This window comes from Candidatus Accumulibacter sp. ACC012 (genome assembly GCF_907163155.1).
In the GTDB taxonomy this organism is placed as follows: domain Bacteria; phylum Pseudomonadota; class Gammaproteobacteria; order Burkholderiales; family Rhodocyclaceae; genus Accumulibacter; species Accumulibacter delftensis.
Genome location: NZ_CAJQUC010000011.1, coordinates 1 through 112,165, shown reverse-complemented (window position 1 = coordinate 112,165; position 112,165 = coordinate 1). Strand labels below are relative to the sequence as shown.

Below are 112,165 nucleotides of genomic sequence, written 5' to 3'. Positions count from 1 at the left end.
TAGGCGACGAGGTCGATCGTTTCTCGCGGTCGCCTGTAACGGCGTCGATCGCTCCAGCACGCCATCGACGAGTAGTCGGCAAAACGTCTTTCGGCGCCAGTCGCTGGTCGGGTAGCAAAAGCTGAATGATGAAGGTCGTGAAGCCTTGTTCGCTTGCAGCGGACGAAGGAGTTGCTGTCGCCAAGTCGAAGACGTAGTACTTTTTATCCACGGCGGCACGATTAGCAGGGCTCGGTGCTGGGGCTGCACGGACGCCTGGTACTGAACAACTGTAACAGTTGTTTGGTAGATACTTGCCCGGGGTGTGAAGGTCTGCGCGAGGCGCAAGCGACCCCCCCCCACTGGTCGTCCGCTCGTGGCAGCGTTGCTGGTCCCTGCGGCCAGAATCCTTGGTAGGTGTTTAAAAGCCCTTGAGCAGGTTTCTTGCCCTTGCTGGTCCACCGTTTCGCGCAGCACTTCGGTGGTGAGCGCAAAGTTGCTTGGTGATAGCGCGTCGGAAGTATTGCACGGGTGAGGGTGTTTACTCGGGGCTGAGTCGTGTCGTCGAGCCTCCGGCGCTGGCCCACCGTTGGTGCAGGTGGCGAGCCGTGATAGGTACGATTGCGGATGAAGTACGAAGCGGAAATGTCTTCCCAGGCTGGTCGTCGAAGCGTAGTCGTCCGCGTCCGGGATGGCACGCGGGAAAGGCAGGCCATCTGCGCAGCGTGGTTTGCGGCCACAGCTGATATGGTCACGCATCATCGCCATCTGTGTTTGCGCCAGCGGTAGGGCGTGGCCAGCAGGCGTGCCTGAGAGAGCCATGTAAGCAGCCTTGCGAGCGCGAATCATCGCTGGGGAACCAGATGCCTTTCTGGCGGTTTTCTCATGTGCCGACGCAGCAGAAGCACGCGCGCCTGGCGACTTCGAGATAGCTGTCGGCGACTCGGCGGGGTGCAGCAGAGATCGGTTGCGGGCACTCGCTGGCGGCCAATTTCATGGTCAGGCCTGCGGGTTTTCACGGTGGCCTGGCGGCATCCTGCGCTCTGAAGAAAGGGATCAGCGTCGTCGTCCTCGCTGCGCAGCAGTAGGCCGGCGTGACGGTCGGTGACGGATGGGCGAAGCCTCACCATGGGCGACATCGTCTGATGGGGTCCGAGATGCGCGAGAACAGGGTCATCAGCAAATCCAGCCGCGCGCGCGGGTGGTGCACTGATCTTCGAGACGATGCAGCCGCTCTTCATGAGGCGCTGAGGGCATTGGACCCGGTTCTCGATACCACGTGAACGGTAATCCCATGCGGACGGCGACCAGCGTTTCGGGCAGGAAGTTCGCGGTAGCGGTCGATCGAGTCAGGAAATCGTAGAGCGAATCGGCCCGCGGGGTGACTGCGAAGGACGTGATATTGGTCGAGACGATTGCGGCAACAGGCATGTCGCCGGAAATCAACACTCCCAATCAAGAAAATAGGGGCTGCGTGTTCGGTGAGTGGCGAAGCCGAGGCGGACGGCCAGGGTGCTTGCGATTGCGCAGTTCATCGCCGCCAAACAGGCGCTGTAAACTGGTCGGCAGATCGGCACGCGCGGTTGTAGTTGCCAACTGCGGCGTGACAGCGCCGCACAGCGGTCGGCGTCAAGTCCGTGGGCGCGAAACTGGCGCAGATCGGACTGATTGCCGTGGGACACCGATTTCGTGCCAGAGGGCTTGGCGACGGTCAGATCTCGCCCAGGAGTCATGCACACGGGGGCGCGCCCGTCTGCTCCTGCAAGGACAGGCCGCAAGGCGCGAGGTGATCGGGGGGAAAGTGGGTGACGATGATGCCGCACGAATACGCCCGCCACGCTCGCTGGGGTCAGCCGCGAAAGGATCGTCTGCCAGCACGCTTTACCGACATCGGAGCGAAACAGGTATCGACAATCGTTCAGCCGTCGTGTCCTCGAGCAGCCAGAGATTGATGTGATTCCAGTGCGAAACGGGCAGCGGCATCGCAAACAGTGGATTCCGGGAGACGCGGAACGGTTCCCGGCAGCCGAGCGGCGTGGCAAAAGGGTAGTCGGGGAGATATGGCAGTGGATGGTAAAAACCGTCTCGAAATCTATAAACTTGGGCCGTAAGGAGGCTGGACCCTGATGGCCTCTGAGCGAAGCATTCTCACGTGATCCAGACTTGGAAGCCCTGCGGTGGACAGCAAGCGACGCACCTCAGCATCCGAATCTGGCGCGAGGAGTTCACATCACGCCGCGAAAGATCCGTGCTAAGACGTAAGGGCATGCTGAGCCCCAAAAAAGCGCGCGGGGGGCCACGTGTCTACGCGCCGTGACCGCGCTTCTGAAAGATGCCATGCGCACGGCAAGCTTCTCGTTTCAGTATGTCGAGAATCTATCTGATCGGGACAAAGTAACGTTAAATGCGGCCATGCACAAAGCTAAGGATCCCGATTTCCGACGAACCGTGTTCGCGCGAGTTATCAATCGCAGAGGCGTGGCGCTGCTCCGGGCCAGCTGCCGGGATCGAGGCGCTTAACACGAGATCCACCTGCCGCACAAAGCGGAAATCACGCAGCAGCATGGCTACATCCTACGGCGGTGTGGTCGGCATGATCGGCCGATTCGGCGGCGGTTACGCCGCCAGTACGATCCCACGTCGGAAACGAGCGTGTGACCGTCGAGTAAAAGCTCAACCTGTGGCGACGACGCCGAAGGGGACCTGCGATTGCAGGGAGGGTCGGTGGTCGCTACCAGGCGGACGCTGATCGTCACTCGGCCGAAGTGTTCGCTGTTTCTGCACGGGCGCGAGACCCTGTGTGCCCTTGATGCCCGCAACGATATGACGGTGCGAGCGGAAGCACCGCGCTAAGACACCCACAAGCCACCAAGGAGCGGAGACATGGAATACCGAGCATCAATTTGCCCACGGCGAAACGATCGAACCATGCTGCGGAAAGCATTAGCAGCTTTGCTGCCCGGACGAAATCGCAGCCGCGTGCGAGGCCACTCGGATCGTGGACAATATGTTCCCGCAGACCTGTGGCGCAAGTCGGCGACATGGGCTGCTCAGGGATGGACGCCGATGAGGAGGACGGCGGAACGGGCTCGGCTATATGGAGACATCATCGCAATGGAGAAATTTCGCGGGCGTCGGCGAGGTCGCCCTGTCCTACGGGGCGCACCTCCAACCTCTGCGTCCATCAGTCGGCAACGGAACGCAGCGCAGAAAGCCGCTACTTGCCGAAGTGATTTCCGGCGAGCAGTCGGCGCCGCTGGCGATGCGAAGCCAACGCCGGCTCAGACGATGTGGCGAAGGCCTGAAACTGCGCGCCGAAGCCAGGGGCGATCACTTCGTTCTCAACGGCGGAGATGTGGACACAAACGGCCGGTGATGCCCGAACGCTGGTGGTTTAAAGCCAAGACGACATCAACGGCCGCAAGAGGGATCCAGCGCGTGATCGTCGAACAAGGGATGAAGGGTTTCTCTTGCGGATCGAAGCTCGACCAAATCGGACATGCGTGGCTCGAAACACCTACCGCTGTTTTCGACGACATGCAGAAGTACCGCTGGAAAATGGGCTTGGCCAGGTCAACGGCCAGGAGTGCGCGTGCTGATGAGGTGGCCCTCGGACTAAGAGCGGGCACCCCGGCCCGTGTGCTCGCAGGTGGCCGCTGGGGATCATGGCCGCGGCCAGGATCTGGGGTCTCCGACTGCCCGACGCCGGCCAGTTCGGTAGGAGATTGGCGAGTTCCAGTTGAGGCAGGGGCAAGGTCGCCGACATGTACACCACTTTCAACGTATGTCGGGCTTAGTCTATGCCGTGGGCCAGGGCCTGCGATCGTGGCGAAACGACGCGCAAGGACGCAGCCGGTGCCATCCTCTCGCTGCCGAAAAAGCAAACCTGGATGGGCCGCGCACAACGTCCAGACGCTCGGCGTAAGGCTTACATCAACGAGTATCGCGGCAGGCTGTGCGCGACGCCTCAAAGCCTCTACGAGATCGGCGCCGGTACTTCGAATCCGTATTCTGACGGTCGCGAACGATTCGCCGACAACCTTTGAGGCGCAAATCGCGCGCGTGAAGCTTGTGCAAGAGCGCAGGGCGCCTCTCTTGCGCAGAGCTGCCCCACGCTTTTCAGCCACATATCTTTCACCCTTGCACGTAAGTTCGAGGAAGATCATGACCACCATATGCGTAACCTCACTGCTGACGATACCGCCGCGGTCGAAGCACGTTCGCCAGTTCATTTCGCAAAGCCGCCTGGGGGCGTTTTTTTTTTTTTTGATCGTCGTTCCAGGGTTTCGAGGAGGAAATGGCTTCGCTGCCGGCACGCCTATGCTGCTCCTCGGGTCGTCTTTTCACGCGAGCGTACCGGCAAGCCGGCTGACTGTGTCGGGATCCGGCGCTCTCCGCAGGGACTGTGCCCGAAATGAAGCGCTGTATGTCGAGCAGCTCAGCGTAGTGCGGTCGGCATCAGAGCTGGCGCTGGCGGCGATTCAAGGCGGCCAAGGAAATCGGCTACAGCGAATGCTGCTCGACACCTTGCCAGGCCTGCGCGTGCTGTGCGCCTGTATCGCGAGTTGGGGGTTCACGAAGGCGACAGCCTACTACAGACGCCGTCTCGAAGGGACGATGTCTGGCTCTCGATCTGACAGAACTGGCGAGCAAGAAGTGGCCACCGATAAACCTTCTTTAACTTTTCGACTTCAACCGCGCCTGTCGAAATCGCAGGAGGAAGAGATGCCGACTTTCATGCGTCTGTCCAGCGGCAAAAGCGGAGTATCTGTGGATCGGGTGTTCGGACTAGCGGGTGACGGCCAACAGATCTCGGCTTCTGCCGGGCGAGATCTTCGTGCATCGAAACAGTTGCCAAACTCGTCGTGCAAACGGATTCAATGCTGTCGGGATCAGTGAGTTGATGCGCTCAAGGTGCGGCAAGTGATGGGCGCGGCACTATGGCGTGGCGGCGTCAAGCGGAGCGCTCATTTTCGCCCCATCGCGTCGGGTGGTCGACATATGGCTGCGGGACACGTCCGCGATGTCCATGACACGCACATGGCGCGAGTCGATAGTGCCACATGAACAGCGCCACGATCGACCGTGCGAGCTCAAGTTCCTCGAACAGGTGGCCAACGTCTGCCAGAACTTCAGTCGTCAGGACGCCTGCAGCGCGGCCACGCGAAGTGCACGGCGGAATTCGAACGGCCTCAAGGACGGCGTGATGGCGCGACCTCGGCTTTACGTGCATCGCCGGAAGATCTGGTGACCATTATCTGACGGCGCTGAAGCCTTGCAGGGCTGAGAGTGGCGATTCCTTGCAGTGGCCAGCGAGTCGCGCCGCGTCGAGTCGCTGGCAAAAATATTGCAAGATGATTGCTACCGGCCGCATGTGGGGGGCAACCGGTAGCGGGCCACGCGTCGCGGTCAGCGAGGGCCGGCCGCTGGCCGATGGCCAGTTGAGCGCTTCTGCTGCTGCGCTGGTCCTTGGCGCCGCGACTGGGTCGTTCCGCGACGAAGGCTGGCCGCGATGGTTCACCAGTCGGCGAGTGGCTGACGCTGAGCGCCATGGGAGCCAGTGCATTCTCCTTACAAAGTCTGCTTTCTCTACGGCATGACATGAATCCCAGGCCGGTCGCCGGCGCTATGGTCGTAGGACCTGACGGCCGGCGCTGATCGCATGCCAAGCGGGACTGCCTGATGTTCGGTGCGCCGATGTCGCCGAGCAAGCGCTCGGCCTCGGCTGGATGCTTTCGGTGCTCGCGTGGTGCGTCACCATGAGCCATCCCACCTGCTACATCGCGTGAGGTGGGTCTTGGCGACTGGAGGATCATCGCTGTGCCGTGATGTGGACGGTCTACCTTTCCTCGGGGCGGCGAGGTACCCGATCGCTGTCGCCGCTGGCGAGACTTTCGGCGGCCAGCCTTCACCGATGGTGATGCGACCTAGGCGGCGTTGTTGCAGGGTCGTTTTTTCGTTTGGCAGAAACGAGCTGGCGTGGCTGGAGTGCGATCGCATTTTGGGTCTTTGGCACCGCCTGGACCTTCACCTGCGTACGCCGAAGCCGTGAACCGCATCGGCGCTACGGCTCGGCCGCGTTCATCAATCTGGTGCCGGTCAGCGCGGTCATCTTGGCGCCGTTTGCTCGGCGAGCGGATCCGGGATGGGCGGTGCGGAGAGGTGGGCGCTGAAGTACCGGTGTTTACATTACACAATCCCGGCCCCCCCCGGCGCGAAAACTCGCGGCGGGGCCATTTCAGGGAAAGCTGCTGATTCTGATCAGGAACGGGATATCCCGCGAATCGATGCGTGAATTCGACGAAGGAGAGCCTGGCCCCTTCGCTGGCGAATGGGACGTAATCACACTTCCGGCGGAACGCCGGCGCGAACTGGCGAGCTAGGTGCGATCGATGGTCGTTCCTGAAGAATGGGGCGGTCGCCCGGCATGGCATACATGTCGCTGGTGGGATGATCGAAGAAATCGCCGCGGTGACCGGAGCACCTAGACCATCGTCGCGTCAGACTCGCTGGCCTGCGGCATCACCATGGAAATACGGCACGACGAGACAGAAGGAGGGACCTGGCTGAAACCGTGGCCAGCGGACGAGAGCTCGGCGCTTCTGCCTCGACTGACCGCAACCACGGTTCCGATGCCGCAGCGATCACCACTCGGGCCCGACGCGACGGCGACAGTTAGTCCTCAACGGCGTAAAGCAGTTCATCACCACCGCCCAAATCCGGGAGGTGGCGATGTCTTCGCCGCACCGACAAGGCGGCGGTTAAGAAAGCATTTAGGTGTTCCGGTGCCGACGATACGATGGCTACATCGTCGCACCCGCAGAGAGGAAAAAAATGTGGTCAGAGCGATTCGGATACCGCCAGATCCCTGTTCGAAAACATGCGGTTTTTTTTTTTTTTTTTTACCGCCTCCTGCCTGATTGGGACGGAAGGCGACGGCTATAGTATTGCACTGTCGAATCTCGAAGACGGCCGCATCGGCATCGCCGCCGCAGTCGGTCGGCTGGACCCGCGCGCTTCGAATGCGCGGTGCATACGCCCAGGACCGCGAGACGGTCGCACAAGCCTATCATCGAGCACCAGGCGGTCAGCATTTCGTCCTCGGCCATGGCCACCCCAGATCGAGCCCGCACGGTTGATGGTCTGGCGCGCCGCAACTTTCAAGGATGCCGGCAAGCCCTGCCTGAAGGAAGCCTCGATGGCCAAGATGTTTGCTTCCGAAATGGCCGAGAAAGTCTGTTCGGACGCCATCCAGATCCTCGGCGGTTACGGCTACGTCAGCGACTTCCCGGTCGAGCGCATCTACCCGCGACGTGCGCGTCTGCCAGATTTACGAAGGCGCCAACGACATCCAGCGCCTGGTCATCGGTCGCGCCGTTGCCGACGCCTGACATGAGTCGCTACGCGCTCCGGGTGCGGGCGGACAACCGGCCTGGCGCAACGCACACTCGCCCGCGGCATTTGCCCGGCGGGCTGGGCTCGCGCCTCGTGATCGCTTGTAGAAGCTGCTGAAAGGTTACGGACGGGCGCAACTCGACCGCAGGCACACAAAACACCTAATGCCATTGGGAGAAACAGACATGTCCGAACCCATAGACTTCTACTTTGACTTCTCGTCCCCTACGGCTATCTGGCGTCCGAGAAAATCGACGCGAACTGGCCGCGCGCCACGGGCGCACGGTCAGGTGGCGGCCGATTCTGCTCGGCGTGGTGTTCAAGCACACCGGTGCGGCACCATTGCCCCTGGTGCCGCTCAAGGGCGAGTACTCGGTGCGCGATTTTCGCGCTCGCGCGCGCTTCATCGGGATGCCCTACACGCATCCGCGAATTCCGCTTGCCATCGCAGCACGCAGGCGCGCGCCTTTATGGTTACCCCAAGATCAGGATTGCGAGCGGCATGCGAAGCTGCGCGCGATTTCGCACAGGCGGTTTTGCGTGCCCTTTATGGCGCTGGTCGAGACGTTCCTCTCTCGATGTGGTGCTTGACTTGGCAGGCCACCCAGCAGGGTGTCGATTTATTGCCGCGTTACGTGTAGGAAGCGCTCGCGGTGCCGCGCTCAAGCAGCGCTGAAAGTGAATGCAGCGATGCAGCGCTGGCCGGGGGTTTGTGGATCACCGTATATGAGCGCGACGGCGAGCATTTTTTGGCAGTGACCGCCTGCCACAAATGGACCGATGGCTGACTCTGCGAGGTTTGATGCCCGTGTTGCAAACCCAGATCTCAACGCGCGAAGCCCCGATCAGGGCCAAACGCCGCGGCCATTGCAGAGTTCGTCGCGATCTGCGCGAACGGGTCCGAGCGACTGCCCCTCGGGGTAGGCCTGAAAGCGCGCGCCAGAACATATGGCACGCGGCAAATCTGCGGCATCGCGAGCGCGTCAAAGCCCGCGTCGACTCCGGCTCGACCTTCGTCGAACTGCGCAGTGGCGGCCTACGGATGTATGGAGGGAGTGCCGAGAATACTTGTCGAGGTGCCGGCCGCTTCGTGATCTACCCGGCAGCGGCAGGTGAACCGGCGTCGAGTGGCATGATCGTCGCCAATTGGACGCGACGGGGAAACGGGGTACTTATTACCCGGACCGTCAGACGAATCTCGCGCGCGACAGTGAGTTGCCGGCGAGAACCCGACTGCCGTGAATCTACCTGGTCGATTCGGGTGTGCCGTCATGCCCATGCGGAGGGATGCCTTTTTCCCGACAAAGGAAATTTAGTCGCTCTTCTACAACCCCCCCCCAAGAGCAACTGTCGGCGGGCGCGTATCCCACGCAGATCGCGGCCGGTGATGGGCTCTGTACGCGGCGGCGCCTACGTGCCGGGCGATGTCCGGACGATCACGATTATCGTCAGGATCAGGGACGATACGTTCTCGGCGGGGCCGCCGCTGGTCAAGGCGGCGACGGTGATGGCTCAGCGGCCGCATACCTCGGGGCGCCGATTGGATATCGCGTATTTCGGGGGTAGACGATCAACCCGCGAAAAACGATGCGCAGGCACTGGCATCGCTCGCCCATCTTCGGCAACCTCACTGGCGCAAGGCGGCCAGCGCTGCCTGAGCGAGCCGAGCCTGGACGCTGTACGCGGCGAGAGTGTACGGAGTGAATACCGACCGTACTAAGAAGCTTTCGACCGATCCGCGAGATCATGCCGCATCGGCGATGGCTCGGACTTCGACGAGTTCAAGGCGCGTTAGGGAACAACCTGGTCTGCGCGTTCGCGCGCGTATGGGGCTACCGGTCCGCGGCATCGCCAACAACGACGGACATCCTGTTTCCTGAAGCGTCGCTAAAGCCGCCCAATTCGTCGAAACGGTGCGCGCAGCGCGGCATCCGATGAGTTTTTGAGAACATAAACGGCTCATGGTCGGTCGCAATACGAAAACAGGCGGTACGCCCGTTGCCCCCCCCCCCCCCGGTGGAAGATGGTGCGCGTCGCCTGGGCAAGGGTGCCGAAATTCACAGCGTCCATCGGCGGTTCGTTCGGCGCCGGCAATCGGCATGGGTGGATCGAGGCTACTCACCGCGTTTAATTGTGGTGTGGCCGAACGCCGCGTATTCGGTGATGGCGGCGAGCAGGCAGCGGAACGTTATGGCAACGGTCAGGCGCGACGGATCGAAGCCGCGGGCAAGTCGTGGAGCGCTGCCGAGCGAAGAAAGCCTTCAAGGCACCACCAGTCCGCGACCAGTATGAGCTCCAGGCGTTCACCCTACTACGCCCGCGCCAGTTCTGGGACGACGGCGTGAATAGACCCGGCCGACACCCGCGCGTCATCGGACTCGGCCTGTCACGGCGCGCATGAACGCTCCTGCCGAAGCGGACGAAGGTTCGGCTTTTCCGGAGTGATGAACGAGCTTGATGAAGCGACTTACGAATATAGTGACCGAGTTCAGACGGCGGTGTCTGCATCCTTGACCCTGAACAAGGCGCAGCGCCACAACGCTTCGACGAGCAACACAAAAAAAAAAATGATCTCCGCGATCACCGCGGCCTGCGTGCAACTCGAAGCCTGACCCCGCGGTTCGCGCCGTCGTCTGTCATCGACCGGCACGAGCTTCTGCCGCCCGCGTGTCGACTGAATGGATGCGGCGCGGGGACTGCCCAACTACTCGGAGGAGGAAAACTGCGCGACGCGAATCGCCTCGACGAAAGCTTCTTGTCGACCCTCAACGAACACCTTTCGAAGCGACGATCGCAGCGTGTTCAGGGGCCTCGAACATATGGCGGCGGCGTCCCCGGCCTCTGAATACGCCGCTTGTGATATCGCGTCGGAACTACACGATGCGTATTTACGCTTAGCAAGTGAAAGTGGGAATCATTCCCGGCGGTGATCACCCGACGCTTATGGCGGCTATAGGCGAGGTCTACAGCGGCGCTACATGCGACCGCCGAGCGCTTTTCGGCCGCCGAAGCCTCTCGGATAGGCTTGCTGAAGAGATCGTACCGGGGAGAACTAACGACGACGCCATTCGAGATTGTTGATGGTTTGCTGGCCAATGGACCCGCGCGCGCAGGACGAGTGCAAGGCGCTGAACTACGGGTCGTTGCCGGGCAGGCCGACTCGACGAGCAGGACCATCGACCGAAACGAGCAAAAGCAACTTACACGAGTGCCGACGCCAGCACAGAAGGCAGGATGATGGTTCTCGACCGCTTTTCCTCGAAAAGCGGCGGCCAAAACTGGCGGCTCGAGTGAGGCGCACGTTTGAGAGTTGCGACTTGCCGGGAAAACGATGCCCCGAATCAAGAGCATTGTCTGGCGGCTTGCGCGCTGACTCTGATAATCGCGCTGCCCCCTGGGGGGGCGTGAAGGTGAAAGGTGCTCCGATGGTTTACAAAGATTATGACTTGACACATCGCGGCGACGATCGCTGCCGAGTGAAGCAAGACCGCTCGTAGTTGGGCGTGCGAGGCGTCGCGTCTACTCGGAGGCGACGCCACGCCGCACCACGTCGCCTTGCCGACGAGGCGGTGGGCATCGGTTCGGCTGCGCAGCTTTTCTAAGCGAGTCCTATTGGTCGGCGAGCGAAGTCTTGATGCGGCACGGGCGTACCGTGCGGAGGGGTTCACTAGGGCCTACGGCTTTTTGTCCGAGAAAGAGTACTTGCGACGCCCTGTGCTGCGGCGGGGATTGTCTTCATTGGTCCAAACCGGCGGCAGACGATCCACGCGCCATGGGTTCGAAGTCCGCCGCCAAGGCGATCATGAGCGTGCCGGCGTTCGGCTGCGCCGGGCTATCCTGGCGAGACAAGGCACGGGGCGTTTGGCGCGAGGACGAGGGCGATCGGCTATCGGTGCTGATCAAGGCGCGGCCGGCGGTGGTGGATAGGGGATGCGTTGGTCGAGCGCGGCGAGGATTTTGCCGCGGCGCTGGCTTCGTGCCAGCGTGAGGCAGCCTCATCCTTCGGCGACGACAAGGTGCTCATCGAGAAGTATCTTGAGCCGTCGCGGCCATATCGAATTCCAGATTTTCGCCGACACGCAGGGTAATTACGTTCATCTCTTCGAACGCGACTGCTCGGTGCAGCGCCGGCACCAGAAAGTCTCGAAGAAGCGCAGCTCGGGAATGAGCGCGGCACGGCGTGCCAGCAATGGGCAAGGCGGCGGTCGACGCCGCGGCGCGCGGGTCGGCTACGTCGGTGCCGGTACCGTCGAGTTCATCGCCAGTGACACTTTCGTGCGCGACGGCAGTTTCTATTTCATGGAAATGAACACCCGCTTGCAGGTCGCGCATCCGGTGACGAAATGATTTCCGGGCAGGACCTTGTCGAGTGGCAGTTGCGCGTCGCCAGCGGCGAGCCGCGCGCTGCGCCAGGAGCAACTGGAAATCGGGACACGCGCTGAGGCGGTATCTATCGGAGAATCGCGAGCAGACTTTCTGCCGTCAACGGGCGACTGGTGCATCTCTTCGACCACGCCGAGAGCTCAATGTGCGCGTCGATACGGGCATCGAACAAGCGACGAAATCTCGGCTCTACTACGATCCGATGATCGCCAAGCTCGTTGTCTGGGATGTCGACCCGCGACGCGGCTTGGAGCGCATGTGGCAGGCGCTGCCGACTATCGCATCGTCGGCGTCAGTACCAACGTCACTTTCCTGTCATCGCCTGGTGGTCTGCCCGGCTTTCGCCGACGCCGATCTCGATACCGGCCTGATCGAGCGTAGCCCGCGAGTTCCTGTTCCCGGCGCGCAGCGAACCACGCGAAATGTCTTCTTTGTCGCCGCGGTCGCCGGTCTGCTCCGCGAGCAGGCGGCGGCGCTCAACAGGGCCAGCCATTCGGGCGACCCCTGGTCGCCGTGGAGTTCGCACGACGGTGGCTGCTTGACAGACAGTCGCAACGACGCTAACTATCGCAGCGGCGATTCGTGTACGAGTGGCCGTTGCTTACGAGGCGGACGCCTTTGCGCCTGGCGCTGGTGGCGAGTCGGTGAGGCGGCGCGGACGGGGTTCTCGAAGCGGTCGTTTGCGGCCAGTGCGGTCGGATGGGCCGACCGTCGCTGGTGGCAGCGTCGTCGCGTAATGAGAAGAGGAACCAGAAACGGAGTTTTCCCAATGGCACCACTCACCCACGTATTGTTCGGCCGCCACCAAGGCAGTTTGCCCCGCCCCGACGATTCACCCATGCCTCGGGTGTTTTTACAGTCTGGCGGACCCACATCTCAGGTTGGCACGCTTGTGACCCCTTGCCTACCCGACTGGTTCGGTCGCCACTCACTACCCTGGTGGCTTCTGTGTCTTCTTATCCCTGTTGTCTTTGTATCGCGCTTACGCGCTCGCGGTACTGCATCCTTTCGTTGGAGTAGTGGGTTGCACCTCGACTTGTCTGTATTACTTGACAGGACTGTCAGTCAGACTAGGGCACCAAGTTGACCCTCCATCGGCGTCGACGCCTATCTCTTCAAAGTGAATCGGTACCTCTTGTCAAGGCTTTCGTGCTGACTTTGCCTGCCGGGCTGCATCAGGGGTCCCACTGGTGCCAGAGTCACATATGGTCGCATGTTGTTGTGTTTCTGCGGAATTGATTCGATGCGCCCGCCTGACGGTACAGGTCTAATAATTTGGGTCGACAGTCGTGTCCTCTCGCGTATGCGCTCAGAACGAGGCGGGTTCGTCCGTGCACCGCGCATGCTTTCACAGGTGCAATCCTACCATCGAGCGTCTCGCTGAGTATCGGCTGCTCTGGCCACATTCGCGGACTGACATCGCTTCCGTGTTATCGCCGTACTTCATTGGCCCGCTTCCCCGTCATGATCGGCAGAACAACGCGACCGCGCTCTCTGAGTGCTCGCGTCACTCGGTCGTAGTCCGCACGTACGAGGCTGCAGGTTGGCGTATTCCGGCTTCTCGACCGCTCACACCTCACAGGTTTGACGAACGCTCGGCTTTTCTCGCGCTATGACGCGGTCGGCGCCTAGGTAAGCTTGCTAACTGTTTCGGTGCACGTCCTTACCGGAGTCAGTCTCGTAGTAAAGCACACTCCCCTGTTCATACGCACAGTTGCACTGCTTCATGGATCACCAACGTTCCCTGCAAGTCTGTCCCTTTTCGACCTGTCGGACGTTCGATCCCTGTGACAACGAGGCGCTCGAGCAGTATTTCTTTGTCTGTGCCGTTGATATTGTGCTCATGTGTGGTCACGACGCACTCCCTTATGGAAGGTCCAGCCACGTTCTGTGTGACTTTCAGCCCCCTGTTGGTCAATTCCGCTTGCCGGTGGCTCCCGACCGCGTTCCGACGCTCACGGCCAGATGTGACTATACTCTTCTTTTCGTACATCCGGTGCTGTGTTGTCTAGTCTGCTCGTTTCTCAGTCAGACAGCGCGATATACCCTGACTGCGTGCGGGCACTCGCTGCGCTGCGACCGCGTGCAGATCGTAATGCCTGTCCACGGGGTGCTGTGCACTGAGACAGTGTGTCGCCGAATTGCCGATTGCGGGCTGCTGGGCATGTACACACCAAGGATGATTCTCCGCCATCCGCGATGCGACTACGATGACTGCTACAATCCCTTCTTAGCTTCGCTTTGCTGAACTGGGATGAGCGGTTTCGACCACACGCATCTGTTGATCGCTTTTTGGCCTGCCGCAGTGGTTCGCCTGTCCGTGATGCTCTCTCGGCAGTTGTCCGCCGCCCCGCGCCTGGTACCCCCGCTCTTTGGCCTGATCACGAGAGACTTCGGTACCTCCTGCCAACCTGCCAGGCGCTTGGCCTCCCTGACGATGACTGTCACTGTGGACAGTATATCGCGAAAAGTTGGTCTACCGCCGTTGCCCGCCCCCCTGCCCATGTGTCAATTTTTCGAGATGTCACTGGCGCCAGGAAGTACAGGCGTCGAAAGCGGCGCGCGCGCTGCTCGCCCGCCAGCGGGCTGGCGAAAAGCAGGAGCAAGGTCTTTGATGGGGAGGAGATTGTCGTGAGTCAACCGCCGACGCCAAGCGTCGCTTCGCCGTGCATCAACGTCTGCAAAATGGACGACGACGGCGGTTTCTGCATCGGCTGCTTCCGGACCATTGCGGAGATCGCCGTCTGGAGCCGAACGCGGGACGAGCAGCGTCTGCACATACTGGTCGCTGTCGAGCGTCGCCGCATCGAGCACAGTGCCTGTGCGGCAGGCGAGGACTTCCGTGACGACTGTGAGCCGACGGGCAGCAGCAGAGGCGAGGAGCGAGCGCGTGAAGAATAGACCGGGCGGCAGTGGGTTACGTGAGCAGGGTCATCGCGAATGAGCACGACTGAAGACGACTATCTCTGCGTCGGTGTGTGTATGTTCGACCCCGATTCGGGTTACTGCCTTGGCTGTGGACGCCCGCCCGAGCCGGTATCCGAGGCTTCGCAGGAGATCGTCGCCGAGGAAGCGCGTCCGCTGCGGGTCGTCGATGCGGGCCCCGACGGCGATTCTCCAGGCAAGCACTGATGCTGCCGGCGCTTCTCCGGGTGAGTCCTGATGTCGCCCGACGATCCTCCGGGGAGTCGCTGATGTCTCCCGACGATTCTCCGGACGGTCCCTGATGCTGCCCGAGAACCTGCTGGTTCTCGAGCGCGGCTGGTTGTCGTCGAACAATATCGTCTTTCTTGAAGGCGAGCAGGCGGCCTTGATCGACAGCGGCTACGTCACGCAGGCCCAGCAGACCGTCGCCTTGCTCGAACACGCACTAGCGGGTCGGCGGCTGACCCGCTTGCTGAACACCCATTCGCATTCCGACCATATCGGCGGCAACGCGGCGGTGAGCGCGGCTTTCGGCTGCCAGGTCATTGTTCCGCACGGCATTGATGCGACGATTGCCGAGTGGGACCAAGAGGCGCTCTTGCTATCGCCGCTTGGCCAGTCCGCTACGCGTTTTCGCCACGACGCGACGATTGCCGCCGGCGATGAAAGCGAGCTCGGCGGTCTCAACTGGCGGGCCATTGCGGTTCCCGGCCACGATATGGACGCGCTTGCTTTTCACAACCCCGAGCGGCGCATCCTGATCTCCGGCGACGCCCTGTGGCGGAACGGCTTCGGGGTCATCTTCTCGGAGATTCTCGGCCATCCGGAAGGTGCCGGCGGCCTGAAGGCGGCCCGTGAAACGCTCGACGTGCTGGCTCGCCTGCCGGTCGAGCTGGTGATCCCCGGTCATGGCGCGCCGTTCATCGAGGTCGACGATGCTTTTGAGCGGGCCTATCGGCGGCTGGCGGCTTTCGAACAGGATATCGATCTGCTCGTCTGGCACGCGCTCAAGGTGATCCTTGCTTTTGCCTTGCTGGAAAGGCGGCAACTGCCACGTGCCGATCTGCCTGATTTTCTGGCCGGCCTGAGTTTCTGCCAGAGCGTGAACACGCGCTATCTCAATCTCAGTAACCAGGCGCTGGCGCAGCGCCTGGTTCGCGACCTGATTCGCGTCGGTACGCTACGCGACGAGCAGGGCGTGCTGGTTGCCCTGTAGGTGCGGTACAACGTCGCGTTGGCTAGACCTGTGGGCAGAGTTCGCCCAGGCTCGTTGCGTTGAGTCGGCGCAGGTCCTGGTCGTCCTGCCAGCCGTGCCGCTCGACGTTCGAGGAAGCGTATTCCTCACTTTCTTCAATGCTTTGTTCGAGGAAGGCTTCGATTGTCCGTTTCAGGTGACTTGCTGTGGGTAGCATCGTCCCGTAGAAAAGGACCAGCTCCCGGCGCTTGATGAGCAGCGTTGGGAAGTTGTCCACGTCAATGTCGCCCAGATCGTCGGCGTGTTCCTCGATATCCAGCCAGTGAAATCCGGCTCCCGGAAACTGGCGGGCAAGCTTCGCGAAGCCGTCCTGGTACTCGCGGCAAACGCCGCACCACTCAGCGCACAGGCAGACGATGACGAACTCGGCCAGCGCGGGTTTTCGTTCCGCGTGCGTCGGCGCTTGTTCGGACCTTGCTGTGCTCTCCCTCTCCATCTCGCCGCTGCTCGTTGCGTGCTGCCTCAAGTGCAGCTCTGTCCGCTAAGCAAGCTCTGAATATGGGCGAGCAGTTGCGCCTCGGGGTAGGGTTTGCCGAGCAGCACGTTTACGCCCGCGGCGTGTGCTTCACCGCGCAACTGCTCACTGTCCGAAGTGACCATGATGATCGGCAGCCCTGCGGTCGCCGCATGGGCACGCAGCTGCCGTGTCAGCTGCAAGCCGCTCATGCCGGGCATATCAACGTCGGTAATCAGTACATCGGGTAAGGCTCTCTCGATTTGCCGGGCGGCGTCCAGTCCGTCTTCAGCCATTACCACTTGATAGTGCTGCGCGCCCAACAGCCGGCCGGTCTTGACGCGGACCACCTTGGAATCGTCTGCGACCATGACCACTGTTTCTTCTGGCGTCTTCGCTTTTGCCGGCGCGACAGTCGCGGTGCGGGCCGCGGCTAGCTGCCGTGCGTCCTCGGCAGCTTTCCGTTCAGCCGCTCGGCGGGCATTTTCCTCGCTTGCCTGGCGCTCGGTTTCTCGAGCAATGGCCTGGTCGACCGCCAGCCGTTCCTCATCTTCCAGGCGCTGGGCTTTCTCAACGGCCTGGCGGTCGGCCTCGGCCTGCGCCGCCTCCCTGGCGGCCTTGCGTTCGGCTTCGGCACGAGCGGCTTCTTCTGCGGCCTTGCGCTCGGCTTCGGCACGAGCGGCCTCTTCTGCGGCCTTGCGCTCGGCTTCGGCACGAGCGGCTTCTTCTGCGGCCTTGCGCTCGGCTTCGGCACGAGCGGCTTCTCCTGCGGCCTTGCGCTCGGCTTCGGCACGAGCGGCTTCTTCTGCGGCCTTGCGTTCGGCTTCGGCACGAGCGGCTTCTTCTGCGGCCTTGCGCTCGGCTTCGGCACGAGCGGCTTCTTCTGCGGCCTTGCGCTCGGCTTCGGCATGAGCGGCTTCTTCTGCGGCCTTGCGTTCGGCTTCGGCACGAGCGGCTTCTTCTGCGGCCTTGCGTTCGGCTTCGGCACGAGCGGCCTCTTCTGCGACCTTGCGTTCGGCTTCTGCACGAGCGGCTTCTTCTGCGGCCTTGCGCTCGGCTTCTGCACGAGCGGCTTCTTCTGCGGCCTTGCGTTCGGCTTCGGCACGAGCGGCTTCTTCTGCGGCCTTGCGCTGGGCTTCGGCACGAGCGGCTTCTTCTGCGGCCTTGCGCTGGGCTTCGGCACGAGCGGCTTCTTCTGCGGCCTTGCGCTGGGCCTCTGCACGGGCAGCGTCTTCAATTGCCGTCCGTTCCGCTTGCTCGTTCGCTGAGCGACGTGTATAGAAGGAGCGCCATGCGAAAAAGGCCACGCCGACTCCCGCGGCGATCAACAACAAGCTCTCATTGATTGACATTGAACTGATCCTTCGCCCTCTTGGCATTCACCCTCGTCGGAATGTGCCGACGCACACCCAGTTACCGTTCAACTGATCAGCCGACTGCCCTGGGCTGTCGCTGTCGACCATGATAAAACGAATAATTGACTTGTTGGGCGATCGCCGGGCAGGGCGTTGGTCGACGAATAGCCGCAATAGCAGCATCTGCCTCATCCCTGCATAGCGGTCAAGCCCGGAAACTGAGAGAATGCCGGGCTCGGGAGCGATGCTGGCCGGGGCGGCGTTTGCCAGGCGAGCTTTGCCCCTTCCAGACGCAGCTGGAGCGGTGCGGCGTCCGAGGAACCTGCCCGTCTTAGCAGGCGATGGCCTGTCGCCAGTTGGCGTGGGCCTATTTACGCGCAAGCCCGGCGTGGAGGATGTAAAGAATGGCACCACAGAGCACTTCTGGCGATGTATCACCGATCGAAGAAATCATTGTCGAAATGCGTGCCGGACGGATGGTCGTTCTGGTCGACGAGGAAGACCGCGAGAACGAAGGCGATTTGATTCTCGCCGCCGAGCATGTTACGCCGGAAGCGATCAACTTCATGGCCCGTTTCGGGCGTGGCCTGATTTGCCTGACGTTGACCGAAGCGCGTTGCGGGCAACTGGGCCTGACGCAGATGGCGCGCGACAACAAGAGTCCGTACAGTACGGCGTTCACGGTTTCAATCGAAGCCGCCGAAGGGGTGACCACGGGGATCTCGGCGCAGGACCGCGCGCTGACCATCCAGGCGGCGGTGGCGCGTAACGCCGAGCCGACCGACATCGTGCAGCCCGGGCACGTCTTTCCGATCATGGCGCGCGCGGGCGGTGTCCTGGTGCGTGCCGGGCATACGGAAGCTGGTTGTGATCTGGCGCTGCTCGCCGGGCTCGAACCAGCGGCGGTGATTTGCGAGATCCTCAACGAGGATGGCAGCATGGCCCGTCTGCACGACCTGGTCGACTTCGCTCGCCAGCATGGCCTCAAGATCGGCACCATCGCCGATCTGATTCATTACCGCAGCCAGCACGAGACCCTGGTCGAGCGCACGCTGTCGAAAGCGGTACAGTCAGCGCACGGCGAGTTCATGCTGCACGCGTATACCGATTGCACCTCGAACGAGGTGCATCTGGTGCTCACCAAGGGCGAGATCTGCCCCGATCAGGAGACGCTGGTGCGGGTGCATGAACCGCTCTCGGTCGTCGATTTCCTTGACCCGGGTGGGGAGCGGCATACTTTTTCGCTCGACGTCGCACAAGCGGCGTTGGCGCGGGCGAGGGCGGGGGTGATCGTCTTGCTGCACCGTCCCGAAAGCGGTCAGGATATTCTCGCCATGCTCCGTGAGCCAGCCGCGAGCAAACGTCCGGCTGCCCGTTGGGACCCGCGCATCTACGGTATCGGGGCGCAGATCCTGCGTGATCTGGGGGTCGGCAAGATGAAATTGCTGGCCAGTCCGCGGCGGATGCCGAGCATGACCGGCTTCGATCTCGAAGTCACTGGGCATATTGCCAAACTGACCGACCTTGAAGGACTCTGATGAGCATCCAGACAACGCCTACCAACACCGCGCCCGTGCGTCGCGACGAGGCCATCGACGAATGTGCGGCTTCGCTGGACGGCGAAGGGCTGGCGATCGGTATCGTCATGAGCCGCTTCAGCCCGGAAATTGGTGAAGGCCTGCTCAGTGCCTGCCTCAGTGAGTTGCAGCGCCTCGGCGTCGACGCAGCGCGCATTACGCTGACCACCGTCCCGGGCGCTCTGGAGATCCCCCTGGCCCTGCAGACGATGGCACAAAGCGAGCGTTTCGACGCGCTGGTCGCACTCGGCGCGGTCATCCGCGGCGAAACCTATCATTTCGAGATCGTCGCCAACGACTCGAGCCGGGGAGTGATGGAAGTGCAGCTCGACAGCGGCGTGCCCATCGCCAACGGAATTCTGACCTGCGAAGACGACGATCAGGCGTTGGCCCGCATGCACCAGAAAGGCGCCGACTGCGCACAGGTGGCGGTCGAGATGGCCAATCTGCTGGTGGCACTCGGGGAGCGCTCGTGATGGCCGGGGGTTTGCCGAACAAGGCCAACGCCAGTGCCGTCAGGTCGCCGCGTCGCCGGGCCCGCGAGTTCGCCCTGCAGGGGCTTTACCAGTGGCAGCTGAGTGGCAACGACGAAGCAGCAATCGAAGCGCACCTCGGCGACGTCGAAGGCTTCGACAAGGCTGACCGTGAGTTCTTCGTCAAGTTGCTGCGCGGTGTTCTCGTCCAGCGTTCGGTGCTGCAGGAGCAGTTACAGGTGTATCTGGACCGGCCCTTTGACGAGCTGTCACCGATCGAGGCCAGCGTCCTGCTGGCGGGAGCTTTCGAGCTGGGTAATTATCCGCAGACCCCCTATCGGGTGATCATCAACGAGTCAATCGAACTGGCCAAGGCTTACGGTGGTACCGACGGCCACAAGTACGTCAACGGCGTACTCGACAAGCTGGCTGCCAGATTGCGTCCGGCCGAGGTCGAAGCCAAGCGCGCGGCACGCGCCAAAGCACGCTGAGCAGCGTCGCCGAGCAAGCCCGGCAAGTCGTGCATTGGCAAGGAGGAGGGGCGGTGATGCCCAGCGAGTTTGAACTGATCCGAACGTATTTTTCCAGGCCGACGCCGCAGGCGGTTCTCGGCCCCGGTGACGATTGCGCGCTGCTCGTGCCGTCGGCAGGTTGCGAACTGGCGATCAGCACCGACATGCTGGTTGCTGGCCGTCATTTTCTGCCCGATACCGATCCCCGCCAGCTCGGCTGGAAAGCTCTCGCGGTCAACCTCTCCGACCTCGCCGCGATGGGCGCCAAGCCTCGCTGGGCGCTACTTGCGGGCAGCCTGCCGGAAGCGTGCGCGGAATGGCTGGCGTCGTTTTCGGAAGGCGTCTTTGCATGCGCCAGTCGCTACGGCGTTGATCTGGTCGGCGGCGATACGACGCGCGGCCCGCTCAATCTGTGCTTCACTGTGCTCGGTGAACTGCCTGCCGGCGAGGCGCTTCGTCGCGATCGGGCCTTGCCCGGTGACGACCTCTGGGTTTCCGGGTGGCCGGGCCTGGCGGCCCTGGGGCTGGCCCATTTGCAGGGACGGACTGAGCTCGCGGAGGGGCTCGCCAAACGCTGTCTGGCGGCCTTGCAGCAACCGTGGCCGCGCGTCGAACTGGGTCTGGAATTGCGCTCGCGTCGCCTGGCGAACGCGGCCATCGATGTCTCGGATGGCTTGCTCGCGGATCTCGGGCATATCCTTGAACGCTCTGCGGTTGCCGCGGAAGTCCAGGTGGGGCAGCTGCCATCGAGACCGGCCGGCGCCGACCCGGCGTTCGCGCGCCAATGCCAGCTGGCCGGCGGTGACGACTACGAGCTTGTTTTCTCGGCAGCGCCGGCAAGACGGCGCGAGCTTGCCGCGCTGGCCGCCGAGCTTGATCTGCCGCTCTGGCGCTTCGGCCGGATCGTCGCTGCGGCCGACAGGCGCCTGACGCTGCTTGACGAAGACGGCCAGGAGCTAGCCGTCGATGGCCAAGGATTCGACCACTTTGCCTGATCCCAATCCTTACAATCCGTCCCATCCGCCTTCCCTGCAGTTTCTCATGGCGCATCCCGCGCACCTGCTTGCCTGTGGTTTCGGCAGTGGCTTGTCGCCGCGCGCGCCGGGGACGTTCGGTACGCTCTTCGGCTGGTTGTCGTTCCTGCTGTTGCGTCCGTACATGAGCGACTTCGAACTACTTGCTTTCATTGTCGTCTGTTTCGTCGGCGGCGTGCTGGCGGTACACAAGACCGGCGTCGACCTGGGTGTCGTCGATCACGGCAGCATCGTCTGGGACGAGATCGTACCGTTCTGGCTGGTGCTGCTGTTTTGTCCCGATAATTGGTTGTGGCAGACCACTGCTTTCTGCCTGTTCCGCTTTTTCGACATCAGCAAGCCGCAACCGGCGCGTTACTTCGACGAGCAGGTGAAGAACGGATTCGGGGTGATGACCGACGATCTGGTCGCTGCCGGCTATACCTTGCTGGTGCTGGCGATTCTGCGTTTTGTCTTGTCATGAGCGCCAGCGATCAATTTTCGCTGGAAGCGCTGGCTGCCGAAGTCGGCGAGCAGTTGCTGGCCAATGGCGAGCGCCTGGCGACCGCCGAATCCTGCACCGGTGGTTGGGTGGGGCAGTGTGCGACGGCGATTGCCGGCAGCTCGCGCTGGTTCGAGCGGGGTTTTGTCACCTATTCGAACGACGCCAAGATCGAGATGCTCGGCGTCGGCGCCGAAATCCTTGTCGCACACGGGGCGGTCAGCGAGGCCAGCGCGGCGGCCATGGCGCTCGGCGCCTTGTGTCGCAGCCGTGCGGATTGGGCTCTGGCGGTCACTGGGGTTGCCGGTCCGGCTGGGGGGTCTCCGGGCAGGCCCGTGGGGACAGTCTGCTTCGCCTGGGCTGGGCCGCAAGGGCGCCTCGAGACCGAAACCCGCTGCTTTGCTGGCGACCGCTCCGCGGTGCGCGCGCAGTCGGTAGCGCATGCGCTGCAAGGGCTGCTGCAGCGTATCAGGAGGCCGTTGGGCTGAGGCCCACAGCCAGCTCTGTGGAATTCTGCTAGAGCGTTAATAAAATAAAGTAATGTGACAGCTAGGTGCGTCAGAGGCGGGCGCTTCGGAATAAAATGAGCCACCAGAATCTGCTCTGTCTTCATTTCGGACCATGCGCTCGAGAATCTACACTCCTCTCGTTATATGGGGTATTTGTTCGCTGCTGGCGATTGCCTTCGTCGCGGCGAGTGGCGCCGCGGCCGTGCTCGAGCACCGCAATTGGTGGCTCAAGCTGGCGGCCCTCCTCGGTTTGCTTGGCGGCGTCAGCTGGCTGGTTCGCCGTTGCCGTGAGGAGCGATTCGAGCCGCCGGAGATCCTGCTTTCTGTCGTCCCCCCGTTTGACAGCAGCGACGATTCCGGTTGGGAGCTGCAGGCCAACAATGAGCTCGATGTGCCGCCTGTCGAGGGCGACAGCAGCATGCTTGCCGATGCTGTCCCGGCGAGCGATGGCGTGCCGGGGTTGCCGGCCCAGCCGCAGCCAGAGCGCCGTGACGCCGAGGTCGCTACGGTCCTCGAACTCGCCGAGATCATGCTCTGCTTCGGGCGCGCCCGAGGCGCAGAGCAGGCGCTGGAGGGCTTTGTCAGCGCCCACCCCTTGGCGGCGCTGACGCCCTGGCTGAAACTCCTCGAACTCTATCGACAGAATGGGCAGCGTCAGCCTTTCGAAGCGCTGGGCCAGCGACTCAGACGCCACTTCAACGTGGCTTCGCCAGAATGGGAGTCGCTCGGCGAAGCCTTTGAAGCGCTGGCTTTTGTTGGCGAAGAAAGGAGCGCATCGATCGACCAGCTGCTGCCGCAGCTGCCAACGCTTGGCGGAGTGGCACGCATCAGCACGGAGATTTCACGCACCTGGGGCTCGCCAGAATGCCTGATTTACCTGAACAAACTCCTGCGCGACAACCGCAATGGCGAGCGACAAGGTTTTACCGCTGGGGCGGTGCGCGAGCTGCTATGGCTGATCGGCAGCATGGAAAGTCGCCTCGCTCGCACCGCTTGAACCAGCGCCTCGCCCAGCCGCAGCTCCCAGCCACCGTTTGTAGAGGCAGATCATTCCCTGGTGACTGTATATAATGCCAGTCAACGTTGGTGCGGAGGTTGCCATCTTCAGCGCCGTCGAACATGGGATAATTCCGCTCACTCAAGCAAGGGGACTGGCAATGGACGATAACAAGGCAAAGGCGCTGGCAGCAGCGCTGGCCCAGATCGAAAAGCAGTTTGGCAAGGGCTCGATCATGAAAATGGGCGAGGGCAGCGTGGTGACCGATGTCCCGGTGGTCTCCACCGGCTCGCTGGGGCTGGACATTGCACTGGGCATCGGAGGCCTTCCGCGTGGCCGCGTGGTTGAGGTCTATGGCCCGGAATCCTCAGGCAAGACGACCTTGACCCTGCAGGTCATCGCCGAAATGCAGAAGCTTGGCGGTACGGCAGCCTTTATTGACGCCGAACACGCGCTCGACCCGGGCTACGCGCAGAAGCTTGGTGTAAACCTTGACGAACTGCTGATCTCGCAACCCGATACCGGCGAACAGGCGCTGGAAATCGCCGATATGCTGGTGCGTTCTGCCAGTGTCGATGTGGTGGTCATCGATTCGGTCGCCGCGCTGGTGCCGAAGGCCGAAATCGAAGGCGAGATGGGTGATTCCCTGCCCGGCCTGCAAGCGCGCCTGATGAGTCAGGCGCTACGCAAGCTGACGGCCAACATCAACCGCACCAATACCCTGGTGATCTTCATCAACCAGATTCGCATGAAAATCGGGGTCATGTTCGGCAGTCCGGAAACCACCACGGGTGGCAATGCACTAAAGTTTTACGCGTCGGTACGTCTCGACATTCGCCGTATCGGCAGCATCAAGAAGGGCGACGAAGTCGTCGGAAACGAGACCCGCGTCAAGGTCGTCAAGAACAAGGTTGCGCCGCCCTTCCGCGAGGCCGTCTTCGATATCCTCTACGGCGAAGGAACCTCGCGCGAAGGCGAGATCATCGAACTCGGTGTGCTGCACAAACTGGTCGAGAAATCGGGTTCCTGGTATGCCTACAATGGCGAAAAGATAGGCCAGGGCAAGGATAATGCGCGTGAGTATCTGAAGAGCAAGCCGCAGATCGCCGCGGAGATAGAAGCAAAAATTCGTGCCGCCGTTAACGTTCCCTCACCGTCGGCGAAGACGGCCGCCTAGAGCCCCCCGCGATGGGCGACGCTTTGCGCGAGCGGGCTCTGCGGATGCTCGGGCGCCGCGACTACGCGCGGCTTGAGCTTGCCGGCAAGTTGGCGCCGCACGCGGAATCGGCGGAACAGGTGCAAGCCTTGCTCGACGCCCTGAACGCCAGCGGCCTGCTGTCGGATGAGCGTTACGCACTGGCGCGGGTAAGTGCTCGTGCCGGGCGCGTTGGTGACGCGCAACTGGCTCATGAATTGCGATCAAAAGGCGTTGCCGGCGAGCTGGTGAGCGCTGCACTGGCGACGGGCGACGACGAGTTGTCGCGGGCGTGGCGCGTCTGGCAGCGGAAGTTCGCTCGCCAACCAGCGCTGGCCGCCGACGATGTTGTGGCGCGCAGCCGTCAGATGCGCTTTCTGGCCGGCCGCGGGTTTTCCGCTGAAACCATCCGACGCGTCCTGCGCGGCGATCTTGAAGACGATTGAGAAATGTCAGATACGCAGAGCACACTTTCCACGCAGAATCTCAAGAAGTGCTACAAGTCACGTACCGTGGTACACGATGTCTCATTCGAAGTGCTCAGCGGGGAAGTCGTTGGCCTCCTCGGCCCGAATGGCGCCGGCAAGACGACCTGCTTCTACATGGTCGTCGGCCTGGTCGCCTGTGATGGTGGTGACGTTCATCTCGACGGGCAGGCGCTCACGCACTTGCCGATGCACAAGCGTGCCCGACTGGGCGTCTCCTACCTGCCGCAGGAAGCCTCTGTTTTTCGCAAGCTGACGGTCAGCGAAAACATCGAAGCGGTCCTCGAACTGCAGAAGCTGTCGGCCGACGAAGTCGAGGCGCGTACCGTGGAGCTGCTCGAAGAGCTGCATATCGGGCACCTTCGTCGCAGTCCGGCGACCTCACTCTCCGGTGGAGAGCGTCGGCGCGTCGAGATCGCGCGTGCCCTGGCCACCGGGCCTCGTTTCATTCTGCTTGATGAGCCCTTCGCTGGCGTGGACCCGATCGCCGTGCTCGATATCCAGAAGATCATCCGTTTTCTCAAGGAGCGCGGCATCGGCGTGTTGATCACCGATCACAACGTGCGCGAAACCCTTGGCATTTGTGATCACGCCTATATCATCAACGAAGGGAGCGTTCTGGCCGCTGGCCGGCCCGAGGAAATCATTTATAATGAAAACGTCCGGAAGGTATATCTGGGTGAGAATTTCCGCCTCTGAGCCCGCCGGTTTTTCAGCCACAATTCGAGAACCCTATGGGCAGTTTCCCGACCACAATGCGGCGACTTCCCCGGTTCTGTAAATGAAACCGTCCCTCCAGCTCAAGCTTACCCAGCATCTTGCCCTGACCCCACAGCTCCAGCAATCGATTCGGCTGCTGCAATTGTCGACGATCGAACTCGAACAAGAGCTCGAAAAGTACTTGCTGGAGAACCCGTTGCTTGAGCGCGAGGAGGAGTACGCGCGGACCGAGGCACCAACGAACGGTAGCGAGGAAGCGGCCGCCGATCCGGTGGCGGCGGACGAGCACGCAGAACGTCCGGAACTCTCCGAGCACAGTGAACAATCGTTCTCCGACGACGACGCCTGGCCCGGTGACGAAAACAGCCAGCACAGTTCAACGGCTTCTGTCGACGACGAAGACAGCGATTATCAGGATGTCCAGGCAGCGACGGTTTCCCTGCGCGAACACCTGCTGTGGCAACTCGGCCTGATGACGCTGCCCGACCGCGACCGCGTGCTGGTACGCTGCCTGGTCGATGCGCTGGATGACGACGGCTATCTCACCCAGTCGCTGGCGGAGCTTTCGGAAACCATGCCGGCGGAGCTGGAGATCGAGCCTGAAGAACTGCAGATTGCGCTCAAGCACCTGCAGCATTTCGACCCCACCGGGGTCGGCGCACGCAGCGCACAGGAGTGCCTGTCGTTACAACTCGAAGCCTTGCCCGCAGGTCCGACGCGTAAGCTGGCGCTGGAGATCGTCCGTCACTGTCTGGATCTATTGGCCAGTCACGACTTTGTCAAGCTCAAGAAGCAGACGGGTTGCGACGACGATGCACTACGTGCGGCACATCTGTTGATCTGCAGCCTGAATCCAAGGCCAGGCGCAGCGTACGCTTCGGCGGACACTCGCTACATCTCGCCCGACGTGGTGGTGCGCAAAGTGCGGGGGCAGTGGTCGGTCAGCGTCAACGCCGATGCCTTTCCACGTCTGCGAATCAATAGTCTCTACGCTCAGATCCTCTCCCGGCAACGGGGCTCCGGGCTTGCCGGCCAGCTCCAGGAAGCGCGCTGGTTGATCCGCAATGTGCAACAACGGTTTGACACGATCCTGCGTGTGGCGCAGGCTATCGTCGAACGTCAGCGTCAGTTTCTTGACCACGGTGAAGTCGCGATGCGGCCACTGGTCTTGCGTGAAATTGCCGATGTCCTGGGGCTGCACGAATCGACCATCTCGCGGGTAACCACGCAGAAGTACATGGCAACGCCGCGCGGGATTTTTGAACTGAAGTATTTTTTTGGCAGTCACGTCGGCACGGACGCTGGCGGGGCATGTTCAGCAACGGCCATTCGTGCGTTGATCAAGCAGCTGATCAGCACCGAAGAACCGAAGAAACCTCTTTCGGATAGCCAGATATCCGAAGTCCTTGGCCAGCAGGGCATTGTCGTTGCACGGCGAACAATTGCGAAATACCGTGAGGCGCTCAATATTCCGTCGGTCAACCTACGCAAGTCCATTTAGAAGAAGGAGCCACATCATGAACCTGCAAGTCAGTGGACACCACCTCGAGATTACTCCAGCACTGCGCGATTACGTCACCGCCAAACTCGAGCGGATCACCCGTCATTTCGATAACGTGATAGACGTGAACGTGATTCTGTCGGTGGAAAAACTGAAGCAGAAAGCAGAAGTGACCGTTCACCTGGCTGGCAAAGACGTCTACGTGGAAACGGTCGATGAGGACCTTTATGCCGCCGTGGATGCCCTCGCCGACAAGCTCGAGCGCCAGGTCCAGAAGTACAAGCAGAAGTTGCAGGATCATCACCGCGGGAGCAAGATCATCGACCACATCGTCGTCGAGTGATTGATGTTTCGTCGGCGCACGGCAGGCTCGGCAGCAATCGCCGGCCAGTCCGTGCGCTTTCCAGTTTGAATTAATCCACGTCAGCCTTTTTCGGGTTTTTGTCGCATGAGCCAGATTACCCAGTTACTTCCCCTTGAAAATATCATTCTTGATCTTGACGCAAGCAGCAAGAAACGCGTCTTTGAACACGTGGGCCTCCTTTTCGAAAACTATCTCGGCATTGCGCGCAGTGCTGTGTTCGACAGCCTGTTCGCGCGCGAGAAGCTTGGTTCGACCGGGCTTGGCCAGGGCGTGGCCATTCCGCATGGCCGTATCAAAGGCCTGAAAGATGCCACGGGTGCTTTCCTACGTCTGGCTGCGCCGGTGCCCTTCGATTCCCCGGACGGCAAGCCGGTTTCACTTTTGTTCGTCCTGCTGGTTCCCGAAGTTGCCACCGAACAGCATCTACAAATCCTCTCCGAATTGGCACAGCACTTTTCCGACCGCACGTGCCGCGAGGCTCTTGCCAGTGCCATCGACGCGAATTGTGTTCGCCAGATCTTTGCCGGCGGAACATGAGTGCCCTGCGCCAGTTCAGCGTAATTCAGCTGTATGAAGATCACCGCGAGAAGCTGAAGCTGTCCTGGGTTGTGGCAGTCGGCGTTGACCGCCAGATCGCGCTCAAAGAGCAGAGTAATTATGGTGCTGACGTCGTCGGTCATCTCAACCTGATTCACCCGGAACGGCTACAGGTTATCGGCCGTGCCGAGCATGCCTGGGCGCAACGCGTCACCGTGGACCGCCTGCGCCAACAGGTGCGGGAACTGATGGCGGCGAGGCCACCGGCGCTGATCATCGCCGACAATCTGGACATCCTGGCGGAGATTCGCGACGCTTGCGAGTCCACGCAAACGCCGCTGTTTGTCAGCTCGAAGCCCTGTTCGGCGGTCATCGACTTGCTGCGCATCTATCTTTCGCGCCGCCTGGCCGGTTCGACGTCGGTGCATGGCGTGTTGATGGATGTGTTCGGAATGGGTGTCCTGATTACCGGCGATTCCGGTGCCGGCAAGAGCGAATTGGCATTGGAGCTGATTTCACGCGGCCACGGTCTGGTCGCCGACGATGTCGTCGAGCTGGCATGTATCGCCCCGACGACGATCGAAGGACGTTGCCCGAGTATGTTGCGTGACTATCTGGAAGTGCGTGGACTTGGCTTGCTCAACATCCGTACCATTTTCGGCGAGACGGCATCGCGCCGGAAAATGAAGCTCAAATTGATTGCCCATCTGCAGAGGCCGCTGAGCAGCAGCGATGGCCCGCGCCTGCCTCTCGATGCCCAGTCGCAGGATATCCTCGGTGTGTCAATACGCAAGGTCGTCATCCCGGTCGCCGCCGGTCGGAACATTGCGGTTCTGCTCGAAGCTGCGGTCCGCAACAGCATCCTGCAGCTACGCGGGATCGATAGCATGGGCGACTTTATCGATCGCCAGCAGCAGGCGCTGCTTGACGAAGATCTTTAGCAGTGGCCTAATCACAGCGTTTCCTCAACCTAGGAGAAATTCCGATGAAAGCTTTGATCGCTATTGTCGCTCTTGTCTTCGCCTCCAGCGGCGCTCTTGCTGCCGAAGAAAAGAAGGAACCCTCTGCAGCCCAGAAGGCACAACAGGAGAAGATGACCTTCTGTAACGCTGAGGCCAAGACAAAGGCTTTGAGCGGCGACGAGCGCAAGCAATTCATGAGTAATTGCCTCAAGAAAGCGCCGGCCGTGGCGACTCCGGAAGCAGTCCCGGCAGCTGCAGCGCCTGCCAAGACGAGTCAGCAGGACAAGATGACGGACTGCAACGCCAAGGCTGGCAGCAAGGCGCTCAAGGGTGACGAGCGCAAGGCCTTCATGAGCGAGTGCCTCAAGGGCTAGCCAAGCGGCATGCGGGCGTCGCTCTTCGGCGCCAGCTCTCAGGCCGCAACCGGCTTTTTTTTGCTGTCGCTGGTTGCAGGCCGGCGTTTCGGGGTTTTGCGTCGCGCTGACCTTTCTTCATCAGCGTCGTCAGCGGCCAGCTTGGCAAGCAGATTGCCCGGCGTGGCGGGGTGAATGTGGTCCCTTGGAAGGCTGACCACGTAGGCCTCGCGGCGGGGCTGACGGAGTTTTCCCAGGTGCTTATCAGCCTCCTGCGCCGTTGCATATAGGCTGCCAAGAAAAGCGTTACACGCCGCCCACCGCCCCGCGGGCGTACGCAACACGACAACCGGGCGGCCGCCGTCGACAAAGGCCAGGAGGCAATTCGAATAACGGTCGGCCCAGGAAGCGGCCACCAGGTCCATGGCCTCGGGTCGCGGCACGCACGCGGCGACCAACGCGTCTAGCGGGGAATCATGCTCGGAACGAACAATTGCCGGGAAGTAAAGGTGAGCAGCTTGTCTGGCGAGCGATGTCATGACTTTGAGCTTCTAACACGCTCGGCTGCATTTGTAAAATCTGCCGCGTACGACGAGCGCACAGTTGTACAGTTCTTCTCTGAGCCCCATCGACATGCAAGTTAGCGCGTTCGACGTTCTAATAGTGGGTGGAGGCCTGGCGGGTCTCTCGCTGGCTTGTGCGCTGCGTGACACCCGCCTCAGGCTTGGCCTGGTCGAGCAACGTCCCCCGCAGAGGCCTGCGGGCTGGGATGCGCGCGTTTATGCGGTTTCGCCGGCCAATGCCGCCTTCCTGCGGGAGATCGGCGCATGGAAGCACATGGCCGTCGAGCGCATTGCCCCGCTTCACGCCATGCAGATTTTCGGTGACGGTGACGCCGAGCTTGACTTTTCGGCCTATGAGACGGGCATCCCGGAGCTTGGCTGGATTTTGGAGTCGTCGCTGATGGCCTGCGAACTCTGGGAGAACGCCAAGCGGCAGGGCAATCTCAGCCTGTGTTGCCCGGCCGCGCCGCAGTCGTTGGCAATTACCTCCGAGGCATCCGTGCTGACCCTTTCCAACGGCGACACACTTTCGGCCAAGTTGTTGGTTGGCGCCGATGGAAGGGATTCATGGGTACGCGAAGCGCTTGAGCTGCCGGCAATCAACACCGCGTATGGCGAGATGGGTCTGGTGGCCAATTTCGAATGCGGGCGCCCGCATGGCGGTATTGCCCGGCAGTGGTTTCGTGCGGACGGGGTCCTTGCCTGGCTGCCGCTGCCCGGAAATCGTATCTCGATCGTCTGGTCTACCCCCGACGAGAACGCCAGGAGGTTGCTCGCGATGTCTGCCGAGGATTTGTGCGCCCGGGTCGCAGCTGCCGGCAGCCACCAGTTGGGAGCCCTGCAATTGCTCACTCCTCCCGCGGCGTTTCCGCTGCGCCTGATGCAGGTGCCGCGAATCGTCGCCCCCAGGCTGGCGCTGGTTGGCGATGCAGCACATGGCATCCACCCGCTCTCCGGCCACGGCATCAATCTTGGCTATCAAGATGCCAAAGTGCTTGCGCGCCTGCTCGCCGGGACGCCCGACTGGAAGGACATTGGCAACGAGCGCCTGCTCCTGCGCTATCAACGCGAACGGCGGGAGGAAACCCTGCTTATGCAGACGACTACGCACGCTTTGCACAAACTCTTCCACGACGACTTCCCCGGCCTCAGGCCTTTGCGCAACCTGGGAATGAACCTGGCGAACGCTTTGCCAGTCCTAAAGAACTCTCTTGTGCGCTACGCAATCGGCGCCTTCTGAAACACCCCTACCTAAACCCGGAGAAACCAGATGTATATGAAATTCGTGCCATTTGTTGTCGTCGCTGCCGCGCTCAGCCTGCCCACCCTGGCAGATGAGGCAAGCGTCAAGAAGGCACTCGAAGCAAAGCTCGGTGCTCCGGTCACCAGCGTCACCAAAACGCCTTATCTGGGGCTCTATGAAGTGTATGCGGATGGCCAGATCGTTTACACGGACGAGAAGGCTTCGGCCTTGCTGGTCGGCTCCCTGATTGATGGCAAGACGATGAAGAACGTGACCAGCGAGCGGATGCAGAAGCTCACCGCGATCAAGTTTTCGGATCTTCCCCTGACGCATGCGATCAAACAGGTACGCGGTGATGGCAAGCGCGTCTTCGCGAGCTTCGAGGATCCGAACTGCGGCTACTGCAAGAAATTGGCAAGAGACCTTGCCAAGCTGGACAACGTCACCGTCTATACCTTTCTCTACCCGATCCTGTCGCCCGATTCACTGGAAAAGTCCAATCAGATCTGGTGTTCGGCTGACAAGGTCAAGGCGTGGAACGATTGGATGATTGACGGCAAGGCGCCGGGCGGTAAGGGCGATTGCGACACCACAGCGGTGAAGAAGAGCGTCGAAATGGGCCGTAAGTTGGCCATCAATGGCACGCCGACGATCTTCTTTGCGGATGGCGAGCGTATCCCCGGTGCAATCCCTCTTGCCAAGATCGAGGAAAAGCTTGCCGAGGCGCCTAGCCCCACCAACTAGCCACGGAGGTTGGTGCCCGATGGCCTACTGTCGGCGGCGACCAGCCCGCGTCGGCGCTGCGGTGCAGCGGTGGTGGAGCGCGTTCGTTCAGGGCTCGGTCAAGGTCAGCAGAATGTCAGCGTACCAGGCGCAATTGAGCCCAAGTGCCTCGTCCTGGTTCGGGTCGCGGAAACCGACATCGAGGCGGGCGGAGTGGACGCCGAGAAGCATCCACGGCAAATCGCTGGACGCGAAATCCTGTGCCGCGACGCGCATGACCACCGGCGCACCGCTGGTCCCGCGGTGTGTGCGGGCGTCGGTAAGGAAGTAGCCTTCCCCCTGAAAACGGAGCCCGAACGAAGATGCAACGATTGCCTGGCGTACCACCGGCATGTGGTGCAGGCTGTCCTGGAAGCCCAGCGGGAAGCCTACCACCAGCAATGAGCTGCCTACTTCCACCTGATCGAAGCGCTCCGGCAGATGGCGTGGGGTAAAGGCACGGTATACCCCCGTTTTCGGCAGCGCGGCGCCATCGATCGCGACCACCGCGACGTCGATCGCGCCGGCCATATCGAGGCCTTGCCGCCAGACGCGCTGACCGTAAGCGTACAGCGGAATCGAGAATGCGGTCGACTCGGCGAGATTGTCCGGGTTGATATGCAACTCGATCTCGATGCGATCGGGGGTGTGCTGGCTAGGTTCGTCGAACAGCACGTGCCGGCTGGTGACCAGGAACAGCTGCTCATCACGCCTGAAGAAGAAGCCGCTGGCGTTGGTCAGCGCTTGCTGCTGAAGAAAGGTCGTGATGCGCGTGGCGGCAAGGAGGATGGATTCGATCATTGCCAGGCTGCTGCCGGTTCAAGGGTCGATTGCGTGACGGCCAAGAAGGCGAAGCGAGCCGAAGGAGCGCGGGCGGGGCTGATCACTAAAAGCGCTGACAGTTCGCGCTGGCCCGTGGCGAGACGCTGCCATATTTTCCATCCGCCGGCCTTGTGGATCGGAAAACGCCCTGGGTAGGCAGGTCGGAAGGCGCGAAGGGGACCACAAAAGTCCCCTTCGTTTCGCGCACTGCGCTGTGTTCGCAGGTGCTGTGGCAACGCGCTGGTAAGGTCGTGTGTTGGTGTGTGCCGAGCGCCCTAGTTGTTGCCGTTATCCAGGAAGCTGCGCAACTTGTCCGAACGCGACGGGTGGCGTAGTTTGCGCAGGGCCTTGGCCTCGATCTGCCGTATTCGCTCGCGGGTGACGTCGAACTGCTTGCCGACCTCCTCGAGGGTATGGTCGGTATTCATTTCGATACCGAAGCGCATGCGCAGCACCTTGGCTTCACGCGGTGTCAAGGTATCCAGTACGTCTTTGGTAATGAAGCGCAGGCTTGAGTAGAGGGCGGCCTCGGTAGGTGCAAGGGTTGCCTGATCCTCGATAAAATCGCCCAGATGCGAGTCATCATCGTCGCCGATCGGCGTTTCCATCGAGATCGGTTCCTTGCTGATCTTGAGGATCTTGCGGATTTTCTCTTCCGGCATTTCCATCTTCTTGGCCAGCGTCGCCGGATCGGCTTCGAGGCCGGTCTCCTGGAGAATCTGCCGAGAGATACGGTTCATCTTGTTGATCGTCTCGATCATGTGCACCGGGATGCGGATCGTTCGCGCCTGATCGGCAATCGAGCGGGTGATCGCCTGGCGAATCCACCAGGTGGCGTAGGTTGAAAACTTGTAGCCGCGACGGTACTCGAATTTGTCGACGGCTTTCATCAGGCCGATGTTGCCTTCCTGGATCAGATCGAGGAACTGCAGGCCGCGGTTGGTATATTTCTTGGCGATCGAGATCACCAGACGCAGATTGGCCTCGGTCATTTCGCGTTTGGCGCGACGGGCTTTGGCTTCTCCGGTGGACATCTGCTTATTGATGTCTTTCAGCTCTTTCAGCGGGATCCCGATGCGGTCTTGCAGGGCGAGCAGCTTGCGCTGTTCTTCGGTGATGTTCGGAGCATTGCGTGTGAGGATCGCGGCGTAGGTCTTGCCCGCTGCCGCGATTTCGCTGTCCACCCATTCGAGGTTGAGTTCGTTGCCCGGAAAGACCTTGATGAAATGCGGGCGTGGCATGCGTACGGTGTCCACACAGATCCTCTGGATTTTGCGCTCGCAGCGCCGCGCTTCGTCAACCATCGCCCGCACCGTGTCGCAGAGGCGCTCGATGGTTTTCGAGGTGAAGCGAATACCCATCATTTCGTTCGAGATCTGTTCCTGGAGCATCAGATAGGCTTTGTCCTGCGAGCCCTTGCGGGAGAGCAGAGCGTGCGCCTTGCTGTAGTGCTCCCGAATCAGTTCAAGGCGAGCGAGTCCTTCCGTCCTGAGTTTCAGCAACGAGGCTGCGGCCGCCGCGCCCTCGGTGGATTCGCTGTTGTTGTCGTCGTCGTCTTCGTCGTCATCACTATCGTCACCGTCGTCGGCGTTGTCGCTTTCGTCGGCATTCTCAGCGGAATCTTCCGGGGAGCTTTCCTCTTCGGGGTAAATCAGCCCGTCGATCAACTCCTCGATTCGCATTTCCTCGCGGCTGATCTTGTCGGCGCAACCGAGGATTTCAGCGATCGTTGTCGGGCAGGCCGAGATTGCCTGAACCATGTGTTTCAGGCCGTCTTCGATGCGCTTGGCGATCTCGATTTCGCCTTCGCGGGTGAGCAGTTCCACCGAACCCATCTCGCGCATGTACATGCGCACCGGGTCGGTTGTCCTGCCGAACTCGGAGTCGACGGTGGACAGCGCTTGTTCCGCCTGTTCTTCAACGTCGGCATCGTCTGCCCCGGAAGCTGGTGCAGCGTCCGACATCAGCAGAGTTTCAGCGTCGGGGGCCTCGTCGTAGACCTGGATCCCCATATCGTTGAAGGTACTGATGATGCTCTCGATCTGCTCGGCATCGACGACATCATCGGGTAGATGGTCGTTGATCTCGGCGTAGGTCAGGAAACCGCGCTCCTTGCCGAGCTTGATCAGCGTCTTCAGGCGAGTCTTGCGCGTCTCGTCGTCGATCGGGGGCGGTTGGTTGCCAACCGCCAATAGATCCGCCGCTGCCTTGGCTTTTGCCGCCTTCGTCGCCGTAGTTGCCACCTTTTCCCTTGCCATGACCAATTCCCGGATAGCGTTATGCTGGAAAAACTCTAAATTCTACCATAGCTTACACTGTATGGCTGCCTTTGCTGCGCGCGCTGAGTGCTTGCAGGTACTCCTGTTTTTCTTCGTTCGATAGACCGCCGACACCAAGTTTTTGGATCTTGTCCTGTAGTCGAGTGAACGCGCGTTTGTGCTCACTCTCCTGCAGCTGTGCAAGCGTACCGTCAAATTCGCTGTCGATTTCGTCTTCGGCAAAAGGCTGTTGCATTAGTTCAGCTGCCGCGGCGTGCAGCATTGACTCGTCCTCGCTGCCGCGCAGCTTTTCGAGCAAGGCGGGATAGGCCAGTGGTTGCGCGCCGGCGCCGGCAATGGTTGCGCAGAGCAGGCGAATCGCGCGCGCTTCCGGCGCATGCTCGGGGAGCAGTTCGAGTGGCAAGCGGGAAGCCAGGGCGGGATTCTGGAGCAGGAGGCGCAGCAAGGGCCGCAGCAGCGAGGGCGCCTGTCGCGGCGCCCGTGCCGGCGCTGGCTTGACGATTGCACGCAGCGAGCACAGACGTTCCACTTCTGCCTGTGAGAAGCCGCTGACCTGAGCCAGTCGCTTGACCAGTTGCAGCCGCAACAATGGCGACAGCATCCGGCCAAGCAGCGGCTTGGCGTCGGCGACGAGTCTGGCTCGCCCTTCGGCACTGCTCAGATCACAGTGCTGGCTCAGTTCACGCAACAGGAAATCAGAGAGGGGTGTCGCTTCGATGATCATCCGCTGGAAGGCTTCGCCGCCGCGTTTGCGTACCAGGCTGTCGGGGTCCTCGCCTTCCGGCAAGAGGACAAAGCCGATGCTCTTTTGCTCGGGAAGAACTTCGAGGCTGTTCTCCAGTGCTCGCCACGCGGCCTTGCGACCAGCTGCATCACCATCAAAGCAAAACACGACGCGGTCGGCTTGACGGAGAAGCTTTTGCACGTGCATTGGCGTAGTGGCTGTGCCGAGCGTCGCTATCGCGTTGTCGACCCCGTGTTGTGCGAGCGCAATGACGTCCATGTAGCCCTCGACGACGATCACCGTTTCTCGGTCACGTATTGCCGTGCGCGCCTGCGGCAAGCCGAACAACTCGCGGCCTTTTTCGAAGAGGGGGGTTTCGGGCGAGTTCAGATACTTCGGCTCACCCGCGCCAAGGACGCGGCCACCAAAAGCGATCACCTCGCCCTTTTGGCTGATAATCGGAAACATTACCCGGTCACGAAAACGATCGTAGAGGCGGCCTTGCTCGTTCTTGATGACCAGGCCGGCCTGCTGCAGCTCCGGATGGCCATAGTCTTCGAAAGCAGCAGCCAGACCTTGCCCTCCCGCAGGCGCGTAGCCAACGCCGAAGCGGCGGGCTATCTCGCCGCTGACGCCGCGTTCCTTGAGGTAGCGGATTGCGTTTTCCGAGCGCTTGAGTTGTTCGTAGTAGAACTTCGCGGCCTTGCCCATGCTTTCGGCGAGTTGCTGGCGTTGCGGACCGTGCTGCGGTGCGTGCCCTTGATCGTCGGGAAGCTGCAAACCGCAGCGCGCCGCGAGTTCCTTGAGCGCTTCAATGAAGCCGGCCCCGGAGTAGGCCATGATGAAGCCGATGGCGTTGCCGTGCGCGCCGCAGCCGAAGCAGTGGTAGAACTGCTTGCTTGGACTGACGGTGAAAGAGGGTGATTTTTCGCTGTGGAACGGGCAGCAGGCCGCGAAATTGGCACCGGTTTTCTTCAGCGGGACGTAGCTGTCGATCAGGTCGATCAGGTCAACGCGATACAGCAAATCCTGAATGAATGTGTCCGGGATCATCCGGGCTTCCCTCGGACGGGTGGTTGGCGGCCCTGACGGTGGCGTTCAGGCGCCAGCAACAAGGCGGATTTTTACGAGCCGCGAAACCTCGCTCATGTCGGCGCGCCCCGCTAGTCCGGGTCGCAGCTGCGCCATCACCTTGCCCATGTCAGCAGGGCTCGCCGCGCCGGTTTCTGCAATGGCCTGTGCAACTGCTTCGACAATTTCTTCTGTCGACAGGCTCGCTGGCAGGTAGGCGCCGAGGAGTTCGGACTCGAATTGCTCCGCGTCGGCGAGGTCCTTGCGCCCGGCTGCTGCATACTGGGTGATCGAATCCCGGCGTTGCTTGAGCATCTTGCCGATGACGGCGACGATCGCCTCGTCGTCGAGTGTGATGCGCTCGTCGACTTCTCTCTGCTTGATTGCCGCCAGCAGCAGGCGCAAGGTGCTGAGCGTTTTCGCGTCGCGCGCGCGCATCGCTGCCTTGACGTCTTCGTTGATGCGTGTTTTGAGGGTCATCGCCAAGCACCTCCAGGTCTACATAATTGCTGCGCGAAGGCGTTTTTGCGCTCGCCGAATGCGGGCGTTGCAGGAACGCCAAAAGCCGCCCATCTGCAGACAGGCGGCCGTTCAAACGACGCTGACGATCTCTAAAACAGCTTGGGAGGTAGGGTCTGGCTGCGCATGCGCTTGTGATGGCGCTTGACCGCGGCGGCCAGCTTGCGCTTGCGCTCGGCGGTGGGCTTCTCGTAGAACTCGCGCGCTCGCAGTTCGGTCAATAGGCCCGTTTTTTCTACGGTGCGCTTGAAGCGCCGGATGGCAACTTCGAAAGGCTCATTTTCTTTTACACGAATGGCAGGCATAGACTCATCCAAGGTTCAGGTGGGTATGGTACAGCTTAGCCGCGCATTATATACATGCTTGCCGTGCGACGCCAAGCGTCAATTTCGCAATTCAGGATACGCCAGTCTCGCGATGGCTGCTCCGAGGTATCGTTCCTGGATCAGCCCTTCTCGTTTGGCCCCTGTTCTGGCGCCGCTGGTTTTTCGACTTGGGGCCCGGGAGCGATATTCTGCTGGCGGCGGATTCGCACCTCATGGATGCGGCGCCGCGATGCGCGTTCGATTCTTACTTCAAGGCCCTCGAGGACGAGGTGCTCGCCCGCTGTGGGAAGGCGTTCGAGGTGGGTGATCACCCAGAGATTTACCGAGTCATACGGTTTGCCTGCGAGTTCCTGGCCAAAGTGATCTTCCAGGACGCGCAGTTCCGTTATGCCATCGACCAACAGCTCGCTGCCGTTCGGCTTTCCGACGAGCGTCTGATCTGCTTGCGAAGCTTCCGTGTCGTCATGAATTTCGCCGACCAGTTCCTCGAGGATGTCCTCCAGCGTGAAGATACCAAGCAGGCCGCCAAACTCGTTGACAACCACCATCAGGCGCTCCTTGTCTGCTTTCAGTATCCTCAGCAGGCTGTCTACCGGCTGGTTCGGCGGTACGAACAGCGGCTCTCTGCCAGCTTCCTTGAGGGGTTTGTCGAGATTGCCTTGGGCCACCTCGCCAAGGACGATCTGCAGAGTGATCACCTGGTTGATCTCGTCCGGGTCGCCTGAGTGAAGAGGGATCCGGTAGTGCGAACTGGCGATGATCTCGTCCAGGGCGTCGCGAATAGAGCGGTTGCCGTCGAGCGAAAAGATCTGGTGGCGGTGCACCATGATGTCGCCGGCGCGTAGCGTGCTGAAATCGAAGATTCGCCGGATCATCATATGCTCGCCCGCCTCGATCGATCCTTCCCGGGTGCCATGGGCGGCTAGGGCGATCAGCTCTGATTCGGTGATGCTTGGATCCTTTGGCGGGCTGCTGAGACTGTGCATCCATTCGATCAGTCTTTCCATTGCCCAGACCAGCGGGAAGAGCAGTTTGCCAAGAATTTCCAGTGGCGTTGCTGCCAGCAAGGCGACGACTATGGCGTAGCGTGTGGCATAAGTCTTCGGCGTGATCTCGCCAAACACCAGGAGCAACAGGGTGATGACCCCGACGGCGAGGCCGGGGCCGAGGTGGCCGAAATGCTCGGTGGCCACCACTGTGGCCAGGGTCGCGGCGCCCGTGTTTACCAGATTATTGCCGATCAGGATAATGACCAGCGTCCGATTCAGGTTGCTCTTCATGCGATGCAGCGCCCTGGCACCTAGCCGTCCTTCGGCAAGCAGCGACTCGGTGCGTGCCCTGGAGAGGGTGGTGAGGGCGGTTTCGGAACCCGAGAAGAAGGCCGACAGGGTGAGCATGATCAGCAGCAGAAACGCTTCAAACACGGTGAGATGGCTCCCAGAGGTGGCGCGCCCGGCTCGCGATATCCAGGGGCCGGGGTAAGGACTTCCCGGCGTTGATACACTACTTGCAAGGCCGGTGCAATACTGCCGGCTTGAGGCGCTGGCCGGATGTTGGGGGCGGTGGACATGGTGCGCCAGTGTCTGCCGAGGCTGTTGCGCTGTCGTGCTGCGTGCCTTTACCAGGCCGCAAGCTGGTCGACGTTCGCTAATTCTGGCCGCGAAGGCCTTGGCAGCAAAGCGCTAGCTGCGGTGAATGGGCGAGCTGCACCCGGGCTTTCGTCCGCGGCCGTGTCCGCCACGCTAGCGGTCTGCGGGCCAGCTTTGGCGGGTCATGCGCCGTGGGCGCCGCAGTTTGACTTTGGCATCAAACTCGCTGATAATCGCGGGTCGTGCGCAGCTGCGGGCAAGTTCGCATTTGGGCGAAGCAGCTACGGGCGCTTATGCCGCCGCTGAATTGCCGGTGTGGCCGTCAGGAAGCTTGCTGCCGTGGTTTTTTCCGCTCTGGCATCGTGCGCTTTCAAGGGGTTCCGAAGGCGGCATGCAATTTTTCTCGAGGAGTGAAGAATGGATCCAGCACTTTGGATAGAGCTGGCGGTTTTTGTCGTCCTGCTGGTGTTTTCGGGTTTCGTTTCTTCTCGAGCACCGAAACCGCGCTGTTTTCTCTGAGTTCGTTCCACCTTGATCAGATGCGCAAGGCCAAGAACCCGCGCATCGATCTCATCGAGCGTTTGCGCAGCGAGCCGCGCCGGCTGATTGTCACCATTCTGATTGGCAACGAATTTGTCAATGTCGCCGCTTCGGTGATCTCTGCCGCAGTGATCATCAAGCTGTTCGGCGCCGAGAACGACATGCTCAATCTCCTGGTCATGGTGCCGATCCTGCTGCTGTTTGGCGAGATCACCCCCAAGGTCCTGGCGATTCGCAACAACATGGCGTTTGCCAGCTTCCAGGCACGCCCAATCCATCTGTTTGCGCGTCTGATCACCCCGCTGCGCGAAGTGATCCGCCATGTCGCCGAGTTTTTCATCACGCTCATCGTCGGTAAGCAGCGCTCGCAGGGCAATCTGGTCACGGAAGACATGATCCGTACCCTGGTGACCGACGCCGTTGGTGAAGGCGCTCTCGACAGCCAGGAAGCGCGCTACATCGAGAAAATCTTCGACTTCGGCAACAAGTCGCTGCGCGACATCATGCGGCCGCGCTCGGACATCGAATTTCTGTCGGCGGATCTTTCGGTGCCCGAGCTGATTACAGAGATCAAGGCTACCCGTCAGTCACGCTATCCCATTTATCGCGAGCGGCGGGATACCATCCTCGGCATCTTGCACACGCGTGACTTGCTCGGTGTCGACCTCGGCAGGCTGGAGCGCGACCCGCATGCTTTTCGCAAGCTCCTGAGGCAGCCGAACTTCTTCCCTGAGTCCAAGCCGGCGGTCGAGCTGTTCCATACCTTCCGCCAGCGCAAACTCTCGTTCGCGCTGATCGTCGACGAGTACGGCGGTGTCACCGGTCTGGTGACCATGGAGGATTTGTTGGAGTGCGTCTTCGGTGAGATTGCCAGCCCATCGGATAGCGAGGCACCCGACCGGCACATGGTCAGCGAATTCGACGATGGCCGCCGCCTGATCGACGCCGGTATGTCTCTGGAGGAGTTCAACCGCACTTTCGGTGTGACTATCGACTGTGAAGACGCCGAGACTATCGCCGGTGCTTTGCTCGAAGCTTTCGGCGAACTGCCGGCGACGGGCGCGTCGATTGTTCTCTGCGGCATGAAGCTGACGGTCGAGAGCGTCGAATTCAATCGCATCAGCCGGGTGCTGATCGAGCCGCCGGCAGTGGCGTCGACGGCTGGCGCGGTTGATAGCACTGAGGTGGGGGCCGCGGTCGAAACCGCCGGGACCAGTGGCGGGGAGCCCGGCGACCAAGCCGTGGCAAGGGATGCGAACAGCGGCCCAGTCGAGCCGCCGAAGAAAGCGGAGGGCGTCTAAATGTCCGATATCTGGCTCACTGTTCTGTTCATGTTCGCCTGCCTGATCGCGGAGGCATTTTTTTCCGGCTCGGAACTCGGCATCGTCAGCGCCGACCGCATGAAACTTCGTCACGATGCGGCTAAGGGCTCACGGGGTGCACGCCTGGCTCTCGATATGCTCGAGAAGCGGCCCGAATGGTTGCTGTCGACGACCCTGGTCGGGACCAATATCGCCGTTGTCGCCAACTCGACGATCACCACGGCGATGATGATCTCCTTGTTTGGCGACGCCGGCGGTTGGATGGCGGTGCTCGTTGTCGCGCCCTTGATCTGGGTATTTGGAGAAATCGTCCCGAAGAGCATTTTTCAGCAGCGCGCCGATGTCATGGCACCGTATCTGATCTACGTGCTGCACTTCTTCTCAATTCTCTTTTCGCCGATCCTGATCTTCTTCGTGACGCTGTCGAAGTTCCTTTCCCGGCTCGCCGGCGGCGCGGAGGAACAAAACCCCTTTACCCTGCGCCAGCAGATTCAGAGCATGGTGCAGATGCCACCGCAGGAAGGGGGCGACATCCAGCTGATCGAGAAGAACATGATTCGGCGCATGTTCAATTTCTCGGAGACCACCGTTTCGAAGGTGATGGTGCCCTTGATTGACGTGGACGCGGTCGAGAAGACCTGTACCGTTGCCGAGGCGATTCGCCTGGCTGTGGCCGGCTCGCACATTCGCTTGCCGGTCTTCGACGGGCGTATCGACCGCGTCGTCGGAGTGCTCAACACGATGGATTTGCTGGGCGTGGACGGGTCCGCGTCGATCGAGTCTTACATCAGCCCGACGCAATACGTTCCGGGTAGCAAGAGTGCCGAGTCGATGCTCGTCGAGCTGCGCAAGGATGGCGATGCGATGGCCGTGGTGATGGACGAGTTCGGCGGTGCCGAGGGGATAATCACCATTGAGGACATCATTGAGGAAGTGATGGAGGATATGCAGGACGAGTATGATCGCCAGGAGAAGCCGGCGGAGTGGTTGAAGAAGCTTGGCCACCATGACTACCTGGTCAGCGCCCGGGCCGATCCGGCAATGCTCAATGAAAAGCTGGGGCTGAAGCTGCCGGAGGGCGACTACGATACCTTGTCCGGTCTTCTCCTCGAACATGCGCGCGAAATCCCGAAGGTGGGAACGGTCATCGAAGTGGCTGGTATCAAGTTTACCGTCCAGCGGGCGACGCCACAGGTTGTCCAGGAAGTGCAGATCCTCTGGTAGACCGGGCCAGCCAGCTGGGTGTGGCCCACTGCGCGGGGCCATGGGCTGGAAGGCCTCTGCCCGCAGGCGTTCTGGTGATGCTGCTGCGGGTGGCGAGCTACTTGCCTTGATCGCTGACTTCGTCGAGCGGCGTCACGGTGACCGCGACGTCCGGTTCGTGGGCGTCGCCGCCGAGAATCACTCCCCGCAGCGGTGAAACGTCGGCAAAGTCGCGCCCCCAGGCCAGCGTGATGTGCTGGGTGTCTGGCAGGAGGTTGTTGGTCGGGTCGAAGTCGACCCAGCGGCCACCTTCGAGTTCCGGGCAGTACACCGACACCCAGGCGTGTGACGCGTCGGCGCCGACCATCCGTGGTTGGCCCGCTGGCGGGTGGGTGAGCAGGTAACCGCTGACATAGCGCGCCGCCAGGCCCTGTGAACGCAGGCAGGCCAGCATCAGGTGCGCGAAGTCCTGGCAGACGCCGCGTTTGTCGGCCAGCACCTGCAGTACGGGGGTGGCGATCGTGGTCGCTTCCGGGTCGAACTCCAGATCCTCGTAGATGCAGCTCATCAGTGCCTGAACGGCCTCGAGTAGCGGCCGTTGCGGCGAGAAGCATTTGCTGGCGTAACTCAGGAACTCGTGCTTTACGCGCACGTGCGGCGATTCGAACTGGAAACGGCTGGCGTCGACGAGAACCGGACGCGAGCCATAGGCCAGTGCTTCGCGTACCCTTTCCCAAGCTGGCGAGGACGTCAGGAAACCAGGCCTCTGCCCCGCAGCACCACGAACGGCTTGGCGAGCGGCGTATGGTGCGTCGGCAAGCCGCGTCGACTGTGGGTCAAGCGGCAGGTGCGGCAGCACTTCGATGGTGCTCTGAGCGCGAACGGTGAGGCTGTCGTGCGGAAATTCGATCGCCAGTTCCCGGATCGGATTGCCAAAGCTGTCGTGCCGCTGGCGGCTTGCGCTGACCTCGGGAGCGACCGTGATCTGATGGCTCAGGCAGCGCTGCCAATGGCAATCGCGCGGCGTCAGATGCAGCATCTGGCGCGACAATGAAACCGGGCTCTCGTAGCGGTAGATCGTTTCGTGAACGACGTGATAGCGGCTGGCAGGCAGGTTCGCGGGGGTCATGAGGTGAGTGTGTAGTGACTGACGTCGCTGACGTGGCTGAAATAGCGCATCGCCAGGCGGTCGGAAAGTGCTGCCGCGGCAGTGGCCGCCTGCTCGAGAATCGTCGCCAGTTGCAGGCAGGGGTTGCAAGCGCGGCAATCGCCGAAGCTTTGTCCCTCGAAAAGGCCGAGGTCGAAGGCTTGCAGTCGTTCCTGCGCTTGCCGCAGGGTTTCGTCGCGCGGGCCACCGAGCAAGCGGGCCTGCTGGTCCAGGTAACGGAGCAGGATCTGCAGTTGGAAGGCAACCGAGTGCGGGTTGGCGTCGTCGAAGACGACCAGGTCGAGCGTCGGTAGCAACTCCGGTTGTGTCATGTAAGACGAACGGTAGGTAATGATGCTGTCGGTGAACTCCAGCAACCACTCCAGGCCGCCGGGAGCGCGGGTTGATTCCAGGCGCAGGAACTGCGCGCAGGCTTTGGCGAGGAAGATGAGTCGCTCGATGCGCCGGCCGATGATCAGTAGGCGCCAGCCGTCGTCACGCGTCATGTTGTCCATCGCAAAGCCAGCCAGGGAGGACGAGGCGAGCAGGACCTGGTCGAGAAAAGCAAGCGCGTCGCCAAGTTCCTCGGCTAGCGCTTCGCTGCTGCGCAGCCGGCTGTAGGCCTGCAACTGGTGTTGCAGGCGATTCAGGGCATGCCAGTTATCGAGCGAGAAGCGTTCGCGCACCTGTGCGGCAACCCACAGCAGGCGGCGTAGGTCGCCGGCCAGCCCGGCGCCCCATTCCTTGCCGCAAATCGCAGTCAGCATCAGCGCCTCACGCTGCACCCGCGAGGCGGGGACCTTGGCCTCGGCGTTGCTCTCCGGGTCGGCTTCGGCGACGGGCAGGAGCTTCAGCGCCAGGCACAGGTCGAGCGCTGAACTCAGCGCCGGGGCGGCGTCGTCGCCCGCGTCCACCAGCCGCGCGAGCGCGACGCGCAACAGGCGGGCCGTCTTGTCGCAGCGCTCGGAGTAACGGCCGAACCAGTAGAGATTTTCGACGACTCGCGACGAAAGCTTGAGTCCGCCGCGTACCAGATCGGCTTTGCCGACGGAGTGCTTGAGCAGGCTGAAGGTGTTGACCGCGGCATTGGTGAGCACCCAGGTATCCTTGCTCGAGCCACCGCGCTGCATCGAGATGGTGCGCGCATTCGCTTTTGCCGATACGCGCGTCAGTCCGCCCGGCATCACCACGTGACCAGAGGGCGTGGCGGCGACGTAGACGCGCAGGCCAACGCCGCGCGGCAGCAGGCGTCGTTTGTGGTCCGGGCTCCAGCTTGGCGCCTGCGAGTAATTAACCAGCTCCTGCGCAACGTAGGCCTGCGGCCGCGCGCGAAGACGGGCAATCATTTCGTCGCGGCTGCCAGCGGTCAACTCGTTGCCGAAGAGCGGGTCGAAAGTCTGCGAGGGGTAGGCGCCCTTGATGACCAGATGCTCAAGGTTGGCGATGGTATAGTCGAGCGCCTCCTGCTCGCCGCACCACCAGGTGGCTACGGAAGGCATTGCCAGTGGCTCACCAAGCAGCTTCTTACAGGCGCCGGGCAGGAAACCGGGTAGGGCAGCGGACTCGAGGAGGCCGCTGCCGAGGGCGTTGGCGACCAGCACATTGCCAGCGCGCACTGCCTGCAGGAGGCCGGGAATGCCCAGCGCCGAGTCGCCGCGCAGCTCAAGCGGGTCGCAGTAGTCGTCGTCGAGCCGGCGCATGATGGCGTGCACACGGCGCAAGCCGTTGAGTGTCTTCAGGTAGACGCATTCGCCACGCACCGTCAGGTCCTGCCCTTCGACCAGTGGAAAAGCGAGATAGCGCGCGAGGTAGGTGTGCTCGAAATAGGTTTCGTTGTAGGGGCCTGGCGTCAACAGCACGATCAGTGGCGGCTCGTCGCCGTGCGGTGCCCAATGCGCCAGGGCTTGCTGAAATTTGCGGAAGAACGAAGCCAGGTGCTGGACGTGCAGGTCGCGGAACTGTTCTGGAAAGAGGCGGCCAATGATGGTCCGGTTTTCGAGCGCATAGCCCGCGCCGGATGGCGTCTGGGTGCGGTCTGCGATGACCCACCAGCGGCCATCCGGCGAACGCGCAAGATCGGCGGCGTAGAGGTGCAGGTAGGTGTCGCCGAGTGGTTTGATGTCCTGACATGGCCAGAGATAATTGTTGTGCCCGTAGATCAGTGCCGCTGGCACGATGCCGTCCCTGAGCAATGTCTGTTCGCCGTAAAGGTCGCGCAGCACGGCGTTGAGCAGGCGCGCACGTTGCTGCACGGCGCTGGCTATCGCCTGCCACTCGTCGGGGCAGAGAATCAGCGGCAGAGGATCAAGTTCCCACGGCCGGTCTGCGCCTTCGGGATCCGCATAGACGTTGTAGGTGACGCCGTTTTCGAGGATGCGCCGGCGCACGTAGTCGAGGCGGTGACGCATCTGTTCGGGCGTCGCCGCCTCCAGGTGCGCAAAGAATGGCTGCCAGGCGCGGCGGATGCTGCCATCTTCGGCAAGCATTTCGTCGAAGCGATCAGGCGTCTGCGGATAGGTCGACAGCAAGGATCTTGGCATCAAGCAAACAGGCCCGGGAGTTAGCCCGGGCCGACCGGTTTCAGGAACGCCGCAAGTCTAGCGTAAACGGGAAGCCGGCATTGTCCGGCAGCGGTGCTACGTCAATCTCTCCGGGGGAGTGGCCGAAGGGCGTGAATCGCGCCAGACGGCGGCCTTCGGCCTCGTTGGCGTTAACCGGGTAGCGGTCGGGGTTGCGACCGCCGGGGTGCTCGACGTGATACTGGCAGCCAGCGAGCGAGCGCTTCATCCAGGTGTCGACCAGGTCGAAAACCAGCGGCGCATGTACGCCGATCGTCGGATGCAGGGCGGATGGTGGGTTCCAGGCGCGGTAGCGGACGCCGGCAACGAATTCGCCGACTTTGCCGGTCGAGCGCAGCGGCACGCGGCGGCCGTTGCAGGTGAGCACGTAGCGTTCGGATGCCATACCGCTCAGCTTGACCTGCAGACGCTCGAGCGACGAGTCGACGTAACGCGCAGTGCCGCCGACCGAGCCTTGTTCTCCCATCACGTTCCAGGGCTCGAGCGCATGGCGCAGCTCCAGTTCCATGCCCAGCACCGAAATGCTGCCATGTACCGGGAAACGAAACTCGAAATGGGGGGCAAACCACGCGCTGTCGAGTGCGTAGCCGGCGCCGCGCAGGTCGCTGATCACATCGTCGAAGTCCTGCTTCACGAAGTGCGGCAGCAGGAAACGGTCGTGTAGCTCGGTTCCCCAGCGGACCAGCCGCTCGGGCGCATAGGGCGTGCGCCAGAAGTGTGCGATCAGTGCGCGCAGGAGCAGCTGCTGAGCGAGCGACATGCGTGCGTGCGGCGGCATTTCGAAGGCCCGCATTTCGAGCAGCCCGAGGCGGCCGGTGGCGCCGTCCGGAGAGTACAGTTTGTCGATACAGAACTCGGCACGGTGGGTGTTGCCGGTCGCGTCGATGAGCAAATTGCGCAGCGCGCGGTCGATCACCCAGGGCGCAATGCCTTCGGCAAGCTCGGCAGCCGCGCCCGTCGCCCTGGAAAGCTCGCTGAAGGCGATCTCCAACTCGTACACTGAATCGTTACGGGCTTCGTCGACGCGCGGCGACTGGCTGGTCGGGCCGATAAACAGACCCGAGAAGAGGTAGGAAAGCGACGGATGGTTGTGCCAGTAGCTGATCAGGCTGCGCAGCAGGTCGGGTCGGCGCAGGAAGGGGGAGTCCTGTGTCGTCGCACCGCCGAAGACGAAGTGGTTGCCACCGCCGGTACCCGTGTGGCGACCGTCGAGCATGAACTTCTCGGTGCACAGACGCGACAGGTGCGCCGCCTCGTAGAGGTGAGTCGTGCGCGCGACGAGTTCGTCCCAGCTTGCCGACGGCTGGATGTTGACTTCGATTACGCCCGGGTCGGGAGTGACCCGGAAGTTGGTCAGTCGTGGATCGGACGGTGGCTCGTAGCCTTCGACGATCACCGGCGCAGCGAGCGCTTCGGCGGTGGCTTCGACAGCGGTGATCAGTTCGAGGTAGTCCTCGAGCGTTTCGGTTGGCGGCATGAAGATGTAGAGCACGCCCTTGCGGGCCTGTGCCGAAAGCGAGGTACGGGTGACCAGGCTTGCCGATTCGCCGGCGCGCGGCGGGCTTTCATTGCCATCACCGGCGCCGTGGGCAAGGGCTTCATCGACACGTTCCAGGGCCTTCTCGGCGAAGTGTTCGCCGCTCACTGCCGCGCTGACGGCAGGCAAGCCCAGACTGCGGCTGATGGCGAACTGCGCGTGCATCTCGCTGTGTGCGGGCAGCGCCGGGAAGGCCTGCGTCGGGTCGGGCGCGTGCACGTAAGGATAGTCGGCTTTGGCTACCCAGGGCTGCGAGTCGAGCGGCAAGCGATAGCCGACCGGCGAATCGCCCGGGACCAGGTAGCAGCGGCCGCCGCGCAGATACCACGGTCCGCTTTGCCAGCCGCCTTGTGCGCGCGCCTGCAGCGGCAGCACATGGCCGACCACCGCATCGAGGCCCTGGCGAAAGACCTTGGCCAGCCGCTCACGTTCCAGCGGGTCATCGAGGCGGGATGCGAAGGGGTCGACGTTGACCGGCAGGCGATCTTCTCGCCACAGGTGATAGTAAACATCCTCGTACGCTGCGAATACGTACTTCGGGTCGATGGCCAGGTGCTCCGCGAGTCTTCGCAGGAAGCGCCCGGCCAGTTGAGCGTCGGCACCATAGTCGCGGCTCTCGTCGGCGTAGAGTGCCGGATTGTTCCACATTACTTGGCCGTCGCGGCGCCAGAAGCAATTCAGCGACCAGCGCGGCAGCTGTTCTCCCGGATACCACTTGCCCTGGCCAAAATGTGGCAGTCCTTGCGGCGCATATTTGTCGCGCAAGCGGTGAAAGATTTCCGCTGCGCGCGCGCGTTTCGTCGGGCCGAGCGCTTCGGTGTTCCATTCGCCGCCGTCGTGGTCGTCGATGGAGACGAAAGTGGGTTCGCCACCCATCGTCAGACGCACGTCATCGCTGACGAGGTCGGCATCGATCTGGTGGCCGAGGGCCTCGATCGTCTGCCACTGCTCGTCGCTGTACGGGCGAGTCACTCTTGGCGCTTCCCAGACACGCTCGACCTGCATGTGGTGCTCGAACTGGCATTCGCATTTCTCGGTCAAGCCGGTAATCGGCGACGCCGACGATGGCTGCGGCGAACAGGCGAGCGGGATGTGCCCCTCGCCGGCGAACAAGCCCGAGGTCGGGTCGAGGCCAATCCAGCCTGCTCCGGGCAGGTACACTTCACACCAGGCGTGCAGGTCGGTGAAGTCGTGATCGGTTCCTGAAGGCCCGTCGAGTGACTTCACGTCAGGTACCAGCTGGATCAGATAGCCTGAAACGAAGCGCGCCGCCAGGCCGAGATTGCGCAGTACCTGCACCAGCAACCAGGCCGAGTCACGACACGAGCCGAGCGCCAGCGTCAGTGTTTCCTCCGGCGTCTGCACGCCGGGTTCGAGGCGAATGACGTAAGCGACCTTGTGCTGCACCCGCTGGTTGAGATCGACCAGAAAGTCGACGCTGGCGCGCGCTTCGCGGGGAATCGTTGCCAGGAACTCAGTCAGTAGCGGGGTCCGCGGCAAGGGGGTCAGATAGGGCTCGAGCTCTTCTCGCTGCCAGGCCTCGTATGCAAATGGAAAGCTCGTCGCGTAGGGCTCGGGAAAGAAGTCGAAGGGATTGATCACCGACATCTCGGCCACCAGATCGACTTCAACGCGAAATTCGCGGGTCTTCTCGGGGAATACCAGGCGCGCCAGGTAGTTGGCCTGCGGATCCTGCTGCCAGTTGATGAAGTGTTGTGCGGGCGTAATTTTCAGCGAATAGCTCAGAATTGGCGTGCGCGAATGCGGTGCTGGCCGCAAGCGGACGACTTGCGGTGCGAGGCTGATCGGCCGATCGTAGCGATAGTGCGTGACATGGTTGAGGGCAACATGGATGGACACGGTTAACTCCTGGGGGAAGGCGAAGAGGGTTGTTGGCAAAGCATACGCCAGGCTGCGCAGCTCGCGGGGGTGATCACCGCGGTGCGCGCAGGCCATGCAGCAGCAGGACGGCTGTGGGCAAGAAAGAGTCGCATCGTCAGAGCTGCAACTGTTTCAGCAAATCGGCCTCGAGTTTCACACGACAGGCACTTTCCTCGAGATGGCCGCCACTGATCAGGAAGGTGTCTTCGACCCGTTCGCCAAGGGTGACGATCTTGGCTGTGTGCAGATTGGCGCGATGTGCCGCCAGCTGCGTGGCGATGGTGAACAGGAGGCCGGGGCGATCCGCTGCGACGACGGTCAGCACGAACATCTTTCCGGTTTCATCGGCTTCGAGGCTTACCAGGGGCTGGATGCTGACCAGTGGCTGCAAGGGAAAATGTCTCACTTGGCGCGAAACGCGCCCGCTCGCAGGTGCCTCGCCAGCCGAGTGCCGAGACAGACGTTGGCTCAGTTCGTGCTCGATGTAACTGATCATCTCACGCTCGCTGTGGCGATTGGTGACGTCGAGCAGGACGAACGTATCGAGGGCATAGCCATCGCTGGTGGTGTGGATCTTGGCGTCGACGATGCTGTAATCGGCGCTGCTGAAGAAACCGACTATGCGCACAAACAAGTCGGCTTGATCGTGCGCGTAGACCATGACTTCGAGTCCTGTGGCGAGGGGGCTGAGGCGTGCCTTGACCAGGGGCGTGTCGGTCTTGCGGCGGTCGTGCAGCACGCGAGCATGCCAGGCGATCTCCTCGGCTGATTGGCGCAGGAAATAGACCGTATCGACCTGCTCCCACAAGCGTTCATGGATGGTTTCGGGAAGCGCCAGAAAGCGCATTACGCGCCTTGCTTCCTCTTGCCGCTGGGCGATGACTCCCGCGGGCATGGGCGGTGCTTCACTCGACCGCAGATGTCGCCGGGTGGCGGTGAACAGCTGTTCGAGCAGCTGTCCTTTCCATGCATTCCACACCTTCGGACTGGTACCGCGGATGTCGGCAACGGTCAGCAGGTAAAGGGCCACCAGATGTCTCTCATCACCGATGATTTCGGCAAACCTGGCTATGACTGTGGGGTCTGAGATATCCTCTTTCTGGGCACTTCTGGACATCAACAGGTGCTGGCGAACCAGCCACACGACCAGTTCGCTTTCGTCCGCCGCGAGGTCGTGGTCTGCGCAGAACTGGGCAGCGTCGATCGCGCCGAGTTCCGAGTGGTCGCCGCCACGACCCTTGCCGATGTCGTGAAAGAGGGCCGCGATGTACAGTACCCAGGGATTGCCGAAGTCACTGATCAGGCGGCTGCAGAGCGGGTACTCATGCGCAAATTCCTCGATCGCGAAACGGCGCAAGCGGCGCAGCACCTGCAGGATATGCTGATCAACCGTGTAGACGTGAAACAGGTCGTGCTGCATTTGCCCGACGACACGTCCGAAATTGGGCAGATAGCGACCCAGGACGCCGAGCTGGTTCATGCGCCGAAGGGCCTGGGTCAGGCGATTTCCGTAGGTGAATAGCTCCAGAAAATGCCTGCGGTTGGTCGGGTTGCGGCGGAAGTCGTCATCGATCAGGGTGCGGGCACGCCACAGGGCGCGCTGCGCACGGGCGGTCATGCCGTGTAGGCCCGCATGCTGCTGGAGTAACAGGAAGGCCTCGAGGATGGCCCCCGGGGTCACGTCGAAGACGTCTTCGTGCACCACGTCGAGGAGCTCGTGCGCATTCTGGAAACGTTCGTTGATCGGCTGTGGTGGCTCCTCCCGGGGAGGTACCAGTGCCGTACCGATGTTCTGCAGCAGAATGGCGTTGATCTGCAGGACCGCTTTCGCGCGCCGGTAGTAGCGCTGCATCAGCTGTTCGCTGGCACGTTGGGTGGCGGTGGCGGTAATGCCGAGTTGTTCAGCCAGAGCCGTCTGGTACTCGAAGAGCAGGCGATCTTCGCGCCGTCCGGCCAGTAGGTGCAGGCGTGTGCGCAAGTCGCGCAGGAAGGCCTCGCTGCTCTCCAGCAGTTGTTTCTCATCAATGGTGATGAAGCCTCGCCGTTCGAGATCTTTCCAGCAGTTGCCATAGCCCGCTGCCTGTGTGGTCCACAGAATCAGCTGCAAATCGCGCAGCCCGCCGGGGCCTTCCTTGCAGTTTGCTTCCAGGCTGTAGGGCGTTTCGCCGAAGCGTTGGTGGCGGTCCTCCTGCTCGATGCGCTTGGTCTGGAAGAAGTTTTTTGCGTCCAGTGCGGCTTTGATGCGCACCGAAAAGCCTGCGAAGAGTGACGCGCTGCCAGCCAGCAGGCGGGCTTCGATCATCGATGTCTGGACGGTAATATTGCCGCTGGCCTGCTCGAGGCACTCCTCGATGGTGCGCACGCTGTGGCCAATTTCCAGTCCGATGTCCCAGAACAGGCACACCAGGCCTTCGAGTTGCGCGGTCAAGGCGTCGCCTGCCTGCTCCGGAAGAAGAATCAGGAGATCGACATCGGAGGCCGGGTACAACTCGCCGCGTCCATAACCGCCGACGGCCAGCACAGCGAGCGAGGCAGGTAAGTTCACCGCCTGGCAGAGGTCGCAGAGCGTGTCGTCGATCAGCCGGCAGCGTTCATGGAGCAGAGCGAGAGCGTTCCCGGTCGTGAGAAATCGCTCGCAGATCGCTCTTTGACCCTCCTGCAGGCGATTCCGGAAGCTGCTGATCAGCCTGTTTCGCGCTGCGCGTTCGGCGCTCATGGTCTGTCGCCCGTCGCTGCCGGTGAGCCGCGGTGTAACAGGAATCCTGGCAGCAACGGCCAGACAAGCAATGCCCGGCGTGCAAGCCAGGGGAGAAGCATCGGAATGGTCATCTCGTCTTTCGCTGATCGGGGAAAGCCCTTTCGGGTAGCGGGCCATTGCTGTCGGTCTGGCCCAACTCGGGTGCGGCCCGTCAGGGGTAAGCAAAAGTCGCGCCAGTAACGCTGGCGAGCACCGCCGCCACCTTTGCTCTTGGTCAGCGGCCGTGCTCCGCAGGGCTGGGTCGCTGGCGGCAAACGTTTCTTCTTGGCGGAACTACGCTACACTTGGCGGCAAGGTTTGTCCGCGGGCCGAGGCGCTGGCGCGCTTCGATCCGCTGCTCACACAGGCTTGGGGCGGTAGTGGCGATAGAATGGGGCGTGTGCTTGTCAGGCGCCGGCGTGCAATTCCCCGGAGAGGCAGTCAGCGTGGCGACCGGCGCTGCAGCAGCCGCGGAATGTGGCAATTGAGTGCAGGGCGAACAGGGTGAAGGCGCCTTGGTTTTGGGCCCTGGCAAAGGCGAGCAAGAGGTGCTGGCCGGCGGATTGTCCGCCACCTGCAAGTCGTGATGTCGAGTATCTGAAGGGGAGTTGAGTGATGAGCAGCGAACGTAAGGCGACTTTGACCATTACCGGAGAAGGTCCGGTGGAATTTCCGATTCTGACGCCGACACACGGCAACGAGTGCGTGGATATTCGCGCGCTCGGCGGTAACACCGATCGCTTCGGGTATGACTCCGGCTTCGAGTCGACCGCCAGCTGTAAATCGAGCATTACCTACGTCGATGGTGCGAAGGGTGAACTTCTCTATCGAGGCTATCCGATTGAGCAACTGACCGAGCGCTGCGACTTTCTTGAAGTGGCATATTTGCTGAAGAATGGCGAACTGCCGAATGTGGCGCAAAAGCTGAGCTTCGCGGAAACCATCAAGAGGAACACGCCGGTGCATGGCCAGATGGTGAATTTCTACCATGGCTTTCGCCGCGATGCGCACACCATGCCGGTGATGGTTGGCGTGGTTGGCGCGCTGTCCGCGTTCCATCGTGAAGCGGCAGACTTTTCCGATGTCGAGCAGCGCAGCCTGACCATTCATCGCATCATTGCCAAAATGCCGACGCTGTCAGCGATGGCTTACAAGTACACCATGGGTCATCCGCCGGTACATCCGCGTAATGACCTCGATTATGCGGCCAACTTCGTGCACATGATGTTCGCGAATCCGGCCGAGAAATTCGAGCTAAACCCGGTGCTGATGCGGGCCTTCGACCGACTGTTGATCCTGCATGCCGATCATGCTCAGGACGCTTCAACCTCGACGGTGCGCATGGCGGGTTCGTCCGGGGCCAACCCCTTCGCCTGCATTTCTGCGGCGATAGCTTGCCTGTCGGGTCGCGAGCACGGCGGCGCCAGCGAAGCCTGTTTGGCGATGCTCCAGGAAGTCGGCGATGTGCGGAAAGTTGCGGCGATGATCAGCCGCTCCAGGATCGAGAGCGATCACTTCAAAGTAACCGGCTTTGGTCTTTACGTTTACCGCAACTTCGATCCGCGCGCAAAGCTGATGCGCCGATTGTGTACCGAAGTGCTGACCGAGCTGCGCCTGGAGAATGATCCGCTGTTCAAGTTGGCGATAGAACTCGACAGGATCGCACTGGAAGACCCGTACTTCGTCGAGAACAAGCTCTACCCGAACGTCGATTTCTATTCGGGTATTCTGCAGAAAGCACTGGGTCTGCCCGCTTCGATGTTTGGCTGCATCGTTGCCGTGGCACGCACGGCAGGCTGGATGGCGCAATGGGAAGAAATGCGCGCCGACCCCGAATACAAGATCGCCCGCCCTCGGCAGCTCTATATCGGCCCCGCACGGCGCGATGTCCCTGTCGCTTCGGCGCGTGGGTCTGAGCGCATACCCGCGTAGCAGGCAGCAGCTGTCCGGCGGGTTACAGCGGCCGCGTGACCGACAAGGCGCCGCGGATCTCGCCGGCGACATAGCCGGTCGCCTGGTCGTGCGGGTAATCCTTGGCCAGCGCTGCCTTGAGCTCGGGCGATAGCGAATCGGCCGGCCCGTGGCAGGTCTGGCAGACCTCGACGACCGGCAGTGCTTTCATGTAGCGGAAACTGCGTTGCCCACCACTGGCGACGACGATTTCGCCAACTTCCAGCTCTTGAGGCTGCGCACCGTTGGCGACCAAAATGTTGAATTCGGCCAGCTGTCGCGCTTCCCAGGCGTCAGGCGTGCCGGTCGTCGCGTTGCGAGTCTTCAGGCTGACACGGTGGATCGCCCAGCCGGTGTGCTGTTGCATCTCCCGCAGCAGTTGCGGCGCTTTTTCCTTGCAGACCGCTATGGCAGCGACGGGACCCTGTTCCTGCACGGCCGTCTGCATCGCCTGCACCACTTTTGGCAAGATTGGCAGCGCGGTTTTTCGCGTTTCGCTCATTAGTGCGGCGGTATCCTGCGCGTGCACGACCTGTGTGGCGGAGGTGAGCGAAAGAGCGAGAATAAGGGCTGTGGATTTTTTCATGATGGCTCCCGATAGTGTATAAGAGGTAGCTAATATAACATGACAAGGCCTCGCCGGGGACGTGCGCTCCTGCCTGGCGGCGCGATCATCCTGTGCGTTGCAGGCCTTCGCCCGCCTTCACGCCGCTGGGCGTGTAAGCCCGGGGCCAGGGCTGTCATGCACCGTCGCGGTGCTTCGCAGGGCGTTTTGCGCACCATTCGTAGGCGCCGTTGCCTGTTCGTCGCATGGCGCTCACCCACTTGAAGCTTGTTTAGCTTATGGCACGGTTTCTGCTTAATACTGCTTAATCCACTCTGTCGGTGAGCCTCATGAATGTAGACTTCTATAACGAGATGTACGATTCTGCCGGCGGCTTGCGACCCCATTACGAGGGTTTTGCGGCCTGGCTGGCAGCGACCTCGCCTGAGCGTCTGGCGAGCAAGCAGGCCGAGGCCGATAGCGCCTTTCACCGCCTTGGCATTACCTTTGCCGTCTATGGAGAAAAGGCCGGCACCGAGCGCCTGATCCCCTTCGACATCATCCCGCGCATCATCCCGGCGAGTGAGTGGACGGTGATGGAAGCGGGCTTGCGGCAGAGAGTGAAGGCGCTTAATGCCTTTGTGCACGACATCTACCATGATCAGGAAATTCTCGGCGCCGGACACATTCCGTACGATCAGGTGCGCAACAACGCGCAGTTCCGGCGCGAGATGATCGGCGTCGACCTGCCGGCCGGGATTTACGCTCATATCGCGGGCGTCGACATGGTGCGTGCCGGGGCAGGTGAGTCCTACGTCCTCGAAGACAACCTGCGCGTGCCGTCCGGCGTGTCCTATATGCTTGAGGACCGCAAGATGATGATGCGGCTGTTTCCGGAACTCTTCTCGCGGCACATGGTCGCGCCCGTTCAGCATTATCCTGACCTGCTGCTCGAAAACCTGCGCACCGTGGCACCGAAAGGCGTCGCCGACCCGACGGTGGTGCTACTGACGCCCGGCGCCTACAACAGCGCCTATTTCGAACACAGTTTTCTTGCTCAGCAGATGGGTGTCGAGCTTGTCGAGGGCAGAGATCTCTTCGTCAAGGAGCAGGCGGTCTTCATGCGCACCACACAGGGTCCGCAGCGGGTCGACGTGATCTATCGTCGGCTCGACGACGACTTTCTCGATCCGCTGGCCTTCAACAAGGAATCGATGCTCGGTGTTCCGGGCTTGCTCGGCGCCTACCAGGCCGGCAACGTCAATCTGGCCAATGCCATTGGTGCCGGCGTCGCCGATGACAAGTCGATCTATCCCTACGTGCCGGAGATGATCCGCTTCTACCTCGGTGAAGAGCCGATACTTCACAACGTACCGACCTGGATTCTGCGCAAGCCCGAGGACCTCAAATATGTACTGGCGCACCTGCCGGAACTGGTGGTCAAGGAGGTGCATGGAGCGGGGGGCTACGGCATGCTGGTCGGGCCGGCGTCGAGCAAGGCCGAGATCGAGGACTTCCGCGCTCGTATCGTCGCCGCGCCGGAGAAGTACATCGCACAGCCGACGCTGGCGCTGTCCAACTGCCCGACCTTCGTCGAGGCGGGCATCGCGCCGCGCCACCTTGATCTGCGTCCGTTTGTGCTCTCCGGAAAGAGCATCCGCATGGTGCCCGGTGGCCTGACGCGGGTCGCCCTGCGCGCAGGCTCGCTGGTGGTCAATTCCTCGCAGGGCGGCGGTACCAAGGATACCTGGGTGTTGGAAAACTGAGATGGATGGAGAACCGAGATGTTGAGCCGCACAGCTGATCACCTTTACTGGATGGCACGCAGTACCGAGCGCGCTGAAAACATGGCCCGATTGCTCGACGCCTCCTACCAGATGTCGATGGTGCCGCAGCCCCTGGCGGCGCAGAACGAGAACTGGCGCGCCATCCTCGCCCTGAACAGCCAGGAGGAAGCGTTCGCCAAGGTCTATGACGAGGTCAGCGCCGAAAATGTCCTGCGGTTCACGGTCGCCGATGCTGCCAATCCCTCGTCGATCTTCAGTTGCCTACGTGCCGCACGCGAGAATGCGCACGCGGTGCGCGGTACGCTAACCGCCGAAATGTGGGAAAGCGTCAATGCCACCTGGATCGAACTCCGCGAGCAGAATGTCGAGCAGGTACTGGCGCGCGGTGTCAGCGAGTTCTTCGAGTGGGTCAAGCTGCGTTCGGCCGTCATCCGCGGGGTGACCTTTGGCACCATGCTCAGGGACGACGCGCTGCATTTCATTCGCCTCGGCGGGCTGCTCGAGCGGGGTGACAACACGGCGCGCATTCTCGACATGCAATATCACGTCCTGCGCAACGGCGACGAGGGGGCCAGTGATTTCTATCGCTGGGGCGCTTTGCTCCGCTCCTTGTCGGCGTTTCAGGTCTACCGCAAGGTCTATCGTGATGCGATCACCCCGGCCCGGGTCGCCGAACTGCTGATTCTGCGCATGGATCTACCGCGATCCCTGCATTCCTGTGCGGACGGCATTGTCCGCATGTTGCCCTTGATTGCCAACAGTGCTTCGGCGGAGACCCAGCGCCAGGCGGGTGTACTGCATGCCAAGTTGCACTTCGGGCGTATCGAAGACGTGCTGGCTGGTGGGCTGCACGAGTATTTGACGGATTTCATGGATCGCATCTATGAACTTGGCGAGGGTATCAGTCGCGACTTCCTTATGCCCGCCTGAACGTTTCTTGGTGGCTGCTTGCGACTCGGCTGCTGCGCGCTTGCACAGTGCTCCCAAAACCTCATCGGCTGCGCCAAGGGCAAGCCACGGGATGGCAGTGCGGGGCGCTCACAAGGGGCTGCGAAGCCCGCTTGGCGCGCTCGCCGCTGTTCGCATTCGGCACGCCCGGCAAGCGCTTCAAGAAGCCTTGCCCGTGCGGCCGGAGCTGCTGTGCGTGACACCCGTTGGTAGCTCGTTATCGACATTGACCCGACTATCGACTTGTGATCTAATCCCGCCTTCTGTGGATCCGCTTCCCGGATGGCGCTTCTTTCGGCGGCACCGTCTGTCGGCGTTCTTTTTCGGCAGCCTTGCAGCCGCCGCGTACCGACAGCAGCCTGTCCCTGCCGAAGAACATCGGGCGATTAACTCAGTGGTAGAGTGCCACCTTCACACGGTGGAAGTCAGTGGTTCGAACCCACTATCGCCCACCATCATTTCCGCCGCCAGCAATTCCCGACTGGCCTGGCCCGAGTTATCCGCCAGCCGCCCATGGCCGCGCCATTGATCACCCTGACATCGGCCAGCAAGGCTCTTCAAGAGCCGCCAAGCAGGCGTCTTTCTGGTAGAATCCGCGTGTTGCGCTTCGCTTTAGTCATTCGACGACAATCCCGGAGAGTCGTTGGCGCTTTTCTTCGTTACGACATCACCAAAACATGACCACTTCGTCGCATTCCTCCTTCATCATCGTCGGACGGACCACCGCCGGCAAGAAGTTCCGCCCAAGCGACTGGGCCGAGCGTTTGTGTGGCGTTCTCTCGGCGTTCGGCGCCGAGAAACGAATGCGCTATTCACCGTACGTCGGGCCGCGCAACTACAAGGGAGAAAAGGCTGTTTTTGTCGACGGTGGCTTGTACGAAGTTGAGCCCATGGCCTATAGATTCGTGCTGCATTTCGCGCAGGACAACGACCTCGAATTGATTGAAGGCGTCCTGCCCGGCCGTTAGGCGATTTCTGTCAAAGGACCAGCCGTCTTCCGTGTGGCGGCCACAGTTACCGAGTTCGACTATGCGCCTTAGCTGGAAGCCGAGTGGTTCGCCGGCTTAGCGGTTCGTCGCCCAGCCGCAGGCGCTCCGCATCCCCTCATCCGCCACTCCCGCTTCCTCAGCCAATTCTTCTTACGCGTGCGCCAAGCTGGCCGAGCTTTTCCTCGATGCGTTCATAGCCGCGGTCGAGATGATAAATGCGCTCGATCAAGGTTTCGCCCTGCGCTACCAGACCGGCGATGACCAGGCTGGCTGAGGCGCGCAGGTCGGTGGCCATTACCGTCGCCCCATCAAGATGGCCGACGCCGGTGACCATGGCGTTGCTGGCGTCGATCTTGATGTCAGCCCCCAGGCGGATCAGTTCGACGGCGTGCATGAAGCGATTTTCGAAGATCGTCTCGCGGATAACCGCCGATCCCTCGGCGACACAGTTGACGGCCATGAACTGCGCCTGCATGTCGGTCGGAAAAGCCGGGTAGGGTGCCGTGCGGATACTTACCGCCTTTAGCCGTGGCGGTGCCTGTAGCGTAATCGCCGTGCGCTCGATGAGCAGTTCACAGCCGGTATCGAACAACTTGTCGATCACGGCGTCGAGATTGGCAGCCGAGGTATTGGTCAGCCGGATATTGCCACCCGTCGCCGCGGCCGCGCAAAGATAGGTGCCGGTCTCGATGCGGTCGGCCATGATCGCATGCCTTGCGCCATGCAGGCGCTCGACGCCCTGGATGCGAATCTTGGCGGTGCCGGCGCCAGCGATCTGCGCACCCATCGAAACGAGGCAGTTCGCCAGGTCGACCACCTCGGGTTCGCGAGCAGCATTCTCGATGATCGTTTCGCCCTTGGCCAGGACTGCCGCCATCATCAGGTTTTCGGTGCCGGTGACGGTGACCATGTCAGTGACGATGCGCGCCCCGGTGAGGCCACCTTTGCCTTGCGCCCTGGCCTGGATGTAGCCATGCTCGACGAGCACTTCGGCACCCATCGCCTGTAGCCCCCTGATGTGTTGTTCGACCGGCCGCGCACCAATTGCACAACCGCCCGGCAAGGACACCCGCGCTTCACCATGGCGCGCCAGCAGGGGGCCGAGGACCAGGATCGACGCACGCATGGTCTTGACCATATCGTAGGGGGCAAGCGGGTTGTCGAGCCCCCGGCTGTTCAAGAGCAGCCCGTCGGCGCCGAGGTCTTCGACAGCGACGCCCATCTGTTCGAGCAGGCGCAGCATCGTCGAGATGTCCTTCAGCCGCGGTACGTTGCTTAGATGCAGCGGCTCGGACGACAGCAGGCTGGCGCAGAGAATTGGCAGGGCGGCGTTTTTGGCACCCGAAATGGCGATTTCGCCGGCCAGCGGCGTGCCGCCCTCGATCAGCAACTTATCCACGCGTCGCGCTCCATTCGGCAGGTGTTTGCGTCTTCATCGACAGTGCGTGCAGTGCGCCGCTGTTGAAATGCTGACGTAGTATTTCGTTCACCGCCTGCTGCCTTTGCACGCGGCTCTTGCCGGCGAACTCGCCGCTGACGATCAGGGCTTCGAAGTGCTGGCCATCGCCGGCGACTTCGAGATGCTCGCAGGCGATGCCTTCGGCGATGATTTTGCGGACTTGTTCAGGGTGCATCATGATTCAGGACCTCAGTTTGTAGCCGCTCCTGAGGAGCGCCAGCGTTGCCGCGGACACCAGCAGGAAAGTTGCGGTAACGACCGCCAGACTAATTCCCGGCGGCACGTCCGAGACGCCGAAAAAGCCGAAGCGAAAGCCGTCGATGATATAGAACACGGGGTTGAAACGCGAAACGAGTTGCCAGAATTCGGGCAGCGAATGAATCGAGTAAAAGACGCCAGAGAGCATGGTCAGGGGCATGATCAGGAAGTTCTGAAAACCCGCCAACTGGTCGAACTTGTCAGCCCAGATACCGGCGATCATCCCCAGGGTTCCCATGATCCCGCCGCCGAGAGCGATGAAGAGCAGAATCCAGTGCGGGGCAGTGAAAGTCAGGGGTGCGAACCACATGGTTACCACCAGTACGCCGCCGCCGACCATCACGCCGCGCAGCATTGCGGCAACGACGTAGGCCAGGAAGAACTCGACGTAAGAGATCGGTGGCAGAAGCACGAAAACGACGCTGCCCGTCACTTTTGACTGAATCAGGCTCGACGAACTGTTGGCGAAGGCGTTCTGTAGCGCTGACATGATCACCAGCCCGGGAATCAGAAAGGCAGCGTACGGCACACCGTTCACCTGCACGTGCGACTCCAGCACGTGCGAGAAGATCATCAGGTAGAGCAGTGCGGTGAGTATCGGCGCGCCGACGGTCTGGAAGCTCACTTTCCAGAAACGCAAAAGCTCCTTGTAGAGCAAGGTTAGGAAGCCGCTGCTCATCTTGCGGTGTCCTGCGCGCTACCACTCTCCTGCATGACGCCGAGAAAGACGTCCTCGAGGTCGGCTTGCGTCAGCCGCAGGTCGTCAATACCACAGCCAGCCGCGCGCAGGGTCGCCAATAGCGGTTCGAGCTCGTCGAGGCTTGCCAGGTGGAAGGCGCAGGTCTGCTCACTTTCACTGGCGCGAGCGCGCAGGGCGGCGGGCAGCGAAGCTGGCCCGCCCGCGAGACGGAGGTTCAGTGTCTGACCCGAGAAGCGTGCCAGCAGGTTGCGGGTCGTATCCAGGGCCACGACCTGTCCCTGCTTGAGCATCGCGATTCGGCCGCAGAGAGCTTCTGCCTCCTCGAGATAGTGTGTCGTCAGGATGATCGTGTGGCCGTCCTGGTTGAGACGGCGGATGAATTGCCACAGGCCCTGGCGCAACTCGACGTCGACGCCGGCGGTCGGCTCGTCGAGGACCAGCACTGGCGGCTTGTGTACCAGCGCCTGCGCGACCAGGACACGCCGCTTCATGCCACCGGACAGGCGGCGCATGTTGATGTCGGCCTTGGCAGTGAGATCAAGATTGGCGAGAATCTCGTCAATCCAGTCGTCGTTGTTGCGCATTCCGAAATAGCCGGATTGAATCCGCAGCGTCTCGCGTACCGAAAAGAAGGGGTCGAAAACGAGTTCTTGGGGAACCACGCCCAGTCTTCGCCGCGCTTCGCGGTAGTCGCTGAGCACGTCGTGGCCCATGACGCTCAGCGTGCCGGCATCCGGGCGGGTGAGGCCGGCCAGGCAGGAAATCAGCGTTGTCTTACCCGCGCCGTTCGGGCCGAGGAGACCGAAAAATTCGCCTTCGGCAATCTGCAGCGAAACACCCGCGAGCGCCCGCAAGCTGCCAAAGCGCTTTTCGACTTGAGAAATAGAAACTGCGACGCTCATGGCATCGGGGACGGGGTCGAAGCTGCGTCGCCCGTTCAGGCGAGCGGGAGGAGTTCGGAGACGCCGTATAGCTCTGCCAGGCTGATCATGCTTGCCGGCGGATGGGCAATTCGCAGTTGGACGCCGCGCTCCGTAGCCTTGCGCTGCCAGGCGAAAAAGGTGCTCAGCGATGACGAATCAAGCTCGGCCACGCCCGCAAGGTCGAGCAGCAATTCGCCTGATTGTGCACCGCAATTCAGCAGGGGGTAGCCTGCTTCGAGCAGCGCACGGGCGTTGGCGATGAGCATCGGCGCGGTGACACGCAGCCGGCCTTCTGCTTGCTCGATCATTTGTTGGCGTTTGCCAGTTGCATGTTTCTATTGCTGAGCATCTGGATCAGCCCGTCGATACCCTTGTTGCTGACTTCGCGGGCGAAGGTTCCCCGGTAATTGGTGACCAGGCTGACGCCGGAGACGATGACATCGTAGACCTTCCAGCCGCTGCCCTGCTTTTCGAGCGAGTAATTGAGCGGAATCGATTGGCTGCCCGGTTGCACGACTTCGGTCTTGACAACGACATCGGTTGCGCCGGCTGCAAAGGTGCTCGGCCGGTAGGAGACGCTTTGGTCCTTGAACGACGTCAGGGCATTCGAATAGGTGCGTACCAGCAGGTTCTTGAACTCTTCAGCCAAGCGTTGCTGCTGCTCGGGTGTGGCCTTGTTCCAGTTGCGTCCGACGGCGAGGGCCGTCATGCGCCGGAAATCAAAGTACGGGAGCACCTTTGTTTCGACCAGTTTGAGAGCCTTGGCGGTATCGCCGCTCTGAATGTCCTTGTCCTGACGGACGATGTTCAGTACATCGTCGGTGACCTGTTGCACAAGTGCATCGGGTGACTGCTCCAGTGCGACCGCGGAGCCCGCCAGCAGCAATAGAGAAAAAAATAGTGACAGTAGAGATCTCATGAATATTTCCGTGCAAGTAAGGACTGCTGCTTAACGCAGCATGGTCTACAGCAGCCGACGCGGCCGCTCAATGGTCAGGGGAAAGCGGTGGCGGGGGACTGTCGACACCGTCGAATATCAAGCTGCGACGATTCTGCAGGTAGGCATCGCGTATATACGAGTATTTGTCGAAAGCCGCCTCTTCAACCACCTTGTCAGCCGGCAGGTAGCCCGCCCTGATGTCTGTGTAGCGCAGCGCAACCAGGCTGTTGCGCAGCGCAACGTTGTCGACGCGCCAGACCGGATCGTAATAGGTGTCGAGCAGCCAACCGAAGGTGTCCCGTGTCGTACGCGGTCCGATGATGGGCCAGTAGAAGTAGGGGCCGTTGGGAACGCCCCACGTGCCGAGCGTCTGGCCGAAGTCTTCGCTGTGTTTGACCAAGCCCATTTCGCCGGCCACGTCAAAGATGCCGCCGATACCGACGGTACTGTTGATCAGCACCCGTCCAATATCGGAAAGGCCGTCAGCTCCCTTGCCCTGCAGGAGGTTGTTGATTGCCGTCCACGAGTCCCAGATATTGCCGAAAAAATTGCCGACCGCGACTTTGACCGGCAGCGGCGTCACAGCGTCGTAGCCTTGGGCTACGGGCTTGATGGCAACCTTGTCGAGGCCTTCATTGACGGCAAACATGGCGCGGTTGAAGCCCTCGAAGGGGTCTGCCGGATCCTGATCTACCGTTGCGCAACCGCTGGCGGCAAGAATCGCCACTGCGCAGGCGCAGGCGGTAAGGGGGCGCGAAAAAGTTGGTTTCACTGATTTCCTTCCGTTATTCTGTCGGACTTTCCGAGGCCTTGTTGAACATGAACTGACTGATCAGGCTTTCCAGCACCACTGCGGATTGCGTTTTCGTGATCACGTCGTTGGCCTGCAGCATCTTTTCGTCGCCGCCTGGATCAAGGCCGATGTATTGCTCTCCGAGCAGGCCGGCGGTCAGGATCAGGGCGAAAGTATCTCTTGGAAAACGATAGCTCTCGTTGATGTGGAAGGTGACCACCGCTTCGTAGTCCTTGGGGTCGAAACGGATGTCAGCCACCCGGCCGACGACGACGCCGGCGCTTTTTACCGGCGCCCTGACCTTCAGGCCGCCGATATTAGCAAACTTGGCCGTCAGCGGGTATGTTTCGGCGAAATTGCCAGCCGAGAGATTGCCCACCTTCAGCGCCAGGAACAGTACGCCAGCCAGTCCCATGGCAACAAAAATTCCGACCCACAGGTCGAGTAACTTGCGACTCATCAAGCCTCCCGCAACATGAACGAGGTTAATACAAAGTCGAGCGCCAGGATCGCCAGTGCCGACTGCACGACAGTGCTCTTGATCGAGCTGGAAACGCCTTCCGCTGTCGGTACTGCATCGTAGCCCTCGAAGACGGCAATCAGCGAAACCGCAATGCCGAAGACAAAGCTCTTGATGATGCCACTCCAGATGTCATGGTAAAAATCAACCGAAGCCCCCATCTGTGACCAGAATGCGCCTTCGTCGACGCCGATGAAGATGACCCCTATCAGGTAGCCGCCGAAGATACCTGCCACCGAGAATAGCGCCGCCAGCAAGGGCATCGAGATCACGCCACCCCAGAAACGCGGGGCCACGACGCGGGCAATCGGGTTGACCGCCATCATGTCCATTGCCGTGAGCTGCTCGGTTGCCTTCATCAGGCCGATTTCGGCCGTGATCGCCGAGCCGGCCCGCGAAGCAAAGAGCAGTCCAGCGACCACGGGACCAAGTTCCCGGACCAGCGATAACGCTACCAGAACGCCAAGGGCGTCGGCGGAGCCGTAGCGCTGCAGTGTTTCGTAGCCCTGCATGCCGAGCACCATGCCGATGAACAAACCAGAAACCATGATGATCAGCAGCGATTGGAAGCCGGAAAAATAGAGTTCGCGGATGGTCAGATGTATACGCCGGAAGGACTGTCCGGACGAGAGCAGCAGCACGACAAAGAAACGGGCGATAAAGCCCAACTGCTGGAGCGCCGAAGTTACGCGGTGTCCCAAATGGGTGATCATCGCCACAGCCGTACTCCGACCATCGCGTCTAGGCTCGCTCATGGGCAGCTTTCCCAAGCAATTCCTCAACAAGAGGCTTGGCAGGATAGTGGAAGGGGACCGGTCCGTCCGCCTGCGCGAAAACGAACTGGTGCACAAAAGGATGTTGCGAAGCGCGGATCTCGTCGGGCGTGCCCATCGCCACCACTTTTCCGTCGGACATGAAATAGATGTAGTCGACGATCTGCAGCGACTCCTGAATGTCATGGGTGACCATGATCGAGGTTGCGCCGAGCGCATCGTTCAGCTTGCGAATCAGTTGCCCGATGACTCCCAGGGAGATCGGATCGAGCCCGGCAAAAGGCTCGTCGTACATGATCAGCATTGGGTCGAGCGAAATCGCCCGTGCCAGTGCTACTCGTCTGGCCATGCCGCCGGAGAGTTCGGCGGGCATCAGCTGATCGGCACCGCGCAAGCCAACGGCATTGAGCTTGAGGAGGACCAGGTCGCGGATCAGTTCCTCGGGCAGGTCGGTGTGCTCGCGCATCTGATAGGCGACGTTGTCAAATACCGAGATGTCCGTAAACAACGCGCCGAACTGGAACAGCATGCCCATGCGTCGGCGCAGATCGTAGAGCTCGTCATGGCGCAATTTGGGCACCGACAGGCCGTCGACCAGCACCTCGCCGCGGCTGGGCTTGAGCTGCCCACCAATCAGCCGCAGCAGAGTGGTCTTGCCGCAGCCGGAACCGCCCATAATCGCGACGACCTTTCCGCGCGGGATCTGCATGCTGATCCCCTTGAGGATCGGCCGATCGTCATAGGCGAAATCAAGATCCTTGATTTCGACCAGATTATCGTCAGACACTGTTGAATCCTGAGACAAAAAAAACCATTATACCGGACTCTCGGCGTCAGCCGCGTGAATTGCTTGGCGCCCGTGTATCTGGGAAACAATGACGTGTTAATCTACCCGGAAACAACGGCCCGTTTTTCATTCTTCCCATGACGGAAATCTCCCTGCCCGATAAACCCCTGCTGCTGATTGTTGACGACGACCCGCTGATCTGTGACAGCTTGAGTTTTTCGCTGAGTTCGTTCTTCGAAGTGGTCACCAGCCATTCGCGCCTGCATGCCTTGCAGCTGCTTCGGCAGTTGCGCCGGCCGCCGGAGCTGGCGCTGCTTGACCTCGGTCTGCCGCCACTGCCGCATCGTCCCGACGAGGGCTTTGCGCTGATATCGGAGCTGCTCAAGGTCGCGCCGGAAATGCGTATCGTCGTCCTCTCCGGACAAAGCGAGGACGGCAACGCACGTCACGCGCGGACGCTTGGCGCGGCCGATTTCGTGGCCAAGCCGTGCAACCCCGCCGATCTGCACCAGCTTCTCCAAGGGGCGCTGACGTTTCGCGCCCTCGTCGAGAAGCGCCCGCCGGGCGCGGCTGCCTCACCGCTGATCGGTAACAGCCCGGCTATCGACAAACTGCGGTTGCAGTTGCGACAGTATGCCGACCTGCCTTTCGCGGTACTGATCGAAGGTGAATCGGGGAGCGGCAAGGAAATCATCGCTTCGGCTTGTCTGCATTACGATACGCGCCGTCGCGAGAAGCCGTTCCTGGCGCTGAATTGCGCGGCAATTTCGCCGAACCTGGTGGAGGCAACCTTGTTTGGCTACGCGCGCGGCGCGTTTACCGGCGCCATCGCCACCAAGGCGGGTTACTTTGAAGACGCCACCGAGGGCACCTTGTTTCTGGACGAGATTGGCGAACTGGCGCTCGAACTACAGGCCAAGCTGCTGCGGGTGCTGGAAAACGGCGAGTATCAACGGGTCGGCGAAACACAGCCGCGCGTCAGCCGGGCGCGCATCATTGCCGCCACCAACCGCGATTTGCGCAAGGAGGTGCGGACCGGCAATTTCCGGGCCGATCTCTACCACCGCCTGTCGGTGTGCGCCATCGTCGCTCCGCCATTGCGCGAGATGGGCGACGACAAGCTGCTCCTGCTTGAACACTTCCGGCAGCTGTACGCGGCCCAAGCGCAGCAACTGCCGTTCAGTCTTTCCGCCGAGGCAAGGCGCCTCTGGCTCGACTACTCTTTTCCCGGCAATGTCCGCGAGTTGCGTAACATTGTCATTCGTCTGGCCAGCAAGCACTCGGGGCAGGTGGTCGACGTGGCTGCGCTGGAAGCCGAGCTTGACGTGCCTGACGAGCCGCTGGCCGCGGCGACCGGCGTCGCCACTGGCGGCGGTGAGGAGGCCGACGGCGAGGTCATCATCGCCGCGGCAACGCAGCGCTTGCGGCAACGCGAGCCCTTCAGTCTCGATGGCTTGCTCAATGCCACCGAACGCGGCTATATCGAAGCCGCGCTGAAGCTGGCGCATGGCAATGTCAGTCAGGCTGCTCGCCTGCTCGGCATCCATCGCACGACGCTCTACAACCGCATGGAATCGTCGGCGCGGGAACTCTGATGTATCTAGAACATTTCGGCCTGCATCAAGCGCCTTTTCGGATCACGCCGCATACCGAGTTCTTTTTTGCCGGCGGCAAGCGCGGCGCGACGCTCGAGGCTCTGATCTACGCGATCACTCACGATGAAGGCATCGTCAAGGTCAGCGGCGAGGTGGGTAGCGGCAAAACGATGCTCTGCCGGATGTTGCTCGAGAAGCTCCCGGATAACGTCGAGACGGTCTATCTGTCCAATCCGCTGCTCTCGCGCGACGAAATTCTCTTCGCCATTGCCGAGGAGTTGCGCATCCCCCTTGCGGACGGGCGTAACCATCTGCTGCTCCGTTCGCTTCAAGAGCGTCTCCTGGAGATCTACGGCAGCGGTCGCCAGGTGGTGGCCTTGATCGACGAGGCGCATGCCATGCCGCCCGAGGCTCTGGAAGAGATTCGGCTGCTTTCCAATCTGGAGTCCAACCGCCACAAACTGCTGCAAATCGTTCTCTTCGGTCAGCCCGAGCTGGATTCCCGCTTACGGCAAACGAGCATGCGCCAACTCAATGACCGCATCACCCACAATTTCAGGCTGGAACCGCTGCGCCGCAGCGATGTTTCGGTCTATCTGTTGTTCCGCCTGCGCGCGGCCGGTTATCGGGGGCCGGATCCCTTCACCAAAGGGGCTGTCGAGCTGATCAGCAAGGCCTCCGAAGGGCTCAGCCGACGCATCAACATTCTTGCCGACAAGGCGCTGCTCGCCGCTTTCTCCGAAGGTGTGCATCAGATCGATCGGCGGCAGGTCCGGGCGGCGATTCGCGACGTCGAGTTCCGCCGCCTCAAGCGCCGTTTTGGCATCGGCTGGGCCTGGGCGGGCGCCGCGGCAGCAGGCCTTTGCGTAGTGGTCGTCGTCGCCTATCTCGCCGGCAGTCGGAACCTCGCCAGTCTTGGCGGCCCGGCCGGCGTTCCCCTCGCCGAGCCGCCGGTCGTCGCGGCCATGGCCGTGGCACAGGGCGTCGAGGCACCGCTTGCGGCGCCGGCCTTGGCGCTGGACGCAACGTCCGGTGTCGCAACGGCGGAGCTTTCGGTCGCCGCTGCGGAGGCCCCGCCACCAGGCACCGAGTTGCCGCGCGCGCCAGCTTCTCTGACGCTGGCTGAGCGTAGCGCGGCCAGCGCCGCCTGGCTGGCAAAGACTCCGGATAGTCATTTTTTCATTCAGTTGCTCGTCGTCGATGCCGCAAGTGAGAAAGAAGTGCTGGATTTCATTGACAAGCATGCCGCAACGCTTGACCTGCAGCAGCTTCGCGTCTATCGCTCGAGTCTGAGCGGTCGCGACCGGCTCGGCGTCATTTATGGCGACTATCCGTCACGCGAGCTGGCGAATGCTGCGCTGGCCAAGCTCGCCGAGGTCAGCCCGGCGAGCAAGCCCTACGTTCGAGCGGTCAGCCGACTACGCTGACAACGCTCTCCGGGGTGCCTCGGAATAGGGTTGTAACACAATAAAAATCATGCACTTGCCTCGAAGTTTTGTCGTGGTATCATGAAGTCAACCCTTAACCGGAGCAAGCCCGAGCGTGCCTCTGCAAACTCTCAGCGCCATCCTTTTTTCGCTTCTCCTTGGCGCTTGTACGCCGACGACGCTCAGTGGCGGGCCGGCGCCTGCACACCTGCAAGCCGACAGCGTGGTCAGCACGCCGGGCACTATTCCTGCACCGGTTCAACAGAGCCTCTCTCTACCGAGGCCACGGCCGGCCGGCAAGACCGAGACCTACAGCGTGGTGGTCAACAACGTCGCGGTTCACGATCTGCTTTTTGCCCTCGCCCGCGATGCCAAGCTGAACGTTGATATCCATCCCGGCATTGTCGGAGAAGTGACTCTCAACGCCATCGATCAGACCCTGCCGCAGCTGCTTACACGTATTTCCAAGCAGGTGGATATGCGCTTCGAACTCGATGGCCCGAACCTGGCGGTGATGCCCGACGCCCCCTATTTGAAGAACTACAAGGTCGACTACGTCAACATCTCTCGCGACGCCACCGCCACGATATCGACCAACACCCAGATTTCCACCAGCGCGTTGGCGACCGGCGCTGGCGGTGCGGCCGGAACGGGGAACACCTCGCGGATTCAGATCGAGAACAAGTCGAACAACCGTTTCTGGGCGTCCCTCGAGAAAAACCTCAAAGACCTGCTGCATGAGACCGACAAGGTCTTCCCGGAAGGTTCCACCGAGACGGTGACCGAGGAGGCCAGCTCGCAAAGTACCAGCGGTACCGGTGCTGGCGCGCCGGCACAGGCAAAGGGCACTGCGGCGCGCCTGACGCAGCTCGCACAAGGCTTGGCCGGCAGCCCGAATCCAGCGACGCTGCAGAACACCGGCGCCACCGTCGTCAAACGGATGACCTTTCGTGAAGCTGCGTCGGTCATCGCCAATCCGGAAACGGGGGTGATCGACATTCGGGCGACCGCTCGACAACACGAAAGAGTGCAGGCCTTCCTCGATCGGGTGATGAGCAGCGCCCGGCGCCAGGTGCTGATCGAGGCAACGATCGTCGAGGTGGGCCTGAGTGATGGCTACCAGCAGGGTATCGAGTGGAGTCGCCTGACCAGTGGCAGCACTTACGAGATCACCAAGCCGGCGGTGACGACGAATGTCGGTACGGCCGTGACGCCCTACGTCATCAAGTACAGCAGCCTCAACCCGGCGAGTCTGCTGGGAAGCGTGGAACTGCTGCGTGCCTTTGGCACCGTCAAGGTCCTCTCCAGCCCCAAGCTGACGGTGCTCAACAACCAGACGGCGACGCTCAAGGTTTCCGAGGACTTCGTCTATTTCAGCGTCAAGCAGGATTCCGTGGCAGGAGGTCCCAACACCAACGCGACCGTGAGTACCACAACCACGCCGCAGTCAGTCTCGATCGGTTTCTTCATGAGCCTGACGCCGCAGATCAGCGACAACGGCACGGTGACCCTTAACGTCCGTCCGTCGATTTCCAGTATCGCCGAACTTAAGCAGGACCCCAACCCAGCGCTTACTAGGCCGAACTTAGTGCCGCAGATCCGCATGCGCGAAATCGAGTCGATCATGCGCGTTGAGAGCGGCGACATCGCGGTTCTCGGCGGGCTGATGGAAGACCGCTTGGACAATAGCACCGGTCGCCTGCCCGGCCTCGGCGATATCCCGTTTATCGGGGAGGTGTTTAATACCCGCAAGAACTCGTCCACGAAAACAGAGTTGGTCGTTCTGATCCGCCCAACGGTGATCAAGGACGCGTCGATCGATGGCGACTTCAGCAATTTCCGCGACGCCCTGCCCGACAAGGATTTCTTCAAGGCCGATCAGGTTTACCGGCCCTTCTCGCTTCCCGAGCGCTCTCCGGAGCCCTTGCAGTGAGTCTGTTGATGGACGCCCTGCGGCGCGCCGAGGAAGCCAAGCGCAAGGCTAGTGCCAACGCTCGGCCGACGGCTACGGTGCCGAGCGAATTGCGCCTTGACCCTTTGCAGCCGGAAACTCCGGCGAGCAGGGAGGCTACGGAGACGGTGGAGGAACAGCCGCTTTCCTCGCTTGACGCGGGCTTCGACGCGCTGCAAACTGGTCGCGCTTCGCGGACTTCACCCTCGGCGCCAACAAAAGCTGCGGCTGCAGTGGCGAACTCGCGAGCCAACTTCGAGAGTCAGCAGGCCGATGAGCGCAGCGCGGCGAGAAACCTCTTTGCCGTCAAGCAAACGCCCAGGTCGCGCACCTCGCTATGGCTTTTTCTCGGACTGGTCTGCGTCGCAACGATGGCTATCGGGGGTTATTTCTGGTGGCAGTTGCAGTCGATTTCCGGCGGTACTCTGGTCGCACCGACGGCCGTCGCTCGGCCGCCTGCCTATCCGATGCCTGCAACGCAGCCAGCCCAGCCCTTGGCCGCGCAGCCAACGCAGCCCGCACAGCCGCCGACCAGTACGCCGCCGGGTTCGCTGGAGGGGGCTGCAGAAGTTCGCGGCGAGCTACCGCCAGCGGGCACGCCGGCAGCAGAAGCGCGGCAACGGTCGGCGCCGACAAGCCGACTTCCTGATCCCTCAGTGACCACTTCCGCGGCGGTGAAGCGCCCCTCCGGAGAGCCTGCAAGCCGTCCTCGAGCAGCCGCTCCGGGGGTCTTCCAACCCAGCAGCAGCAAGCAGCAGGCGCAGACCCTCGACAAGGCCTACGACGCCTGGCTATCTGATCGACTGGACGAGGCGCACCACGGCTACGAACAGGTTCTGCGCAGGGACCCCCGGAATGCCGACGCGCTGCTCGGGCTGGCGGTTATTGCCAGCCAGCGGGGGAACGCCGAGCGCGCACAGGCGCTTTATCTGCAGGTTCTCGAGTCCGACCCCGGCAACGTGACTGCGCAGGCCGCGCTGATCAACATGCGCGGGCAGAGCAGCGCCGCTCGCTCCGAGAGTCGTCTGAAGACCTTGATCGCCAAGCAGCCGGACTCGGCCGCTTTGTTCTTCGCGCTCGGTAACCTCTACGCCGGGCAGAGCCGCTGGAGCGAGGCGCAGCAGGCCTATTTTCAGTCCTATTCCCTGGAGCCGGGCAACGCCGACCATGTTTTCAACGTTGCTGTCAGTCTCGACCAGCTACGCCAGAAGAAGCTGGCTGTGCAGTATTACCGGATGGCCTTGACCGCTGCCGAAACCTCGCCTAGCGCCTTCGACAAGAATGCCGCTGCACAGCGCATCGTTGACCTGCAGCAATGATGTTCATCGTCTGCGCCGATCGCCGTCACTGAAGGGGCTGTTCGCGCGCTCATGAACTCTCCAGCCACACCCCTCCATCCCGCCCATTCCCGGCCGCTGGGCCAGATTCTCCTCAGTAAGGGGATTCTCAGCGAAGACCAGCTGCGTATTGCCCTGCTCGAGCAGATGAAGTGTAATCAGCCGATCGGCAAGCTTCTGGTGTCGCTCGGCTTTGTCTCCGAGGCGACCCTGCGTGACGCGCTTTCGGAGAGCCTGGGCAAGCAGAGTGTCGATCTATCGAATGCGATCATCGACCCTTCGGCGCTGAAATACGTTCCGCGCGATCTCGCCAAGCGCCACCACCTGCTGCCGCTCGACTACGATGCTGAAAACCTGCGTTTGACGGTCGCCATTGCCGACAGCAACGACATTGTCGCCCTGGATCGAATACGTACGCTGACCAGCGACGAGATCGAGATCGACACCCTGCTGGCCGGCGAGACAGAAATCGACCGTGCCATCGACCAGTACTACGGCCACGAGTTGTCGATCGACGGCATCCTGCACGAGATCGAGACCGGCGAGATTGACTTCCGCGGCCTGCAATCGTCGGCCGACGAGTACAGCCAGCCGGTTGTGCGTTTGATCGACTCGCTGCTGACCGACGCCGTCAAGCGCGACTCGTCGGACATTCACTTCGAGCCGGAAGCCAGTTTCCTGCGCATCCGTTACCGCATAGATGGCATGCTGCGCCAGATTCGCTCGCTGCACAAAACCTACTGGCCGGCAATGGCGGTGCGCATCAAGGTCCTCTCGGGCATGAATATCGCCGAAACGCGCGCTCCCCAGGACGGTCGCATTTCGCTCAACTTGCGCGGTCGGCAGATCGACTTCCGCGTTTCTGCACAACCGACGATTCACGGTGAGAATATCGTCCTGCGCATTCTCGATCGGCAGAAAGGGATCGTGCCCCTCGAAGGCCTGGGTCTTGCCGACAAACAGCTCGATCAGCTGAAGCTGATGATTGCCCGCCCGGAAGGGATCATCTTCGTGACCGGGCCGACCGGCAGCGGCAAGACGACCACTCTCTACTCGGTGCTCAACCATATCAACTCCGAGGGGGTGAACATCATGACCCTTGAAGACCCGGTCGAGTATCCGATGACCATGGTGCGCCAGACGTCGGCGGCCGATTCGCTAAAACTCGATTTCGCCAATGGCATTCGCTCGATGATGCGCCAGGACCCGGACATCATTCTGGTGGGTGAAGTGCGCGATGCAGAAACCGCCGAAATGGCCTTGCGCGCGGCGATGACCGGCCACCAGGTGTATTCGACCCTGCATACCAATTCGGCCCTCGGCGCCATACCCCGCCTGCTCGATATCGGCATCGTGCCCGACATCATGGCCGGCAATATCATCGGCATCATCGCCCAGCGGCTGGTGCGGCGGCTGTGCGTGCATTGCAAGATCCCCTACCAGGCCGAGGCGCACGAGGCGCGCCTGCTCGGCAACCTGGCCGATGGACCGCGGCCGGTGGTCTATCGGCCGGGCGGTTGCGAGCGCTGCGAGTTCCAGGGCTATCGCGGGCGCCTGGCGATCATGGAGCTGCTGCGCATCAATGGCGACATGGACGAGTTGATCGCTCGGCGCAGCACTTTCCGGGAAATGCGCACGCTCGCCAGCCGCCAGGGCTTTGCCACCCTCGCCGACGACGGCCTGCGCCGCGTTCTCGACGGTTCGACGGCGCTCGAGGAAGTCGGCCGGGTCGTTGACCTGACTGACCGGATGTAGGATCGGTGCCGCTCTACACGTATAAAGCGGTCAGTCCCGAGGGGCGGATGCTTCTCGGCAGGATCGACGCCCTCAACCTGGTCGACCTCGAAATGCGTTTGCGGCGTATGGAGCTGGACCTGGTCAGCGGCGAACCGGTCAGCCAGCGCACTCTGTTTGCCAGCGGTGGCGTGCCACGCCGGGAAATGATTCACTTCTGCTTCCATCTTCAACAGCTGGTGCGTGCCGGTGTGCCGCTCATCGATGGGCTGGCGGATCTGCGTGACAGTCTCGAGCACCCGCGCTTCCGTGAGGTGGTGGCCAGCCTGATCGAAGCGATCGAGGGCGGGCAGACGCTCTCGCAGGCCATGGACGGTCACCGCAGCGTCTTCGATGCCGTTTTCGTGAGCCTGATCCGCGCCGGTGAAACGACCGGTCGCCTGCCGGAAGTCTTGAACAGTCTCAACGAGGCATTGAAATGGGAGGACGAACTCGCCTCGCAAACGAAAAAGATGATCGCCTACCCCGCCTTCGTGGCTGTCATCGTCCTGGCTGCCAGCTTTTTTTTGATGGTATACATGGTTCCCCAGCTCAAGATGTTCGTGAAGAACATGGGGCAGGTCCTGCCGACGCAGACGGTGGTCCTCTTCTTCATCTCCGACCTGATGGTCGACTACTGGTATGTTCTCCTCTTGCTGCCGGCGTTACTGGCGCTCGGCCTGCGCGTCCTGTTGCACATTAATCCGCTGGCACGCGTTCGCTTCGATGGCGTCAAGCTTGGCTTGCCGTTTGTTGGCAACATTCTGCGCAAGATTGCCCTCTCCCGCTTCGCCAACACCTTCGCCCTGCTCTACGCTTCCGGTATCCCGATTCTCGAGTCGATCCGCACGACGCAGGATGTCGTCGGCAATCTGGTCATTCGCCGCGGCCTGGAGCGCGTCGAGCAGTTGATCGGCGAGGGGCAGAACGTGACCGCCGCTTTTCACGCCACCGGCTTCTTCCCGCCGCTGGTGATCCGCATGCTGCGCGTCGGCGAGAATACCGGGGCGCTCGACGACGCCTTGATGAACGTCAGCTATTTCTACAATCGCGACGTCAAGGAGTCCGTGGCGCGCATGCAGCAGCTGATCGAACCGATGCTCACCGTGCTCATGGGCGCCCTGCTCGGCTGGATCATGCTCTCTGTACTCGGGCCGGTCTACGACGTGATCAGCAAGATCAAGGTATAGCACGATGGCTGCCCGTCGCCTCCTCTACCTCAGCGCCCATCACCTGTCGGCTTTTTCCTGGCAATCCGGGGTTTTGGCTGATGAGCACTCGTTCGACGCCAGCGAAGCCGGGCAAGCAGCATTTGCCGACTACCTGGCGGCCAACTCAAGCCGCGTCTTCTTGATCCTGGCCAACGTCTCGGAAGAAGGGTTCCAGATCGAAACCATCCCGTTTCTACGCGGCGCCGACCGCCAGGCGGTCATTGCGCGCAAGCAGGGACAACTGTTTTTCAATGCCAAGCTGGTGACCGCGCTTTCGCTCGGTCACCAGAAATCGCGTCGCAAGGACGAGCGCGTCATGCTCGCCGCGCTGACGAGGCCCGAGGTTTTTGCCCCCTGGCTCGATGCACTGGCCGCCGCCGAGCTGGCTCTCGCCGGCGTCTACTCGCTGCCGTTACTGGCGCCGAGCTTGCTTCGCAAGCTCGGCATTGGCGCCCAGCCTTGCCTTTTGCTAACCATTCAGGACCAGAGCCTGCGCCAGAGTTACCTGGAAAACGGCGAACTGCATTTCAGTCGCCTGACGCCTCTGCACAACAGCAGTATTGGCGGTATTGCGCAGACTTTCTCGAGCGAAGCTCTGAAACTCCAGCAATATCTGGTCGGTCAGCGCCTGATCGGTCGCAAGCAGCCGATCAAGGCCTACCTCCTGGCGCATGCCAGCGCTCGAAAGGCGATCGAGAACAGTTGTGTCGATAGCGAGGCCTTGTCTTTCACAGTCCTCGATATCGAAGACAGCGCGCGCAAATGCAAGCTCAAGACATTGCCCACCGACACCCACTGCGAGCTTCTTTTCCTGAACCTGCTGGCCACCGATCCTCCGCGCGCGCAGTTCGCCAACGATGATCAGCGTCACAACTACCATCTCTGGCTGTTTCGCTCGGTCGTCCGCAGAGTCGCTTCGCTGGTTTTGCTGAGTTGTCTGCTGCTCGCCGGCAAGCAGCTTTTCGACGCCTCGCGGATCGAGAACGAGGTCGCTGTTCTGGCCCGCGAGACCGGACTCACTCGCCAGCGCTATGCAGACATCGTCAAGACCTTTCCGCCGATTCCAACGACCAACGAAAACCTGCGTCGGGTGATCAACCGCTATCTAGAGCTGGAGAGGAATAGTGCGTCGCCGGGGTATCTGTATCGTGAGATCAGTCTTGCCCTGGAGCGCGCCGAGTGGGTCGATCTGGAGGCCATTGATTGGCAAGCCGGGAAGCCGCAATCACCGTCGGCGCCGGGTGGCGTCAATGTCGTGAGCAGCGAGCTGCAGCCGGTCGATCAGGAGACGGCAATTGTCCGCGGAACCCTGCGCCTTGACGGCGACAGCAACCCGCGGCAGGTGCTGGCCGTTTTCAATCGTCTCGTCGCAGCCCTCAGGGCCAGGCCGCAGTTGGCGGTCGAGGTCCTGCAGCAGCCCTTCGACGTCGAGTCCGGCAAGTCCCTCAAGGGTGGCGACGCTGCGCTGGAGAGCAAGGAGCCGCGATCGTTCAAGGTGCAGATTCGACGGACAATTGGCTTATGAAAATTGTTCCTGCCGATTTTCGCAAGCTGCGAGCGAGCGTTGTGCTCGGCGTCCTGATGATCGCCGTCGGCGCCCTTGCCCTGTATTTCGCGTTGGCGGCCATGAAGCGCGCAGAGCAGGGCAGGGTCAGCATCGCTGCCCAGTTTGCGGAAGCCGACGGCAAGCTGAAGCAGGTACGTAACGAAGAGAGCGAGGTCAAACAGAAGTCGATTGTCTTCAACAAGCTGCAAGAGCGTGGCATCATTGGTGACGAGCAGCGGCTGGATTGGGTGGAGTTGCTGAAAGAGATTCGCGACAAGCATCGTCTGATCGATCTACGCTACGAAATTGCGCCGCAACGCATGCTCGATGGCCAACTCGGGAACGACTTCGTTTTCTTTGCCAGCAGCATGAAGCTGGAATTGAAACTGCTGCATGAAGAAGATCTTACCCGACTGCTCGACGACTTGCGCCGGCAGGCGAAGGCGCTGATCCGGGTGAACAGTTGTCGCGTCGAGCGCTTGCCGGCGCCTGGCGAACAGCGTGGCGGTGGGCGGGCGAATCTGCTGGCCGATTGCGAAATCGAGTGGTTGACCTTGCGTGACCTGCGTGGCAAATGAGCAGGAAAGCGCAGGAAGGGGCGGGACAGTCAATGACCGAGCTTTTACCGACAGCAAAGCTCGCCGTGCTGGCGGTGGGTGCCTGGCTACTGCTGCTGGCGACCTGCCCGTCGGCCGTCGCGGACGAGCAAGCGCTCGGTCGCCTGTTCTTCACTCCGGAACGCCGCCAGCAGCTTGATCGTCAGCGTGAAATGAATGTTCTCGATCAGCAGCAAATCCCTGCCGATCCGACCCTGACCATTGACGGCGTCGTCACGCGCAGCAGCGGCCGACGCACGGCCTGGGTAAACGGTCAGCCACAGCACGAAGGCGACTTGTGGAGTGGCCTGACGGTCACCCCGCGCCACGGCGAGCCGGGCAAGGTGTTGCTCGATATCAGCGATGCGCCAGCGGCGAGCGCGCGTGTCGGACAGACTGTAAACCGCAACTCCGGCGAAGCGACGGACCTGCTCAAGGGCGGTCGAGTCAGTGTTCACTCGACGTCGCGAGGAGCGAGGTAGACGATGCCGCCGGCTACCGAAGTGCGGCGCGGGGTGATCGCTGGCAGGCGTACTTTGCGCCAGCAACAGCCGCGAATCGACCCGCACCGGCTTGCGTCTCGATCACGTCAGAGCGGCATTGCGCTGATGGCCATGCTCACCCTATTAACTCTCTTCGGACTGTATGTGTTTGTTGGGCGGCTCAGTGCGACCCAATACAAGCTAGGCAACGTGGAAACCGATGCGGCGATCCTTGCCGAGGCTGCCGAGGCGCTGATTGGGCGTGCCGCCAGCGACGGAAATCGTCCCGGCAGCTTGCCCTGTCCGGCTCCAAGCGACGCCGGGGTGGCGCCGCTCCTCGTTGGCAATGAGTGCCCGGCGTACATCGGCCGTCTGCCCTGGTCCACTCTCCGCGTGGGGGCCTTGCGCGACAGTGCTGGCGAACTTCTCTGGTACGCACTCTCGCGCGGACTCCGTGACGACGATTCGGCGCAACCGATCAACTCCCAGACTCCGGTGGAGCTTACGCTAGATGGAGCTCCGAATATCGCCGCGATCATTTTCTCACCGCAGGCGCCACTCCCCAACCAGAGCGGTCGTCCGGGCAACACCGTCAGCGACTATCTCGACGCTAGCAACAGCGATGGTGACAGTGCATATGTTTCAAGTTCGCCGTCGGCAGCCTTCAACGATCAGGTACTTGCTGTTCCCAGGCGCGCCATCTTCCGTGTAGTCAACCAGCGTGTGTTGGTCGAAGTCGGGGGTCCGGGGCTCTCACCGTCGCAATGGGGCTTGCGCAAGTACTACGCCGACAACGGGAGTTTTCCTTGGGCCGACAGCGATGCCGATGGCTATGGCGACGTTGGCGCGACTTTGGGCTATTTGCCTTACAACGAGTTGCTACTGGCCGCTTGGCTGAGCCCCAACGGGTGGCCGCCGCTGATCCGTTACGAGCGGCTTGGCACAGACTCCGCCCGGGTAAGCGTCGATAGCAGTACCCTGGATATCGTCCCATGAACCCTGGACGCTTGCGCCGGGATGCGGCCGCGGCCGTCGTCCGCGCGAGGGCACATGGCTTTACTCTGGCTGAACTGGCCATCGTGCTGGTCATCGTCGCGTTACTGGTTGGCAGCCTGCTGGCCCCGCTGTCGACGCAGATTGATAGTCGTAACCTTGCTGACACCAGGCGGGCTTTGGCCGAGATCCGCGAGACGATACTCGGCTACGCCGTGGTCAATGGCCGCTTGCCGTGCCCGGCGTTGGCGAACGTTGCCAGTGGCGCGGCGGGCGCCGGGCTAGAAGGGACCCGAGCTGCCAGCGGTTGTACCAATATTGCCGGGGTTGTGCCGTGGGCGACGCTGGGAGTTGCAGAGACCGATGCCTGGGGACGGCGCTACTCCTATCGAGTCACTCGTGCCTTCACCAAGGCCGTTCCCCCGCCCGACATCGACGAGTGCCCCGTGCCCCCCCCCCCACTGCCGCCGCTACCTCAGAGTGCTGCTTTCGCGCTCTGCTCGCCGGGCGGCATGAGTGTGTTGGTCACCGCCGGGGGGGCCGGAGTCGCCACCGCTGTGCCGGCCGTTGTTGTCTCGCACGGTAAGAATGGCCAGGGTGCCTACACGGTTCTAGGGACGCAAACGGCGGTCGGTACCGATGTCGATGAACAGGACAACCAGTTGACCGGCGCGGGAAACACGATGGTCAATCTCGATTTCGTCTACAAGCCAGCGATTCCTAGCTTTGACGATGAAGTCGCGTGGATTCCGCCGGGGGTGCTTTTCAGCCGGATGATCCGGGCCGGCAAGTTGCCGTAAGCGGTTTGCCGGCAAGGTCGGAACCTTCGGCGGCAGCGTCGTCCCGTTGCATTGACCCTCCGCGTCGATTAGGGTCCAATAGGCCTATGCCTACGTTCTACCTTCAGCAAGCCGGCCGATGAGTGCCGCGCGGACCTTCCTTGAGCGCCTGCGTAACGCCGGCATTTGCCCTGGCGACGGCGAAGAACTGCGTCTGCAGAAGTCTCTGCTGTTCTTTGCCACCGGCCTGATCAGTCTGGCGTCGATGGTCTGGCTGTCGATTTATTGGCAACTCGGACCAAGGTTTTCGTCGAATCTCCCGTTTGCCTTGCAGTTGCTGCTCGTTGGGAATCTGCTGGTTTACCTGAAGACTCTGAACTTCAACCTCTTCCGGCTGATCCAGTTGTCCCTGTTCTTGTTTACGCCCTTCGTGGCGCAGTGGAGCATCGGCAGCTTCATCACTGCCAGTGGCATCAGCCTGTGGGCTTTGCTGGCGCCGATCGGCGCCGTGCTGTTCATCGGACCGCGTGCGTCCGGGGCCTGGTTTTTCGCCTACGTTTGTCTGACCACACTTTCCGGCGCCTTTGACTACTACCTCGCCGACACGGCGAGCAGTTTGCCGCCCGAAGTTCCGGCAGCGACGGCGGCCTTTTTCTTCGCGCTCAACTTTACGGCCGTATCGAGCATCGTTTACCTGTTGCTGCGCTACTCGGACAGCGAAAAGCACCGCGCTCAGCAGCGCCTGCAGGAAGCGCACCGCTTACTGCAGGTCGAGCAGGAGCGTTCGGAGCGACTTTTGCTCAATGTCCTGCCGGCGCCGATTGCCGAACGCCTGAAGAATAGCAAGCAGCCGATCGCCGACGGCTTTGCCGAAGTCTCGGTGATGTTTGCCGATATTGTGAACTTCACCCGGGTCGCAGAAGGAATGACGCCACAGCAGGTTTTTGCCATGCTCAACAAGATTTTCTCGTGCTTCGATGAGTTGGCCGAGAAGTACGGTCTGGAGAAAATCAAGACCATTGGCGACGCCTACATGGTGGCCGGCGGCCTCAACGACGAGCACAGCGACTTTTCGGGCGCTCTGGCCGAAATGGCGCTGGAGATGTGTCGCCTGCTGCACGATGACGTACAACTCAACGAGATGCGTCTCGAACTGCGCGTTGGCATGGGTACCGGGCCGGTGGTAGCCGGTGTCGTCGGCAAGAAGAAGTTCATTTACGACCTTTGGGGCGACACTGTGAACATTGCCAGTCGGGTCACCAGCGAAGGTGTTCCCGGCGTGGTTCAGGTCGATGACCGCACTTATCAGCTTTTACAGCATCGCTTCGAGTTTCATCCGGCGCAGACGATTTACCTGAAAGGCAAAGGCAATATGGTTGTCCACCGGCTGATCGGTTGCCGAAGCGGTAGCGCGGCCGCATAGTCACGGGCGGGCGACTGTCCAGGATTTCGGGGTGCCTCAATCCTGGCGCGCTGGCTCACTCACTCTCTGGCCGCCGTTGCTTGGCCGCTTCTGTGCAACTCGAAGCATACTTTGCCGGGCTCGTTGCAGGCCAGGCGCAATTCGTGGCCGCAACTCTCAGCCTGGCGCGCTGCGTGATAGAGGCCGATGCCCAGCCCGCTTTCCGACGCCAGCGGTGCGTGAAGCAGGTCGGCAAGGACGTCGTCCCGGATCGCGCTGCCGCTATCACAAACACTCAGCAGCGAGGCGTCGTCGGCAAGGGCGACGTGAACCCGCAATTCGCTTTCCGATTGGCGTTTGAGCAAGGCGTTGTGCAGCAGATTGTCGGCGACGCTGTCGAACAACGCGCTTGGCACGAGCACCTCGGGGTCGAAGTTTGCGGCGGCAAAGCTGACCGGCTGGCCCGCGTAGCGTTGTTGCTGGATCTTCCACCACATGGCCGCTGGCAGCGCATCGCCCGCCTCGCTCTGCGGCTTCTGCAGCTTGGCCAGTGTTTGCTGCAGGCGTTGCGTGATCTGCGGCAACTGCCGTTCGAGAAGCAGTTCGAGGCGCTTGCTGTCCTCGCCGTTGGCGGTCTGCGCCAGGTAGCAGAGGTTGTGCAGCGATTGCAGCAGGTTCTTGACGTCGTGGGTCAGGCGAGCGCCGGTTTCGTGGATCGCGCGCAGGTAGCTGACTTGCTGCAACTCACGCGCGCGCAGCTTGGCGATGTAGTGCTCGTTGGCCAGTTGTGCCAGCAGGTGGAAGTGCCAGACGAGTGCCGGGCTGAGTTTGTGACGGGTGTGCAGGGTCAGCTGTAGCGGCTGCCCGGAGAATTGATGGCAAAAGTGCTGCGCCTCACTGCCAAAAGTGCCGCTGCGAGTGCCGGCTGTCCAGGCGCCGCCTTCCACCCAGGGCAGATCGAGCATCTCCGCGAGTGCTTGCGAGAGAAACTTCTCGGGGTCGCTTTCACTGCTGGCCAGTGTTGTTAGGCGATGCAGCCAGTTCTCGAACGGCAGGCCGATGCTCAGCAGGTAACGCGAGAAGAAAACGTCGATGCCAGTGAAGCCGGGGCGCGTGTTCCACGTCCAGCCGATGAGCAGCAGCAACAGGGCAATCGCGGTCAAGGTGTTGAACACGGCCTCGAAATAGCCCGACTGGCGGAGCAGCATGAAGGCCAGGCTGCCGAGCACCAGAACGGCAATCAGTAGAAAGATGAACAGGCTGTAGAACAGGTCGACCATGCTGCCGCCTGGCCGGTCGCTATCTTTCAATAGCGGCAGCAGGGTCATGACCAAGAGGAACAGGGGCATCCCCCAGGCAAACTCGGGATCCAGGGAAGGCCCAACCAGAGTTGCATTCGCGACCACGCGTGGAACCAGCCAGAAGAGCAGCGCCGCGAGCAGGTAGGCAAAAGCGATCAGGTAGAAGATCCGCGTCGGCCGGTGGTCGATGAACATCACTCGTCCGCCGACCAGAGCGGCCAGGATCACCACCCAGACGATCAGCAGCCACCAGCCATAGAAGGCGATGCCGCAGCCGAGGAGCAGGGCAATCACCGCCAGAGCGCTGAAATCGAGCCGGCGCTCGGCGTAAATGAAGGGTTGCCAGAGAATGAACAGGCCAACATCTACCAGCCAGCAAAGCGTGCCGAAGGCGCGGTCGCCTTCGGCCAAAAGGGCCGCATGCAGCACGCCGAGCAAGGCGATCAGCAGCCAGCGCTGCCGCTGGCGCAGTATGCCGGCCAGGCGCTCGAGCGGCGTCATGAGCGGCTCCCGGCGCGTGCCATGAGCCGCTCATGACGCTCGTCTAACGTGTCGGGGCGGTCCTTCATCAGTCCGACTCCGGACACAAGTGTCGAGAAATCGACACTTCCGGCGGATTTTGCGGCCGTAGACGCCAATTCAGGCTGGCATGAAACATGCTTGTTGCTCCATATCACTTTTGATAAACACTGGAGAACGAGATGAACCAGCTGCAACAACGACAGGCGGGTTTTACCTTGGTAGAGATTGCCATTGTACTCGTCATCATAGGCCTGCTGCTCGGCGGGGTACTGAAGGGCCAGGAGCTGATCAACAGCGCCAAGGTGAAGAATATGATCGGCGATTTCCGCACCGTGTCGAGCCTGGTCTATGGTTACCAGGACCGCTTCAAGCTCTTTCCCGGCGACCAGACGCAGGCGCAACTTGATCTGGCTTTTGGCGTTGGCGTGGCCACTGCCTGCACGCCGGTTGCCACCGCAGGCCTCTGCGTCCCGAACAATGGCCGCGTGGACGGCGCGTGGAACGCTGGTGGCGCCGGTACCGGCGTCGCTACCGAGGAAACTTCGGTCTTCTGGCAACACGCCCGCTTGGCCAACCTGGCTACCGGCGCTACTTTGCTGGCCGACGTAAACTACCGTCCGCGCAATGCCGATGGCGGTTTCATCGGCATCGAGAGCGGTATTAACGCCCTTGGCGCAGCCGCACCGTTCATCGCCGGCATGCGCGGTTCGTTTTTCATCTGCTCGTCCGGCATCCTCGGGCGTTACGTCAGGCAGATCGACAGCACGATGGATGACGGCAACACCGCTGGCGGTTCGGTACAGGCGGTCGCCGATGGTGCTGCCCGTGGTGAGCTGGCAGTGATTACGGGGAACATTGTCGATGGCACGCAATATACGGTCTGCGCTTCCTACTGAGCGTTTCGGCCGCGCCCCGCGCGGGCCACGGTCAGGATGGATAGCAAGGGAAAGCCCGCCTCCGGCGGGCTTTTTTGCGCGCATTCTCGTGCATTCTCGTGTTTACCCCTTCAGCAAACGCTCCTCGGCAGCGCTCAAAGCGCGCGGGGTGCCGAGCAGCACGATTACATCGCCGCTGCCGAAGCAGATTTCCGGCGACGGTTCGAGGGCGCGGATTTTGCGTCGGCGGACGGCGGTCACTTCAACGCCGAGTTCCTGCAAGCTCAGCTCGCCAAGCGTTCGTCCGACGGCATACGCGCCTTCGCCGAGCAGAATCGAATGCAGGCGCTCTTCGTCGCTGTCGTGTGCCTCTTCTTCGAGATCGCTCTCGCCGTGGAAGAAGCCGCGCAGGGTCTTGTAGCGTCCGATTCGCGTCTGGCGAAAGTGTTCGCGGACTTGCGCATTGGGCACGCCCAGGTGGCGCAGGGCGTGCGCGGCGAGCACCATGCTCGTTTCCAGCGTTTCCGGGACGACCTCGGCGGCGCCGGCGTGCAGCAGCGCGTCGAGATCCTTTTCGTCGAGCGTGCGCACGATGATCGGCAGTTTTGGATTGATCTGGCGAGCGTGTTCCAGTACGCGCTCGGAAACCCGTGCATCGGAAAAGGAAATGATCAGCACGCTGGCGCGGCTGACGCCGGCCGCAATCAGCGTTTCGTGCCGGGCGGCGTCGCCGTAGATGACGTTTTCACCGGCCGCCGTTGCCTCCCGGATGCGCTCCGGGTCGAGGTCGAGCGCTAGATAGGTGACGTCCTCCTCTTCCATGAAGCGCGCCAGATACTGGCCGGTTCTTCCGTAGCCGCAGATCACCACGTGCTTTTCGGTGTTCATCGATTTCGCTGCCAGCTGCGTCATCTGCATCGAACGCATCAACCACTCGCTGGCCGCGAAGCGCAGCACGATCTGGTTGCTGTACTGGACGATCAGCGGTGCCAGGAGCATCGACAGGACCAGCGCGGCCAGCACCGCCTGCAGGATTATTGGCGGCAGTAGCTGCAGGTGGCGCATTTCCGAGAGCAGGACGAAGCCGAATTCACCGCCCGCACAAAGCCACAGTCCGGTGCGCATGGCGCCGCCGAAAGTCGAGCCGAACAGCCGCGAAAGACCGAGAACGAGGGCAAACTTGGTCACCAGCAAGGCGCCAAGCACGCCCAGTACTAGCGGTGCGTTGGTGAGCACCAGCGGGATGTCGAGCATCATGCCGATGGTCACGAAGAAGAGGCCCATCAGTACGTCGCGAAAAGGCTTGATGTCCTCTTCGACGTGATGCCGGTACTGAGTTTCCGAGATCAGGATGCCGGCCACAAAAGCGCCCAGCGCCAGCGAAAGCCCGGCCACTTCGGTCAGATAGGCGAGTCCCAGGGTAATCAGCAGCACATTGAGCATGAACAGTTCAGCGGACTTGCCGCGGGCGACGATGAAAAACCATTTGCTCATCAGCCGCTGGCCAAAAAACAGCACCAGCGACAGCACCACGACCGCCTTGAGCATGGCCAGGGCCATCATCGTTGCCATACGCTCGGGCGACTCGGAGAAGGAGGGAATGAGGATCAGCAGCGGCACCACGGCGATGTCCTGAAAGAGCAGGACGCCCATCACCTCCCGGCCATGCGCCTTGTCGAGTTCGAGACGCTCGGTGAGCAGTTTGGTGAGCACCGCCGTAGAGGACATGGCCAGCGCGCCACCGAGCGCGACGCCTTCCTGCCAGCTGAGCTTCAAGGCAGTGACGACGGCGGTGACCACGGCGATGGTCACCAGGACCTGCAGCAGGCCAAGACCGAAGACGATGCGCTTCATCGCGTACAGCTTGGGCAGCGAGAACTCTAGGCCGATCGAGAACATCAGGAAGACGACGCCGAACTCGGCCAGATGCTGCATGCCGCTGACGCCGCCGACCAGATCGAGCGCATGTGGGCCGATCACCGTGCCGACCAACAGATAGCCGAGCACCGGCGGCAGGTTGATGGAACGGAAAATGATCACCGAAACCACCGAAGCGCCGAGCAGCATCACAATTGTGGGTAGCGTATCCATCATCCGTTCCCTTTGTCTTCGCGGGCACTGTTTCGCCGGGCGTGTTGCTTGGCTCGCCGATGAGCGCGCCTAGGCCTTCTGTTATACTGGGCCGATGATAACCGCTGCGTTCCGATGAACCAAATCATGCCATCGTCGAAGGCGCTCGACCTCGCCCGACAGGTTCTGCGCATTGAAGCCGACGCCGTGATGGCCTTGGCTGAGCGCATTGATGGGGCCTTTGTGCAGGCGCTGGCACTGATTCTCAATTGTCACGGTCGGGTGATCGTCAGTGGCATGGGGAAATCCGGTCATGTTGGGCGCAAGATCGCTTCGACACTGTCAAGTACCGGCACCCCCGCATATTTTGTCCATCCTGCCGAAGCAAGTCACGGTGATCTCGGGATGATCACCCGCGACGATGTGCTGATCGCCATTTCGAACTCGGGTGAAAGTGCCGAACTGCTGATGATCGTGCCGATCATCAAACGCCTCGGTGCCAAGCTGATCAGCATGACTGGAAACACCCAGTCGTCGCTGGCCGTCGAGGCCGATGTGCACCTCGATGCGGCGGTCGCGCTGGAAGCCTGCCCGCTAAATCTGGCGCCGACCGCCAGCACCACTGCGGTCCTCGCCCTTGGCGACGCGCTGGCGGTGGCGTTGCTCGATGCGCGTGGCTTCGGGGCCGAAGATTTCGCTCGCTCACACCCGGGCGGCAGCCTCGGTCGTCGCTTGCTGACGCACGTTCGCGATGTCATGCGGGCCGGATCGGCGCTGCCCGAAGTCGTTCCCACGACCCGCGTGCCGGATGCTATTCTCGAGATGTCGCGTGGCGGCATCGGCATGACCGCGGTGCTCACTCCCGAACGCCGGGTGATCGGCATTGTCACTGACGGCGACTTGCGGCGCGCCTTTGCCAAGGGCCTCGATTTGCGATCGCTCGTGGTGGCCGATATCATGGGTCAGAAGCCGCGCGCTATCGGTCCGGACCACCTCGCGGTTGAAGCGGTTCAAATGATGGAGCAGTACAAAATCAATCAGCTGCCGGTCGTCGATGAAAGCGGCATTTTGCTTGGCGCGCTCAACATGCACGACCTCTTCAGGGCGAAGGTCATCTAATGGCTGTTGACAGCGCCGCGCTGCCGCCCTTGTTTTCATTTGGTCGGTCAGGGGAGTGCGGGCAATGAAGCAATGGAGCAGCGCAATGTTGCCGCTCAGTATTATGCTGATTCTCGCGGCGCTGACCTTCTGGCTACGCTACGTCACCGATTTCACCGAAAAACCGGGCGATGGCAAGCTTCGCCACGATCCTGACTTCATCGTCAATGGGGCGGCATTGCGCAAGATCGGCGCGTCGGGAAGCCTGGAGTACACGCTGATCGCCGACGAGATTCGTCATTATCCCGATGACGATACGACGCGCATGGATAGGCCCAAGCTTGTTTACCTGCATCCGACGAAACCGCCGGTGACCATCAGTGCGGTACACGGCGTGATGGGCCCGAAAGGTGAAAGGGTGGATCTCAGCGAGCAGGTCGAAGTGCACCGTGCGGGTAGCGACAAGAACCCGCCCTTGCTCGTCGAGACTGCCGAATTGACCGTGTTTACCAGTGAAGAAAAGGCGTCTACCAAAAGCCATGTGCTGATCACGCAGGGTAACTCATGGGTGCAGGGGGTCGGTATGCAGGTCGATAACAAGTTGCAGACGTATTTGCTGGAATCCCGGGTCCGCGGGGAATTAGAAAGCCATTCGGCCAAGAAAAAGAAACCACAGACATGAAAAAGACATTTCGCCTGGCCTGCACGAGCGTCCTCCTGGCGCTCTTGTCGATGTCCGCTCAGGCCGAGCGCGCGGACAGCGGGAAGCCGGTTTTGCTCGAAGCCGACCGCATGAGCATCGATGACCTCAACAAGGTACAGGTCCTCGAAGGCAACGTGATCCTCACCCAGGGTACCCTGCAGATTGTTACCGATCGCCTGGTCGTCATCCAGGATGCGGATGGTTTCCAGAAGGGTACGGCTTTCGGAGGGGCGGGCGGGCTTGCCCGCTTCAAGCAGAAGCGCGAGGGGAAGGACGATTACATGGAAGGCGAGGCCGAGCAGATCGACTACGACGCGCGCGCTGACAAAAGCGAACTCTTCAGGCGTGCCTGGGTAAAGAGTGGGCTCGACGAAGTCCGCGGCGCCTACATTTCCTATGACGCTCTTAATGAGAAATACCTTGTCACCACCGGCAGCGGTGCGACCAAGAGCGCCACTGGCGCCAGCCAGGCGCGGGTGCGAGCAATCATCCAGCCGCGTGGCAAGAACGCGAATCCTGAGGCGCAGAACGGCGCGCCGCTGACCCTTAGGCCTGCGCCAGCTGGCAAGTAGCGCGCCGAAAGCGCTCCCTGGCCGCACGCGCAGACGTTGGGCGGCGCAGCAGAAAAAGCCTTTTCCGGTTCCCGTGAAGTGCTACAAATACGACGGAAACCCATATAAACCAGATATGTACAGAATTTGCTGCGGCGCACAAAAAAACTCTTGACAAGTTTTGGCAAGCGTCTATAATTCTGCTCATGGTGCAGTGCAGCAAACGATCCGGGTGCCAAGAAGGGCGGGATCAATGAGTTTGACATTGCACGTGTTGTGCCCCCATTTTTTTAGGAGATTGACCATGTTTACCAAACCCGAGCAATTCGCCGCCGCCAACAAAGCTTCTGTTGATGCCATGCTGACCCTTGCCAATACTGCTCTGGCGAGCGCCGAGCGCATCGCTGCGCTGAACCTGAATACCGCTCGCTCGATGCTCGAAGACGGCGTTTCCAATGCCAAGGCAATGCTCGGTGCCAAGAATGCACAAGAGCTGTTCTCGGTGCAAGCTTCGCTGGCCCAGCCGAACCTCGAAAAGGCCGTGGCCTACACGCGCAGCGTCTACGAGATCTCCGCACAGTCAAAGGAAGAAGTCTCCAAGCTTCTCGAAGCGCAGTTTTCCGATTTCCAGAAGCAGGTCTTTACGCTGATGGAACAAGCCGCCAAGAGTTCACCGGTCGGTTCTGATGTTGCCCTTTCCGCCGTCAAGTCAGCCATCGCTTCGGCGACGTCGGCCTTCGACAGCATGAACAAAGCTGCCAAGCAGGTTGCTGACATCGCCGAAACCAACGTTGCCGCGGCGACCAACGCAACGGTCAAGGCGGTTGGCGCCACCGCCGCGGCTGCCAAGAAATAGGATTCTGGCTGCGTCTTGACTATCTACGGCGGGAGCAGAGACGCAGCGTGTCGCTGCGTTTCTGTACGCGCCTCATTACTGCCAAACACGGAGATATACACATGAACACCATCGATCTCGAAAAGCTGGCCGAAAGCCAGAAAGCCAACGCCCAAGTCATGATGACCCTGGTGCGCACGGCCTTCCACGGCATGGAGCAACTCTCTGCCCTCAACCTTGCCGCCAGCCGTGAGCTGTTCAACAACAGCGCCAGCGGTGCGCAGCAGTTGATGGACATCAAGGATCCTGCGCAATTGAAGAGCCTTGCCGGTTCAATGGCCCAGCCCAATGTCGACAAGCTTCTCGAGTACTCGCGCGGCCTCTACGATCTGTCCGCCAACATGCAGCGCGAAATCACGTCGGTGATGGAGCAGCAGTACAGCAGCATGGCCCAGAAAGCGGCCGGCCTGGTTGGCACGGGCGGCGTTCCCACGCCGATCGCCGGTGATGTCTTCGGTGCCGCCATGAAGCAGATGATGAACGCTTCGAGCACCGCTTTCGAAAACATCTCGCAGATGTCCAAGCAGATGACCGAAATCGTCGACACCAATGTCAAGGCCTTGAGCGCCGCCACGACCAAGGCCGCCTCAGCGCTGACCCCAAAGGCGTAGGTCAGTAGCCGCCCTTGGCGGCTGCACGGGGGACCCCGGCTATGGCCGGGGTTTTTTCGTCTACGGCCGCCGCGTTGCCTGTGCTGTTAATGTGAAAGTCGCGCAAGCGACTCACGAAACTCCCTTCTCCCCTCGCGGGAGAAGGGCCGGGGGAAGAGGGGGGACGGTCATGACTTTCAGCATCCGGGGTATCTCGACTGTTATGACCGTTAGTGCGGTCGCTGTCGTCAGCGGCGGCGCTCTATGGCCGCCACTGCCAGTCGATGCCGCGCCGCTCGACCTCCAGGCGGATACGACTCATCGCCTGATCGACCAGCGCGTGCTCGCCTTCGACGCCCAATTCGAGGTGCCGCCTTTGTCCGTCCGGCGATATTGACGGCAGGCTGAACAGCCGCAGCGTCGGGAAGTCGGCGACGATTTCTTCCATCAGATCGAGCAGCGCACTCTCATAGCTGTTGGCACCCGTCAGCAGGAATGCTTGCTCAACGCTCGCCAGGCAATCGAAAAGTTCGCTATAGAAGGTTTCGAGTGCCCATTCGACCATCGGATGCGCCATCTGCGGAAATCCGGGCACGAAGTAGTGATCGCGAATGCGAAAGCCCGGGATGCGATTGAACGGGTTCGGAATGATGTCCACGCCGCGCGGGAAAGTGCCCAGCAGCAGGCGAACATCGTTGGTCTGGTCGCCAAAACGGGCGCGGATTTCGCGTTCCGCATCGGGATGCAGAACCAGATCGACGCCGAGCGCTTCCGCCGCGGCCTGCCGCGTCCGATCGTCGGGCGTGTTGCCGATGCCGCCAAAGCTGAAAACCACGTCGCCAGCGGCCAGGCTGCGGCGCAGCGTGGCCGCGATACGTGCGCGCGTGTCGCCCAGGTATTCGACCCACGACAGGCGCAGCCCACGCGCGGCGAGCAACTCGGCGACCTTGGCAAAGTGCTGGTCGACGCGTTTGCCCGACAGGATCTCGTCGCCAATGATCAGCGCCCCGAAGCTCCTCATTTCACCTCCTCGATTTTTGGCTGCTCGTCGATCACCGCCACCAGCGCGCCTTGCCGCAAACCCCGCAGCGCTTCAAGACAGAAGTGCGAATAGGCGAGCGCTGCCAGCGTGGGTGTCAGCAGGCCGAGCAAGGGGATGTGCGCCAGCAGGGCCAGAGTGACGCCGAGCACCAGTAAGGGGATGCCGTGCTCACGCCTGAGCACACGCCATTCCTGGTCGGTGGCGTGTACGGTGAGCGCATCGAAGGCAAAAGTGCGCCGTGTCAGCCAGGCCATCCACAGGATCGGCAGCACCAGCCCCAGCCCGGGCACCAGCCATAGCGGCAGGGTCAGCAGCATGCCGACAATGTACAGCAGCAGCGCAGCGACACTGTTCCAGGCCCCCGCGACGACGCTGTCCTTGCCGACTCGTGCCAGTTCGGGGTAGTCGGCCAGGGCGACATGATTGAGCAGCAGTGGCATCACGAAAATCGCCGCCAGCAGCATGGCGGTGACGAAGGCCGCCGCGAGAATCAGCAGCCAGCCGCCGAGCACGGCCCCGAGCTTGGCCAGCCATACCGCTCCCCAGCCAGCCAGCCAGGTCATCGGCGGCTGCTCGAGGAGGGTCGCAATCAGGCTTTCCAGCGCGAACACCATCAGCGCGATCCAGATCACCAGCGCCACCGCCGCCGGCCCGAAGAACAACAGCCAGACGCGTCCACGCCCAAGCGTGCGCAGGCTGCGTCCCAGCGCAAGAACAATTTCAGTCACTTAGTCACCCTCCATCTATTACGATCTGATGATCGTTTGGCGATCACTGGATACCCTCCCACATCTTCTGCAGCCGCTTGCTCGACACCGGCACCGGTGTGCGTAGTGCCTGCGCAAAGAGGTGCACACGCAATTCTTCAAGCAACCAGCGGAACTGTTCGACCTGCGCGTCGCTGACCCCCTGCTTGGCCAGCACGGTTGCGCGTCGTTGATAGGCGGTCGCTAGCGGCAGGTACTCCTCGGCCAGCAGTCGGGCGTCGCGAGCCGCGCCATGGGCGCCGCCGGTCTTCAGCTTGTCCAGGCGCACGGCGATGGCGTTCAGATAGCGCGGATATTGTTGCAGACGTTCGAAAGGCGTGTCGACCACGAAGCGCTTGCCGATCAGCCGCGCCAGTTGCCCCTCGATGTCATGGACGGTGCTGCCGTAGGCCTTGAACGCCGGCAGCTTCTTGTGCAGCGCCAGCCAGTCGCCGAGAATCTGGCCGACCAAACGGCATATCTCCTGCGCCAGCAAGCCTAGCCGCGGCTTGGCTTCCACACAGCGGGCGTTGAAACTCGCCGCGTCGGTCGGCCAGGGCTCTTTCAGACAGGCGCGCGTGAAAGTCAGCTCCAGCAACTGTCGTCGCAGTTCGTCGAGGGTGCCCAGTGCCATGAACTGCATCGCCATCTGGGTCAGCCCCGGCAGGTTTTTCTCCAGATGTTTGATCTGCTCGCGAAACTGCAGCATGAACAGTCGCAGCAGCCCCCGCGAATGCGCCTGCAGCGCCTCCTCGGGCGAATCGAAGACGCACACCGAGACGCTGTCGCCGTCGTCGGTCAGTCCCGGGTAGCCAAAAACCGTCTGGCCACCGCCGACCTCGACTTCAATCAGCTCGGCCAACTCGCCGAAACTCCAGTCGGTCATTCCCGAAAACTCGGCGGGTGTCTCGTGCAGCTCGGCGAACTCCTGCTTCGCTTCGCGTCCCCATTCGCTGCGCAGTTCGCTCAAGCTGCGGCTCAGGCCGAGCTGGCGGCCGTTTTCGTCGACCAGGCGAAAGTTGAAGCTTAGATGTGCCGGCACCGCGTCGGGGCGAAACGCGTCGGGAGTGACGTCCCAGCCGCGCGCGTTCAGCCCGCGTGTTTGCAGGATGAAGTGCACCAGTGCGCTGACCAATGGCTTGTCCGTCGGCGGCAGCTGCTCGACGAACTCGCTGGCGAAGTCAGGCACTGGCACCAGCTTGGCGCGAATCCGTTGCGGCAGCGTTTTTACCAGCTGCTGCACCTTCTCCTTGAGCAGCCCCGGCACCAGCCATTCGCAGCGTGCGGCGGGGATCTGGTTCAGCTGCGCCAGCGGCAGGGTCAGAGTCACGCCGTCGCGAGCGCTGCCGGGTTCGAAGTGGTAGGCCAGCGGGTAGTCGACGCCACCCAGTTGCAGTTGATGCGGAAAAGCCTCGCTGGTGATGCCGGCGGCTTCGTGGCGCATCAAGTCCTCTCGCACCAGGTGCAGCAAGCGCGGTTGCTCGCGCTCGGCGGCGCGCCGCCACTTGTCGAAGCTGGCGCCGCAGTAGATTCCCTCGGGGATGATCTGGTCGTAGAAGGCGAAAATCAGTTCGTCGTCGACCAGTACGTCGGGTCGGCGCGACTTGTGCTCCAGGGTCTCGATGTCGAGCACCAGTTGCTGATTGTTATGGAAAAAATCCCAGCGCCGAGCGAATTCTTCACTGACCTCGCCGGCAACCAGGGCGTCGCGGATGAACAGTTCGCGTGCTGCCGGTGGGTTGAGCGGCCCGAAGTTCACCCGTCGGCGTGGATCGACGACGATGCCGTACAGCGTGATGCGCTCGAAAGCGACCGCCTGCATCGCTTTCTTCTCCCAGTGCGGGTCGAAATGACTGCGCTTGAGAAGATGCGCACCGACCACTTCCAGCCACTCCGGCTCGATGCGAGCGACGCAGCGGGCGAACAAGCGCGTGGTTTCGCTGATCTCGGCGGCGACAATCCACTTGCCGGCCTTCTTCTGCAGGGCCGAGCCGGGATGGATCAGCATTTTGATGCCGCGTGGACCAAGGTAATGCGCCGAATCTTCCGCTTTGCAGCCGATGTTGCCGAGCAGGCCGGCGAGCAGCGCGCGGTGGACGGCGTCGTAGGTCGCCGGAACCTGGTTCACCCGCCATTTCTGTTCGGCCGCCAGGGCCTGTAGTTGGCCGTGGATGTCGCGCCATTCGCGCATGCGCAGCGCCGAGAGGAAGTGCTCGTGGCAGGTCTGCACTAGCTTGCGCTGCGACTTGCGATGTTCGACTTCGATCTGGTACCAGTCCCACAGCTTAAGCCAGCCGAGGAATTCGGATTTCGGGTCAGCAAACTTGCGGTGTGCGATGTCGGCGCTGCCCTGTTTGTCCTGCGGTCGCTCGCGCGGATCATGTACGCTCAGCGCGGCGGCAATGATCAGGACTTCGCGCAGGCAGCCTTCGTCGCGGGCGGCAACGATCATTCGCCCGACGCGCGGGTCGAGCGGCATCGTCGCCAGTTCCTGGCCGGTTGGTGTCAGCGCATTTTCGCTGGTCACCGCGCCGAGTTCGAGCAACAGCTGATAGCCGTCGCCGATGGCCTTGCGCGGGGGCGCCTCGAGGAAGGGGAAGTCCTCGATGTCGCCTAGACGCAGCGCCTTCATGCGCAGGATCACCCCGGCCAGCGACGAACGGAGAATCTCCGGTTCCGAATACGCCGGGCGGAGCGCAAAATCCTGCTCTTCGTAGAGGCGGATGCACACTCCGGCCGCGACCCGCCCACAGCGCCCGGCGCGTTGATTGGCCGAGGCCTGCGAGATTTTCTCGATCTGCAGTTGCTCGACCTTGTTGCGGTAGGAATAGCGCTTGATGCGCGCCAGGCCGCTATCGACGACGTAGCGGATTCCCGGCACGGTCAAGGAGGTTTCGGCAACATTGGTCGCCAGTACGATGCGTCGGCCAAGGTGCGGCCTGAAAATCCGTCCCTGCTCTTCGCTCGACAGGCGGGCAAAGAGCGGCAGAATTTCGGTATGCGGCGGGTGATGCTTGCGCAGCGCCTCGGCGGCCTCGCGGATCTCGCGTTCGCCGGGCAGAAAGACCAGCACATCGCCCGGTCCGGCACGATCGAGCTCGTCACAGGCGTCGACGATCGCGTCGCAGAGATCGCGCTGGTCGTCACCGCGCTCGCTGCGCCCACCACTGTCGCCGCCAGCGCTGCCCGTTTCGCCGTCCTCGTCTTTCTGCATCGGTCGATAGCGCAACTCCACCGGATGCAGTCGGCCCGAGACCTCGATGACCGGTGCGTCGTCGAAGTGCTGGGAAAAACGCTGGGCATCGATCGTCGCCGAAGTGATGATCAGCTTCAGATCGCGGCGTTTGGGCAACAGCTGTTTAAGGTAGCCGAGCAAAAAGTCGATGTTCAGGCTGCGCTCGTGCGCCTCGTCGATGATCAGCGTGTCGTACTGCTCGAGCCCGGTGTCGCCCTGCGTCTCGGCGAGCAGGATGCCGTCGGTCATCAGCTTGATAAAGGCATCGGGTGTGGTGCGGTCGCTGAAGCGGATCTTGTAGCCGACCAGTCGCCCGACTTCGCTCTGCAATTCCTGCGCGATACGCACCGCGGTCGACCGCGCGGCGATCCGGCGTGGTTGCGTGTGACCGATCAGGCCGGTGGTGCCGCGACCGATTTCCAGGCAGATCTTGGGGATCTGCGTTGTCTTGCCCGAGCCGGTTTCGCCGCAGACGATGAGTACCTGATGCTTGGCAATCAGCGCCGCAATCTCGGCACGCCGCCGATTGACCGGCAGATCGTCGGCAAAGACCGGCGTCGGCAGGCGCGCCCGCCGCGCGGCCACGGCGGCGCGGGACCTCTCTATCAGGTTGTCGAGCTCGGCCTGCAGCGCGTCGCGCTTGGCGCCGAAGCCGTGCCGCAAAGCGCGCGTCAGTGCGCGCAGCTGACGCTGGTCGAGTGCCAGGCAGTCGGCGAAAGGATTCTGCGGAGGGCGTGCGGTACGGGCGCTGGTAGGGGTCATCGGTCAGGAAAAGCGGGGTGCTGGCAGGGGCTGTCGGAGTGCTTCGAGCACAGCGCACCAGTGCGCACAGAACAGCATAGAAATTGTGCGCCGCCGCGGCGCCCTATAAGGGGCGCCATTTTACCCCAGAGCGTCGAGCGGACTGTGTACTACTGCACTGCGGCATGGCCCTGGTGCACGCCGCCGTTGAGCGGTCGCGTGCCGCGGAAGAATTCGAGACCCCGAAGCGTGCCGTTTCGCAGTATGGTTGCGGCTGAATTTTCCAACGGGAGAACGTCGATGTCACGGCAAGGCACGACGCCAATCAACGGCGTGCTCAGGGAGCTGAAAATCTTCGACCGACGGCCGAACGATTGCCAGGAAGCGGCATGAAATCCGACTTTGCGATGGTGCTTTCATGCCTGCTGTTCGCTGCCTCAGCGCTTGCTGCGCCTGCTCCCTGGTACCTCTGGCGCAGCCAGCTTGATGGTCAGGTATTCTGCGCCCAGACGCCGCTAGGCGCCGCTTGGCAGCGGGTCGGCGGGCCGTACCGGGATGCGCGCTGCGAGAACGCGGGTGTGCCCGGCAAATAGTCGTTGGCCGCATCTTTCCTGCGAACTTTCCTTGACCGGAGTGAGTCGGATGACGGGGCGCAAGCCGCGATTCGGCGGTCGCGATTCACGATCAACCTAACGGTCAAGACAGTCGAGATACCCCGGATGATGAAAGTCATGACCGTTTTCCCTCTTCCCCGGCCCTTCTCCCGCAGGGGGAGAAGGGAGTTTCGTGAGTCGCATGCGCGACTTTCACATTAAGGATTGGATTTTGAGCATGGGTAAGAAGAAGAGCGGCCTGGTCTTTGCATACATTCTCGACGGTGGGGCCGGCAAGGCGATGAACTGGGATCGGATCAGCAGCTGGGAACCGGGCCAGGGAATCCTGTGGTTGCATCTCGATTACGCCGACGAAGGAGCCAGGCAATGGTTGCTCGAAGAGAGTGGACTCGATGAAGTGGCGTGCGCCGCCTTGATGGCCGAAGAAACCCGCCCGCGGGTCTTGTCATCCGGCACGTCCCTGCTCCTCATCCTGCGTGGCGTCAACTTCAATCCCGGTGCCGATCTCGAAGACATGGTCGCCATCCGCATGTGGTTCGAGGAGCACCGCATCATCAGCATGCGGCATCGGCGGGTGATGGCCATGGACGACATCGACAAGAGTATCCAGGCCGGCAAGGGGCCGGATTCGATCAGTGATTTTCTGGTCATGGCCGCGAGCAAGCTGACCGATCGGATGGCCGATGTGATCAGTGACATCGATGACAGTGTTGACGAGTTGGAGGACACGGTACTGACCGAGGAAAGTCACGAGCTGCGCCCCAAACTTGCCCATCTGCGCCGACAAACGATCAGCATGCGACGCTATATATCGCCGCAGCGCGATGTGCTGGCACGCCTGCAGAACGAACGCGTGCCCTGGCTGAACGAAGTCGATCGGGTGCGAATCCGCGAACTCGCCGAACGCACGGCCAGGTTCGTCGATGATCTGGACTCGGCGCGCGATCGTGCCGCGATTACCCAGGAAGAACTCAACAACGCCCTCTCCGAGAAGATGAACAAAACCATGTACGTGCTGTCGATCGTCGCCGCGATCTTTCTCCCTTTGGGTCTCTTTACAGGTCTTCTGGGAATCAACGTCGGCGGCATTCCGGGAACCGAAAATAGCTCCGCATTTGCCCTGGTCAGCGTCATGCTGTTTGTCTTTGCCTTTGCTCAGTACATTCTCTTCAAGAAGATGAAATGGATTTGATCGGCAGGGGAGCGGCCACGGGTGGGCGACGCGGTGCTTGAAGGTGGCTGCTATTGCGCCATTGAAAGAATATTCGGCTAAAATGCGCAGCATCGGTTCCCGGCTTGCCGCCATGTCACTCCACGCTGCGCGCCAAGCTGCTGTTCTGGTACCCGTTATGTGTGCCGGTATAAGGGAAGGAACCGTGCGTATTCTCCCGTACTCGACTGGGCACACCACGACCAACAGCGGCTCAATTTCAAGAAGGATAATTCAATGAAGCAATACAGCGCGGAGTTCCTTGGAACATTCTGGCTTGTTCTTGGTGGTTGCGGTAGTGCGGTACTTGCCGCCGCGTTTCCCGAGTTAGGCATCGGCTTTGCCGGTGTTGCCCTGGCATTCGGATTGACCGTCCTGACCATGGCCTTCGCCATCGGCCATATCTCGGGTTGTCATCTCAACCCCGCAATCTCCATCGGCCTGTGGGCCGGCGGTCGTTTTCCGGCGAGCCAGCTCGCACCCTACATCGTCGCTCAGGTTCTCGGTGGTATAGCGGCTGGCGCGGTGTTGTACGTCATTGCCAGCGGCGGCCCGGGCTTTGAGTTGTCGAACGGTTTTGCCTCGAACGGCTACGGCGAGCATTCTCCCGGCAAATATTCGCTGCTTGCGGCGCTGGTCACGGAAATTGTCATGACCATGTTCTTCCTGCTGGTGATTATGGGCGCTACCGACAAGCGCGCGCCGGCCGGCTTCGCACCCATCGCCATCGGCCTGTGCTTGACCCTGATCCACCTGATCAGCATTCCGGTCACCAATACCTCGGTCAATCCCGCGCGCAGCACCGGCGTTGCAATCTTCGTCGGCGACTGGGCGACTGCCCAACTCTGGCTGTTCTGGGTGGCTCCGATCATCGGTGGTGTGCTCGGTGCGCTCAGCTATCGCTTCATCGCTGGCGACGAAGAAAGCTGAAAATGGCCGCTTCGGGTCGGGCGGTTCTCGCCCCCGATCCGACGCGGCCACGCCTCACCCACAAGCTCTTAATGTGAAAGTCGCGCAAGCGGCTCACGAAACTCCCTTCTCCCCTTGCGGGAGAAGGGGCAGGGGAAGAGGGAAACGGTCATGACTTTCATGATTTGGGGTGTCTCCACGTGTCATGACCGTTAATGTGAAAGTCGCGTATGCGACTCACGAAACTCCCTTCTCCCCTCGCGGGAGAAGGGCCGGGGGTGAGGCGGGGAATTCAGGGAGCATGCTCCCTGCCCGGCGAACGATTCCGGCGTGCAAGCCGGAATGCGCACTGCAAGTGAGAGGGGGGCGGTCCTGACTTTCATGATCAGGGGTGTCTCGACATGTCATGACCGTTAGCCACAAGGAGATCCAGATGCATCTGAACGCATTGCTGCCGCGTTACCCGGTTCCCGCCCTGAATGTGGCGCTGACCTCCGGCGGGCGTTTCGTCCTCGGTGCGTCACCCGCCGAGCACTTCGACCTGCTGGTTTTCTATCGCGGCCTGCATTGCCCGATCTGTGCCAAATACCTGCTCGAGCTCGAACGCCTGGCGCCCGAGTTTGCGTCGCGTGGTGTGCAGATCGTGGCCATCAGCAGCGACGGTGAAGAACGTGGCCGGCAAATGGCCGAGAAAGTTGGTGCCAAAGGCGTGCAGTTCGCCTACGCCCTGAGCCTGCGCAGCGCACGCCAATGGGGGCTGTATATCAGCACTTCGCGCGGCCAGACGTCGATCGGGATCGAGGAGCCCGAGCTGTTCAGCGAACCCGGTGTGTTCCTGGTTCGTCCGGATGGGACGCTGTACTACGGCGCGGTCCAGACGATGCCCTTCGCGCGTCCGCAGTTCCAGGATCTGCTCGGCGCGGTCGACTTCGCCATCAGCAAGGACTACCCGGCGCGCGGCGAATTCACCGGCGCCGTCTAGCAAGCTAGCCAGCTGGCAAGCTTGCCGGTCTCGGCCCGCCGTCAGCGTCAGCCGGCGGCAGCCAGTCGCTTGAGTACCTCTTCGCGCGGGAAAAGGGCGACCAGGGCATCGACCGACGGCGTCTGTTCCTGGCCGGTCAGCAGCACCCGCAGAGGCATCGCCAGCTTGGGCATTTTCAGCCCGTGCGCGGCGACGCTGTGCTTGATCAGGGCGCCAATCGCCGCCGGCTGCCAGGCGATGTTTGGCAGGCCGGCGACGAAGTCGGCCAGCGCCGGCAGGGCTTCCGGCGTCAGATGCTTGACCAGGAGTTCGCTTTTCGGAGTGATGTCGATGTAGAACACCGCCGCCGCGTCGGCCAGCTCATTGAGGTTGGCGACGCGCTCCTGGTATAGGGTGATCACCGCCGGCAGGGAAGGTGTTGCGCTGACCGTCACGCCGCGCGCTTGCAGGCGCGGCAAGACCAGCGCCGCCAGTCGCTGTGCGTCGGCGCGCTTGAGGTAGTGCGCGTTGAGCCAGTTGAGTTTCTCGGTGTTGAACTGCGCGGCCGACGGCGTGATGTGGTCGAGGTCGAACCACTCGCAGAACTGCGCCATCGAGAAGATTTCTTCGTCACCGTGCGACCAGCCCAGGCGCGCCAGATAGTTGAGCACCGCTTCCGGCAGATAGCCTTCCTCGTCGTACTGCATGACGCTCACCGCGCCGTGGCGCTTGGAGAGTTTCTGGCCATCGTCACCGAGAATCATCGACAGGTGCGCGTATTGCGGCACTTGCACGCCCAGCGCCTGCAGGATGTTGATCTGCCGTGGCGTGTTATTGACATGGTCGTCGCCGCGAATGACCTGCGTGATGCCCATGTCGAAGTCGTCGACGACGACACAGAAGTTGTACGTCGGTGTGCCATCGGCGCGGGCGATCACCAGGTCGTCGAGTTCGGCGTTGGCAATTTCGATGCGCCCCTTGACCAGGTCGTCCCAGGCGACGACGCCGTCGCCCGGGTTGCGGAAGCGTACCGCCGGCGAGACGCCGGCCGGCGGCGTCGGCAGGACCTTGCCCGGCTCCGGCCGCCAAGTGCCGTCATAGCGCGCCTTCAGTCCTTGCGCACGTTGCTCCTCGCGCAGGCGATCGAGTTCTTCGGGGGGCATGTAGCAATGGTAGGCCGTGCCGGCGGCGAGCATCTCGTCGATGACCACCTGGTAGCGCGCCATGCGCTGGGTCTGGTAGAAAGGCCCTTCGTCGTGGCTCAGGCCCAGCCAGTTCATGCCGTCAAGGATCGCCTGCACGGCTTCAGGTGTCGACCGTGCCAGGTCGGTGTCCTCGATGCGCAGGATGAAGCTGCCGCCGTGGCGACGGGCAAAGGCCCACGAGAAGAGCGCGGTGCGCGCGCCGCCAATGTGCAGGAAGCCGGTCGGGGAGGGCGCAAAACGGGTGCGGATCATGGCTGGGGGTCGCAGTCTGGCAAAGCGCCCATTTTAGACCCTAGACCCCCCGTCGTCCCGCTGCTGTGCCGGCGGCTCTCTGCCGCGCTGTTCGCCATCGTGAAAGCGAATGAAATTTCGCCCGGCCTGCTTGGCTTCATACATGGCCGCATCGGCCCGCTGCAGGATCTCGTCCTGCGTGGCTTGGTGACCAATGAACAAGGCGACGCCGATGCTCGCCGAGCACCGGTGGGTCAGCGTCGTGGCGCATTGTCCTGCGGACGGGATGCTCAGTCGATAGGGTTCTCGCAGGGCGACACGAATCTTTTCGGCGATGATGGCGGCTTTCTCCATTGACGCGTACTTGTCCGCAGCCAGCTCGCTGATCATCACCACGAACTCGTCGCCACCGAAGCGGGCGACGGTATCCACCTCGCGAACGCAGCTCTTCAGACGCCCAGCCGCCTCGACCAGGAGCAGGTCGCCGATGACGTGCCCATGCGCATCATTGAGCGGTTTGAAGTTGTCCAGGTCGACGAACATCACGGCACCATGGCAGGGTGCTCGCCCGCTGGCGGCCATCGTCTGCTGTAGACGGTCGTTGAGCAGGCGGCGATTGGGGAGCGCGGTCAGTGGGTCATGAAACGCCAGTTTGCGGACCTGGTCCTCGGCGTACTTGCGTTCGGTGATTTCCCTGCTGACGCCGTGATAACCGATGATCGTGCCCTGCGCGTCACGTTCCGGCGTGGAGAGGACTTCCAGCCAGATCAGGCTGCCATCCTGGCAGCGCTGTGGCAGTTCGAAGCGGGTAATCCCGGTGCGCACGCCCCGCCGTTCGGTTTCTGCGCGCAGCGCCTGTTTCTCCTTGAGAATGGCGATGCCCTCGGCGGTCAGCACTTCTGTCACGTGCCGACCGATGACCTGCTCTGCCTTGTAGCCGCGCAAGCGTTCGTCGGCCGGGCTGATATAGGTGAAGTAGTGATCGCGGTCCTGCCGCCAGACGATGTCGGCAACATTCTCGGTGAGCAGGCGGTAGTGCGCCTCACTGGTGCGCAGCCGTTCAGCCGCGAGGTTGCGCTCGATGGCGATGCTGGCCAGGCGGGCGGATTGTTCGATCAGCTCGATATGGGCCGCGCTCGGGCTATGCGGGTGACGATGATAAATGGCGAAGGTACCGATTACTTTTCCCGGCGATGAGCGAACCGGTTCGGACCAGCAGGATCTCAGGCCGGCGCTGGCCGCCAGCTCTCTGGCGCGCTCCCAGTAGGGATGCGTGGCGATATCTTCGACGATGACGCGCTGGCCGGTAAACGCCGCCGTTCCGCAGGAACCGGCTGCGGCGCGGATTTTCATCCCGTTGACCGCGGCGTTGAAGGAGTCTGGCAGGCTTGGGGCGGCGCCGGTGGTGAGGCGCTGGCCATCGTTGTCGACCAGCAGAATGCTGCACAGCATGCCCGGATTGAGTTCCTCTACACCCTGCGCCAGCGCTTCAAGAATGCCGTGTAGCGGCTCGCCTTCCGCAAGCAGTTGCAGGATGCGGCCGCGAAACTGTTCGTATTGCTCGGCGCGCTTGACGGCCGTGATATCGCTATGGGTGATCACTACGCCGCGCTCGATGTCGGGACCCAAAGGCATGACCGTCATCGTGAACCAACGCAGTTCTTGCGGCGAGTGGCAGGCATATTCAAGACTGAAGGAGGGCAAGCGGCGTTCCAGAACCGCTTCGATTCCAAGCCTGGGGTTGGCTGCATCGTCGGCCAGGGCCGCAGCGTCGAGCGTGCAGAAAGCGATGGTAATTCACGCCGGCTTCGGTATGCGCTGCGGGCTGCCCTGGCTGGCTGCTGTTCTCCCGCGAAAACCGCCGCCAACGCTTGTTCACCGCTTGTATGACGCCGTGCTGATCGAGGACGACGATTTCGGCAGCCATGGAATTGAGGATGGTGTTCTTGAAGGCTTCGCTTTCCTGCAACGCTTTTTCGCGATTTCCCAGGCTGTCGACGAGGTGATTGAAGCTGGCGATGAGTTCGCCAACTTCGTCATGGCGGGCTATCGGCAAGGGTTCGGGAGCTGCTGCGTAGCCGACAAATGGGAGAGGCAGCTTGGCGGCAGAAAGCATCGGCGCAAGCTGCCGATCCAATATCCACCACGTTGCGGCGGCTGCCAACAGGGTCAGTAGCAGCGCCGCCAGCAGCATGCGCTGCTGCATCGCGCGAATCGGGGCAAAAGCTTCAGCGGTCGGAAGGATGGCCACCATGTCCCAACCTGAAACCGGGATTCCTCCTGGCCGAGCTCAGTACCTTGGTGCCAAACGCTACTGACGAAGACGATGGGTCCCTCGAAACCTTCGATAAAGCGATCGATCGTCGGATTGACGCCTGGCGACGGCAAGTGGGCCATGACGCGACTCTTGTCGGTAGCGGTGATGATCTGGCGGTACTGCGGTGCAACAAGAAGAAAACCACCGGTCTTGCCGTAGCGGCCGTCGGTGATGTGGTCGAGAAAGTTGGGTATGGCCAGATTGACGACCCCACTCACGGCGCCAATCACATGGTCACGTGGGTCACGAATGGCTACGGTCATGCCAAAAACCGGCGCCTGCAGTTTCTTGCCTATCACAGGCCGGCTGATCGTCGATTTTCCTTCCTGTAGCGCCGTAGCGACGCTGTCGATGTCCGTGTAATTGACACCGAGTCGCTCAGGGGCGGGAGGAAATTCGGCGACCGCTGTACCGTCGAGTCGATGGACAATGATGCCGGCGTTGAATGGTTCGCCTTCGAGAGTCAGGCTCTGCGCCAGGAAAGCCTGCAAGGTGGTGGTGTTGGCCAGCAATCGCCGGAGTAATTCTGCTGGCAATTCTCGCCAGAATTGCCAGACGGTCGCCCAATTCGTGATTCAGCTCGTCGGCCAGCAGGGAGACCGTCGACAATTGCTGGTCACCCAATAGACGTTCCATATCCGCCCGCAAGGTCTGGCTGCTGTAAAAAGCCAGTGACCAAATGCTGACAAGGAAGATGGTCAGCGTAACAAGGTGATTCTCGTCTTGAGCGAGCGCCCTTTGAAGCGAGTCAGTTCACGAGGTTTTCACGCAGTCGATAATATTTTTTGGATTGGCAATGGGGAAGCTTAATACATTTTCCGCCGGCATGGTTTTTCAAAAAAAGCTTCTTTGGCAGCGCCTGCCTGCGTCCGGGAGGGCCTGCAGGTCTCTTGAATAGCGGCAGAGGGGGCGGGTGCCTTGTCGGTCGTCAGCTTTCGTGGAACCACCTTGCGCCTCGGCTGCCAAAGCTCCGTCAAGTCGCGGCAGCGCGAAGAGAGTGCCAGGCACGATAATTTAACAAGAGCTCGCGCTGCGGACGCTGGGACTGAAATAGGGCCGTGGCGCCGAGAATGGCGGCGCTTGACAGGGCGGGCATGCGAACAGATACTGCCTGCCGTCGACTGCACTACCGACGAGTCTCCCACGTTGGGGTTTCAAGCTGTTTGTGTCCGTCAGGAGAGAACGCATGAAACGTACTCTGCTTGCCGCTTTGCGGCGACTCTCATTCTCGGTGCTGGCTTCGGTGTTTTCTACCAGCGCGACATCAATTTCGGCGACGCGTATGCGCAAGGCGCAGCGGCTTCCCCGCTTGCCGCTCCCGCTGAACAAAGCCTTCCGGAAGCGTCGATCATCGACCAGGATGCTCCGTATTACGAAGCTTGTGCCCGCGAAGGACTGAGTGATTCGGAATGCGTCGGACGGCTGATCTGGTTCAAGCCACCGCCGGTAACGACCGCTTTCCATACCTATAACCCTGCAGCAGCGCATTGGCGGTCCTGGTCGACTGGTTCCGCGTCCTGCGATCCGATCAGCGCGACGATCGTTTCTGGGCCTGGGGAATCATCAAACGATCCCTCGTGCTGCAAACCGGCGATCCCGACTGCCCGGCCAAGTCGGTGGCGGAAACCTATGGCTTCGACTGGTGTCCTGGCGACGACGTGCTCCTGAAGTATGTCGGCAAGTCCGGGCTACATCGACCCGGCCTGCGGCCTCAAGGATGCGGCCTCTCGACCCGGACGACCCGCACAGCCAGGGCGGCAAGCTCGACCAACGGCACTCCGCCTGCGATCTCAAGTTCGGCACCTCCACGGGAGCGCTGGGAATTCGCAAGTTTCCCAATCCACGCTTCGACGCCGCCAGTGGCAGGCCTTGAATGGCGAACCCGGAAGCTGGTCCGGCTTTGACCGCCCACTGATCGACAAGACCGGCATCGCCTCCGATCAGCGCGTCAGTCGGCTGTCCGATGGCTCGGTCGAGCCGCCATTCCTGATCGGCACTTCCTGCGGTTCCTGCCATATCGCGTTCGATCCGCTCAACCCGCCAGCCGACCCGGCGCATCCCAAGTGGGAGAATCTCAAGGGGCTGATCGGCAACCAGTACACGCGCATGTCCGAACTGCTCGGTTCGGGGCCTGCCGATGAGCAGTCTCGAGTATCGAGATGTTCGCGCACGCCCGTCCCGGGTCACCGACACTTCGGCGATTTCGCATGACGCAGGGTCAACAGATCCGGGGACCATCAATGCCCTGATCAATGTCGCGCAGCGGCCGGTATTCAAGGGTGAAGTGGTAACCAAATGGCGCAAGGCGGCGAGCTGCGGCAGCGAGACCGACGCGGGCAAGTGTGGTGCGAGCCGGGTCGCGAAGGCAAGTGCTGGGAGAAGAGCACTCCGCGACGACGACACCACGGCCGGTCATCTCGGCGGCCAGAAATGTTGTATTGCCCGGCGTCCATCACATCCTCAAAGTGCGGCGAAGACTCGACCGGCGCGCTGGAAGCGATCCAGCGCGTGTACTTCAACATCGGCTCCTGCTCCGAGCAGTGCTGGGTCAATCACCTCGCCGACATGCGCGAGGTGGACCCGGAGCAGCGCGGTTTCGGACAGACACCTTTCGACATTGGCCAGTGGCCGCCGCGATTGCCCGAACTTCCGGGCCGTCGAGGACCGCTTGCAGAACGTGCTCGATTTCTTTGCCTCTGCCGAGTCGGAGCAGACCGACCTCTACGCGGCGTTGGCCAATGTTCGCCAGGCCGTTCAAGTGGCCTGGTTTAGGTCGCGGCCGATCTGGGTCCGCGACCTGGAAAGCGAATTCGGCGCCAGGTGCCGTTGGCCGCGGACAGCTGGTCTTCGCCGAAAATCTGTGCGCGCTGCCATTCGAGCATTCCCGAGAGCGAAGGCGGCTCGTTCAAAGAATCGCGACTTCGCCGCCGCCAGCGAAACGCATCCGCGCCAGGTAAGGGCCGATTTCCTGGGCAACGATCAGGCGACACCGGTAACCGAGGTCGGCACTTTCCGTTGCCGCTCGCTGCACTCCAACCACAAGGCGGGCAACCTGTACATGGAATCGCGTCGGACACCACTGCGCCAGCGCGAGGTCGTTGCCGACATTCCCGAGCGCGACGAGCTCAAGGATGCCGGTCGCGGCTACCTGCGTAATGTCTCGCTGGTCAATATCTGGGCGACCGCGCCGTTCATGCACAACAACGCCATCGGGCCGGAAATCTGCGGCAAGCCGGCGAACAAGGCCAACGACTTCCACCGCGCCCGCTATGTCGATAGCGCTGGCCTGCTCCTCGCACGGCAGCCCGATTGCCTGCGCTACGACCCGAGCGTCGAGGGCCGCTTCGACCTCTACAAGCTGTCGATGTTCGAGCTGCTGAACCCCAAGGAACGGGGCAGCAAGCGGACGTTGACCAACGCCGACCTGATCATCGACGTCGGCATACGACCGCTCGACGGCAAGACCGAGAAGCCGCTGTTCGATTTCGGGCAGGTGAAGATTCCGGCCGGTACCAGCGCCGGTTTCCTGAATGGCCTGATGCACAAGCAGCTGATCGGCGACCTGTTCCTTGCCAAGCGCCACCCGGACAAGCTCGAAGCGGCCGGCAAGGCGAGCCTCTTGCCGACGCTGCAGACAATCGCCGACGAGATCATCAAGAATCCGTCGCGCTTCGTCGAAATTCTGCGTGAGCAGCGCGATTTCATCAGTGCCAATTACCAGAGCTGCACCGAGGAGATCGAAAACCAGGGTCACCGCTTCGGCGAGGATCTTTCCGAGGCCGACAAGAAAGCGCTCACCGCTTTCCTCGCCACGCTGTAAGGAAACGGGAGATCACATCATGCGACTGCCGCACACCTTTGCCCTGAGCCAACTGCGCACCCAGCGCACCCAGCGCACCCAGCGCACTGACCGGATGTCACGCTTCGCGCTTGGCGCGCTAGCCACCCTCACCGCGCTTGCCCTTGCCGCGTGCAGCAAGCCGGAACCCCCGGATATCAAGTTCGCGCCTTATGCCAAGAGCTACCAGACGAAAATGAGCCTGGCGCAGGTCGACTATCAGTATCCGATTCCACCGGCTGAGCTGGCGAAGATCACGCCCGACTATCTGGCGACGCTGGACGAGGAGCAGATTGATCAGATCTACGCCCGCCTGACTGCCGGTCCGATCCCCGATGGCGCTTTCGAAGGTCGCATCCTGCTGCCGCGTGGAAGCAGCGGCAAGTTCCGGCTTTCCGAGCTGGTCGGTGGCTTCAGTGGCACCGTCCTGCACCTCAAGGGACTGGTCGTCGAGGAAATTGGCGAAGTCCTCTGGCGCGGCAAAGTGTTCTTCCGCGACGAGGGCGTGCTGCGCAACCGCATCGAGGATCTGTCACTGCTCAAGAAGCTCGGCCTGGTCGAAGGTGAGCCGCAGAAGATGAGTTACGCGGGCAAGGAAACCTGGTTGCTGTTCCCGGCCAAGCTCTATTGCGGCCAGAGTCTGCTCGACTCGCGGCGCGAATCGATCATCATCGATTATTTCTTTAGCGACGAAATTCCCCGTTACCAGGAAAGTCCCGATTACCTCGCCGGCCGGCGCGGACTCAAGGTGCGCGACGAAATCCGCATGATCCGCCCCGGCTTTTACCTTGGCCGCGCCTATCTGGACCGCGGTTTCGCGCTCAATTTCACGCTTTACGACAAAGCCACCGACGAGAAGGCTCAGGCGAATTTCGTCGCCACCGGCAAGGTGCAGGAAGACTGCTGGCCGGGAACGCAGCAACGCACCGTGGTCGCTGCTACTGGCAAGTCTGCAAAGCCCTGAGTCTGGCAAAGCCTGGGCATGGCAGCTGACGATGCGTCCGCCCGTGACCTCGCTGGTGATCCTGCGGCGGCTTGCCACGGGTCTGGCAGCGGCGGGCTTGGCAGCGTGCTTGGCCACACTCGTCGCCATGCCGGTGTCGGCGACTGAAGCGCGCCCGACGGGGCCGGTGCCGGTGGCTGCGCTGCCCGTCGTCAATCCGGCCGACCCCGGCGAGCATCTCCCGAGCCAGGGCCGTTCATTGTTCGAGGAGCTGTTTGCCGTGCGCCGTGGTGCCGCCGCCGAAATCGAAGTGCCTTTTCCTTTTGCGGCCTTGCTCGCCCGCATCGATTCCCAGCTGCAGCGTGACCCGGCCAGTCCGCTGCCGCCTGCCAAGCGCGTACTGATTCCGCTGGGTCGCTCGCTGCAGCGGACGGCCGCCGCGCCCGACTACTTTGCCTATCCGCGCGTCCTGGTGGCCGTCGACAGCCCGCCGCTCGCCGCCGGCATGCCACTGCTCAAGGACCGCCTCTACATCGGCTACCAGGAGCAGTCGGCGGTCATCGAGATCATCAGTTACAACGAGGCCGCCGGGCGCTTCGAATTCCAGTTGCTCAAGGACTACCGCGCTGGCGCCAAGCCGCGCCTGGTTTACGCGAACCGCAGCATCTGTTTTGCTTGTCATCAGAACGGCTCGCCGATTTTTTCGCGCGCCCTGTGGGACGAGACCAACGCCAATGCCCAGGTGGCGGCGACGCTGCTGGCCAGCGCTCAAAGCTACTACGGCATCCCTCCCGACCGTGGCATCGACGTTCCCTACGCCATCGACAACGCCAGTGAGCGCGCCAACGGCTTTGCCCTGACCCAGCTTCTGTGGCGCGCGGGCTGCGGCGGCCATTCGGCCGAGGCGCAAGGCTGCCGCGCCGGCCTGTTCGCCGCCGCCTTGCGGCACGCGCTCTCAAGCGGTCAGACCTGGACCGCTGACGCCCGCTTCATGCAGGCGGTTGACAAGCCGCTGCGCGAGCAGGCGCGACGCCGCTGGCCGGGCGGCCTGAGCGCGGGCAATCCCGACATCCCCAACCGCAACCCCTTGCAGGCGGTTAATGGCTGGCCCGCGGAGAGCGCTGCGCGGGCGGCTTTGGCGGCGGTGCCGGCTCGCTTCGACCCGCTCTTGCCGCGCTCCGCTGGAGCGCTCTGGCGCCCGCACGCCCCGGATGCGCTGCGGCAGCTGGTGGCTGGCCTGGCGGAGTTTGTCGCCGACAGCGATCGGCGGCAACTGGAGAGTGCACTGGCGCGCTTGGCGCCACCTGACGCAGAGCGATTCGGCGTGCCCCTGCCGAATCGATACCCGAGTCGCTGCGCGCTGGTCCTTGCAGCTGCATCCGCTACGGGTGGAACGTTGCTGGCGGGAACGCTGTCGGTGCCGGCCGGCCGAGCGAGCGGAGGGCGGCTGACGCGGCTGACGCTGCCCGGCGGCACGGCCCTGAACAATCTTGAGCTGACACTGGTCGGCACGGGGACCGCCGCCGGCGCGACCTTGTCGCCGCAAGCCGACGGGCTGCCCGTGAGAAACGCTGCCGCCGACGTGATCTCCTCGATCGAAATCCGCCGCAGCGAGGCCAATGCGGGCGATGGCTGGGTCGATGGCGAGGCGATACTGGAAGTCCGCCCCGATTTCGCCATCGTGCAGCAGGCTATCGACCGCCTGGCCGCCGGCCCGCAAGCCGCAATCCTGTTCGGACCTGCTCCTTTCCCGCGCCAGTCGCTTTTTTCAGCACTGTTCGCCGAGCTCGGCACGCCTGCCGCGGCGCCCTGCTGCGAGGCTGCCGAGTATTTGCCACCGGCGCAGCTGGAAGTCGCTGCCGTGGCGCCGGGTCAGGCGCCGAGCAGCGCCGGCGATCCGCTGCTGCGCAGCTTTCAACCCTATTGCGCCGCTTGCCATCAGACCGCCGAGACTTTTCCGCCGAATTTTCTGCAGGGTAGTCCGCCCGAAGTGGACGCCAGTCTTCGCCACTGCGCCCCGCGCCTCTACGTACGCCTGGCGATGGCCGACATCGCGCCGGCGCAGCGTGCGAAGACGCCGATGCCGCCGGAAAGCATGTTGCCGGCGTTTGCCAGCGACGCTCAAGCATGGCGCAGCAGCCCGGTGCGCGCCGCACTGCTCGCTCAGGTGACACAATGGCTGCGCGCCGAAACCGGTCAAACCCCGCAACTTGAAACGCTGCTCGCCGCCGGCTATGAGGCCCTGCGCCCGTGTTTGCCGGCGCATTAGCCGGCGAGAAGAAAAGGGAGAAGATAGATGAACGAAAACGACACAGCGAAAAGCCCCTGGAAGCGACGCTTCATCATTCTCTTCATCGTCACCATCGTACTTCCGCTGCTGGCCGTGATCTGGCTGGTGCAGCGCTTTGGCGGCGACGTGCCGGTGGACCACGCCAGCCCGACCGAGCACTTCAAGTACGGTTCCACTGGCGGCGAGCACGAGATGGGTTTCCCCTACTGGATCTGGCGGGTGCTGCCCGACGTCTGCCCGCAATATCTGCCCGGCAAGGGCTACCAGTCCCTGGGAATGGTTTTCGAGAAGAACGCCGATGGCAGCGACCGCGACCTTCCGGTCGGCACTTCGCAGCGCCGCTACCAGGGCATCGATCGGGTCTTCGTCAACTGCGCCGTCTGCCATACCAGTACCGTGCGTACTGCCGCCGCCCAGCCACCGACGATCGTCCTCGGCATGCCGGCCGCGACTTTCAACATGAAGGGTTTCGAGGAATTCTTCTTCCACTGCGCCGCCGACCCGAAGTTCTCCAAGGAATTCATCCTGCCGGAGATCGAACGCCAGGGCGGCCAGCTCGACCTGCTCGATCGCTACGTCGTCTACCCGGTGGCCATTGCCATCATGCGCGATCGCGTGCTGGCGCTTGCCGGGCGCTTCGACTGGGTCGCCAGGCAGCACGCTTGGGGCCCGGGACGCGTCGATACCTTCAACTCGGCGAAAGTGATCTTCAATTTCCCGATGGCGCATCTCGACCCCGCCGAGTTCGACGCCCCGGCCGACTTTCCTTCGCTGTGGCGGCAACGCCAGCGCAAGGAGCCGCACGAGATGCAGTTGCACTGGGACGGCAACAACACCACCGTCGAAGAGCGCAACAAGAGTGCCGCCTTCGGCACCGGCACGACGCCGCCGACCATCGACATCGAACGCATCAGCCGCGTCGAGGACTGGATCCTCGACGCCTCGCCACCGAGCTTCAGCCAGTTCTTCCCGGTCGACGCCGAACTGGCCCTGCGCGGCGCGCCGATCTACAAGGCCTATTGCGCCAACTGTCACGGCGCTTCGGGCAGCGATTTCAGTGGTGAGCTGGTCGGCAAGGTGACGCCGCTGGCCGAGATCGGTACCGACCGGCGCCGGCTCGATTCCTACAGCTACACGCTGGCGGTGAACCAGGCCACACTCTACGCCGGCTACCCGTGGCGCTTCACGCATTTCCGCAAGACGCACGGCTACGCCAACATGCCGCTCGATGGCGTCTGGCTGCGCGCGCCCTACCTGCACAACGGCTCGGTGCCCAGCCTGCGCGAACTGCTCGAACCGGCGGCCGCCCGGCCCGCGAGCTTCTATCGCGGCAACGACGTCTATGACCCGCTCAAGGTCGGTTTCGTCTCCGATCAGCCGCAGGGCAACGGTCAGCCGTTTTTCCTTTTCGACACCAGCGCTCCCGGCAACGGCAACGGCGGCCACACCGGCAAGGCCTACGGCACCGAGCTGAGCGCCGACGAAAAGACCGCCCTGGTCGAATTCATGAAGACCTTCTGAGGAGCCGACGATGAGCATGCGATCCTGCAGGAACTGGTTCCGCGCCATCGGCGTGGTGATCATCGTCACGGTCGTTGTTGGCGGGGTGATCGGCTACGATCGCGGCTTCCGCGAACGTCCCCAGCCCGACTGGGTAACCGCCGATTTCGAAACGCGCTTCAAGTACGGCTCGATCGGTGCCGAGCACGACGCCGGCATCCCCTACTGGATTTTCTACGTCCTGCCGCGCGTCTTTCCCGAAAAACTGACCCAGGACGGCAAGGTCCTTCCCGGTGGTTACGCCGCACTCGGCGTTCCCTGGGAGCAGGGCCAGGAACTGCCGGCCGGCTTCAGCAAGAAAACCATCGGCTTTCCGCGCGTGGCCAATAACTGCGCCGTTTGCCACACCACCAGCTACCGCGAATCGCCTGATGCCAACCCGGTCTTTGTCATCGGCGGTCCGGCACACACCACCAACGTCGAAGCCTTCTTCCGCTACCTGATCGACTGCGCCAAGGACCCGCGCTTCAACGCCGACATCCTGATGGCCGAAATCAATCGCGTCACCGATCTCGACCTCATCGACCAGCTTCTCTACCGCTTCTTCGTCATCCCGATCACCAAGAAGCGCCTGCTCGAACGCGAGCAGCAGTTCGCCTGGATCTACCGCCCCGACTTTCCCGACTGGGGCCGCGGCCGCGATGACGCCATGAACCTGACCAAGTACTTCATGATCGGCGCTCCCATGGACGATACCTTCGGCCCCACCGACATGCCCTCGGTATGGAACCTCAAGAAGTACGTCTGGGATCAGGGCCACCGCATGAACTACGCCGGCGACAGCAGCGACGCCTACTCGGTGATCATGGACTCCGCCCTGGGCCTGCTTGGCGCCGCGCCCGCCAACAAGCAGGACTTCGTCGGGCAGGTGCAATGGCTGCACAGCTACCTCTCCGAACTGCCACCACCGAAATACCCCTTCGCCATCGATCAGGCAAAGGCGGCCGAGGGCAAAACCCTGTTCG

99 protein-coding genes, 1 tRNA gene and 1 pseudogene are annotated in these 112,165 nt (G+C 61.9%); 66 read left to right on the top strand and 35 right to left on the bottom strand.

The window, feature by feature from the left end; genetic code table 11:
• The 3 genes and pseudogenes from QZ648_RS24990 to QZ648_RS13210 form a co-directional block, all read right to left on the bottom strand.
• Nucleotides 1–738, bottom strand: a pseudogene (locus QZ648_RS24990) (hypothetical protein); the annotation flags it as partial.
• Between the two features lie 417 nt (nt 739–1,155).
• Nucleotides 1,156–1,428 carry a hypothetical protein gene (locus QZ648_RS13215; RefSeq protein WP_291997351.1) on the bottom strand — a complete coding sequence of 91 codons (273 nt, stop codon included), beginning with the start codon at nt 1,426–1,428 and terminating at the stop codon, nt 1,156–1,158.
• A 951-nt stretch (nt 1,429–2,379) separates the two neighbouring features.
• Nucleotides 2,380–2,544 carry a hypothetical protein gene (locus tag QZ648_RS13210; protein ID WP_291997350.1) on the bottom strand — a complete coding sequence of 55 codons (165 nt, stop codon included), beginning with the start codon at nt 2,542–2,544 and terminating at the stop codon, nt 2,380–2,382.
• Nucleotides 2,545–4,143: 1,599 nt separating this feature from the next.
• Here QZ648_RS13210 and QZ648_RS13205 point away from each other — a divergent pair.
• From QZ648_RS13205 to QZ648_RS13155, 12 genes are all read left to right on the top strand, one after another.
• Entirely contained in the window at nt 4,144–4,878 is a 735-nt protein-coding gene (locus QZ648_RS13205; protein WP_291997349.1) for a hypothetical protein, read from the top strand.
• A 130-nt stretch (nt 4,879–5,008) separates the two neighbouring features.
• Complete coding sequence (locus tag QZ648_RS13200; RefSeq protein WP_291997348.1) at nt 5,009–5,230, top strand: hypothetical protein; 222 nt, start codon at nt 5,009–5,011, stop codon at nt 5,228–5,230.
• Between the two features lie 1,887 nt (nt 5,231–7,117).
• Complete coding sequence (locus QZ648_RS24985; RefSeq protein WP_366144138.1) at nt 7,118–7,375, top strand: acyl-CoA dehydrogenase family protein; 258 nt, start codon at nt 7,118–7,120, stop codon at nt 7,373–7,375.
• Nucleotides 7,376–7,686: 311 nt separating this feature from the next.
• Nucleotides 7,687–7,965 carry a hypothetical protein gene (locus QZ648_RS13190; protein WP_291997347.1) on the top strand — a complete coding sequence of 93 codons (279 nt, stop codon included), beginning with the start codon at nt 7,687–7,689 and terminating at the stop codon, nt 7,963–7,965.
• A 1,853-nt stretch (nt 7,966–9,818) separates the two neighbouring features.
• Nucleotides 9,819–9,986: a hypothetical protein gene (locus tag QZ648_RS13185; protein ID WP_291997346.1), complete on the top strand. Its 168-nt coding sequence runs from the start codon at nt 9,819–9,821 to the stop codon at nt 9,984–9,986.
• Nucleotides 9,987–11,146: 1,160 nt separating this feature from the next.
• Complete coding sequence (locus QZ648_RS13180) at nt 11,147–11,362, top strand: hypothetical protein (protein ID WP_291997345.1); 216 nt, start codon at nt 11,147–11,149, stop codon at nt 11,360–11,362.
• Nucleotides 11,310–11,462 carry a hypothetical protein gene (locus tag QZ648_RS24980; RefSeq protein WP_366144137.1) on the top strand — a complete coding sequence of 51 codons (153 nt, stop codon included), beginning with the start codon at nt 11,310–11,312 and terminating at the stop codon, nt 11,460–11,462. The genes QZ648_RS13180 and QZ648_RS24980 overlap by 53 nt, the downstream gene beginning before the upstream one ends.
• The gene (locus tag QZ648_RS13175) at nt 11,410–11,721 is read left to right on the top strand and encodes a hypothetical protein (RefSeq protein WP_291997344.1); all 312 of its coding nucleotides are present in this window, start codon (nt 11,410–11,412) and stop codon (nt 11,719–11,721) included. Before QZ648_RS24980 ends, QZ648_RS13175 begins: the two co-directional genes overlap by 53 nt.
• 22 nt (nt 11,722–11,743) lie before the next feature.
• Nucleotides 11,744–12,844: a hypothetical protein gene (locus QZ648_RS24975; RefSeq protein WP_366144136.1), complete on the top strand. Its 1,101-nt coding sequence runs from the start codon at nt 11,744–11,746 to the stop codon at nt 12,842–12,844.
• 1,544 nt (nt 12,845–14,388) lie between these two features.
• Entirely contained in the window at nt 14,389–14,658 is a 270-nt protein-coding gene (locus QZ648_RS13165) for a DUF1289 domain-containing protein (protein ID WP_291997342.1), read from the top strand.
• A 39-nt stretch (nt 14,659–14,697) separates the two neighbouring features.
• The gene (locus QZ648_RS13160; RefSeq protein WP_169066246.1) at nt 14,698–14,889 is read left to right on the top strand and encodes a DUF1289 domain-containing protein; all 192 of its coding nucleotides are present in this window, start codon (nt 14,698–14,700) and stop codon (nt 14,887–14,889) included.
• Nucleotides 14,890–14,983: 94 nt separating this feature from the next.
• Nucleotides 14,984–15,898 (top strand): MBL fold metallo-hydrolase, encoded by a 915-nt coding sequence (locus tag QZ648_RS13155; protein WP_291997341.1) that lies wholly within the window; start codon nt 14,984–14,986, stop codon nt 15,896–15,898.
• A gap of 22 nt (nt 15,899–15,920) precedes the next feature.
• Here the strand turns inward: QZ648_RS13155 and QZ648_RS13150 are convergent, their stop codons facing one another.
• On the bottom strand, nt 15,921–16,373 hold the full coding sequence (locus QZ648_RS13150) for a thioredoxin family protein (RefSeq protein WP_291997340.1): 453 nt from the start codon (nt 16,371–16,373) through the stop codon (nt 15,921–15,923).
• Nucleotides 16,374–16,399: 26 nt separating this feature from the next.
• On the bottom strand, nt 16,400–17,743 hold the full coding sequence (locus QZ648_RS13145; RefSeq protein ID WP_291997339.1) for a response regulator: 1,344 nt from the start codon (nt 17,741–17,743) through the stop codon (nt 16,400–16,402).
• Nucleotides 17,744–18,150: 407 nt separating this feature from the next.
• Here QZ648_RS13145 and ribBA point away from each other — a divergent pair, with 407 nt between their 5' ends.
• From ribBA to QZ648_RS13070, 15 genes are all read left to right on the top strand, one after another.
• Nucleotides 18,151–19,284, top strand: coding sequence for a bifunctional 3,4-dihydroxy-2-butanone-4-phosphate synthase/GTP cyclohydrolase II (gene ribBA, locus QZ648_RS13140; RefSeq protein WP_169066243.1), 1,134 nt, complete (start codon nt 18,151–18,153; stop codon nt 19,282–19,284).
• Nucleotides 19,284–19,799: a 6,7-dimethyl-8-ribityllumazine synthase gene (gene ribH / locus QZ648_RS13135; RefSeq protein WP_291997338.1), complete on the top strand. Its 516-nt coding sequence runs from the start codon at nt 19,284–19,286 to the stop codon at nt 19,797–19,799. Before ribBA ends, ribH begins: the two co-directional genes overlap by 1 nt.
• Entirely contained in the window at nt 19,799–20,287 is a 489-nt protein-coding gene (gene nusB, locus QZ648_RS13130) for a transcription antitermination factor NusB (protein WP_169066241.1), read from the top strand. The genes ribH and nusB overlap by 1 nt, the downstream gene beginning before the upstream one ends.
• A 56-nt stretch (nt 20,288–20,343) precedes the next feature.
• Complete coding sequence (thiL, locus tag QZ648_RS13125) at nt 20,344–21,303, top strand: thiamine-phosphate kinase (protein WP_169066240.1); 960 nt, start codon at nt 20,344–20,346, stop codon at nt 21,301–21,303.
• Nucleotides 21,275–21,805, top strand: coding sequence for a phosphatidylglycerophosphatase A (locus QZ648_RS13120; RefSeq protein ID WP_169066239.1), 531 nt, complete (start codon nt 21,275–21,277; stop codon nt 21,803–21,805). The genes thiL and QZ648_RS13120 overlap by 29 nt, the downstream gene beginning before the upstream one ends.
• Nucleotides 21,802–22,311, top strand: coding sequence for a nicotinamide-nucleotide amidohydrolase family protein (locus QZ648_RS13115; RefSeq protein ID WP_291997337.1), 510 nt, complete (start codon nt 21,802–21,804; stop codon nt 22,309–22,311). Before QZ648_RS13120 ends, QZ648_RS13115 begins: the two co-directional genes overlap by 4 nt.
• A 133-nt stretch (nt 22,312–22,444) precedes the next feature.
• Nucleotides 22,445–23,329 (top strand): hypothetical protein, encoded by an 885-nt coding sequence (locus QZ648_RS13110; protein ID WP_291997336.1) that lies wholly within the window; start codon nt 22,445–22,447, stop codon nt 23,327–23,329.
• 160 nt (nt 23,330–23,489) lie between these two features.
• Nucleotides 23,490–24,506, top strand: a complete 1,017-nt coding sequence (gene recA / locus QZ648_RS13105; RefSeq protein WP_291997335.1) for a recombinase RecA — start codon at nt 23,490–23,492, stop codon at nt 24,504–24,506.
• An 11-nt stretch (nt 24,507–24,517) separates the two neighbouring features.
• On the top strand, nt 24,518–24,970 hold the full coding sequence (gene recX / locus QZ648_RS13100) for a recombination regulator RecX (protein ID WP_169066235.1): 453 nt from the start codon (nt 24,518–24,520) through the stop codon (nt 24,968–24,970).
• A 3-nt stretch (nt 24,971–24,973) separates the two neighbouring features.
• Nucleotides 24,974–25,708, top strand: a complete 735-nt coding sequence (gene lptB / locus QZ648_RS13095; RefSeq protein WP_291997334.1) for an LPS export ABC transporter ATP-binding protein — start codon at nt 24,974–24,976, stop codon at nt 25,706–25,708.
• 82 nt (nt 25,709–25,790) lie between these two features.
• The gene (locus QZ648_RS13090) at nt 25,791–27,230 is read left to right on the top strand and encodes an RNA polymerase factor sigma-54 (RefSeq protein ID WP_291997333.1); all 1,440 of its coding nucleotides are present in this window, start codon (nt 25,791–25,793) and stop codon (nt 27,228–27,230) included.
• Nucleotides 27,231–27,246: 16 nt separating this feature from the next.
• The gene (gene raiA, locus QZ648_RS13085) at nt 27,247–27,573 is read left to right on the top strand and encodes a ribosome-associated translation inhibitor RaiA (protein ID WP_169066232.1); all 327 of its coding nucleotides are present in this window, start codon (nt 27,247–27,249) and stop codon (nt 27,571–27,573) included.
• A gap of 105 nt (nt 27,574–27,678) precedes the next feature.
• Nucleotides 27,679–28,131 (top strand): PTS IIA-like nitrogen regulatory protein PtsN, encoded by a 453-nt coding sequence (gene ptsN / locus QZ648_RS13080; protein WP_169066231.1) that lies wholly within the window; start codon nt 27,679–27,681, stop codon nt 28,129–28,131.
• Between the two features lie 5 nt (nt 28,132–28,136).
• Entirely contained in the window at nt 28,137–29,072 is a 936-nt protein-coding gene (hprK, locus tag QZ648_RS13075; protein WP_169066266.1) for an HPr(Ser) kinase/phosphatase, read from the top strand.
• Between the two features lie 44 nt (nt 29,073–29,116).
• Nucleotides 29,117–29,467: a PsiF family protein gene (locus tag QZ648_RS13070; RefSeq protein WP_291997332.1), complete on the top strand. Its 351-nt coding sequence runs from the start codon at nt 29,117–29,119 to the stop codon at nt 29,465–29,467.
• 38 nt (nt 29,468–29,505) lie between these two features.
• On the opposite strand, the gene QZ648_RS13065 is transcribed toward QZ648_RS13070, so the two are convergent.
• A complete protein-coding gene (locus tag QZ648_RS13065; RefSeq protein ID WP_291997331.1) occupies nt 29,506–29,985 on the bottom strand; it encodes a hypothetical protein in 480 nt (159 codons plus the stop codon).
• A 94-nt stretch (nt 29,986–30,079) separates the two neighbouring features.
• Here QZ648_RS13065 and QZ648_RS13060 point away from each other — a divergent pair, with 94 nt between their 5' ends.
• Both QZ648_RS13060 and QZ648_RS13055 read left to right on the top strand, forming a co-directional pair.
• A complete protein-coding gene (locus tag QZ648_RS13060; RefSeq protein WP_169066229.1) occupies nt 30,080–31,249 on the top strand; it encodes a UbiH/UbiF family hydroxylase in 1,170 nt (389 codons plus the stop codon).
• Between the two features lie 30 nt (nt 31,250–31,279).
• Complete coding sequence (locus QZ648_RS13055) at nt 31,280–31,996, top strand: DsbC family protein (protein ID WP_169066228.1); 717 nt, start codon at nt 31,280–31,282, stop codon at nt 31,994–31,996.
• Nucleotides 31,997–32,083: 87 nt separating this feature from the next.
• Here the strand turns inward: QZ648_RS13055 and QZ648_RS13050 are convergent, their stop codons facing one another.
• The 6 genes from QZ648_RS13050 to QZ648_RS13025 all read right to left on the bottom strand — a co-directional run bounded on the left by QZ648_RS13050 (nt 32,084) and on the right by QZ648_RS13025 (nt 39,179).
• Nucleotides 32,084–32,815 carry a serine protease gene (locus QZ648_RS13050; protein ID WP_291997330.1) on the bottom strand — a complete coding sequence of 244 codons (732 nt, stop codon included), beginning with the start codon at nt 32,813–32,815 and terminating at the stop codon, nt 32,084–32,086.
• Nucleotides 32,816–33,111: 296 nt separating this feature from the next.
• The gene (rpoD, locus tag QZ648_RS13045) at nt 33,112–35,094 is read right to left on the bottom strand and encodes an RNA polymerase sigma factor RpoD (protein WP_169066226.1); all 1,983 of its coding nucleotides are present in this window, start codon (nt 35,092–35,094) and stop codon (nt 33,112–33,114) included.
• A 52-nt stretch (nt 35,095–35,146) separates the two neighbouring features.
• Nucleotides 35,147–36,892, bottom strand: a complete 1,746-nt coding sequence (gene dnaG, locus QZ648_RS13040) for a DNA primase (protein ID WP_169066225.1) — start codon at nt 36,890–36,892, stop codon at nt 35,147–35,149.
• Nucleotides 36,893–36,937: 45 nt separating this feature from the next.
• Nucleotides 36,938–37,390, bottom strand: a complete 453-nt coding sequence (locus tag QZ648_RS13035; RefSeq protein ID WP_291997329.1) for a GatB/YqeY domain-containing protein — start codon at nt 37,388–37,390, stop codon at nt 36,938–36,940.
• 131 nt (nt 37,391–37,521) lie between these two features.
• Complete coding sequence (gene rpsU, locus QZ648_RS13030) at nt 37,522–37,734, bottom strand: 30S ribosomal protein S21 (protein ID WP_042334924.1); 213 nt, start codon at nt 37,732–37,734, stop codon at nt 37,522–37,524.
• 140 nt (nt 37,735–37,874) lie between these two features.
• Nucleotides 37,875–39,179 (bottom strand): hemolysin family protein, encoded by a 1,305-nt coding sequence (locus QZ648_RS13025; protein ID WP_291997328.1) that lies wholly within the window; start codon nt 39,177–39,179, stop codon nt 37,875–37,877.
• Nucleotides 39,180–39,883: 704 nt separating this feature from the next.
• Between QZ648_RS13025 and QZ648_RS13020 the strand changes: the two genes are divergently transcribed.
• Together QZ648_RS13020 and QZ648_RS13015 are read left to right on the top strand one after the other, a co-directional pair.
• Nucleotides 39,884–41,185: a hemolysin family protein gene (locus QZ648_RS13020; protein WP_291997327.1), complete on the top strand. Its 1,302-nt coding sequence runs from the start codon at nt 39,884–39,886 to the stop codon at nt 41,183–41,185.
• Nucleotides 41,186–42,430 carry a hemolysin family protein gene (locus QZ648_RS13015; RefSeq protein WP_291997326.1) on the top strand — a complete coding sequence of 415 codons (1,245 nt, stop codon included), beginning with the start codon at nt 41,186–41,188 and terminating at the stop codon, nt 42,428–42,430.
• A gap of 97 nt (nt 42,431–42,527) precedes the next feature.
• On the opposite strand, the gene QZ648_RS13010 is transcribed toward QZ648_RS13015, so the two are convergent.
• The 4 genes from QZ648_RS13010 to QZ648_RS12995 form a co-directional block, all read right to left on the bottom strand.
• The gene (locus QZ648_RS13010) at nt 42,528–43,538 is read right to left on the bottom strand and encodes a transglutaminase family protein (RefSeq protein ID WP_169066220.1); all 1,011 of its coding nucleotides are present in this window, start codon (nt 43,536–43,538) and stop codon (nt 42,528–42,530) included.
• On the bottom strand, nt 43,535–46,096 hold the full coding sequence (locus QZ648_RS13005; protein ID WP_291997325.1) for a circularly permuted type 2 ATP-grasp protein: 2,562 nt from the start codon (nt 46,094–46,096) through the stop codon (nt 43,535–43,537). Before QZ648_RS13005 ends, QZ648_RS13010 begins: the two co-directional genes overlap by 4 nt.
• Before the next feature lie 40 nt (nt 46,097–46,136).
• Nucleotides 46,137–49,532 (bottom strand): transglutaminase family protein, encoded by a 3,396-nt coding sequence (locus tag QZ648_RS13000; protein WP_291997324.1) that lies wholly within the window; start codon nt 49,530–49,532, stop codon nt 46,137–46,139.
• Nucleotides 49,533–49,668: 136 nt separating this feature from the next.
• The gene (locus tag QZ648_RS12995; RefSeq protein WP_291997323.1) at nt 49,669–52,269 is read right to left on the bottom strand and encodes a [protein-PII] uridylyltransferase; all 2,601 of its coding nucleotides are present in this window, start codon (nt 52,267–52,269) and stop codon (nt 49,669–49,671) included.
• Between the two features lie 636 nt (nt 52,270–52,905).
• On the opposite strand from QZ648_RS12995, the gene gltA reads away from it, so the two are divergent.
• Nucleotides 52,906–54,222: a citrate synthase gene (gltA, locus tag QZ648_RS12990; RefSeq protein WP_291997322.1), complete on the top strand. Its 1,317-nt coding sequence runs from the start codon at nt 52,906–52,908 to the stop codon at nt 54,220–54,222.
• A gap of 22 nt (nt 54,223–54,244) precedes the next feature.
• Here gltA and QZ648_RS12985 read toward each other — a convergent pair whose 3' ends face one another.
• Nucleotides 54,245–54,826 carry a DUF3365 domain-containing protein gene (locus QZ648_RS12985; protein ID WP_169066215.1) on the bottom strand — a complete coding sequence of 194 codons (582 nt, stop codon included), beginning with the start codon at nt 54,824–54,826 and terminating at the stop codon, nt 54,245–54,247.
• 308 nt (nt 54,827–55,134) lie between these two features.
• On the opposite strand from QZ648_RS12985, the gene QZ648_RS12980 reads away from it, so the two are divergent.
• The 4 genes from QZ648_RS12980 to QZ648_RS12965 all read left to right on the top strand — a co-directional run bounded on the left by QZ648_RS12980 (nt 55,135) and on the right by QZ648_RS12965 (nt 58,487).
• On the top strand, nt 55,135–56,550 hold the full coding sequence (locus QZ648_RS12980) for a circularly permuted type 2 ATP-grasp protein (protein WP_291997321.1): 1,416 nt from the start codon (nt 55,135–55,137) through the stop codon (nt 56,548–56,550).
• An 18-nt stretch (nt 56,551–56,568) separates the two neighbouring features.
• Entirely contained in the window at nt 56,569–57,501 is a 933-nt protein-coding gene (locus QZ648_RS12975) for an alpha-E domain-containing protein (RefSeq protein WP_169066213.1), read from the top strand.
• Nucleotides 57,502–57,899: 398 nt separating this feature from the next.
• Nucleotides 57,900–57,974: transfer RNA gene (locus tag QZ648_RS12970), tRNA-Val, on the top strand.
• Nucleotides 57,975–58,196: 222 nt separating this feature from the next.
• The gene (locus QZ648_RS12965; protein ID WP_169066212.1) at nt 58,197–58,487 is read left to right on the top strand and encodes a DUF3579 domain-containing protein; all 291 of its coding nucleotides are present in this window, start codon (nt 58,197–58,199) and stop codon (nt 58,485–58,487) included.
• A 157-nt stretch (nt 58,488–58,644) separates the two neighbouring features.
• On the opposite strand, the gene murA is transcribed toward QZ648_RS12965, so the two are convergent.
• From murA to QZ648_RS12915, 10 genes are all read right to left on the bottom strand, one after another.
• A complete protein-coding gene (gene murA, locus QZ648_RS12960) occupies nt 58,645–59,907 on the bottom strand; it encodes a UDP-N-acetylglucosamine 1-carboxyvinyltransferase (protein WP_169066211.1) in 1,263 nt (420 codons plus the stop codon).
• A complete protein-coding gene (locus QZ648_RS12955; protein WP_291997320.1) occupies nt 59,900–60,145 on the bottom strand; it encodes a BolA/IbaG family iron-sulfur metabolism protein in 246 nt (81 codons plus the stop codon). The genes murA and QZ648_RS12955 overlap by 8 nt, the downstream gene beginning before the upstream one ends.
• A gap of 3 nt (nt 60,146–60,148) precedes the next feature.
• Nucleotides 60,149–60,904, bottom strand: a complete 756-nt coding sequence (locus tag QZ648_RS12950) for an ABC transporter permease (protein ID WP_169066210.1) — start codon at nt 60,902–60,904, stop codon at nt 60,149–60,151.
• Nucleotides 60,901–61,827, bottom strand: a complete 927-nt coding sequence (locus QZ648_RS12945) for an ABC transporter ATP-binding protein (protein WP_169066209.1) — start codon at nt 61,825–61,827, stop codon at nt 60,901–60,903. Before QZ648_RS12945 ends, QZ648_RS12950 begins: the two co-directional genes overlap by 4 nt.
• A gap of 35 nt (nt 61,828–61,862) precedes the next feature.
• Nucleotides 61,863–62,156 (bottom strand): STAS domain-containing protein, encoded by a 294-nt coding sequence (locus tag QZ648_RS12940; RefSeq protein WP_169066208.1) that lies wholly within the window; start codon nt 62,154–62,156, stop codon nt 61,863–61,865.
• Complete coding sequence (locus QZ648_RS12935; RefSeq protein ID WP_169066207.1) at nt 62,153–62,767, bottom strand: phospholipid-binding protein MlaC; 615 nt, start codon at nt 62,765–62,767, stop codon at nt 62,153–62,155. Before QZ648_RS12935 ends, QZ648_RS12940 begins: the two co-directional genes overlap by 4 nt.
• A 67-nt stretch (nt 62,768–62,834) precedes the next feature.
• On the bottom strand, nt 62,835–63,560 hold the full coding sequence (locus QZ648_RS12930) for a VacJ family lipoprotein (protein ID WP_291997319.1): 726 nt from the start codon (nt 63,558–63,560) through the stop codon (nt 62,835–62,837).
• 13 nt (nt 63,561–63,573) lie between these two features.
• Nucleotides 63,574–64,041 carry an outer membrane lipid asymmetry maintenance protein MlaD gene (gene mlaD / locus QZ648_RS12925; protein ID WP_169066205.1) on the bottom strand — a complete coding sequence of 156 codons (468 nt, stop codon included), beginning with the start codon at nt 64,039–64,041 and terminating at the stop codon, nt 63,574–63,576.
• Nucleotides 64,041–64,814, bottom strand: coding sequence for a lipid asymmetry maintenance ABC transporter permease subunit MlaE (gene mlaE / locus QZ648_RS12920; RefSeq protein ID WP_211203690.1), 774 nt, complete (start codon nt 64,812–64,814; stop codon nt 64,041–64,043). The genes mlaD and mlaE overlap by 1 nt, the downstream gene beginning before the upstream one ends.
• Before the next feature lie 28 nt (nt 64,815–64,842).
• On the bottom strand, nt 64,843–65,661 hold the full coding sequence (locus tag QZ648_RS12915; RefSeq protein WP_169066203.1) for an ABC transporter ATP-binding protein: 819 nt from the start codon (nt 65,659–65,661) through the stop codon (nt 64,843–64,845).
• Nucleotides 65,662–65,798: 137 nt separating this feature from the next.
• Between QZ648_RS12915 and QZ648_RS12910 the strand changes: the two genes are divergently transcribed.
• The 12 genes from QZ648_RS12910 (at nt 65,799) to QZ648_RS12855 (ending at nt 80,774) form a co-directional block, all read left to right on the top strand.
• Complete coding sequence (locus tag QZ648_RS12910) at nt 65,799–67,256, top strand: sigma-54 dependent transcriptional regulator (RefSeq protein ID WP_291997318.1); 1,458 nt, start codon at nt 65,799–65,801, stop codon at nt 67,254–67,256.
• Nucleotides 67,256–68,683: an AAA family ATPase gene (locus QZ648_RS12905; protein ID WP_291997317.1), complete on the top strand. Its 1,428-nt coding sequence runs from the start codon at nt 67,256–67,258 to the stop codon at nt 68,681–68,683. Before QZ648_RS12910 ends, QZ648_RS12905 begins: the two co-directional genes overlap by 1 nt.
• 115 nt (nt 68,684–68,798) lie before the next feature.
• Nucleotides 68,799–70,616 carry a type II and III secretion system protein gene (locus QZ648_RS12900; RefSeq protein WP_291997316.1) on the top strand — a complete coding sequence of 606 codons (1,818 nt, stop codon included), beginning with the start codon at nt 68,799–68,801 and terminating at the stop codon, nt 70,614–70,616.
• Nucleotides 70,613–71,953 (top strand): tetratricopeptide repeat protein, encoded by a 1,341-nt coding sequence (locus tag QZ648_RS12895; RefSeq protein ID WP_169067059.1) that lies wholly within the window; start codon nt 70,613–70,615, stop codon nt 71,951–71,953. The genes QZ648_RS12900 and QZ648_RS12895 overlap by 4 nt, the downstream gene beginning before the upstream one ends.
• Before the next feature lie 51 nt (nt 71,954–72,004).
• Nucleotides 72,005–73,726: a GspE/PulE family protein gene (locus QZ648_RS12890; protein WP_169067058.1), complete on the top strand. Its 1,722-nt coding sequence runs from the start codon at nt 72,005–72,007 to the stop codon at nt 73,724–73,726.
• 5 nt (nt 73,727–73,731) lie between these two features.
• Nucleotides 73,732–74,934, top strand: a complete 1,203-nt coding sequence (locus tag QZ648_RS12885; RefSeq protein ID WP_291997315.1) for a type II secretion system F family protein — start codon at nt 73,732–73,734, stop codon at nt 74,932–74,934.
• A 4-nt stretch (nt 74,935–74,938) separates the two neighbouring features.
• Nucleotides 74,939–76,480, top strand: a complete 1,542-nt coding sequence (locus tag QZ648_RS12880; RefSeq protein WP_291997314.1) for a hypothetical protein — start codon at nt 74,939–74,941, stop codon at nt 76,478–76,480.
• A complete protein-coding gene (locus QZ648_RS12875; RefSeq protein ID WP_169067056.1) occupies nt 76,477–77,079 on the top strand; it encodes a hypothetical protein in 603 nt (200 codons plus the stop codon). Before QZ648_RS12880 ends, QZ648_RS12875 begins: the two co-directional genes overlap by 4 nt.
• Nucleotides 77,080–77,111: 32 nt before the next feature.
• Nucleotides 77,112–77,579 (top strand): hypothetical protein, encoded by a 468-nt coding sequence (locus QZ648_RS12870; RefSeq protein ID WP_291997313.1) that lies wholly within the window; start codon nt 77,112–77,114, stop codon nt 77,577–77,579.
• A gap of 3 nt (nt 77,580–77,582) precedes the next feature.
• A complete protein-coding gene (locus tag QZ648_RS12865) occupies nt 77,583–78,575 on the top strand; it encodes a hypothetical protein (RefSeq protein ID WP_291997312.1) in 993 nt (330 codons plus the stop codon).
• On the top strand, nt 78,572–79,372 hold the full coding sequence (locus QZ648_RS12860) for a type II secretion system protein (RefSeq protein WP_291997311.1): 801 nt from the start codon (nt 78,572–78,574) through the stop codon (nt 79,370–79,372). Before QZ648_RS12865 ends, QZ648_RS12860 begins: the two co-directional genes overlap by 4 nt.
• Nucleotides 79,373–79,490: 118 nt before the next feature.
• Nucleotides 79,491–80,774 carry an adenylate/guanylate cyclase domain-containing protein gene (locus QZ648_RS12855; RefSeq protein WP_291997310.1) on the top strand — a complete coding sequence of 428 codons (1,284 nt, stop codon included), beginning with the start codon at nt 79,491–79,493 and terminating at the stop codon, nt 80,772–80,774.
• A 59-nt stretch (nt 80,775–80,833) separates the two neighbouring features.
• Here the strand turns inward: QZ648_RS12855 and QZ648_RS12850 are convergent, their stop codons facing one another.
• On the bottom strand, nt 80,834–82,555 hold the full coding sequence (locus QZ648_RS12850) for an ATP-binding protein (RefSeq protein WP_291997309.1): 1,722 nt from the start codon (nt 82,553–82,555) through the stop codon (nt 80,834–80,836).
• A 200-nt stretch (nt 82,556–82,755) separates the two neighbouring features.
• On the opposite strand from QZ648_RS12850, the gene QZ648_RS12845 reads away from it, so the two are divergent.
• On the top strand, nt 82,756–83,472 hold the full coding sequence (locus tag QZ648_RS12845; RefSeq protein ID WP_291997308.1) for a prepilin-type N-terminal cleavage/methylation domain-containing protein: 717 nt from the start codon (nt 82,756–82,758) through the stop codon (nt 83,470–83,472).
• Between the two features lie 102 nt (nt 83,473–83,574).
• Here the strand turns inward: QZ648_RS12845 and QZ648_RS12840 are convergent, their stop codons facing one another.
• Nucleotides 83,575–85,545, bottom strand: coding sequence for a monovalent cation:proton antiporter family protein (locus QZ648_RS12840; RefSeq protein WP_169067050.1), 1,971 nt, complete (start codon nt 85,543–85,545; stop codon nt 83,575–83,577).
• Nucleotides 85,546–85,656: 111 nt separating this feature from the next.
• On the opposite strand from QZ648_RS12840, the gene QZ648_RS12835 reads away from it, so the two are divergent.
• The 5 genes from QZ648_RS12835 to QZ648_RS12815 all read left to right on the top strand — a co-directional run bounded on the left by QZ648_RS12835 (nt 85,657) and on the right by QZ648_RS12815 (nt 89,379).
• A complete protein-coding gene (locus QZ648_RS12835; protein ID WP_169067049.1) occupies nt 85,657–86,640 on the top strand; it encodes a KpsF/GutQ family sugar-phosphate isomerase in 984 nt (327 codons plus the stop codon).
• Nucleotides 86,641–86,704: 64 nt separating this feature from the next.
• Entirely contained in the window at nt 86,705–87,301 is a 597-nt protein-coding gene (gene lptC, locus QZ648_RS12830; protein ID WP_169067048.1) for an LPS export ABC transporter periplasmic protein LptC, read from the top strand.
• On the top strand, nt 87,298–87,894 hold the full coding sequence (gene lptA / locus QZ648_RS12825; RefSeq protein ID WP_291997307.1) for a lipopolysaccharide transport periplasmic protein LptA: 597 nt from the start codon (nt 87,298–87,300) through the stop codon (nt 87,892–87,894). Before lptC ends, lptA begins: the two co-directional genes overlap by 4 nt.
• A 283-nt stretch (nt 87,895–88,177) precedes the next feature.
• Nucleotides 88,178–88,729 carry a phasin family protein gene (locus QZ648_RS12820; RefSeq protein ID WP_211203755.1) on the top strand — a complete coding sequence of 184 codons (552 nt, stop codon included), beginning with the start codon at nt 88,178–88,180 and terminating at the stop codon, nt 88,727–88,729.
• A gap of 101 nt (nt 88,730–88,830) precedes the next feature.
• Nucleotides 88,831–89,379 carry a phasin family protein gene (locus QZ648_RS12815; protein ID WP_169067046.1) on the top strand — a complete coding sequence of 183 codons (549 nt, stop codon included), beginning with the start codon at nt 88,831–88,833 and terminating at the stop codon, nt 89,377–89,379.
• 241 nt (nt 89,380–89,620) lie between these two features.
• On the opposite strand, the gene QZ648_RS12810 is transcribed toward QZ648_RS12815, so the two are convergent.
• The 3 genes from QZ648_RS12810 to hrpA are packed head-to-tail and all read right to left on the bottom strand — an operon-like array spanning nt 89,621 to nt 95,143.
• Nucleotides 89,621–90,379: a molybdopterin-binding protein gene (locus QZ648_RS12810; RefSeq protein ID WP_169067045.1), complete on the bottom strand. Its 759-nt coding sequence runs from the start codon at nt 90,377–90,379 to the stop codon at nt 89,621–89,623.
• The gene (locus tag QZ648_RS12805; protein WP_291997306.1) at nt 90,376–91,128 is read right to left on the bottom strand and encodes an EI24 domain-containing protein; all 753 of its coding nucleotides are present in this window, start codon (nt 91,126–91,128) and stop codon (nt 90,376–90,378) included. The genes QZ648_RS12810 and QZ648_RS12805 overlap by 4 nt, the downstream gene beginning before the upstream one ends.
• A gap of 43 nt (nt 91,129–91,171) precedes the next feature.
• Nucleotides 91,172–95,143, bottom strand: coding sequence for an ATP-dependent RNA helicase HrpA (gene hrpA, locus QZ648_RS12800; RefSeq protein WP_291997305.1), 3,972 nt, complete (start codon nt 95,141–95,143; stop codon nt 91,172–91,174).
• A 368-nt stretch (nt 95,144–95,511) separates the two neighbouring features.
• Between hrpA and QZ648_RS12795 the strand changes: the two genes are divergently transcribed.
• The 4 genes from QZ648_RS12795 (at nt 95,512) to QZ648_RS12780 (ending at nt 98,837) form a co-directional block, all read left to right on the top strand.
• Nucleotides 95,512–95,715: a hypothetical protein gene (locus tag QZ648_RS12795; RefSeq protein ID WP_169067042.1), complete on the top strand. Its 204-nt coding sequence runs from the start codon at nt 95,512–95,514 to the stop codon at nt 95,713–95,715.
• 238 nt (nt 95,716–95,953) lie between these two features.
• A complete protein-coding gene (locus QZ648_RS12790) occupies nt 95,954–96,928 on the top strand; it encodes a zinc transporter ZntB (protein ID WP_291997030.1) in 975 nt (324 codons plus the stop codon).
• 159 nt (nt 96,929–97,087) lie between these two features.
• Nucleotides 97,088–97,876: an aquaporin Z gene (gene aqpZ / locus QZ648_RS12785; RefSeq protein ID WP_291997031.1), complete on the top strand. Its 789-nt coding sequence runs from the start codon at nt 97,088–97,090 to the stop codon at nt 97,874–97,876.
• A gap of 412 nt (nt 97,877–98,288) precedes the next feature.
• Entirely contained in the window at nt 98,289–98,837 is a 549-nt protein-coding gene (locus QZ648_RS12780) for a peroxiredoxin-like family protein (protein WP_169065653.1), read from the top strand.
• Between the two features lie 47 nt (nt 98,838–98,884).
• Here the strand turns inward: QZ648_RS12780 and gltX are convergent, their stop codons facing one another.
• Nucleotides 98,885–100,273 carry a glutamate--tRNA ligase gene (gltX, locus tag QZ648_RS12775; RefSeq protein WP_291997032.1) on the bottom strand — a complete coding sequence of 463 codons (1,389 nt, stop codon included), beginning with the start codon at nt 100,271–100,273 and terminating at the stop codon, nt 98,885–98,887.
• 33 nt (nt 100,274–100,306) lie between these two features.
• The gene (locus QZ648_RS12770; RefSeq protein ID WP_291997304.1) at nt 100,307–101,887 is read right to left on the bottom strand and encodes a diguanylate cyclase; all 1,581 of its coding nucleotides are present in this window, start codon (nt 101,885–101,887) and stop codon (nt 100,307–100,309) included.
• Between QZ648_RS12770 and QZ648_RS12765 the strand changes: the two genes are divergently transcribed.
• Complete coding sequence (locus QZ648_RS12765) at nt 101,886–102,428, top strand: hypothetical protein (protein ID WP_291997303.1); 543 nt, start codon at nt 101,886–101,888, stop codon at nt 102,426–102,428. The genes QZ648_RS12770 and QZ648_RS12765 overlap by 2 nt on opposite strands.
• Here the strand turns inward: QZ648_RS12765 and QZ648_RS12760 are convergent.
• Nucleotides 102,422–103,105 carry a hypothetical protein gene (locus QZ648_RS12760; protein ID WP_291997302.1) on the bottom strand — a complete coding sequence of 228 codons (684 nt, stop codon included), beginning with the start codon at nt 103,103–103,105 and terminating at the stop codon, nt 102,422–102,424. The genes QZ648_RS12765 and QZ648_RS12760 overlap by 7 nt on opposite strands.
• A 1,181-nt stretch (nt 103,106–104,286) precedes the next feature.
• Between QZ648_RS12760 and QZ648_RS12755 the strand changes: the two genes are divergently transcribed.
• The 7 genes from QZ648_RS12755 to QZ648_RS12725 all read left to right on the top strand — a co-directional run.
• On the top strand, nt 104,287–104,442 hold the full coding sequence (locus QZ648_RS12755) for a hypothetical protein (RefSeq protein ID WP_291997301.1): 156 nt from the start codon (nt 104,287–104,289) through the stop codon (nt 104,440–104,442).
• Nucleotides 104,439–104,780 carry a hypothetical protein gene (locus QZ648_RS12750; protein ID WP_291997300.1) on the top strand — a complete coding sequence of 114 codons (342 nt, stop codon included), beginning with the start codon at nt 104,439–104,441 and terminating at the stop codon, nt 104,778–104,780. Before QZ648_RS12755 ends, QZ648_RS12750 begins: the two co-directional genes overlap by 4 nt.
• Before the next feature lie 457 nt (nt 104,781–105,237).
• Nucleotides 105,238–106,389 (top strand): hypothetical protein, encoded by a 1,152-nt coding sequence (locus QZ648_RS12745; protein WP_291997299.1) that lies wholly within the window; start codon nt 105,238–105,240, stop codon nt 106,387–106,389.
• A 19-nt stretch (nt 106,390–106,408) separates the two neighbouring features.
• Complete coding sequence (locus QZ648_RS12740; RefSeq protein ID WP_291997035.1) at nt 106,409–107,371, top strand: hypothetical protein; 963 nt, start codon at nt 106,409–106,411, stop codon at nt 107,369–107,371.
• Nucleotides 107,372–107,402: 31 nt separating this feature from the next.
• On the top strand, nt 107,403–109,619 hold the full coding sequence (locus tag QZ648_RS12735; RefSeq protein ID WP_291997298.1) for a hypothetical protein: 2,217 nt from the start codon (nt 107,403–107,405) through the stop codon (nt 109,617–109,619).
• 27 nt (nt 109,620–109,646) lie between these two features.
• On the top strand, nt 109,647–111,161 hold the full coding sequence (locus QZ648_RS12730; protein WP_169065658.1) for a cytochrome c: 1,515 nt from the start codon (nt 109,647–109,649) through the stop codon (nt 111,159–111,161).
• A 10-nt stretch (nt 111,162–111,171) separates the two neighbouring features.
• Nucleotides 111,172–112,165 (top strand): hypothetical protein (locus QZ648_RS12725; protein ID WP_291997297.1); only part of this gene is annotated, 994 nt, incomplete at its 3' end.

Coding starts and splice junctions, on each gene's coding strand:
- QZ648_RS13185 (WP_291997346.1), top strand. CDS start 9,819: ATGAACGAGCTTGATGAAGCGACTTACGAATATAGTGACCGAGTTCAG.
- QZ648_RS13070 (WP_291997332.1), top strand. CDS start 29,117: ATGAAAGCTTTGATCGCTATTGTCGCTCTTGTCTTCGCCTCCAGCGGC.
- QZ648_RS13060 (WP_169066229.1), top strand. CDS start 30,080: ATGCAAGTTAGCGCGTTCGACGTTCTAATAGTGGGTGGAGGCCTGGCG.
- QZ648_RS13150 (WP_291997340.1), bottom strand. CDS start 16,373: ATGGAGAGGGAGAGCACAGCAAGGTCCGAACAAGCGCCGACGCACGCG.
- nusB (WP_169066241.1), top strand. CDS start 19,799: ATGGCCGGGGGTTTGCCGAACAAGGCCAACGCCAGTGCCGTCAGGTCG.
- QZ648_RS13015 (WP_291997326.1), top strand. CDS start 41,186: ATGTCCGATATCTGGCTCACTGTTCTGTTCATGTTCGCCTGCCTGATC.
- QZ648_RS24985 (WP_366144138.1), top strand. CDS start 7,118: ATGGTCTGGCGCGCCGCAACTTTCAAGGATGCCGGCAAGCCCTGCCTG.
- ptsN (WP_169066231.1), top strand. CDS start 27,679: ATGAGCCAGATTACCCAGTTACTTCCCCTTGAAAATATCATTCTTGAT.
- QZ648_RS13065 (WP_291997331.1), bottom strand. CDS start 29,985: ATGACATCGCTCGCCAGACAAGCTGCTCACCTTTACTTCCCGGCAATT.
- QZ648_RS13110 (WP_291997336.1), top strand. CDS start 22,445: ATGCGCTCGAGAATCTACACTCCTCTCGTTATATGGGGTATTTGTTCG.
- QZ648_RS13210 (WP_291997350.1), bottom strand. CDS start 2,544: ATGCTGCTGCGTGATTTCCGCTTTGTGCGGCAGGTGGATCTCGTGTTA.
- QZ648_RS12865 (WP_291997312.1), top strand. CDS start 77,583: ATGCCGCCGGCTACCGAAGTGCGGCGCGGGGTGATCGCTGGCAGGCGT.
- rpoD (WP_169066226.1), bottom strand. CDS start 35,094: ATGGCAAGGGAAAAGGTGGCAACTACGGCGACGAAGGCGGCAAAAGCC.
- QZ648_RS12890 (WP_169067058.1), top strand. CDS start 72,005: ATGAACTCTCCAGCCACACCCCTCCATCCCGCCCATTCCCGGCCGCTG.
- QZ648_RS13145 (WP_291997339.1), bottom strand. CDS start 17,743: ATGTCAATCAATGAGAGCTTGTTGTTGATCGCCGCGGGAGTCGGCGTG.
- QZ648_RS13205 (WP_291997349.1), top strand. CDS start 4,144: ATGACCACCATATGCGTAACCTCACTGCTGACGATACCGCCGCGGTCG.
- QZ648_RS12795 (WP_169067042.1), top strand. CDS start 95,512: ATGAAATCCGACTTTGCGATGGTGCTTTCATGCCTGCTGTTCGCTGCC.
- QZ648_RS12810 (WP_169067045.1), bottom strand. CDS start 90,379: ATGAGGAGCTTCGGGGCGCTGATCATTGGCGACGAGATCCTGTCGGGC.
- QZ648_RS13010 (WP_169066220.1), bottom strand. CDS start 43,538: ATGACCCCCGCGAACCTGCCTGCCAGCCGCTATCACGTCGTTCACGAA.
- QZ648_RS13155 (WP_291997341.1), top strand. CDS start 14,984: ATGCTGCCCGAGAACCTGCTGGTTCTCGAGCGCGGCTGGTTGTCGTCG.
- QZ648_RS12730 (WP_169065658.1), top strand. CDS start 109,647: ATGAACGAAAACGACACAGCGAAAAGCCCCTGGAAGCGACGCTTCATC.
- QZ648_RS12875 (WP_169067056.1), top strand. CDS start 76,477: ATGAAAATTGTTCCTGCCGATTTTCGCAAGCTGCGAGCGAGCGTTGTG.
- QZ648_RS12835 (WP_169067049.1), top strand. CDS start 85,657: ATGAACCAAATCATGCCATCGTCGAAGGCGCTCGACCTCGCCCGACAG.
- dnaG (WP_169066225.1), bottom strand. CDS start 36,892: ATGATCCCGGACACATTCATTCAGGATTTGCTGTATCGCGTTGACCTG.
- lptC (WP_169067048.1), top strand. CDS start 86,705: ATGAAGCAATGGAGCAGCGCAATGTTGCCGCTCAGTATTATGCTGATT.
- QZ648_RS12965 (WP_169066212.1), top strand. CDS start 58,197: ATGACCACTTCGTCGCATTCCTCCTTCATCATCGTCGGACGGACCACC.
- mlaE (WP_211203690.1), bottom strand. CDS start 64,814: ATGATCACCCATTTGGGACACCGCGTAACTTCGGCGCTCCAGCAGTTG.
- QZ648_RS13160 (WP_169066246.1), top strand. CDS start 14,698: ATGAGCACGACTGAAGACGACTATCTCTGCGTCGGTGTGTGTATGTTC.
- QZ648_RS13115 (WP_291997337.1), top strand. CDS start 21,802: ATGAGCGCCAGCGATCAATTTTCGCTGGAAGCGCTGGCTGCCGAAGTC.
- QZ648_RS13035 (WP_291997329.1), bottom strand. CDS start 37,390: ATGACCCTCAAAACACGCATCAACGAAGACGTCAAGGCAGCGATGCGC.
- QZ648_RS12995 (WP_291997323.1), bottom strand. CDS start 52,269: ATGAGCGCCGAACGCGCAGCGCGAAACAGGCTGATCAGCAGCTTCCGG.
- QZ648_RS12955 (WP_291997320.1), bottom strand. CDS start 60,145: ATGATGCACCCTGAACAAGTCCGCAAAATCATCGCCGAAGGCATCGCC.
- recX (WP_169066235.1), top strand. CDS start 24,518: ATGGGCGACGCTTTGCGCGAGCGGGCTCTGCGGATGCTCGGGCGCCGC.
- QZ648_RS12815 (WP_169067046.1), top strand. CDS start 88,831: ATGAACACCATCGATCTCGAAAAGCTGGCCGAAAGCCAGAAAGCCAAC.
- QZ648_RS12940 (WP_169066208.1), bottom strand. CDS start 62,156: ATGATCGAGCAAGCAGAAGGCCGGCTGCGTGTCACCGCGCCGATGCTC.
- hrpA (WP_291997305.1), bottom strand. CDS start 95,143: ATGACCCCTACCAGCGCCCGTACCGCACGCCCTCCGCAGAATCCTTTC.
- QZ648_RS12905 (WP_291997317.1), top strand. CDS start 67,256: ATGTATCTAGAACATTTCGGCCTGCATCAAGCGCCTTTTCGGATCACG.
- QZ648_RS13090 (WP_291997333.1), top strand. CDS start 25,791: ATGAAACCGTCCCTCCAGCTCAAGCTTACCCAGCATCTTGCCCTGACC.
- QZ648_RS12855 (WP_291997310.1), top strand. CDS start 79,491: ATGAGTGCCGCGCGGACCTTCCTTGAGCGCCTGCGTAACGCCGGCATT.
- QZ648_RS13200 (WP_291997348.1), top strand. CDS start 5,009: ATGACACGCACATGGCGCGAGTCGATAGTGCCACATGAACAGCGCCAC.
- QZ648_RS12985 (WP_169066215.1), bottom strand. CDS start 54,826: ATGAAAAAATCCACAGCCCTTATTCTCGCTCTTTCGCTCACCTCCGCC.
- gltA (WP_291997322.1), top strand. CDS start 52,906: ATGAGCAGCGAACGTAAGGCGACTTTGACCATTACCGGAGAAGGTCCG.
- QZ648_RS12770 (WP_291997304.1), bottom strand. CDS start 101,887: ATGCCTTTGGGTCCCGACATCGAGCGCGGCGTAGTGATCACCCATAGC.
- ribH (WP_291997338.1), top strand. CDS start 19,284: ATGAGCATCCAGACAACGCCTACCAACACCGCGCCCGTGCGTCGCGAC.
- raiA (WP_169066232.1), top strand. CDS start 27,247: ATGAACCTGCAAGTCAGTGGACACCACCTCGAGATTACTCCAGCACTG.
- QZ648_RS12840 (WP_169067050.1), bottom strand. CDS start 85,545: ATGATGGATACGCTACCCACAATTGTGATGCTGCTCGGCGCTTCGGTG.
- QZ648_RS12735 (WP_291997298.1), top strand. CDS start 107,403: ATGCGTCCGCCCGTGACCTCGCTGGTGATCCTGCGGCGGCTTGCCACG.
- QZ648_RS13180 (WP_291997345.1), top strand. CDS start 11,147: ATGGGTTCGAAGTCCGCCGCCAAGGCGATCATGAGCGTGCCGGCGTTC.
- QZ648_RS12980 (WP_291997321.1), top strand. CDS start 55,135: ATGAATGTAGACTTCTATAACGAGATGTACGATTCTGCCGGCGGCTTG.
- QZ648_RS13020 (WP_291997327.1), top strand. CDS start 39,884: ATGCGCAAGGCCAAGAACCCGCGCATCGATCTCATCGAGCGTTTGCGC.
- QZ648_RS13120 (WP_169066239.1), top strand. CDS start 21,275: ATGGCCAAGGATTCGACCACTTTGCCTGATCCCAATCCTTACAATCCG.
- thiL (WP_169066240.1), top strand. CDS start 20,344: ATGCCCAGCGAGTTTGAACTGATCCGAACGTATTTTTCCAGGCCGACG.
- QZ648_RS12790 (WP_291997030.1), top strand. CDS start 95,954: ATGGGTAAGAAGAAGAGCGGCCTGGTCTTTGCATACATTCTCGACGGT.
- QZ648_RS12910 (WP_291997318.1), top strand. CDS start 65,799: ATGACGGAAATCTCCCTGCCCGATAAACCCCTGCTGCTGATTGTTGAC.
- QZ648_RS12740 (WP_291997035.1), top strand. CDS start 106,409: ATGCGACTGCCGCACACCTTTGCCCTGAGCCAACTGCGCACCCAGCGC.
- QZ648_RS12880 (WP_291997314.1), top strand. CDS start 74,939: ATGGCTGCCCGTCGCCTCCTCTACCTCAGCGCCCATCACCTGTCGGCT.
- ribBA (WP_169066243.1), top strand. CDS start 18,151: ATGGCACCACAGAGCACTTCTGGCGATGTATCACCGATCGAAGAAATC.
- QZ648_RS13005 (WP_291997325.1), bottom strand. CDS start 46,096: ATGCCAAGATCCTTGCTGTCGACCTATCCGCAGACGCCTGATCGCTTC.
- lptB (WP_291997334.1), top strand. CDS start 24,974: ATGTCAGATACGCAGAGCACACTTTCCACGCAGAATCTCAAGAAGTGC.
- QZ648_RS12845 (WP_291997308.1), top strand. CDS start 82,756: ATGAACCAGCTGCAACAACGACAGGCGGGTTTTACCTTGGTAGAGATT.
- QZ648_RS12950 (WP_169066210.1), bottom strand. CDS start 60,904: ATGAGCAGCGGCTTCCTAACCTTGCTCTACAAGGAGCTTTTGCGTTTC.
- gltX (WP_291997032.1), bottom strand. CDS start 100,273: ATGATCCGCACCCGTTTTGCGCCCTCCCCGACCGGCTTCCTGCACATT.
- QZ648_RS12850 (WP_291997309.1), bottom strand. CDS start 82,555: ATGACGCCGCTCGAGCGCCTGGCCGGCATACTGCGCCAGCGGCAGCGC.
- QZ648_RS12870 (WP_291997313.1), top strand. CDS start 77,112: ATGACCGAGCTTTTACCGACAGCAAAGCTCGCCGTGCTGGCGGTGGGT.
- rpsU (WP_042334924.1), bottom strand. CDS start 37,734: ATGCCTGCCATTCGTGTAAAAGAAAATGAGCCTTTCGAAGTTGCCATC.
- QZ648_RS12765 (WP_291997303.1), top strand. CDS start 101,886: ATGACCGTCATCGTGAACCAACGCAGTTCTTGCGGCGAGTGGCAGGCA.
- QZ648_RS12975 (WP_169066213.1), top strand. CDS start 56,569: ATGTTGAGCCGCACAGCTGATCACCTTTACTGGATGGCACGCAGTACC.
- QZ648_RS12935 (WP_169066207.1), bottom strand. CDS start 62,767: ATGAGATCTCTACTGTCACTATTTTTTTCTCTATTGCTGCTGGCGGGC.
- QZ648_RS12755 (WP_291997301.1), top strand. CDS start 104,287: ATGCGGCCTCTCGACCCGGACGACCCGCACAGCCAGGGCGGCAAGCTC.
- QZ648_RS13055 (WP_169066228.1), top strand. CDS start 31,280: ATGTATATGAAATTCGTGCCATTTGTTGTCGTCGCTGCCGCGCTCAGC.
- QZ648_RS12780 (WP_169065653.1), top strand. CDS start 98,289: ATGCATCTGAACGCATTGCTGCCGCGTTACCCGGTTCCCGCCCTGAAT.
- mlaD (WP_169066205.1), bottom strand. CDS start 64,041: ATGAGTCGCAAGTTACTCGACCTGTGGGTCGGAATTTTTGTTGCCATG.
- QZ648_RS12860 (WP_291997311.1), top strand. CDS start 78,572: ATGAACCCTGGACGCTTGCGCCGGGATGCGGCCGCGGCCGTCGTCCGC.
- QZ648_RS12945 (WP_169066209.1), bottom strand. CDS start 61,827: ATGAGCGTCGCAGTTTCTATTTCTCAAGTCGAAAAGCGCTTTGGCAGC.
- QZ648_RS13050 (WP_291997330.1), bottom strand. CDS start 32,815: ATGATCGAATCCATCCTCCTTGCCGCCACGCGCATCACGACCTTTCTT.
- recA (WP_291997335.1), top strand. CDS start 23,490: ATGGACGATAACAAGGCAAAGGCGCTGGCAGCAGCGCTGGCCCAGATC.
- lptA (WP_291997307.1), top strand. CDS start 87,298: ATGAAAAAGACATTTCGCCTGGCCTGCACGAGCGTCCTCCTGGCGCTC.
- QZ648_RS12820 (WP_211203755.1), top strand. CDS start 88,178: ATGTTTACCAAACCCGAGCAATTCGCCGCCGCCAACAAAGCTTCTGTT.